122 protein-coding genes, 1 other RNA gene and 2 pseudogenes (1 of these 125 cut by a window edge) are annotated in these 110168 nt (G+C 66.1%); 63 read left to right on the forward strand and 62 right to left on the reverse strand.

The genetic code is table 11. The annotated features are described in order from the left end of the window. Positions 1-54: 54 nt before the first annotated feature. The 3 genes from NO887_RS03250 to NO887_RS03260 form a co-directional block, all read right to left on the reverse strand. Positions 55-246 carry a DUF7317 family protein gene (locus tag NO887_RS03250; protein ID WP_256417044.1) on the reverse strand — a complete coding sequence of 64 codons (192 nt, stop codon included), beginning with the start codon at positions 244-246 and terminating at the stop codon, positions 55-57. A gap of 329 nt (positions 247-575) precedes the next feature. Then, the gene (locus NO887_RS03255; RefSeq protein WP_256417559.1) at positions 576-2507 is read right to left on the reverse strand and encodes a helicase C-terminal domain-containing protein; all 1932 of its coding nucleotides are present in this window, start codon (positions 2505-2507) and stop codon (positions 576-578) included. Between the two features lie 114 nt (positions 2508-2621). Further along, complete coding sequence (locus NO887_RS03260; protein ID WP_256417560.1) at positions 2622-3374, reverse strand: DUF2797 domain-containing protein; 753 nt, start codon at positions 3372-3374, stop codon at positions 2622-2624. Positions 3375-3451: 77 nt separating this feature from the next. On the opposite strand from NO887_RS03260, the gene NO887_RS03265 reads away from it, so the two are divergent. Beyond that, positions 3452-3922 (forward strand): BsuPI-related putative proteinase inhibitor, encoded by a 471-nt coding sequence (locus NO887_RS03265; protein WP_256417045.1) that lies wholly within the window; start codon positions 3452-3454, stop codon positions 3920-3922. 27 nt (positions 3923-3949) lie between these two features. Here NO887_RS03265 and menD read toward each other — a convergent pair whose 3' ends face one another. Then, the gene (gene menD, locus NO887_RS03270; RefSeq protein WP_256417046.1) at positions 3950-5902 is read right to left on the reverse strand and encodes a 2-succinyl-5-enolpyruvyl-6-hydroxy-3-cyclohexene-1-carboxylic-acid synthase; all 1953 of its coding nucleotides are present in this window, start codon (positions 5900-5902) and stop codon (positions 3950-3952) included. Positions 5903-5996: 94 nt separating this feature from the next. Here menD and NO887_RS03275 point away from each other — a divergent pair, with 94 nt between their 5' ends. Further along, complete coding sequence (locus NO887_RS03275; protein WP_256417047.1) at positions 5997-6692, forward strand: nucleotide exchange factor GrpE; 696 nt, start codon at positions 5997-5999, stop codon at positions 6690-6692. 43 nt (positions 6693-6735) lie between these two features. On the opposite strand, the gene surE is transcribed toward NO887_RS03275, so the two are convergent. Continuing rightward, positions 6736-7569: a 5'/3'-nucleotidase SurE gene (surE, locus tag NO887_RS03280; RefSeq protein WP_256417048.1), complete on the reverse strand. Its 834-nt coding sequence runs from the start codon at positions 7567-7569 to the stop codon at positions 6736-6738. A gap of 83 nt (positions 7570-7652) precedes the next feature. Between surE and NO887_RS03285 the strand changes: the two genes are divergently transcribed. After that, positions 7653-7976, forward strand: coding sequence for a DUF5798 family protein (locus NO887_RS03285; protein WP_256417049.1), 324 nt, complete (start codon positions 7653-7655; stop codon positions 7974-7976). A gap of 7 nt (positions 7977-7983) precedes the next feature. Here NO887_RS03285 and NO887_RS03290 read toward each other — a convergent pair whose 3' ends face one another. Both NO887_RS03290 and purD read right to left on the reverse strand, forming a co-directional pair. Beyond that, positions 7984-8535 (reverse strand): acyltransferase, encoded by a 552-nt coding sequence (locus tag NO887_RS03290; protein WP_256417050.1) that lies wholly within the window; start codon positions 8533-8535, stop codon positions 7984-7986. A gap of 313 nt (positions 8536-8848) precedes the next feature. Continuing rightward, the gene (purD, locus tag NO887_RS03295) at positions 8849-10132 is read right to left on the reverse strand and encodes a phosphoribosylamine--glycine ligase (protein WP_256417051.1); all 1284 of its coding nucleotides are present in this window, start codon (positions 10130-10132) and stop codon (positions 8849-8851) included. Positions 10133-10299: 167 nt separating this feature from the next. On the opposite strand from purD, the gene NO887_RS03300 reads away from it, so the two are divergent. Then, positions 10300-12519 (forward strand): thioredoxin domain-containing protein, encoded by a 2220-nt coding sequence (locus NO887_RS03300; protein ID WP_256417052.1) that lies wholly within the window; start codon positions 10300-10302, stop codon positions 12517-12519. A 62-nt stretch (positions 12520-12581) separates the two neighbouring features. After that, positions 12582-13724: a GAF domain-containing sensor histidine kinase gene (locus tag NO887_RS03305; RefSeq protein ID WP_256417053.1), complete on the forward strand. Its 1143-nt coding sequence runs from the start codon at positions 12582-12584 to the stop codon at positions 13722-13724. Positions 13725-13740: 16 nt separating this feature from the next. Here NO887_RS03305 and purN read toward each other — a convergent pair whose 3' ends face one another. Next, a complete protein-coding gene (gene purN, locus NO887_RS03310; protein ID WP_256417054.1) occupies positions 13741-15345 on the reverse strand; it encodes a phosphoribosylglycinamide formyltransferase in 1605 nt (534 codons plus the stop codon). A gap of 188 nt (positions 15346-15533) precedes the next feature. Between purN and purB the strand changes: the two genes are divergently transcribed. The 6 genes from purB (at position 15534) to NO887_RS03340 (ending at position 23246) form a co-directional block, all read left to right on the forward strand. Continuing rightward, positions 15534-17027, forward strand: coding sequence for an adenylosuccinate lyase (gene purB / locus NO887_RS03315; RefSeq protein WP_256417055.1), 1494 nt, complete (start codon positions 15534-15536; stop codon positions 17025-17027). A 61-nt stretch (positions 17028-17088) separates the two neighbouring features. Next, positions 17089-17400 carry a zinc ribbon domain-containing protein gene (locus NO887_RS03320; protein ID WP_256417056.1) on the forward strand — a complete coding sequence of 104 codons (312 nt, stop codon included), beginning with the start codon at positions 17089-17091 and terminating at the stop codon, positions 17398-17400. An 866-nt stretch (positions 17401-18266) separates the two neighbouring features. Next, a complete protein-coding gene (locus tag NO887_RS18780; RefSeq protein WP_465261986.1) occupies positions 18267-18476 on the forward strand; it encodes a DUF7970 domain-containing protein in 210 nt (69 codons plus the stop codon). 215 nt (positions 18477-18691) lie between these two features. Then, positions 18692-20440: a nitrite/sulfite reductase gene (locus NO887_RS03330; RefSeq protein WP_256417057.1), complete on the forward strand. Its 1749-nt coding sequence runs from the start codon at positions 18692-18694 to the stop codon at positions 20438-20440. Then, entirely contained in the window at positions 20430-21968 is a 1539-nt protein-coding gene (locus NO887_RS03335) for a Coenzyme F420 hydrogenase/dehydrogenase, beta subunit C-terminal domain (RefSeq protein WP_256417058.1), read from the forward strand. Before NO887_RS03330 ends, NO887_RS03335 begins: the two co-directional genes overlap by 11 nt. A 222-nt stretch (positions 21969-22190) precedes the next feature. Further along, on the forward strand, positions 22191-23246 hold the full coding sequence (locus NO887_RS03340) for a PLP-dependent cysteine synthase family protein (RefSeq protein WP_256417059.1): 1056 nt from the start codon (positions 22191-22193) through the stop codon (positions 23244-23246). A gap of 63 nt (positions 23247-23309) precedes the next feature. Here NO887_RS03340 and NO887_RS03345 read toward each other — a convergent pair whose 3' ends face one another. Then, positions 23310-23969: a response regulator transcription factor gene (locus NO887_RS03345; RefSeq protein WP_256417060.1), complete on the reverse strand. Its 660-nt coding sequence runs from the start codon at positions 23967-23969 to the stop codon at positions 23310-23312. Positions 23970-24117: 148 nt separating this feature from the next. Here NO887_RS03345 and NO887_RS03350 point away from each other — a divergent pair, with 148 nt between their 5' ends. The 4 genes from NO887_RS03350 (at position 24118) to NO887_RS03365 (ending at position 26792) form a co-directional block, all read left to right on the forward strand. After that, on the forward strand, positions 24118-25140 hold the full coding sequence (locus NO887_RS03350; RefSeq protein WP_256417062.1) for a PfkB family carbohydrate kinase: 1023 nt from the start codon (positions 24118-24120) through the stop codon (positions 25138-25140). A 322-nt stretch (positions 25141-25462) separates the two neighbouring features. Beyond that, positions 25463-25876 carry a DUF7548 family protein gene (locus NO887_RS03355; protein WP_256417063.1) on the forward strand — a complete coding sequence of 138 codons (414 nt, stop codon included), beginning with the start codon at positions 25463-25465 and terminating at the stop codon, positions 25874-25876. Between the two features lie 59 nt (positions 25877-25935). Continuing rightward, an RNA gene (ffs, locus tag NO887_RS03360) (signal recognition particle sRNA) lies at positions 25936-26247 on the forward strand. 125 nt (positions 26248-26372) lie between these two features. Then, complete coding sequence (locus NO887_RS03365; protein ID WP_256417064.1) at positions 26373-26792, forward strand: TRAM domain-containing protein; 420 nt, start codon at positions 26373-26375, stop codon at positions 26790-26792. A gap of 24 nt (positions 26793-26816) precedes the next feature. Here the strand turns inward: NO887_RS03365 and NO887_RS03370 are convergent, their stop codons facing one another. Continuing rightward, a complete protein-coding gene (locus NO887_RS03370) occupies positions 26817-27590 on the reverse strand; it encodes a class I SAM-dependent methyltransferase (RefSeq protein ID WP_256417065.1) in 774 nt (257 codons plus the stop codon). 203 nt (positions 27591-27793) lie between these two features. On the opposite strand from NO887_RS03370, the gene NO887_RS03375 reads away from it, so the two are divergent. Further along, positions 27794-28066, forward strand: coding sequence for a MarR family transcriptional regulator (locus NO887_RS03375; RefSeq protein WP_137784247.1), 273 nt, complete (start codon positions 27794-27796; stop codon positions 28064-28066). A 119-nt stretch (positions 28067-28185) separates the two neighbouring features. Next, positions 28186-29229 carry a glycosyltransferase gene (locus tag NO887_RS03380; protein ID WP_256417066.1) on the forward strand — a complete coding sequence of 348 codons (1044 nt, stop codon included), beginning with the start codon at positions 28186-28188 and terminating at the stop codon, positions 29227-29229. Positions 29230-29283: 54 nt separating this feature from the next. Here the strand turns inward: NO887_RS03380 and NO887_RS03385 are convergent. Then, positions 29284-29922: pseudogene (locus tag NO887_RS03385) on the reverse strand (IS6 family transposase). 98 nt (positions 29923-30020) lie between these two features. On the opposite strand from NO887_RS03385, the gene NO887_RS03390 reads away from it, so the two are divergent. The 4 genes from NO887_RS03390 to NO887_RS03405 all read left to right on the forward strand — a co-directional run bounded on the left by NO887_RS03390 (position 30021) and on the right by NO887_RS03405 (position 33467). Next, on the forward strand, positions 30021-30680 hold the full coding sequence (locus NO887_RS03390; protein ID WP_256417067.1) for a sensor domain-containing protein: 660 nt from the start codon (positions 30021-30023) through the stop codon (positions 30678-30680). A gap of 112 nt (positions 30681-30792) precedes the next feature. Continuing rightward, positions 30793-32499 (forward strand): YcaO-like family protein, encoded by a 1707-nt coding sequence (locus NO887_RS03395; RefSeq protein ID WP_256417068.1) that lies wholly within the window; start codon positions 30793-30795, stop codon positions 32497-32499. Between the two features lie 120 nt (positions 32500-32619). Continuing rightward, the gene (locus NO887_RS03400; protein WP_256417069.1) at positions 32620-32958 is read left to right on the forward strand and encodes a cupin domain-containing protein; all 339 of its coding nucleotides are present in this window, start codon (positions 32620-32622) and stop codon (positions 32956-32958) included. 293 nt (positions 32959-33251) lie between these two features. Then, on the forward strand, positions 33252-33467 hold the full coding sequence (locus NO887_RS03405) for a hypothetical protein (protein WP_256417070.1): 216 nt from the start codon (positions 33252-33254) through the stop codon (positions 33465-33467). Positions 33468-33549: 82 nt separating this feature from the next. On the opposite strand, the gene NO887_RS03410 is transcribed toward NO887_RS03405, so the two are convergent. Beyond that, positions 33550-34758: a YeeE/YedE family protein gene (locus NO887_RS03410; RefSeq protein WP_256417071.1), complete on the reverse strand. Its 1209-nt coding sequence runs from the start codon at positions 34756-34758 to the stop codon at positions 33550-33552. Between the two features lie 156 nt (positions 34759-34914). On the opposite strand from NO887_RS03410, the gene NO887_RS03415 reads away from it, so the two are divergent. From NO887_RS03415 to NO887_RS03430, 4 genes are all read left to right on the forward strand, one after another. Further along, positions 34915-36282, forward strand: coding sequence for a YncE family protein (locus tag NO887_RS03415; protein WP_256417072.1), 1368 nt, complete (start codon positions 34915-34917; stop codon positions 36280-36282). Further along, positions 36283-37386 (forward strand): sulfurtransferase, encoded by a 1104-nt coding sequence (locus tag NO887_RS03420; RefSeq protein ID WP_256417073.1) that lies wholly within the window; start codon positions 36283-36285, stop codon positions 37384-37386. Then, the gene (locus NO887_RS03425) at positions 37383-38441 is read left to right on the forward strand and encodes a YncE family protein (RefSeq protein WP_256417074.1); all 1059 of its coding nucleotides are present in this window, start codon (positions 37383-37385) and stop codon (positions 38439-38441) included. Before NO887_RS03420 ends, NO887_RS03425 begins: the two co-directional genes overlap by 4 nt. Before the next feature lie 89 nt (positions 38442-38530). Further along, positions 38531-38914, forward strand: coding sequence for a SaoD/DsrE family protein (locus NO887_RS03430; protein ID WP_256417075.1), 384 nt, complete (start codon positions 38531-38533; stop codon positions 38912-38914). Between the two features lie 33 nt (positions 38915-38947). On the opposite strand, the gene cmk is transcribed toward NO887_RS03430, so the two are convergent. Both cmk and NO887_RS03440 read right to left on the reverse strand, forming a co-directional pair. Next, positions 38948-39559: a (d)CMP kinase gene (gene cmk / locus NO887_RS03435; RefSeq protein ID WP_256417076.1), complete on the reverse strand. Its 612-nt coding sequence runs from the start codon at positions 39557-39559 to the stop codon at positions 38948-38950. A 108-nt stretch (positions 39560-39667) separates the two neighbouring features. Next, positions 39668-40651 carry a formyltetrahydrofolate deformylase gene (locus NO887_RS03440; RefSeq protein WP_256417077.1) on the reverse strand — a complete coding sequence of 328 codons (984 nt, stop codon included), beginning with the start codon at positions 40649-40651 and terminating at the stop codon, positions 39668-39670. 179 nt (positions 40652-40830) lie between these two features. Between NO887_RS03440 and purS the strand changes: the two genes are divergently transcribed. Both purS and purQ read left to right on the forward strand, forming a co-directional pair. Continuing rightward, positions 40831-41082, forward strand: a complete 252-nt coding sequence (purS, locus tag NO887_RS03445) for a phosphoribosylformylglycinamidine synthase subunit PurS (protein ID WP_256417078.1) — start codon at positions 40831-40833, stop codon at positions 41080-41082. Then, on the forward strand, positions 41079-41756 hold the full coding sequence (purQ, locus tag NO887_RS03450) for a phosphoribosylformylglycinamidine synthase I (RefSeq protein WP_256417079.1): 678 nt from the start codon (positions 41079-41081) through the stop codon (positions 41754-41756). The genes purS and purQ overlap by 4 nt, the downstream gene beginning before the upstream one ends. A gap of 23 nt (positions 41757-41779) precedes the next feature. On the opposite strand, the gene NO887_RS03455 is transcribed toward purQ, so the two are convergent. Continuing rightward, positions 41780-42226 carry an SHOCT domain-containing protein gene (locus NO887_RS03455; RefSeq protein ID WP_256417080.1) on the reverse strand — a complete coding sequence of 149 codons (447 nt, stop codon included), beginning with the start codon at positions 42224-42226 and terminating at the stop codon, positions 41780-41782. Positions 42227-42362: 136 nt separating this feature from the next. Here NO887_RS03455 and NO887_RS03460 point away from each other — a divergent pair, with 136 nt between their 5' ends. From NO887_RS03460 to NO887_RS03470, 3 genes are all read left to right on the forward strand, one after another. Beyond that, positions 42363-42755, forward strand: coding sequence for a VOC family protein (locus tag NO887_RS03460; protein WP_256417081.1), 393 nt, complete (start codon positions 42363-42365; stop codon positions 42753-42755). 113 nt (positions 42756-42868) lie between these two features. Beyond that, on the forward strand, positions 42869-43228 hold the full coding sequence (locus NO887_RS03465) for a MarR family transcriptional regulator (RefSeq protein WP_256417082.1): 360 nt from the start codon (positions 42869-42871) through the stop codon (positions 43226-43228). Next, complete coding sequence (locus tag NO887_RS03470; RefSeq protein WP_256417083.1) at positions 43225-43566, forward strand: PemK-like protein; 342 nt, start codon at positions 43225-43227, stop codon at positions 43564-43566. Before NO887_RS03465 ends, NO887_RS03470 begins: the two co-directional genes overlap by 4 nt. 86 nt (positions 43567-43652) lie before the next feature. Here NO887_RS03470 and NO887_RS03475 read toward each other — a convergent pair whose 3' ends face one another. Then, positions 43653-44291 (reverse strand): IS6 family transposase, encoded by a 639-nt coding sequence (locus NO887_RS03475; protein WP_256417084.1) that lies wholly within the window; start codon positions 44289-44291, stop codon positions 43653-43655. 100 nt (positions 44292-44391) lie between these two features. Here NO887_RS03475 and NO887_RS03480 point away from each other — a divergent pair, with 100 nt between their 5' ends. Next, positions 44392-45474: a type I restriction enzyme HsdR N-terminal domain-containing protein gene (locus tag NO887_RS03480; protein ID WP_256417085.1), complete on the forward strand. Its 1083-nt coding sequence runs from the start codon at positions 44392-44394 to the stop codon at positions 45472-45474. An 84-nt stretch (positions 45475-45558) separates the two neighbouring features. Beyond that, positions 45559-47349, forward strand: coding sequence for a dihydroxy-acid dehydratase (ilvD, locus tag NO887_RS03485; RefSeq protein ID WP_256417086.1), 1791 nt, complete (start codon positions 45559-45561; stop codon positions 47347-47349). A 327-nt stretch (positions 47350-47676) separates the two neighbouring features. Here ilvD and NO887_RS03490 read toward each other — a convergent pair whose 3' ends face one another. Then, a complete protein-coding gene (locus NO887_RS03490) occupies positions 47677-47928 on the reverse strand; it encodes a DUF7999 family protein (RefSeq protein WP_256417087.1) in 252 nt (83 codons plus the stop codon). Between the two features lie 212 nt (positions 47929-48140). On the opposite strand from NO887_RS03490, the pseudogene NO887_RS03495 reads away from it, so the two are divergent. Next, positions 48141-48641: pseudogene (locus tag NO887_RS03495) on the forward strand (NYN domain-containing protein); the annotation flags it as partial. A gap of 170 nt (positions 48642-48811) precedes the next feature. On the opposite strand, the gene NO887_RS03500 reads toward NO887_RS03495, so the two are convergent. Then, positions 48812-49465 carry a S26 family signal peptidase gene (locus NO887_RS03500; protein ID WP_256417089.1) on the reverse strand — a complete coding sequence of 218 codons (654 nt, stop codon included), beginning with the start codon at positions 49463-49465 and terminating at the stop codon, positions 48812-48814. A 96-nt stretch (positions 49466-49561) separates the two neighbouring features. On the opposite strand from NO887_RS03500, the gene NO887_RS03505 reads away from it, so the two are divergent. The 3 genes from NO887_RS03505 (at position 49562) to NO887_RS03515 (ending at position 52677) form a co-directional block, all read left to right on the forward strand. Continuing rightward, positions 49562-50779 carry a glycine cleavage system aminomethyltransferase GcvT gene (locus NO887_RS03505; RefSeq protein ID WP_256417090.1) on the forward strand — a complete coding sequence of 406 codons (1218 nt, stop codon included), beginning with the start codon at positions 49562-49564 and terminating at the stop codon, positions 50777-50779. Between the two features lie 82 nt (positions 50780-50861). Continuing rightward, entirely contained in the window at positions 50862-51731 is an 870-nt protein-coding gene (locus NO887_RS03510; protein ID WP_256417091.1) for a CheF family chemotaxis protein, read from the forward strand. Between the two features lie 58 nt (positions 51732-51789). Then, positions 51790-52677 (forward strand): hypothetical protein, encoded by an 888-nt coding sequence (locus NO887_RS03515; protein WP_256417092.1) that lies wholly within the window; start codon positions 51790-51792, stop codon positions 52675-52677. A 19-nt stretch (positions 52678-52696) separates the two neighbouring features. Here the strand turns inward: NO887_RS03515 and NO887_RS03520 are convergent, their stop codons facing one another. From NO887_RS03520 to NO887_RS03545, 7 genes are all read right to left on the reverse strand, one after another. Continuing rightward, positions 52697-53578: an MOSC domain-containing protein gene (locus NO887_RS03520; RefSeq protein WP_256417093.1), complete on the reverse strand. Its 882-nt coding sequence runs from the start codon at positions 53576-53578 to the stop codon at positions 52697-52699. Positions 53579-53653: 75 nt separating this feature from the next. Continuing rightward, the gene (gene psmA / locus NO887_RS03525; protein WP_256417562.1) at positions 53654-54481 is read right to left on the reverse strand and encodes an archaeal proteasome endopeptidase complex subunit alpha; all 828 of its coding nucleotides are present in this window, start codon (positions 54479-54481) and stop codon (positions 53654-53656) included. A 40-nt stretch (positions 54482-54521) separates the two neighbouring features. Continuing rightward, a complete protein-coding gene (locus tag NO887_RS18620) occupies positions 54522-54926 on the reverse strand; it encodes a DUF7501 family protein (RefSeq protein WP_425601545.1) in 405 nt (134 codons plus the stop codon). 52 nt (positions 54927-54978) lie between these two features. Then, positions 54979-55572, reverse strand: coding sequence for a dihydrofolate reductase (locus tag NO887_RS03530; protein ID WP_256417094.1), 594 nt, complete (start codon positions 55570-55572; stop codon positions 54979-54981). Then, positions 55572-56600, reverse strand: a complete 1029-nt coding sequence (gene thyA, locus NO887_RS03535; protein ID WP_256417095.1) for a thymidylate synthase — start codon at positions 56598-56600, stop codon at positions 55572-55574. Before thyA ends, NO887_RS03530 begins: the two co-directional genes overlap by 1 nt. A 479-nt stretch (positions 56601-57079) precedes the next feature. Next, entirely contained in the window at positions 57080-57550 is a 471-nt protein-coding gene (locus NO887_RS03540) for a PIN domain-containing protein (protein WP_256417096.1), read from the reverse strand. Further along, the gene (locus tag NO887_RS03545; protein WP_256417097.1) at positions 57547-57798 is read right to left on the reverse strand and encodes a hypothetical protein; all 252 of its coding nucleotides are present in this window, start codon (positions 57796-57798) and stop codon (positions 57547-57549) included. Before NO887_RS03545 ends, NO887_RS03540 begins: the two co-directional genes overlap by 4 nt. 567 nt (positions 57799-58365) lie before the next feature. On the opposite strand from NO887_RS03545, the gene NO887_RS03550 reads away from it, so the two are divergent. Beyond that, entirely contained in the window at positions 58366-58980 is a 615-nt protein-coding gene (locus NO887_RS03550) for a hypothetical protein (protein ID WP_256417098.1), read from the forward strand. A gap of 70 nt (positions 58981-59050) precedes the next feature. Here NO887_RS03550 and eif1A read toward each other — a convergent pair whose 3' ends face one another. Further along, complete coding sequence (gene eif1A / locus NO887_RS03555; protein WP_256417099.1) at positions 59051-59335, reverse strand: translation initiation factor eIF-1A; 285 nt, start codon at positions 59333-59335, stop codon at positions 59051-59053. 228 nt (positions 59336-59563) lie between these two features. Between eif1A and NO887_RS03560 the strand changes: the two genes are divergently transcribed. Together NO887_RS03560 and NO887_RS03565 are read left to right on the forward strand one after the other, a co-directional pair. After that, a complete protein-coding gene (locus tag NO887_RS03560) occupies positions 59564-59698 on the forward strand; it encodes a hypothetical protein (RefSeq protein ID WP_256417100.1) in 135 nt (44 codons plus the stop codon). A gap of 226 nt (positions 59699-59924) precedes the next feature. Next, positions 59925-61187, forward strand: a complete 1263-nt coding sequence (locus NO887_RS03565) for a PQQ-binding-like beta-propeller repeat protein (RefSeq protein WP_256417101.1) — start codon at positions 59925-59927, stop codon at positions 61185-61187. A gap of 235 nt (positions 61188-61422) precedes the next feature. Here NO887_RS03565 and ndk read toward each other — a convergent pair whose 3' ends face one another. The 4 genes from ndk to rpl7ae are packed head-to-tail and all read right to left on the reverse strand — an operon-like array spanning position 61423 to position 62682. Then, positions 61423-61896: a nucleoside-diphosphate kinase gene (gene ndk, locus NO887_RS03570; RefSeq protein ID WP_256417102.1), complete on the reverse strand. Its 474-nt coding sequence runs from the start codon at positions 61894-61896 to the stop codon at positions 61423-61425. Next, positions 61897-62085, reverse strand: a complete 189-nt coding sequence (locus tag NO887_RS03575) for a 50S ribosomal protein L24e (RefSeq protein ID WP_256417103.1) — start codon at positions 62083-62085, stop codon at positions 61897-61899. 3 nt (positions 62086-62088) lie between these two features. After that, a complete protein-coding gene (locus NO887_RS03580; protein ID WP_004046478.1) occupies positions 62089-62313 on the reverse strand; it encodes a 30S ribosomal protein S28e in 225 nt (74 codons plus the stop codon). Positions 62314-62319: 6 nt separating this feature from the next. After that, complete coding sequence (rpl7ae, locus tag NO887_RS03585; RefSeq protein ID WP_256417104.1) at positions 62320-62682, reverse strand: 50S ribosomal protein L7Ae; 363 nt, start codon at positions 62680-62682, stop codon at positions 62320-62322. A 143-nt stretch (positions 62683-62825) separates the two neighbouring features. Between rpl7ae and NO887_RS03590 the strand changes: the two genes are divergently transcribed. After that, positions 62826-62954 carry a hypothetical protein gene (locus NO887_RS03590; RefSeq protein WP_256417105.1) on the forward strand — a complete coding sequence of 43 codons (129 nt, stop codon included), beginning with the start codon at positions 62826-62828 and terminating at the stop codon, positions 62952-62954. 29 nt (positions 62955-62983) lie between these two features. Here the strand turns inward: NO887_RS03590 and NO887_RS03595 are convergent, their stop codons facing one another. From NO887_RS03595 to NO887_RS03610, 4 genes are all read right to left on the reverse strand, one after another. Then, positions 62984-63328, reverse strand: a complete 345-nt coding sequence (locus tag NO887_RS03595) for a DUF5802 family protein (RefSeq protein WP_256417563.1) — start codon at positions 63326-63328, stop codon at positions 62984-62986. Between the two features lie 138 nt (positions 63329-63466). Further along, a complete protein-coding gene (locus NO887_RS03600) occupies positions 63467-64501 on the reverse strand; it encodes an MsnO8 family LLM class oxidoreductase (protein ID WP_256417106.1) in 1035 nt (344 codons plus the stop codon). Positions 64502-64882: 381 nt separating this feature from the next. Continuing rightward, positions 64883-65059, reverse strand: coding sequence for a 50S ribosomal protein L37e (locus NO887_RS03605; RefSeq protein WP_049983101.1), 177 nt, complete (start codon positions 65057-65059; stop codon positions 64883-64885). After that, a complete protein-coding gene (locus tag NO887_RS03610) occupies positions 65056-65298 on the reverse strand; it encodes an LSM domain-containing protein (RefSeq protein ID WP_256417107.1) in 243 nt (80 codons plus the stop codon). The genes NO887_RS03605 and NO887_RS03610 overlap by 4 nt, the downstream gene beginning before the upstream one ends. A 276-nt stretch (positions 65299-65574) precedes the next feature. Between NO887_RS03610 and NO887_RS03615 the strand changes: the two genes are divergently transcribed. The 3 genes from NO887_RS03615 to NO887_RS03625 all read left to right on the forward strand — a co-directional run bounded on the left by NO887_RS03615 (position 65575) and on the right by NO887_RS03625 (position 69040). After that, positions 65575-66927: a ribonuclease J gene (locus NO887_RS03615; protein ID WP_256417108.1), complete on the forward strand. Its 1353-nt coding sequence runs from the start codon at positions 65575-65577 to the stop codon at positions 66925-66927. After that, positions 66924-67970, forward strand: a complete 1047-nt coding sequence (gene idsA3, locus NO887_RS03620) for a geranylfarnesyl diphosphate synthase (RefSeq protein WP_256417109.1) — start codon at positions 66924-66926, stop codon at positions 67968-67970. Before NO887_RS03615 ends, idsA3 begins: the two co-directional genes overlap by 4 nt. Positions 67971-68113: 143 nt before the next feature. After that, entirely contained in the window at positions 68114-69040 is a 927-nt protein-coding gene (locus NO887_RS03625) for a DMT family transporter (protein WP_256417110.1), read from the forward strand. Here the strand turns inward: NO887_RS03625 and NO887_RS03630 are convergent. Beyond that, a complete protein-coding gene (locus NO887_RS03630) occupies positions 69037-69504 on the reverse strand; it encodes a peroxiredoxin (protein ID WP_256417111.1) in 468 nt (155 codons plus the stop codon). The genes NO887_RS03625 and NO887_RS03630 overlap by 4 nt on opposite strands. 79 nt (positions 69505-69583) lie before the next feature. Between NO887_RS03630 and NO887_RS03635 the strand changes: the two genes are divergently transcribed. The 3 genes from NO887_RS03635 to NO887_RS03645 all read left to right on the forward strand — a co-directional run bounded on the left by NO887_RS03635 (position 69584) and on the right by NO887_RS03645 (position 73214). Beyond that, the gene (locus NO887_RS03635) at positions 69584-71686 is read left to right on the forward strand and encodes a histidine kinase N-terminal 7TM domain-containing protein (RefSeq protein WP_256417112.1); all 2103 of its coding nucleotides are present in this window, start codon (positions 69584-69586) and stop codon (positions 71684-71686) included. Between the two features lie 71 nt (positions 71687-71757). Further along, entirely contained in the window at positions 71758-72663 is a 906-nt protein-coding gene (map, locus tag NO887_RS03640) for a type II methionyl aminopeptidase (protein ID WP_256417113.1), read from the forward strand. Then, positions 72663-73214, forward strand: a complete 552-nt coding sequence (locus NO887_RS03645; protein WP_256417114.1) for an HIT family protein — start codon at positions 72663-72665, stop codon at positions 73212-73214. Before map ends, NO887_RS03645 begins: the two co-directional genes overlap by 1 nt. Positions 73215-73262: 48 nt before the next feature. Here NO887_RS03645 and thiL read toward each other — a convergent pair whose 3' ends face one another. Beyond that, entirely contained in the window at positions 73263-74210 is a 948-nt protein-coding gene (gene thiL, locus NO887_RS03650) for a thiamine-phosphate kinase (RefSeq protein ID WP_256417115.1), read from the reverse strand. A gap of 149 nt (positions 74211-74359) precedes the next feature. On the opposite strand from thiL, the gene NO887_RS03655 reads away from it, so the two are divergent. From NO887_RS03655 to aceA, 3 genes are read left to right on the forward strand one after another with little or no spacing between them, the layout of a single operon-like run. Then, positions 74360-74797, forward strand: a complete 438-nt coding sequence (locus NO887_RS03655) for a hypothetical protein (RefSeq protein ID WP_379811558.1) — start codon at positions 74360-74362, stop codon at positions 74795-74797. Further along, a complete protein-coding gene (locus tag NO887_RS03660) occupies positions 74794-74937 on the forward strand; it encodes a hypothetical protein (RefSeq protein ID WP_256417116.1) in 144 nt (47 codons plus the stop codon). The genes NO887_RS03655 and NO887_RS03660 overlap by 4 nt, the downstream gene beginning before the upstream one ends. A 5-nt stretch (positions 74938-74942) precedes the next feature. Continuing rightward, positions 74943-76034, forward strand: coding sequence for an isocitrate lyase (aceA, locus tag NO887_RS03665; protein ID WP_256417117.1), 1092 nt, complete (start codon positions 74943-74945; stop codon positions 76032-76034). Between the two features lie 145 nt (positions 76035-76179). Here the strand turns inward: aceA and NO887_RS03670 are convergent, their stop codons facing one another. Together NO887_RS03670 and NO887_RS03675 are read right to left on the reverse strand one after the other, a co-directional pair. Further along, positions 76180-76344, reverse strand: a complete 165-nt coding sequence (locus tag NO887_RS03670; RefSeq protein WP_256417118.1) for a DUF7838 family putative zinc beta-ribbon protein — start codon at positions 76342-76344, stop codon at positions 76180-76182. Between the two features lie 152 nt (positions 76345-76496). Then, the gene (locus NO887_RS03675; RefSeq protein ID WP_256417119.1) at positions 76497-76628 is read right to left on the reverse strand and encodes a hypothetical protein; all 132 of its coding nucleotides are present in this window, start codon (positions 76626-76628) and stop codon (positions 76497-76499) included. Between the two features lie 56 nt (positions 76629-76684). On the opposite strand from NO887_RS03675, the gene NO887_RS03680 reads away from it, so the two are divergent. Then, positions 76685-78016 (forward strand): RNA-guided endonuclease InsQ/TnpB family protein, encoded by a 1332-nt coding sequence (locus tag NO887_RS03680; RefSeq protein WP_256417120.1) that lies wholly within the window; start codon positions 76685-76687, stop codon positions 78014-78016. Between the two features lie 50 nt (positions 78017-78066). Here NO887_RS03680 and NO887_RS03685 read toward each other — a convergent pair whose 3' ends face one another. Continuing rightward, complete coding sequence (locus NO887_RS03685) at positions 78067-79134, reverse strand: mRNA surveillance protein pelota (protein WP_256417121.1); 1068 nt, start codon at positions 79132-79134, stop codon at positions 78067-78069. Positions 79135-79159: 25 nt separating this feature from the next. Next, positions 79160-80323 (reverse strand): DUF4013 domain-containing protein, encoded by a 1164-nt coding sequence (locus NO887_RS03690; RefSeq protein WP_256417122.1) that lies wholly within the window; start codon positions 80321-80323, stop codon positions 79160-79162. A gap of 306 nt (positions 80324-80629) precedes the next feature. On the opposite strand from NO887_RS03690, the gene NO887_RS03695 reads away from it, so the two are divergent. Genes NO887_RS03695 through NO887_RS03705 form a run of 3 tightly spaced genes read left to right on the forward strand, consistent with a single transcriptional unit; the run spans position 80630 to position 82377 of the window. Then, complete coding sequence (locus tag NO887_RS03695; protein WP_256417123.1) at positions 80630-81112, forward strand: DUF8159 domain-containing protein; 483 nt, start codon at positions 80630-80632, stop codon at positions 81110-81112. Then, a complete protein-coding gene (locus tag NO887_RS03700) occupies positions 81109-82041 on the forward strand; it encodes an alpha/beta hydrolase (protein WP_256417124.1) in 933 nt (310 codons plus the stop codon). The genes NO887_RS03695 and NO887_RS03700 overlap by 4 nt, the downstream gene beginning before the upstream one ends. Before the next feature lie 24 nt (positions 82042-82065). Then, the gene (locus NO887_RS03705; protein ID WP_256417125.1) at positions 82066-82377 is read left to right on the forward strand and encodes an MTH1187 family thiamine-binding protein; all 312 of its coding nucleotides are present in this window, start codon (positions 82066-82068) and stop codon (positions 82375-82377) included. 73 nt (positions 82378-82450) lie between these two features. On the opposite strand, the gene NO887_RS03710 is transcribed toward NO887_RS03705, so the two are convergent. The 5 genes from NO887_RS03710 to NO887_RS03730 all read right to left on the reverse strand — a co-directional run bounded on the left by NO887_RS03710 (position 82451) and on the right by NO887_RS03730 (position 87232). Next, positions 82451-83959, reverse strand: coding sequence for an RtcB family protein (locus NO887_RS03710; protein WP_256417126.1), 1509 nt, complete (start codon positions 83957-83959; stop codon positions 82451-82453). A 78-nt stretch (positions 83960-84037) separates the two neighbouring features. Continuing rightward, positions 84038-85165, reverse strand: coding sequence for a DoxX family protein (locus tag NO887_RS03715; RefSeq protein WP_256417127.1), 1128 nt, complete (start codon positions 85163-85165; stop codon positions 84038-84040). Between the two features lie 130 nt (positions 85166-85295). Then, on the reverse strand, positions 85296-85838 hold the full coding sequence (locus NO887_RS03720) for a hypothetical protein (protein ID WP_256417128.1): 543 nt from the start codon (positions 85836-85838) through the stop codon (positions 85296-85298). Between the two features lie 69 nt (positions 85839-85907). Beyond that, a complete protein-coding gene (locus NO887_RS03725; protein WP_256417129.1) occupies positions 85908-86372 on the reverse strand; it encodes an archease in 465 nt (154 codons plus the stop codon). Continuing rightward, entirely contained in the window at positions 86369-87232 is an 864-nt protein-coding gene (locus NO887_RS03730; protein WP_256417130.1) for a DUF502 domain-containing protein, read from the reverse strand. Before NO887_RS03730 ends, NO887_RS03725 begins: the two co-directional genes overlap by 4 nt. 189 nt (positions 87233-87421) lie before the next feature. Here NO887_RS03730 and NO887_RS03735 point away from each other — a divergent pair, with 189 nt between their 5' ends. The 3 genes from NO887_RS03735 (at position 87422) to NO887_RS03745 (ending at position 89437) form a co-directional block, all read left to right on the forward strand. After that, a complete protein-coding gene (locus tag NO887_RS03735) occupies positions 87422-87895 on the forward strand; it encodes a GNAT family N-acetyltransferase (protein WP_256417131.1) in 474 nt (157 codons plus the stop codon). A gap of 64 nt (positions 87896-87959) precedes the next feature. Beyond that, the gene (gene hmgA / locus NO887_RS03740) at positions 87960-89183 is read left to right on the forward strand and encodes a hydroxymethylglutaryl-CoA reductase (NADPH) (RefSeq protein WP_256417132.1); all 1224 of its coding nucleotides are present in this window, start codon (positions 87960-87962) and stop codon (positions 89181-89183) included. 56 nt (positions 89184-89239) lie between these two features. Further along, a complete protein-coding gene (locus NO887_RS03745; protein ID WP_256417133.1) occupies positions 89240-89437 on the forward strand; it encodes a hypothetical protein in 198 nt (65 codons plus the stop codon). Positions 89438-89468: 31 nt separating this feature from the next. Here NO887_RS03745 and NO887_RS03750 read toward each other — a convergent pair whose 3' ends face one another. The 6 genes from NO887_RS03750 to NO887_RS03775 form a co-directional block, all read right to left on the reverse strand. Further along, complete coding sequence (locus NO887_RS03750) at positions 89469-91691, reverse strand: CDC48 family AAA ATPase (protein WP_256417134.1); 2223 nt, start codon at positions 91689-91691, stop codon at positions 89469-89471. Further along, positions 91688-91813: a hypothetical protein gene (locus NO887_RS03755; protein WP_256417135.1), complete on the reverse strand. Its 126-nt coding sequence runs from the start codon at positions 91811-91813 to the stop codon at positions 91688-91690. The genes NO887_RS03750 and NO887_RS03755 overlap by 4 nt, the downstream gene beginning before the upstream one ends. An 89-nt stretch (positions 91814-91902) precedes the next feature. Next, the gene (locus NO887_RS03760) at positions 91903-92460 is read right to left on the reverse strand and encodes a diadenylate cyclase (protein WP_256417136.1); all 558 of its coding nucleotides are present in this window, start codon (positions 92458-92460) and stop codon (positions 91903-91905) included. Between the two features lie 148 nt (positions 92461-92608). Continuing rightward, a complete protein-coding gene (gene cruF, locus NO887_RS03765) occupies positions 92609-93454 on the reverse strand; it encodes a bisanhydrobacterioruberin hydratase (protein ID WP_256417137.1) in 846 nt (281 codons plus the stop codon). Next, positions 93454-94341: a prenyltransferase gene (locus NO887_RS03770; protein ID WP_256417138.1), complete on the reverse strand. Its 888-nt coding sequence runs from the start codon at positions 94339-94341 to the stop codon at positions 93454-93456. Before NO887_RS03770 ends, cruF begins: the two co-directional genes overlap by 1 nt. Positions 94342-94349: 8 nt before the next feature. Continuing rightward, a complete protein-coding gene (locus NO887_RS03775) occupies positions 94350-95861 on the reverse strand; it encodes a phytoene desaturase family protein (RefSeq protein WP_256417139.1) in 1512 nt (503 codons plus the stop codon). 150 nt (positions 95862-96011) lie between these two features. On the opposite strand from NO887_RS03775, the gene NO887_RS03780 reads away from it, so the two are divergent. Then, entirely contained in the window at positions 96012-96752 is a 741-nt protein-coding gene (locus tag NO887_RS03780) for an SDR family oxidoreductase (protein WP_256417140.1), read from the forward strand. A gap of 188 nt (positions 96753-96940) precedes the next feature. Here the strand turns inward: NO887_RS03780 and thiM are convergent, their stop codons facing one another. The 9 genes from thiM to NO887_RS03825 all read right to left on the reverse strand — a co-directional run bounded on the left by thiM (position 96941) and on the right by NO887_RS03825 (position 106063). Continuing rightward, positions 96941-97795, reverse strand: a complete 855-nt coding sequence (gene thiM / locus NO887_RS03785; protein ID WP_256417141.1) for a hydroxyethylthiazole kinase — start codon at positions 97793-97795, stop codon at positions 96941-96943. After that, positions 97785-98423, reverse strand: a complete 639-nt coding sequence (gene thiE / locus NO887_RS03790; protein WP_256417142.1) for a thiamine phosphate synthase — start codon at positions 98421-98423, stop codon at positions 97785-97787. The genes thiM and thiE overlap by 11 nt, the downstream gene beginning before the upstream one ends. A gap of 124 nt (positions 98424-98547) precedes the next feature. Then, positions 98548-99408 (reverse strand): mechanosensitive ion channel family protein, encoded by an 861-nt coding sequence (locus tag NO887_RS03795; protein ID WP_256417143.1) that lies wholly within the window; start codon positions 99406-99408, stop codon positions 98548-98550. A 92-nt stretch (positions 99409-99500) separates the two neighbouring features. Beyond that, positions 99501-100664: a 7,8-didemethyl-8-hydroxy-5-deazariboflavin synthase subunit CofG gene (gene cofG / locus NO887_RS03800; protein ID WP_256417144.1), complete on the reverse strand. Its 1164-nt coding sequence runs from the start codon at positions 100662-100664 to the stop codon at positions 99501-99503. Between the two features lie 22 nt (positions 100665-100686). Then, positions 100687-101367, reverse strand: coding sequence for a 2-phospho-L-lactate guanylyltransferase (cofC, locus tag NO887_RS03805; protein ID WP_256417145.1), 681 nt, complete (start codon positions 101365-101367; stop codon positions 100687-100689). Positions 101368-101380: 13 nt separating this feature from the next. Next, the gene (locus NO887_RS03810) at positions 101381-102559 is read right to left on the reverse strand and encodes a tubulin/FtsZ family protein (RefSeq protein ID WP_256417146.1); all 1179 of its coding nucleotides are present in this window, start codon (positions 102557-102559) and stop codon (positions 101381-101383) included. A 158-nt stretch (positions 102560-102717) separates the two neighbouring features. Then, positions 102718-103614, reverse strand: coding sequence for a complex I NDUFA9 subunit family protein (locus NO887_RS03815; RefSeq protein ID WP_256417147.1), 897 nt, complete (start codon positions 103612-103614; stop codon positions 102718-102720). A gap of 81 nt (positions 103615-103695) precedes the next feature. Further along, positions 103696-104568, reverse strand: a complete 873-nt coding sequence (locus NO887_RS03820) for a universal stress protein (protein WP_256417148.1) — start codon at positions 104566-104568, stop codon at positions 103696-103698. Between the two features lie 97 nt (positions 104569-104665). Further along, positions 104666-106063, reverse strand: coding sequence for a hemolysin family protein (locus tag NO887_RS03825; protein ID WP_256417149.1), 1398 nt, complete (start codon positions 106061-106063; stop codon positions 104666-104668). Positions 106064-106361: 298 nt separating this feature from the next. Here NO887_RS03825 and tmk point away from each other — a divergent pair, with 298 nt between their 5' ends. Further along, a complete protein-coding gene (gene tmk, locus NO887_RS03830) occupies positions 106362-106958 on the forward strand; it encodes a dTMP kinase (RefSeq protein WP_256417565.1) in 597 nt (198 codons plus the stop codon). A gap of 31 nt (positions 106959-106989) precedes the next feature. Here tmk and NO887_RS03835 read toward each other — a convergent pair whose 3' ends face one another. Both NO887_RS03835 and NO887_RS03840 read right to left on the reverse strand, forming a co-directional pair. Next, positions 106990-107313 (reverse strand): DUF7991 family protein, encoded by a 324-nt coding sequence (locus NO887_RS03835; protein ID WP_256417150.1) that lies wholly within the window; start codon positions 107311-107313, stop codon positions 106990-106992. Between the two features lie 103 nt (positions 107314-107416). After that, entirely contained in the window at positions 107417-107551 is a 135-nt protein-coding gene (locus tag NO887_RS03840) for a hypothetical protein (RefSeq protein WP_256417151.1), read from the reverse strand. 221 nt (positions 107552-107772) lie between these two features. Between NO887_RS03840 and NO887_RS03845 the strand changes: the two genes are divergently transcribed. The 5 genes from NO887_RS03845 to NO887_RS03865 form a co-directional block, all read left to right on the forward strand. Continuing rightward, positions 107773-108093: a PadR family transcriptional regulator gene (locus NO887_RS03845; protein ID WP_256417152.1), complete on the forward strand. Its 321-nt coding sequence runs from the start codon at positions 107773-107775 to the stop codon at positions 108091-108093. 25 nt (positions 108094-108118) lie between these two features. Further along, positions 108119-108589: a CopG family ribbon-helix-helix protein gene (locus NO887_RS03850; RefSeq protein WP_256417153.1), complete on the forward strand. Its 471-nt coding sequence runs from the start codon at positions 108119-108121 to the stop codon at positions 108587-108589. 165 nt (positions 108590-108754) lie between these two features. Then, the gene (gene fer / locus NO887_RS03855; protein ID WP_256417154.1) at positions 108755-109144 is read left to right on the forward strand and encodes a ferredoxin Fer; all 390 of its coding nucleotides are present in this window, start codon (positions 108755-108757) and stop codon (positions 109142-109144) included. 191 nt (positions 109145-109335) lie between these two features. After that, positions 109336-109785 (forward strand): universal stress protein, encoded by a 450-nt coding sequence (locus NO887_RS03860; protein ID WP_256417155.1) that lies wholly within the window; start codon positions 109336-109338, stop codon positions 109783-109785. A 109-nt stretch (positions 109786-109894) separates the two neighbouring features. Beyond that, positions 109895-110168: the 5' end (the start) of a DEAD/DEAH box helicase gene (locus NO887_RS03865; protein ID WP_256417156.1), read on the forward strand. It continues 1106 nt past the right edge of the window; 274 of the gene's 1380 nt are visible here — the first part of the coding sequence; it begins with the start codon at positions 109895-109897; its stop codon lies beyond the right edge, outside the window.

Genomic DNA, 110168 nt, shown 5'->3' on the forward strand with positions numbered 1-110168 from the left:
CACCGGGAAACGCAACGCTCCGAGTGGAAAATCGAGCGACTGGGAAGCTATCGGTCAGTCTGCACGAGCCGGCTGTTCCTCGCCGAGTGCGGCTGCACGCTCCGCGTCGGTCACCTCGATACCGCGGCGCGCGAGTTGGTCGATGAACTCCGATTCACTGAGACCGGCCTGTGCGGCCGCCTGAGAGAGTGTCAGTGTTCGCGCACCATACAGCGTCAGCGCACTCGACAGCCCGTGTGTGACCATATCATCTGTACAGGCATGATGGTTTATGAAGATTACTACTCCATTCAGGGTCCTCATAGACCTTATATGATATATACTACCGAGTGATCCGCGGCGAGGCGTATACCCACACTTAGATCGATCGGTCGTGGCTCGCGATCGACGGCAGACACCCGAATCGACCCCGCAGGAATTATCAGCGTCTGCGACTGTGTCTGTCACATGGAGAGACAACAGCTCATCGCGCTGTTCTTTGCGTTCCTCATGGTGAGCTCGATGGTCGCGTGGGGCATCTCGTTGCTCTGAGGCGTTCGTACCCGACACGAGCGAACTCCAGCGAGACCGTGCCGTCAGCCGTCGCCCCAGACATCGGAGAGCGGGTGGTTCCGTCGGCGCTCGGCGTCGGTCTCCCCCCGAGTGCCGTCATCCCCGCCGGCGTCGTCGTTTCCGCCGTCGGCTCCGCCCCGCGAGGTGTCACTACCCCGTGAGTCCGGTGTCGACGCGCTAGCTGACCCTGTGTCGCGGTCGCGCGTCCGGCCGTTCGCGTCGCCGACCGACCGACCGCCGCGCCCGCGCCGCCGACCCGCTCGGGACGGCCCCGACGGCTCGGCGTCGATGCCGTCGAGCGCGGCCGCCGCGTCGAAGTCGGGCAGCGACGGGGTCGTCATCGCCTCGATCTGATCGCGGAACCACGGCGGCGTATCTGCCTCCGCGCGGTCGAACAGATCCAAAAGCGAATCGTCCGCGAGGTAGGTCGCGCCGTAGTCGTCCGGGGCGCGGACGACGCGTCCGCACGCCTGTATCACGGTCCGGAGTGCGGTTCGGTGGTACCACGCCCACTGACCGTCGGCCAGTCGACGGGCGACCCGCGAGTCGTTTGTGTTGCGGTACGGCGCTTTACACACCACCTGCCACCGACACAGGTCGTCGCGGAGGTCGAGCGCCTCCTCCATCTTCACCGAGACGAACACCGTCGGTTCGTCGCTCGCCCGCCACGCCGCGAGTTCCGCGTCGCGGTCGGATCGGCCGTGGCGACGAACCCGCGCGGCGACGCCGAACTCGCCCAGAAGTTCGGTGAGTCGCCCGGCGATGTCGTACGAGTGCGCGTGGATCAGCCCCTTCTCGTCGGGATGATTCGCCATCAGTCGGACGATCAGCCGGGCGATCTTCGGCACCGTCTCGTCGCGGTGCTCGTAGGTCATCGATCCCTGTGTCACGTCGTAGAGTGGGCGATTCTCCAGCGGAAACGTGTGCTTGACATCGACCAGCGCGACGTTCGCGGGGTCGAGGCCGACGCCACGACAGAACGCCTCCTTCGAGAGGATGGTCGCCGACAGCAGGGCGAACCTGTTCCCGCGGTCCCACACGGTGTGTCTGAGGTACCGCGCGGGGTCGAGGGGTTTGATCGCTATCTCCGATCCCTCGCCGCCCGGCTGGTCGACGACCCACGTCGTCGGGGAGTCGAGATCGCGGTAGTCTTCGAGGAACCAGCCGAGCTCGGAGACCAGCTCCTGTAATCGGTCCCGGCGTGCGACCTCTTCCCGGTCGAGTTCCGGCCGGCCCGTCAGTTCGTCTCTCGCTCGGCTCGCAGTGTCGCGAAGCGACTCGACGAACCGGGCGGTCCGGTCGAGCGCGTCCTCGTCGGGACCGGCGTCCGCCTCGACATCGGGGACGCCGACCTCGTCCCAGACGGGGACGCGGCCCGGCGAGAGGTCGATCGTCGCGTACATCTCCGCCCACTCTGCGAGCCCATGGGCCTCGTCGATCACGACGGCGTCGCGCTTTCGGAACACCTCGGAGCCCGCGGTCCGCATGAAGTACGCGAGCGTCATGGCGGCGTATCGATTCCCCGAAGCGATCGCGCGGTCGGAAAAGTACGGGCAGCGGTGTTTCACCGAACAGTCGAACCCCTGCTGGCGAACGCACGGGGCGCGGTTGACCGGCGTGTCGTGTTCGCCCGAGAGAATGCAGTCGTAGTTCGACTTCCCACGGATCACGGCCAAGTCGTCGAGAAGGTCGTCGGCCTCCACGTCGTCGATCTGCGACACCTGCGGCGTCGTGTAGTACGCGCCGGTCGCCTCGCTCGGCGACGTCTCGTCGACGGTGGCGGCCGCGCCCATGATGGCGCGCGCGAGGAGGGACTTGCCGCTGCCGGTCGGCGCGCGCACCAACACGACCTCGTTGCCGGCAGCGAACGCGTCGCGGATGTCCGCGAGCGCCTGCTCCTGTGCGCCGCGGAAGCTCGGTGCGGGGAACTCGGTGGGGATCCGATCGGGGTCCACGGCTCTCCCTGACGCGCTCGTCGAATTAAACCCTCGCTTCCCCACGGTCGGCGCGGCGTCGCGGTCGCTCGCGTCGCGTCGCTCACAGTGCCTCATCTTCTCGAATTCGAGAGATCACCGACCGAACGCGCCGAGGCTCGACTGCAGCTCGCGCGAGGGAACGTCATCCGTCAGCTCGTAGCCGACGAGGTCGCGTGCGTCCACCGCGTACGTCGAACCGCCGCGGTCGACCACGAGTACCCGGCCCTTCCAGCCGCGGACCGTGCCGGCTGCCATCGTCTCGGCGACAGGTCGCTCGTCGAGGTCGAGCCCATAGTCGAAGTCGAAGCAGTCTATCGGATCGAAGCCGTCGAGCAGGGACTCCCACGCGACCTCGTCCACGTCGTGTCCCAGCCCGTCTATCTTCGTCGGGACGCGCACCCGGTCGACGAGGTCGTCGCGCGTCGCCAGCTCGGCCTCGACCTCCCGGGCGAGTCGACCGTCCGGAAGCGTCCGCACGTGGGCCGCGCGGTCCGCGCCCTGCTCGCGGAGTCGCGTTTCAAGCCGCCACAGCCGCGTGACGCCGACCTTCCACACGTCGGGCGCGAACGCCGCGAGGTACATCGCGTGTTCCTCGTGACAGTCCATCTCGTCTTTGAGACACGTGCCCGTACAGCGGGCGCACACCCAGACGTGGCCGTGGTCGTCGCAGTAGGGCGCGTCGTCGGCGTCGCAAGCGACGTGATCGCCCTCGTGGACCGTCCCGGCGCAGCGGCGGTCGCCGAGGCCGAACGCGAGTTCGTCGCCAGCGGTGGCAGAGACGAGGTCGACCGCGCCGCCGCTGGCGACGTAGAGCCCCTCACCCGTCTCGTAGCCGACAACCTGCACGCAGTCGAGTAGGTGGGGCGTCGACTTATGCGCGTCGTCGCCGGAGCGTTGTTGGTCGAGGCGGACCACGGGGACGTATGCCCGATCCGTCAGATCCGTTCGATCCGACCGAATCGCCGGACGCGCTCGATTCGCTTGCGATCTCACTCTCGGCTACCGTCACCGACGGCGAGACCGGTCCCGCGATCGAACTCGCGCTCACCGTCCGCAACGACGGCGGCGAGCCGGTCACGCTCCGGTTTCCGACCGGGCAGCGTGCTGAGTTTGCGGTGTATCCGACTGGCACCGAGAGGAATGAGAGAGATAAGACAGATCCCGTCTGGCGACACGGAGAGGGACGACTGTTCACGCAGGCGGTCGGGACCGAGACGCTGACACCGGGAGAGTCAGAAACCTACGAGGGAACGTGGGACGGCCCGTCACCGGGGAAGTTCGTCGTCGTCGGCTGGGTGACCGCTGCTGCGGGCGTCGAAGCTGATCACGACGCGGACTGGCACGAGATAGACGATCACGGCCTGACGGCGACAGTGACGGTCGAGGTCGGGTGACGGAATGCCGGAGGGTGAATCCAGATCTCACACAAGTTCCGCGCCGTGAACGACGGCTTCGACCGCCGCCTCCAAGCGCTCTCGCGTCCGGTGGCTCCGCTCCGCGTCGGTTCGAACTTCGATCAGGTGTGAGCCGTCGGCGTCGCGGGCCCGCGCGTACGCCTCGGCGAGGTCGTCTGCGGCGTCCGCGGCGTGCTCGTCGCCGGATGCATCGCGCGCTGCCGGCCGCGCGTCGATGCGGGTGTACGCCAGCCCGTGAAGTTCGGCCATCGGCTCGAAATCGATGCCGTGCGGCGTCTTGAACGCCTCAGTGAACGGCGGCTCGAACGACTCGATCGGGAGCATGTGGAAGATTCCGCCGCCGTCGTTGTTGACGAGCACGACGGTCACGTCGACATCGCAGCGGTCGATCGCGAGGAGACCGTTCGTGTCGTGGTATAACGCGAGGTCGCCGGCGACGAGCGTGAGATCGTCGGTCGTCGCGGAGCCCGCGCCGAGCGCGGCCGAGACGATCCCGTCGATCCCCGAGACGCCGCGGTTCCCGAGCGCGGTCACGCTCGTGGTCGACGGCCCGACGAACCGGTCGAGGTCGCGCACGGGCATCGAGTTGGAGACGAAAAGCGTCGCCGGGTCCGGGAGGCCGTCGGCGACGACGCGCAGCACGTCGCCCTCGTGGAAGGCGGGCGAGTCGTCCGTGTCGTCACCGGCGTCGCGCTCGCGGTCGTGGACCGCCTGCGCCGCTTGGTCCGCCTCCTCCCACTGGCCCCGCCAGTCGACATCGGCCTCGGCCCCGGTGCCGGCGTCGGTGCCGCCGCTTCCACCGCGACCACCCCCACTGCGACTACCTCCGCCACGCCCACCGCCGCCACCCGCGAGTCGCGACAGGCGCGCACAGAGTCGATTCGGCTCAGCGACCACGAGGTCGGTCGCGGCGAACTCGGCCTCCCGCCAGCGACCAGCGGGATCGATCTGGTACTGATCGGCCTCGGTCTCAGCGAGGTACTTCCGGAGACGCTTCGATGTCGGCGACGCCCCCAGTCGCACGACGACTTCGGGGTCCGCCCAGTCGGCCGCGGCGTCCGCGGCGTTCGCCGCGTTACCGCCGCCCGCGAGCGCCGCCGAGAGGTAGGCGTCGTACGCACCGATCACAGTGGCGACCCGGGTGTGCCCGCCGAACCGGACGCCAGAGAGCGGGTCGGCGAGCACCGGGAACCCGGTCGCGTGCGACAGCGCCGTCACGGACTCGGCGTCGAGGCCGGGCGGATCGGCCGGACCGGCGACGATCAGTCCGCGCTCGGTGGCGGAGAGCTCGCGGGCGAGCCGGCGGAGTTCGGTGTCTCCGGGCTCCGGCGCTCCCGGCTTCACGTCGACGTACGGGCCGTCGCGCCCCGACGCGGCGATCGGATCGAGGTCGTCCGGAACGTCGCCCTCGATCGGCGTCGGCTCCAGCGGCTTCGCGAACGGAACGTTGAGGTGAACGGGTCCGGCGTCGGTGCCCTCGGCGGCAGCGACGGCGCGGGCGACCGTCGTCCGGAGCGATCGTAGTCCACGATCGGTCGTGGCGGGCTCGGGAAGGTCCTTGTAATACCGGACGGCGTCGCCGTACAGTTTCTCTTGATCCGCCGTCTGGTTCGCGCCCGAGTCACGGAGTTCGGGTGGGCGGTCCGCGGTGAGCGCGAGCAGCGGGACGCGGGCGTTGTCGGCCTCCATCACGGCAGGGTGGTAGTTCGCGGCAGCCGTGCCGGAGGTGCAGATCAGCGGCGTCACGCTCCCGGAGCGGCGAGCGCGCCCCAACGCGAAGTAGGCGGCCGAACGTTCGTCCAACTGCGAGAAGACGCGGAGGTCGTCGGTGCGGGCGGCGGCGGTCATCAGCGGCGTCGATCGGCTTCCCGGCGACGCGACGACGGCGTCGACGCCCGCGGCGACCAGCTCGTCAACGATCGCGCGGGCCCACAGCGTGTTCCGGTTCGGCGCAGTCATTGCGCCCGATTTGGGGTCACGACCTAAATACTCCGGCGAGTCGTCGCCGGTCGGTTCTGCAACGCTTATGCCCGCCGACCGACTTCGATCGGACATGAGCGACGACGACGCCGTCGACGTCGAGGTCGAGTCCCCGGAGGACGCCGAGACCGACGCGTCTGCGGACGCGACGGGTGAATCACGCGACGCGGCGAGAACGAACGGCACGGCCGCGGCGGCGGCCGGCGACCCGGTCGAATCGGCTGTCGGAGACGACAAGGAATCGCTCGCCGACGCGGTCGCTGAACACGACGAAGACCTCGCCGACGCGGTCGCCGAGGTAGAGGACGAACTGGCGGAGGCCCGCGCGGAACTGCTCGAAAAAGACGAGGAGATAGACGAACTGACGAGCAAACTCGCGCGTGTCCGCGCCGACTTCAGCAACTACAAACAGCGGGCGAAACAGAAACAGGAGGACATCCGTGAGCGTGCCTCCGAGTCGCTGGTCGAACGGATCACCCCCGTCCGAAACGACCTGCTTCGCGCGCTCGATCAGGAGGAGGGAAGTGACCTCCGTCCGGGCGTCGAGTCCACCGTAGAGAAGTTCGACGAGGTTCTCGCCGACGAGGGCGTCGAACCCATCGACCCCGATCCCGGTGCCGACGTCGACCCCGAGCGACACCAAGTGATGCTCCGCGTCGAGAGTGATCAGCCGGAGGGGACGGTCCACGAGGTGTACGAACCCGGATACGAGATGGGCGACCGCGTCGTCAGCGAGGCGAAGATTACGGTCAGCGCCGACGAAGAGTAGCCCGGCGGCCGGCGTTGTCGATTTTCACGAGAGTTCTCTGCGGTTACGAGTGACCTCCGTACGCGTCCGCGAGGTCGTCGAGATCTGAGTCCGAGGTGGCCTCGTGTGGGACCGACAGCGGCGAAACGGAGACCTCACCGTCGACGATCGCGCGTCGGTCGGTTCCGACGGGGTCCGGAACGTCTGCTGGCGTCATCCGCCCCCAGATCGGGTCCGAGAAGGCGACGCTCCCGTCGCCGTTCCGGGTCGCCTCGATTCCGTACCACTCCGACGGGGTGGTCACTCGCATCAGCGCGCCGCCGTGGTCGTCGCGGGCGACAGCACCGCCGTCAGCTCCGATCGACTCGGGCTCAGCGATCGGTGCGTTGACGTTGAGGTAGTCGGCGCGGTCGAAGACCGACGTCTCGTCGGCGCGATCGACGAGGAACGTCGTCGCCCGGGTCGCATTGGCGAACTCCGTCGGCTCCAACTCGCGTTTCCACCAGTCCTCGTCGCCGGGCACGTACATCGATGTCGCCACCGCGGGAACGCCGAAGAAGGCGGCCTCGATGGCGGCCGAGACGGTCCCCGACCGCCCGAGGGTGTACGCTCCGAGGTTCGCACCCTCGTTGCAGCCCGCAACAACGAGGTCGGCGTCGGGAACGAGTTCGCCGAGCCCGGCAACGACGCAGTCGACCGGCGTTCCGTCAACCGCGTAGCCGTGGTCGTGGTCGCTGACAGTGACTCCCTCCGAGAGCGTCCGTCCGGTCGATGACTGGTCGGCCGTCGGCGCGACCGTTACCACGTCGTAGTCGGCCGAAAGCGCGTCCCGCATGGCGCGGAGACCGACGGCGTCGATACCGTCGTCGTTCGTCAGCAGGATCCGATCGACGCTCATACAGTCACCTCGGGCGGTTCGGGCAAAAGGCCACCGGCAGTGCGGAAGGAAAGGCACAGGTACCGCCGGATCCATCGCCCGGTATGGGATTCGGCGACACAGCGAAAAAGATCCAGACGCTCGCCGACAAGGCCGAGCGCACGTACCAGAAGATCAACGAACTCAGGACGGAGGTCGAAGAGACCCAGTCGACCGTACTCGACACCTCAAAGCGAGTTCAGCAACTCGAAAACGAGATGGCCGAACAGCGAGCGGTTCTCGACGCCGTCGCTCGCGAGGTCGGCGTCGACCTCGAGAGCGTGAGCACAGAGGCACACATCGCGGACGCGGAGGCGGCAGCCGAACTGGCGGACGAAGAGGCCGCCGCCGAACCCGGCGAGGGAGAACGCGGCGAGTCGGACGAGTAGTCCGAGGTCACTCGTCGGGGTCCGCCCGCGAGACGACATCCGCCGGAACGCCGGCGACGGTCGCGTTCGGCGGTACATCGTCGGCGACGAGCGAGTTTGCGGCGACGCGCGCGCCCGAACCAACCGTGACACCCGGGAGGACGACCGCGCCCGCGCCGATCATCGCGCCCTCCTCTATTACCACTTCGCCGAGGCGGTACTCCTCGTGGAGGAACTCGTGACACAGTAGCGTGGCGTCGTAGCCGACGATCGCGTCGTCTTCGACCGTGATCCGCTCGGGCCAGAACACGTCCGGCGTTGACTCCAACCCCCACGACACGCCTGACCCGACCGTCACGCCGATCCGCGAGAGGAGCCAGTTTTTGAGCCGGAGGCTCGGACTGACCCGCGCGAGCACGATCACGACGTAGTTCCGAACGATCGTGAGCGGCGACTTCGCGTCCGGCCACGACCACAGCGAGTTTCGCGGCCCGGGGGTCGGGAACCGATCGAGCCGATCGGCACGGGCGTCTTCGGCCACGGTCGTCGCCGCCTCTGTCGCATCGTCCTCGTCAGTCACGTGGCCACGTTTGGGCGGGGCGAATAAAAGGGTCGCTGCCGCGAATCCTTCGGGACCGCGAATCTCGCCGCTGTCGCGAACTTCACCACTGCCGCGGATATCGTCGCTGTCTCGGATCTCCTGCTGCCGACCGTTTAAGGGCGATAGGACGACCAGCGTCGCTACGGCAAGTCGAACGACCCACGGTCGGTCGAGGCGGGTGTGCGATCCACCGCCGTGGGACCCGGACGGGGATCGCCTGTTCGCCACCTATGGTCGACAGCGACGCGTCGACGGCGCGACCGTCCTCTCTCGGGATCACAAAACTGCCGTCTCAGGAGCGCATCTCGTCCATGTGTTCGATCCGACGCTCGACGAGGTCTGCGGTTCCGATGTCGTGTCGGATGCGGACCCGATCGCCGGCAGCGGCGAGCGCGTCGGCGGCCTCCGTCTCCGCCGCTGCGATGGAGTCGCCGCGTCCGACGACCGCGAACGCCCGCGAGGTCGTCGTGTAGAGGCCGTCCTCACGCTCGTCGACGCTGGCGTAGTAGAGGAGCGCGTTGCCGACGCTCGACTCGTCGACTGCGATCTTCGCGCCCGCGTCCGGGTCCGTCGGATAGCCGTCAGGGACCGCGTACTTGCAGACGGTCGCCTCGCCGGAGAAGTCGAGTTCCGGCAGCGGCTCTCCGTCGCGGGCAGCGGTGAGCACGTCGAGGAACGGCGTCTCCAGCACGGGGAGAGTGTTCATCGCCTCCGGGTCGCCGAAGCGCGCGTTGAACTCGACGACCTTCGGCCCCTCATCCGTGAGCATGAACTGCCCGTAGAGGACGCCCTTGTAGTCGGGGAGCGCGTCGACGACGGCCTCCAGCACGTCGACCGCGGACTCGTAGTCGCCCTCGTCCATGAACGGGAGCGACGGCGTCGTGTCGGTGTACGATCCCATGCCGCCCGTGTTGGGGCCCTCGTCGCCCTCGTAGGCGCGCTTGTGGTCCTGAACCGCCGGCGTCGTCCGGAGGTCGCCATTGGCGACGAACGCCTGCACGGTGAACTCCTCGCCGACGAGCCGTTCCTCCAACACGACGCGGTCGTACTCGGAGTCGCGGAGATACGCCTTCGCCTCCTCGGCGGTCACCTGGTCACCGATGACCTTCACGCCCTTGCCGCCAGTGAGTCCCACGGGCTTGACCGCGAGGTCGCCGTCGTACTCGTCGATGTACGCACAGGCCTCGTCGATGTCGTCGAACACCGCGAAGTCGGGACAGCCGGGGATCGATTCCTCGTCCATGAACCGACGCTGGAACGCCTTGTCCGTCTCCAGTTCGGCCTCCGCGGCGCGCGGGCCGAAGGCGTACACGCCGGCGTCGTCAAGCGCGTCGGCGACGCCCGCGTCGAGCGCCGACTCCGGACCGATGACCGCTAGGTCCGCACCGACCGACACCGCGTAGTCGGCGATCGCCTCGGCGTCGGTCTCGTTGATGGATTCGAGTCCCGTCGCCAGTCGCCGAATACCCGGATTTCGATTACTCGCGCAGGCGTATAACTCGCAGTCGTCGGCAACCGCGCGGGCGATCGCGTGCTCGCGTCCGCCGCCGCCGACGAGGAGTACGGTCTCCGTCATGTTCGACGGGTTACCGCACAATAGTGTAAGCGTTACTCTCTACAGACACAGAGATGTGCAGTATCGTGGATACACTGTCGGCGTAGCAGTCCGCGTGACAGTCGGTGGTGCGATCGGCGCGCCGACCGGTGTGACGGGTTTTTGCCGCGTCGGATCGAACCGGATGTATGTCACAGCCGACGGTGCGGAACCGCCTCGACGAGGAGGCGAGTCCGTATCTCCGACAGCACGCCGACAACCCGGTCAACTGGCAGCCGTGGGGCGAGGAGGCGTTCGAGCGCGCCCGCGAGCACGACGTGCCCGTGTTCGTCTCCATCGGCTACTCGTCGTGCCACTGGTGTCACGTGATGGCCGAGGAGAGCTTCGAAGACGAGTCGGTCGCCGCCGTCCTCAACGAGGAATTCGTCTCGGTGAAAGTCGACCGCGAGGAGCGGCCGGACGTAGACAGCACGTTCATGACGGTCTCACAGCTCGTCACCGGCGGCGGTGGATGGCCGCTCTCGGCGTGGTGTACGCCCGAGGGGAAGCCGTTCTACGTCGGGACGTACTTCCCGCCGGAGCCGCGGCGGAACCAGCCCGGATTCCGGGAGTTGTGCGAACAGATTTCGGAGTCGTGGAAGGACCCGGAACAGCGCGAGGAGATGCGACACCGCGCGGAGCAGTGGGCGTCGAGCGCGAGGGACGAGCTGGAATCGGTTCCCGACGACCTCGGCGGTGACCCGCCCGGGTCGGAGCTGCTTCAGGAGGCGGCCGCCGCCGCGGTCCGCGGCTACGACGAAGAGTACGGCGGGTTCGGGAGCGGCGGAGCGAAGTTCCCGATGCCGGGCCGGATCGACCTGCTGTTCCGCGCGTACGCCGAGAGCGCTCGCGAGAGCGCGCTGGCGGCTGCGACCGGAACGCTCGACGGGATGGCGTCAGGTGGGATGTACGACCAGATCGGCGGCGGCTTCCACCGGTACGCGGTCGACCGCCAGTGGACGATCCCGCACTTCGAGAAGATGCTGTACGACAACGCCGAGCTACCCATGGTCTACCTCGACGGATACCGGGTCACCGGGAATCCCTCGTACGCCCGCGTCGCGAGCGAGACGTTCGGCTTCCTCGATCGCGAACTTCGTCATCCGGAGGGCGGGTTCTTCAGCACGCTCGACGCGCGGAGCCGGCCGCCGACAGACCGCACCGGCGGAGATTCGTCGGACGCCGAAATCGGAGACGTGGAGGGGGCCTTCTACGTCTGGACGCCTGACGAAGTCGACGCGGTTCTGGACGACTCCGCGGCGTCGATCGCCAAGCAGCGGTACGGGATCCGATCGGGTGGGAACTTCGAGCGCGGGACGACCGTCCCGACGGTCGCGGCGTCGATCGAGGAGATCGCCGACGAGCGCGACCGTCCGGTAGAAGAAATTCGCGAGACCCTGACCGAGGCGCGTGTTGCCCTGTTCGAAGCGCGAGAGTCGCGACCGCGTCCCGCCCGCGACGAGAAGGTTCTCGCCTCGTGGAACGGCCGAGCGATCTCCGCGTTCGCGGACGCAGGCCATACGCTCGGCGAGCCCTACGCCGACATCGCGCGCGACGCGCTCGACTTCTGCCGGAGGCGACTGTACGACGCCGAGACGGGAGACCTCGCGCGGCGCTGGCTCGACGGTGACGTGCGGGGTCCGGGGTACCTCGACGACTACGCGTTCCTCGCGCGCGGCGCGCTCGACGTGTACGCGGTCACCGGTGATCCGGAGCCGCTCGGATTCGCGTTGGATCTGGCCGACGCCATCGTCGACGACTTCTACGACGCCGACGCGGGAACCGTCTACTTCACGCGGGAGCCGGGCGTGGACGCGGACGATGCGGGAGCAAACGACGGGGCCGACGGCGGGCCCGGATCGCTTTTCGCCCGGCCGCAGGAGTTCACCGATCGGTCGACCCCGTCGAGCCTCGGCGTCGCGGCGGAGACACTCGCGATGCTCGACGGGTTCCGGCCCGACCGGCGGTTCGCCGAGATCGCGGAGGCCGTCGTGACGACGCACGCCGACCGGATACGCGCGAGTCCGCTGGAGCACGTGTCTCTCGTTCGCGCCGCCGAGCGAGTCCGAACCGGCGGTATCGAGGTGACGATCGCGGCCGACGCGGTCCCCGACGAGTGGAACGAGACGCTCGGCGAGCGGTACCTCCCGGGAGCGCTCGTCGCGCCGCGGCCGCCGACCGCGGACGGTCTCGACGAGTGGCTCGATCGGCTCGGTCTGGAGTCGGCCCCGCCGATCTGGGCGAACCGGAACAGCGAGGACGGTGAGCCGACCGCGTACGTCTGCGAGGAGAGAACCTGTTCACCGGCGGAGACCGATCTCGACGCGGCGCTGGCGTGGCTCGGGTCCCGGGGACAAGAAGATCGATAGGCGTATCGCCGGCCGATTTAATACCCGGGCAGACCCGTGTACGGTAGCGGCACAGTGATACAATGAGTGACGCCCAGCTATCCGAGGGTGACGTTCTCCGCCGGATGTACCGACTCACCGCGGATCAAGAACGATCCTTCGAGGACAAAGTTCCGGACTTGCTCGATCTGGGACGAGAGTATCTCGGAGTGGAGGTCGGATTCCTCACCGAGATCGCCGACGACACGCAACTGATCGTCGAGGCACGCGGCGACCACGACCGTCTGCAACCCGACTCCAGTTGCCCGCTGTCGCGGGCGTACTGCCGGAAAACGATCGATGTCGACGGCGCGTTGACCGTACAGCACGCCCGCGTCGAGGGGTGGGAAGACGACGCGGCCTACGACGAGTTCGGACTCGAGGCGTACATCGGTGCCAAGGTCCTCGTCGACGGCGAGGTGTACGGGACCTTCTGTTTTGCCGACACCGAACCGCGGGATCGCCCGTTCTCCGAGACCGAGGAGACGTTCGTGGAACTGATGGCCCAGTGGGTCGGCTACGAGATTTTCCACACGCAGGCGAAAGAGCGCATCCAGACGCAGCGGGACCAGCTCGCGGAGTTCACGCGGATTGTCTCACACGACATCCGGAACCCGCTCGGCATCGTCGAGGGATACCTCGAACTGGCCGAAGAGACCGGCGACCCGGAGCACTTCCGACGATGCCGAGAGGCGGTGAACCGGATGGAGTCGCTGGTTGACGACCTGTTGTTTCTCACCCGCGAGGGACAGACGATCGGCGGGCGCGAGTCGATCTCGCTCGCGGAGTTGGTCCGCGAGTGCTGGTCGTTCGTGGACGCCGACGACGCGACTCTGCGCGTCGAGACCGATCGCGACCTCTACGGCGACTGGAGTCGACTCCAGCAGGTGTTCGAGAACCTCTTTCGGAACGCGATCGAGCACGGCGGCGACGACATCACGGTGACCGTCGGCGACCTCGAGGACGGCACCGGAGTCTACGTCGCCGACGACGGGGTCGGGATTCCGGAAGACGTCCGCAAAGACGTGTTCGTCGACGGATACACGACCGGCGAGTCCGGAACCGGCCTCGGGCTGACGATCATCCGTCAGGTCGTCTCGGCGCACGGCTGGACGATCGACGTGGTCGAGAGCGCCGAGGGCGGCGCGCGGTTCGAGATCCGCGGGATGGAACCCGAAGCGGAGTAGCTAGAGTGACCGCCCGTCAGTCGTGCCGGAAACAGCGCGCTCCGGTGAACGCCATCGCCATGTCGTATTCGTCGGCGGCGGCGATCACGTCCTCGTCGTTGACGGAGCCGCCGGGTTGGATGACGGCCTCGATTCCCGCCTCCGCGGCCTCCTCGATCGCGTCCGGGAACGGGAAGAACGCGTCAGAGGCCATCACCGCGCCCTCGGCCGACTTGCCGTCCGCGTCCTTCTCGGCTTTCATCGCCGCGAGCGTGACGGCGTCGACGCGCGACACCTGTCCCATGCCGACGCCGACCGTCTCGGTGCCTGTCGCGAACAGGATGCCGTTCGATTTGACGTGTTTGAGCGTCTTCCACGCGAACACCAGCGTCTCCAGCTGCGCGTCGGTCGGTTCGCGCTCGGTGACGACCTCAAGGTCGTCGGCCGTCGGCGACTGACGGTCGCGCTCCTGAACGAGCCGTCCGCCGACGATCGGCTTCTCCGTGAACCGCTCGGTGAAGCGCTCGTCGCCCTCGCCGAGCGATCCCACGTCGAGCACGCGGAGGTTCTTCTTCTCGCGGAGCACGTCGAGCGCGCTCTCGGTGTAGCCGGGCGCGACGACGACCTCTTTGAACGAGTCGGCGACCGCGGTCGCGGTGTCGGCGTCGCACTCGCGGTTCAACGCGACGATGCCGCCGAACGCGGACTTGGCGTCAGTGCGCAGCGCGCGGTCGTAGGCGTCCGCGAGCGTGTCGCTCGTCGCGCAGCCGGCGGGATTGGTGTGTTTGATCACCGCGGCGGCGGGGTCATCGAACTCCTTGACCAGATCGAGGGCGGCGTCGGCGTCGTTGTAGTTGTTGTACCCCATGCCCTTCGCGCCGGGGTTCAGCTGTGGTGCTCCGACGACGCTCGCCTCCTCGCACCCGTCGTCGGCGTACAGCGCGGCGTCTTGGTGCGGGTTCTCACCGTACCGGAGTTCGGCGGCGCGCTCTTCGGAGGCGAATCGCCGCTCGGGGAAGTCGCCGCCGGTGTCGCCGTCGACGGCGACGTCGACTGCCTCGCCGTCTGCGTCTCGTTCGACCGTCACGCGGTCCGACGCGAACCACCGGACTGCACGCGGGTACGCCGTGAACTCTGCCTCGTGGAGCACGCGGTCTTTCAGCGACTCGGCGTCGTCGTCGCCGTAGACGGGGACCGCCTCTTGGGTCACGATCGGACCGGCGTCGACGGCCTCGGTGACGACGTGGACGGTGCAGCCCGTGGTTCGGACACCGGCGTCGAGCACCTGCTCGTGGGCGTCCGTGCCGGGGAAGGCGGGCAGCAGCGAGGGGTGGACGTTCAGTGTCGTCGGGACCGCATCGAGGAACTCGTCTGTCAGGACGCGCATGTATCCGTCAAGGCAGACGAGGTCGATGTCGTATCCAGAGAGCCGGTCGACAATCCGGCGCTCGTGGGACTCACGGGACTCGCCGTCCTCCCGCTCGACGACCTCGGTGGGAATCCGGCGCTCCGTCGCGGCCTCGACCACGGGTGCCTGCTCGCGGTTCGTCAGCACGACCGACAGCTCCGCGCCCCCCGGCGCGAGGTCGGCGATGTGTCTGAGGTTCCGTCCCCGGTTGCTCGCGAGTCCGGCGATCTTCATACACAAGAGCACCGACCGATCGGGTATATCGATTGCGGTCCGTCGCAGCGATAGATCCACGTTCGCGGATAAGAATCGGGAGACGGTTCGATATCTGCGTCGAACCTATCCACATCCGTGCGATTCACCCCGTGTCCAGATGAGTCGCCATCGACACGCTTTTGCTGGCTCCGGCGGCACTCGCGGACATGACCGACGACTCCGAACCGACGGACGACGACACCATCTCCGGGCTGTCTCGGTCCGATCCCCTTGCGGCCGTCTCGCCGCTCGACGGTCGGTACGCCTCCCGTACCGCGCCGCTGTCGCCGTACGCGAGCGAGGCCGCGCTCATGCGCGCAAGAACACGCGTCGAGGTCGAGTACCTGATCGCGCTTGCCGACCTCGACGCGACGCCGATCGGGCTCGACGAGACCGCGCGCGAGGCGCTCCGCGGACTCTACGCCGAGTTCTCCGCGGACGACGCGCGACTGATCAAGGCGCTCGAAGTCGAAGGCGCAGCGGGGTATGCCGCGACGAACCACGACGTGAAGGCGGTCGAGTACTTCCTGCGCGTCCGGCTCGACGAGCTGGCGAACGCCGATGAGGGCGACGGGCAGTCTGTCCGGTCCGACGAGCCGATCGGCGACGCCGAGTCGCTGTACCCGTGGATACACTTCGGGCTCACGAGCGAGGACGTGAACAACCTCGCGCACCGACTCCTCATCAAGGGAGCCGTGAGCGAGGCGATCGTCCCCGCGATCCGCGAGGTGCGCGACGCGCTCGCCGACCTCGCGCGGGAGCACCGCGACACGCCGATGCTCGCTCGCACTCACGGCCAGCCCGCGACACCGACCACCTTCGGCAAGGAGATGGCGGTGTACGCGGCGCGGCTCGGGCGCGCGCTCGGGCGAGTCGTGGTCGCTACCGGCGACCTCTCGGGCAAGCTTGCGGGCGCGTCGGGCACCTACGCCGCGCACGAGGCCGCGTACCCCGACGTCGACTGGCGGGCGTTCGCCGAGTCGTTCGTGCGCGGGCTCGGTCTGGAACACACGCCGCTCGCGACACAGGTGAATCCCTGCGACGACCTCGCGGCGCTTTTCGACGCTCTTCGAGGCGTCAACAACGTCCTCCTTGATCTCGATTTGGACGTGTGGCTGTACGTCTCGGACCGCTATCTCGGTCAGCGGACGGTCGAGGGAGAGACGGGCTCGTCGACCATGCCGCACAAGGTGAACCCGATCGACTTCGAGAACAGCGAGGGGAACCTCTCGAAAGCGAACGCCGACCTCACCTTCCTCGCCGACTACGTCACCGACTCGCGGCTCCAGCGCGATCTGTCGGATTCGACGGTCAAACGCAACGTCGGCGCGGCGCTCGCCCACTGTCTCATCGGCTACTCGAAGGCGGACGACGGGCTCTCGAAGGTCGTTCCGAACGAGACGGTGATGCGCGAGGAGCTGGAGGCGACGCCCGAGGTCATCGGCGAGGCGGTCCAGACGATCCTCCGGCGTGAGGGCGACACCGATGCCTACGAGCGCGTGAAAGAGCTTACCCGCGGCCGGTCGGTGACCCTCGACGACTTCCGCGAGTTGTTCGATACGCTCGACGTCGACGAAGACGTTCGCGCGGAGCTGAAAGCCCTGACGCCAGCCGGCTACACCGGCGTCGCCGACGACCTCGTCGACGAGATCGACGAATAGCGTGGGAGCCGACGACTCGGTCGCCACAAGAGGTTTACCGCTCGCCGCAGACCACTCGACGATGCCCTCCCAGAACGACGACGAGACGGAGTATTCCGTCTTCGGCAACGACGCGGAGAACGCGATCGACCAGTCCAACGACGACCGCGCCGATCCGGAGGCCGCGGACCTCGGTGGCGACGCCGACGGCTGTCCGAAGTGCGGCGGCACGGAGACCGAGGTCGACGAGATCGCGACGAGCGGCACCGGCCTCACCAAGATGTTCGACGTGCAGAACCGGAAGTTCCAGGTCGTTTCGTGTGCGAACTGCGGCTACTCGGAGCTGTACAAGGGCCAGTCGACGGGGAACGCAATCGACTTCTTCATCGGCTGACGGCGCGCTTCTCGTCGAGCGCGCGCGTATCGATGTATCGCGGAGACGCGCCGTTCGCGGAGACGCGCCGATCGCAGGGGAATATTAACTTACGCATCGGTTCCAGCAGACGGCGAAGGTTTGGAGCCACGATTCTGCCGCCGTCGGCTCCGTATTGTTTAACGTATTTGAAAACAAAGAAGTTCGTCGTTTTACTTCTCGAAAGACACGTTCGACAGCATTCCGCATTCCATGACGAGTAATTTGAAATCGGAGTGAGGTTCGTGAGAGTGAAACTGTTAGATGTCCACCAGCATCAACGAGAAATAGCGTATCCTCAACGTGGCGTTTCTCTCTGAGAACGCGGAGAAACACCAGCGTGAATTGTTGGTTTTGGACGGGAAATACGTCAACATGAAGGAATTCGTTTGTACGAGGATCGACGGCGGCATACAGCCAGAATCAGTCTGATTCGATCTGAATCGTAGTCTCATCGACCGCAACTCGATTCGGGCTCGCACCGTCAGATGGCTGTAGATCGGCATTCTGGATCCAGTTGTGAATTTCTGTTTGACAGATTTGTTGAAATCATCAGAATTTGATATTTTCACGTCCTCAATCGCTCAGTACTGGAACCTCACGAATCGCTCAACACAGGCGAAGGAACGAGCGATCTGTGGTGCTGTGGCGCGTGCCTCCGAGCGGTCGCCAGAGGCGACCGAGAGGAGCACCGCGCGAGGGACGCGGTGAGCGCTCAAAGAGCGCGAACCGCGAGGCTGGGGAGGCGTGAGGCTGCGGTGCTGTGTGGGTGGGACTCGAAGGGGTAGCCGCGAGGGCTCCCGTGGCCCGTTGTGCACCTCGCTCGTTCACACTGTTCACTCGCTGCGGTGCGTACTGACGGCCGCGAGCAGACTGTGCAACTTCACCCCCAACAGTCGACAGTCAATACACCGTGTGAGGCGACGAGAACGCTTGAACCAGCGCTCGGTGAACAGGTCAGAAAGGCTGATCTCCGTGAAACTGCGCTCCTCGTCGGACTTCAACACACAGACGAGATCGCTGCAACGCTTCGGGAATTGGGATGCGATCTAGACTGAGCAGGCGAGTCTCGTTCCGTAGACGCAGTTGACTCGATTGGTGAAATAGATACCGGTAATAAACGTGGTGTTTCTTGCATCCGTGGCAGACCTGTCCGTGACAGGGAGTTACAGGCATGGTGGGGTTGTGGGGTTGTGTAGGCACGCGGTCGTCGCGTGAGAGTTCTCATGACCGGGACAGACACACATCCCCCTGTAACACGAGGGGATTCGACATGAACACGGTCGAGCAGTACAAACAGGAGAAACACCCGCTGGACGTGATCGAGGACGTCAAGGAGTACGCCGAGAAGGGACTCTCTTTCGACGAGATCGAAGAGCGGGCCGGCGGCGGCGAGTGGGAGCGGCTTAAGTGGGCTGGGATGTACGCTCACGGCCGCAAGCAGGGCTACTTCATGATGCGGACCAAGGTCCCGGGCGGCTATCTGTCGCCCGAGCAGGCCGAGGTCATCGGCGAGGTCGCCGAGGAGTACGCCGTCGCCCCCGAGGAGTACGGCGGCGAGGACCAGAATCCGATCTGGGGCGACGCGTTCATGGATATCACGACCCGCCAAGACGTCCAGATGCACTGGATCCGGGTCGAGGATGTGCCCGAAATATGGGACGCCTACGACGAGGTCGACCTTACCACCATCCAAGGGTGTGGCGACTCCGCCCGGAACGTCTTAGGCTGTCCTGCGGCTGGACTCGACGACCACGAGTGCTTCGACGCCCAGCCCGTGATCGACGCCGTCTCCGACTACTTCACGGAGAACCGAGAGTACGCCAACCTCCCGCGGAAGTTCAAGATGACCATCACCGGCTGCAAGCACGACTGTGGCCAGTCGCAGATCAACGATGTGGGGCTCACGCCGGCACGGAAGGAAGTCGGCGTCTCGAGCTCCACCCGAGGCTCGTCGGACGAGTCCGACGGTAGCGAGGAGATCTACGGCTTCCACTGCAAGGTCGGTGGCGGCCTCTCGGACGGCCCGCGGATGGCGACACAGATGGACGTGTTCGTCCCTCCCGAAGACACGGTCGAGTTCTGCCGCGCCGTCGCCCAGACGTTCAAGGAACTGGGCGACCGCAACAACCGCGGCGTCTGCCGGATGCGCTACCTCGTCCAGCAGCTGGGCACCGACACGTTCGAGCGAGCTGTCCGCACCCGCTGTGCGGTCGATCTACCCACCAGCGGTACGGACCTCACTGAGGGCTACATCGGTGATCACGTCGGCGTTCACGATCAGAAGGAAGACGGGCTGAAGTACGTCGGGTTCAACGTCATCGCCGGCCGCATGGGCGGCGACGAGTTCGTCGAGGCCGCCCGCGCGGCGAAGCAGTACGGCACCGACGAGACTTCGATCCGGCTGGCGACCGACCAGAACTTCCTCATCACGCACATCCCTGCGGAGAACGTCGGCGACCTGCTGAATGAGCCGTTCGCCCGCAAGTACGAGCCCGATCCCGGGCCGTTCTCGCGAGGTGCCGTCGGCTGTACCGGCTCGGAGTTCTGTAACTACGGTATCATCGAGACGAAAAACCGCGTTTACCGCTGGGCAAAGGCGCTCGACCGCCGCATCGACACGCCCGACGACCTCGATGTCGTCCGGATGCACATGTCCGGCTGTTCCGCGTCGTGTGCCCAGCCGCAGATCGCCGACATCGGCTTCCGCGGCGAGACGGTCAACGTCGACGATCCCGAGACGACCACCAACGAGGAAGGCGACAACATCGTCGAGGGAATGGACTTCGGTCTCGGCGGCTCGCTCGGGACTGACAACGAGTTCCTCGACTGGGTCGAAAACGCCGTGCCCGCAAGCGCCGCCATCCCGGCCGTCGAACAGCTGTTCGAGGCCTACGTCGACGAGCGCGAGGGGGGCGAGCGCTTCTACGAGTGGACTCGCCGCGTCGGCAACGACCGCCTGCGAACGATCATGCAGCAGGCGGACGCCAACGTCTCTGGAGGTGTCGCCCATGGTGACTGACGGGAACGAGTCCGACGCCGCGGAGTGCGACCGGCCCATGCCCGGTGTCCCCGACGTGGGGAGCGATGACGCGGACGAGTGCGGGTGCGAGAGTTCCTGCGGCTGTGGCGGTCGTTCCGAAGGTGGCCACTCGCACAGCCGCGGTAGCGAGCCGTCGCCCGTGGTGCCGGACGGCGGAGCCGATCCCGCTAACGTCGACGCGAACGGCCAGCTCCGGGACGTCGAGTTCACCGTACCCGCAGAAGAGCGGAGTCAGGACGTTTACGAGACGCCGCCGGACCAGCGCGTCCAGCGCCCCGGCGAGGAGGAACTCGTTCTTGACACACCCTCCTACGAGATCCGCCGGGAGATGAACGACATCGAGACGCCGGACGACAAGACGTGGTTCATGGAACTCGACGAGGGTGTCATCGACGCTGACCGCTGCATCCAGTGTGGCACCTGCGTCGCCTCCTGTCCTTCCGACTCCATCGGAATCGGCGAGGACGGTCTGCCCGAACTTGTCAAGATGTGTACGGGCTGTTCGATGTGCTGGGACTTCTGTCCTCGCGGCGGCCTGCGCTACGAGCGCCAGTGGAAGATCACCGGCGGCGACGACAACGTCAAGGGTGCCGGCGACCCGATCACCGAGTTCTCCGCCAAGGTCGACCAAGACGGGAGCGGGAATGCACAGGACGGCGGCCTCGTTACCGCCGTCCTCTGTACGCTCATAGAAGAGGACGAGATCGACGGCGCGCTCATCGCCACCGAGAGCGACGACGAGCCATGGAAGGCCGAGTCGTTCCTCGCAACCACGCCCGAGGAATGTATCGACAACGCCGGGAGCTTCTATAACCAGACGATGGCGCTCGGGAACCTCGACCTCAAACGGTGGGAGCACAAACTCGACATACCCATCGAGGAGGCCTCTCTGGCGCTCGTCGGCACTCCCTGCGAGATCGAGGGTGTCCGCGCCCTGCAGGACTTCGAGTGGGACTACGCCAGCCAAGAAGAGGGGATCCGCGCCATCGATTATCGCATCGCCCTAATGTGTACGAAGAACTTCAACTACCAGAAGCTGATGGGTGAGAAGCTCGAAGCGGAGCGCGGTATCGACCTTGACAACGTGGGCAAGCTGGATGTCCTCGACGGCCGGATGATGGCCTACGATCACAAGGGAGAACTCATCGTCGACGAGGACATCGAGGAGTTCCACGACGCCGCGCTGAAGGGCTGTGACGAGTGTGCTGACTTCACCGGCTACTGCGCCGATCTGACCGTCGGTTCGGTCGGCTCCAGCGACGAGTACTCCTCGGTCATCGTCCGCACTGAGCAGGGACTGGACGCTTGGAACCTGACCAAAGACAATCTGAAGTATCACGACCTCGAGGACCGGTCGGCCGTCGGCGGCCTGCAGTCTTGGGACAAAAAGAAGGCCTTCGACTCGCTGCAACGGCCGTTTGACCCCGACGCGCCTCGCTTTATCGACTACACCAACCATGCCGAGAACTACGGGACTGAAGTGAACCCGCACGAAGCCGAGCACTGAACACGGTCACTCGTCGACGCGACCGAACCGTTCTTTAGAGATGATTAGATCGGTCTGAACATAGTATCGATACTCGTGAAAGCGGATAGTCTCTTGGAGATACCTTCGGAACGTTATTTGGAATTTGTGGTGCCGACACTCCGTAGGGATTTGATGACGGTAATGTCTCTTGTATTTCATTTTGGACGGGGTTTTTCACTGACGACATCACCAATACGCGGTATGGCAGCCAACCCAAGTGCAGTCGGAGAGACGCCACTTCTTGAGATTGCCCTCGACATCGCCCCGACGGTGTACGCGAAAGCGGAGTGGTTCAATCAGGTCACAGCGGACTACGGTGGCGGGTCAATCAAAACACGCATTGGTAAGGCCATGATCGATGCAGCGGTGGCAGCTCCAGAACCGATCGGTGACCGGACGTTGCTCGAGGCATCGAGTGGAAATACCGGTACTGCGGTTGCCCGGTTCGGCACCGAACGGGGGTTCAACGTCGAGATCGTCCTCCCGGACGATGCCGGTGCCGGTAAGATGGCAGCGATCGAGGACGCTGGTGCCGAAACGACGTTTATCGACAGCGAGAGAGGATATGACGCCTATGTCGAGGACTGCCGCGAGATGGTCCGGGAGAACCCCGGACAGTATCACTATCTCGACCAGTACGAGAACGCGGCAAACCCGGGCATCCATGCCGGGACGACCGGGATCGAGATCTGGGGACAGACCGATGGCGCGGTGACACACTTCGTCGCGGGTGCGGGCACAGGTGGTACGCTCATCGGCACGGCGCACGCGCTCTCTGACCGGGGTGTCGATATCTATGGGTTCGAGCCAGCAACAGACGAACACGACATCGCGGGACTGAAACACATGCACTCGGAGGGACACTACGTCCCGGGAGTCTATGAGCCGGGCGTCATCGAAACAATGTCGTTCGTCCCAACCGACATCGGCTACAAATACGTCCGCTGGCTGCACCGCCGATACGAGTCCCGGACTGTCACCGTCGTCGACCCCGGGCAGTGGGACAGACAGGTGGTTCGCGAGCACCTCCGGGTCGGTGACGACTTTCTCGTCGGCCCGTCGAGTGGAGCGTGTCTCGCGATGGTCGCTCGTCTGGCAGCCATGGATGTCCTCGACGAGGACGACGTGGTCGTCGTCCCGTTTCCAGATCGAGGTGACCGGTATCCGGACCGTGACTTGCGGAGTACCGCCAGTGCAGGCGAACTGACGACGAGACCAGCACCCGCAGTGCCGTCGTCCCGGCCCCCACGCTCCTGAGCCAACACCCATGAACTGGCAGCAGCCAGTTCCTGTTACTCCACCAATGAGTAGGTTCATTTTTTAATCGATCGCACGGAAAGCGGACTCGACACCGGCGAGGTCGTCGATAGAGTCCTGTACCTGTTCACGGACTTGATTGGCCTCGTTGCGAAGATCTCGGAGTGCCGCCTCTGTCCCGGTCGCGCTGCTGTTCTCGATCGCGACGATCTTCGAGATTAGCCTGAAGTACCGCTGGAGTTCGCTGTCGAGCTGCGACCGCAACTGGAGTTCGTCGACAGTATCTTGGAGTTCTGATTCTGTCACGGGCTTCGTGAGATACTCGTCACAGGGGATATCGCCGGCGTCGCAGCCTGGTTCAGACCTCGTGAGCATCACTTTCTGGTCTCCGGTATCCCGTTCGTCCATTTGCTGGATGACTGTTGCCCCCGGGAGATCCTGCATCCGGCGATCGAGAATTACAACGCTGACTTCCGAATCGTACCACGTGAGTGCATCCGAACCCGAGTGGGAGGTCCGAACGTCGTACTCGGGTTCAAGCCACAGTGAGTAGGTCTTGGCGAGGTCTTTGTCGTCCTCTACGATCAGTACCGTCGGATCGGCGGAGTTGGATTCACCTGCCATGGTCATGGTGGTTTCGGGCGGCTCTCTCGATCCGTCGCCTGAGGGTGATAGGGCCGTATCCAGTTCATCGACCCGGAAGCGACTGTAGTCTGTGGACATGGATCTGTGTTCCTACGGACCGGAATATCACTGCCCGACCGGTATGAAACGTCGACCAATTCTGGGGACTGAATATCCTGATGTGGCTGACTGTTCGTCGACAGATTCCCCATATTTACCGGCTAGGGGTCTTAGATCGTGGCGACTGATGGACTACGACGCACTCCGTTCCCGCCTAGCCGAGGGACTCGACTACCGCGACGTGATTGCGCTTCCCGACGGGAGCGTCGATCGGTACTACAGCGTCGAGAATTCGACCGGCGAACAGATCCGCACGCGCTCGGCGTTCGTCAACTTGCTCGCTGCCGGCGAGATTAGGTCACTGAATTTGGTCACCGAATCGATCCGTTCCGGTGGACAGGCGGTGAACGCGGCCCGGCAGGTATCGGACCTCGGACCTCGCGTGACCCTGTATGGCCACCTAACCGATCCCGAGATCGACGAGTTTCCATTCCCGACAGCTTCGATGGGAGTGCCCGCGACAATCCACGTTCTCTCATTCGACGAGGAGGATCTGATGCTGTCCGTCGAGTCCGAAGACATCCGCGAGTGGCGTATCGAGGATCTTTTCGCGGCGATCCCCACCGACCCCAACGCGTGGCTCTCCGACGAGGTGGTCGTGCTCCAGAACTGGGTCGGTGTCGCCGGGATGACCGACGCCCTCCAAACGCTCGCCGACATCGACATCGGTGCGGCGACGTTTGTCTTTGATCCGGGCGACATCACTGCCTCCGGTGCCGATCCTCTCCGGACGCTCAGTCAGGCTCTGAGCGATCTCGCTAACACGGCAAAGGTCGTCCTAACAGCGAACGACAATGAGCTCGGTCGCCTCGCCGAGGCTGTCGATGTCTCCGTGACAGGTGCGGAACGGGAACCGGCCCTCCGAAGCGAACTAGGCGTCGATGCGGTCGTGCTCCACGACGAGTGCCGCGCTGCGGCCGCGACCAGCGAACTGACGGTGATCGAGAACTTCGAAGCGGAGCGCGTCCGCCGGCGCACTGGTGCCGGTGACCGATTCGACGGAGCGCTTGCGACGGGGCTAGCGGCGGATCTTCCGTGGGAGGAGTGCCTTGCGCTCGGCAACGCGTGCGCGACCTACTTCGTTGAGCAAGGAGAGACGGCGACGAGAGACGACGTGCGATCGATGCTCGCCCGCCGGAGCGTCCCCTAAACCTGTCACAGTTAGGCTCGGGGATTACTCGGTGAGCGTCGAAACTCCGAGCTGTTCAAATAGTTTCAGACGAACCCTCGTGGGGTTGAAGCGTCTCGTGGTTCCGCTCGAACGAGGGAATCCACGAGTTTCAGACGAACCCTCGTGGGGTTGAAGCAAAGGTGGCGTCCTCGACGGCAAGCGACTCAACGCGTTTCAGACGAACCCTCGTGGGGTTGAAGCGTTCGGACAAGTTCAAACAACAGCAAAACGATGCGAGTCGCGACCCTCTCCGGCGATGTCGATCCGGGCCTTTTACCGCCGTGCCGGCCGGACCGGCGGTATGGACCTTCGAGCAGTCGCCCGTCGGACGGCGATCGTCGCCGCCGTCGTCACCGTGCTCGTGCTCGCCGCACCGTACGCGATCGTGTCGGGTTCTGGCTACGCCGACCAGCTCGCCGCCTACTACGTCTCCGGGACCGTCGGCGGTGCCGGAGTCGTGTTGTTCGCGCTGACGAGCGCGATCGTCGTGGGGTCAGTCGAGCGGGGAAATCTCGACCCGGGGACACTCGCCGGGGTCGGTGTGGTGCTCGGCGTCGCGACGACCGCGAGCGCGGCGCTGTGGACGCTCGCGATAGAGCCCAGTCCGATGTTCCGGGACAATCTCTGGCTGGTGTGGCACGCCCGCGCCGTCGTCGCAGTCTCAGTGCCGGTACCGGTCGCCGCGGCGGTGTACGCGCGCGAAGTTCTGACGTAGCGCCATCGTCGCTCAGATCGAACGAACGAAAGGCCCTTAAGGTGCTGCCGTGTATTCGGGGATGGACTAGGTCGGGCGGTTAGGCCCCGCTCGTCACCCGTGAGGTAGTCTTTAGCGGGGACCGAACAGCGGGCGCGTCCGGTCAGACCGGTGCGGGCCCCGAGAGCCAACGTGGAAGCCTCGTCCGCCGGGGACAGCGGTCCGTGGCGTCCGCTCGCAGGAGCGGCCCGTCACGGTTCGTCGGCGACACCGGGTCAGGCGCGGAAGCGAGCAGCCCACCGCCGAACGCCCGTCGCTCGTCGGGTCGCGGGGTGGAGAAGGCAACCGGGACACCCCGTGCCGGAACGCCGGGCTACCCCGCTCGTCCGCCACTCATACGATAGTACGGTCAGAACGCGATAGCGACGCGTTAATTCGGTCGCGACGTTCCGGCCGTACGGACGCGACGGGCGGTACAACTATACAGATCCGTCTCGACGTTCCGGTGGAGTCTACTATGGAAATTTCGGAGAAGCTCCTCTGTCTGTTCAGTGCCGACGTTCGTGAGGAAGACGGCGAATACGTGGTCGACGTGCCGCGCCGCGAGGTCGAGGCCGGCTCGCTCGAACCGGGCGAGACGTACCGCGTCGCGCTTATCTCCCGATCCGAGTCTGACGAGTCCGACGCGGCGACCGGCGGTGATACCGATATCTCCGCCTCCCGGTCGGACGCCGGGCCACAGCCGCCCGTCGAACCCGGCGAAATGCGGTACGTCGAGATCGAAGACCTCGGCAAACAGGGCGACGGGATCGCTAGAGTCGAGCGGGGCTACGTCATCATCGTGCCCGACACGGAGGTCGGCGAGCGCGTGAAGATAGAAGTGACGGAAGTAAAACCGAACTTCGCGGTTGGCGAAGTCGTCGACGACGCGGTATAGCGGGCCGCTAGCGGCCAAAAGTCGCTAAGAGTTGGTATCGGTGTCGGACGCGTCGGCCGCCGGCGGTGCCTCTTCTTGGCCGTCGCCGAGCGGGAGTCGTGCGTCCCAGTACGACACCGACGCGACGTAGTCGCCGGGCACCGTGTTGCCGATGAGCTTATCGAGCGCGCGGAACGGCTTCGCGACGGGCCCGGGGAGTTCGCGGTAGAAGCCGTACGGGAGCACGAAGTCGTGCGCCTCGCCGGCGAGCGTGAGCCCCGCCTCTCGGAGCATATCGGCGACTTGGTCCTCGGAGTAGAGTCGCGACCCCATCGGAAGCAGCCACGTGTACAGCGTCCGCAGGCTCCGACCGTTGAACGTGTCGAAAAACACCTGATCGGCGCTGACGCGACACAACTCTGCGAGGAACGACGCGGGGTCGTCCATCAGGTGGAAAAACCGCATCGCGACCACAGTGTCGAAGTAGTTGTCCGGGAACGGGAGCCGAGAGGCGTCGCCGCGAACGAACTCGACGGTGTCGGAGAGGCCGGCCTTCGAGGTCTTCTCTCGACCCTGTTCGAGCATTTCCCGAGAGATGTCGAGACCGATGATGTCGGCTCCGCGGTCCGCAAGCATCGTCGTGAACCGGCCGGTGCCGCAGGCGACCTCCAACACGCGGTGACCCCGCTCTATCGGCCCGATAGCAGAGAGGACCGCTGCCTTCTCGCGCCGATCGATGAGTTCGCCGCCGCCGGAGAATCGCACGTCCTCGTACTCTTCTGCGACCTCGTCGGCCTGGTACCAGTCCTGTCCCTTCACGTTGCCCGTACTGAACACCCAACCGACAAAACCGTACTGGATGCAACCGACGCGAGTCAGAACGTGATCCCCTTCCCGGTATTATATTAATCATTCATGAATGATTGTAATCCGAGAGGTGATATTAATACATTATATTATCCCAATCGAATTCCCCTATATGTAGCTAACCTTTACCACTACGAAGGGACTTGATTGGAGACATGAGTACCAGTCACGCGGAGACCGCAGACCAAGACCGCCTTTCTGAATCCGAGTACCGCGACCGCCTACGCGAACTGCCGCCAAGCGCCAAGCTGGTCGCCAAGGTACTGGAGGGCGACGCACCGCTCTCGCAGGGCGGGCTCGCCGAGGAGTCGCTGCTGCCCGACCGGACGGTCCGATACGCTCTCAACCGACTCGAAGAGGAGGGACTCGTCGACTCTCGGTACAGCTTCAAGGACGCGCGAAAGCAGGTGTACTACCTGACGGTCTAGGCTGGTACGACCCCACACCACTCGATCTGTCGCACCGGATCGAGGTATTCGATGAGCGAGGCGTATCCGATCGGTCTCGCACGGAGCCCTTTTTATTCCCCCGCCCGATAGCAGCGGGTATGGATGTCTCGGTCGTCGTGCCGACCCTCAACGGGCGGGACCGGTTAGCTGCCTGTCTCGACGCGCTGGCGGCACACGCCCCCGGGGCGGAGGTGATCGTCGCCAACGGCCCATCCGCGGACGGTACGACCGGGATGGTACGCGACCGCGACGACGTGGATGTACTGGTCGAGATCTCCGACCGAACGGTCAACGTCGCCCGCAACGCGGGCATCGAGGTCGCGACCGGCGACGCGGTCGCCATCGTGGACTACGACCACCGGATCGGTGACTCGTGGGTCGACGGCGTTCGACGCGGGCTCGACGGGGCCGACGCGGTGACCGGTCCGGTGACACCGGTAGCGGCGACCACCTCGGAGGCCGACGCGGCGGCTTCCGATTCGGGACAGGGCAGGAGCAACGCGGTCGACGGCGCGGAGCCAGCGGACGCGCTCGTAGAACCGACAGACGCCCTCGCGGAGCCGACGGACGGTCCCGAACGGCAGACGATCGCCGGGCACGACGTGACGTACTTCGAGAGCGGCAACGTCGCGTTTCGAGCCGAGACCCTTCGTGACCTCGACGGCTTCGACGAGTACCTCCACACCGGCGGCGCGCGCGACGCCGCGCACCGGCTCACGCGGATGGACCGCGACGTGGCGTGGCGCGAGGACCTAGAGGTCGTCAAGCGGCTGCCGAACCCAACGGCCGCCGACGGGGGCCGGACAGCCCGTGAGTGGGGGTGGAAGTATCGAGCGCTCTCTTACCGGCTCTGCAAGAACTATGGCGTGCGTCCGACCGTGCTCGCACGGACCGGATCGCACGCGTTGACGGACGCGCTTAGCGCCGCGCGCGATGTTGTGCGCGGCGAATCGACCCCGTCGCGGTGGGTCGCCACCGGCCGCGACGTGCTCGTCGGGCTCACAGGAGGGAGCTCCGACGGACTTGTCGCGCGCCGCCGAGACCGAAGCCCGACGCGGAACCCGAACGGGATCTCGACGCGCGCCGACCGCGCCGTCGCGCGGTACGACGCCCGAGACGACGCGCGGGACGATGACAGCTAGCGTCGCCGCCAGCAGACCCTACCGCCAGCAGATACCACCGCCGACGGGGTCATGTTAACTTACGCATCGGTTCCAGCAGACGGCGAAGGCTTGGAGCCACGATTCTGCTGCCGTCGGCTCCGCATTGCCAAACGTATTTGAAAAACAAAGAAGTTCGTCGTTTTACTTCTCGAAAGACACGTTCGACAGCATTCCGCTTTCCATGACGAGTAATTTGAAATCGGAATGAGGTTCGTGAGAGTGAAACTGTTAGATGTCCGCCAGCATCAACGAGAAACAGCGTATCCTCAACGTGGTGTTTCTCTCTGAGAACGCGGAGAAACACCAGCGTGAATTGTTGGTTTTGGACGGGACATACGTCAACATGAAGGAATTCGTTTGTACGAGGATCGACGGCGGCATACAGCCAGAATCAGTCTGAATCGATCTGAATTGTAGTCTCATCGACCGCAACTCGTTCGGGCTCGCACCGTCAGATAGCTGTAGATCGGCCTTTTGAATCCAGTTGTGAATTTCTGTTCGGCTTCACTCGACACCCAACCTCTCAAGATGTTATTTTGTATTTGAAAGAGACAGTCCAACAAGATGGAATTGGATACCGGTTTCAACGATCTCGTGGGGTGTCCACTCTCGCTTCACAAACTCCAAGTCTATCCACTCAGTAGAGACGTCGAAGCGGTCGGATTCGGATATAGACCATTCGAAACGCCGATGCCTCGTTCTTCACTTAACATCACCCGATTGCAGAGGCGATCAGTTTATGTCGCGTGCGGAGACGATACAGATCGCGCATGGTCTCCCTCCGACAGCCCTCGACCCTCCCGATCGTCGGCGTCGTCGCCGACGCGCGGACGTATCGTCATCTCGCATACCTCCTGATAGCGGTCCCGCTCGGATTTGCGTATTCGATGCTCCTGACGGTCGGCGTCGGATTCGGACTCGTCCTTTCGGTTGTCGTGATCGGGTTCGGGCTCCTGTTTGCGACGCTGATCGGGGCTCGCCTGCTCGCCGGCGTCGAGCGGTCCCTCGCGAACGCGCTCTTAGGAACCGACCTGCGACGAGCTGACGACCTCCCAGACGGTGATGACGGGGCGCTCGCGGAGGCCAAGCGCTACGTTGACGCGCCGTCGACGTGGCGGAGCCTCGGCTTCCTCTCGCTGAAGTTCTGGGTCGTCCTGCTCGCGTTCGCGCCGGTGTTTATACTCGCGAGCGCGCTCCCGCTCGCGGTCGCACCGCTTCGATATCCCTACGAGGTCCAATTCGGCGAAGTCAACGGCGAACCGGTCACGTGGGCGATCGACACGCTCCCCGAGGCCCTGATCGCGGTCCCACTCGGCGTAATTGGACTTTTGGTCGCGCTACATATGGTGAACCTCCTCGCGTACGCGACCCGACAGATGGCGATCTCGCTGTTGGGCGCGCAGGCGTCGGCGACGAGCGGACCGGGGTGATTGTATCGACTGTCACCTGATCCGGACGTATCCGTCCGACTGCCGCCGACGCCTCCGATCCAGCCCCGAACCCACCCGCGGCTTTTTTCCTCCCTGTCGCGTCGGGTGGGGTATGGATATCGGACTGGTCGGCGAGGGCCCGGCGGCCGACGCGGTCGCGGCCGCTCTCGGCGACATCGACGTGAACGTGATGCCCGTCGAGGCGGACCTGCTTGACGGGTTCGACCTCGCCGTCGTCGTCGACACCGCGGGGTCGGAGGCGTTCGCAGCCGCCAGCGACCGTCTCGACCAATGGGTCGCGGTGGAGGTCGGCGGCGTCGGCGGCGTCCCGCTCGACGCGGTCGACGCCGCGGTGACCGTCTTCGAGACGACCTGCTACGACTGCCTCCGGGCGCGCGTCGCGAGCGGCGACGCAGAGCCCGCGAACGAGACGCGCGGGACGCGCTCGGCGGTCCGGTACGCCGGGGCACTGGCCGGTCGCCGCGTCGTTCGCCTGCTCTCCGGGGACCCGGTCGCGGATACGATCGTCGAGGTAGCGAGCGGCGAGGCGGCCGACAGCGAGCGGACGCTCCTGCCCGTCCCCGGCTGCGGCTGTGGTGACGTGCCGGGCGACGCGCTCCCGCGAGACGGCGAGGGGCGGTCGCTGGCGGCCGCCCTCGACGCCGCCGAGCGCGCGGTAGATTCCCGAGCCGGTCCGATCGCGGACGTCGGCGAGCAGTCGTCGTTTCCGGTGCCGTACTACGTCGCTCGCGTCGCCGACACGACCCCGTTTTCCGACGGGCGAGCGGCCGAGTTCGGCGGCGGCGTCGCCGCCGGCTGGGACGCGGCGTTCATGAAGGCGCTCGGCGAGGGGCTGGAGCGCTACGCCGCGGGCGTCTATCGCGAGGAATCGTTCACGCGCGCCGCGGCCGCGACCGTCCCGAACCCCGTGCCGCCCGACGCGTTCGTCCGTCCCGAGAGCGCGGCGGCGTATTCCCGCGACGACCGGCTCCCGTGGGTGGCCGCTGAACACCTCGCGACGGGCGAGATCGCGAGCCTCCCCGCGGAGTTCGTCCACTTTCCGCCGCCTGAGTCGCGGTACCGGCCGGCGATCACAACCGGACTGGGGCTGGGGAACTCAGGCCCGGAGGCGGCGCTGTCGGGGCTGTACGAGGTGATAGAGCGCGACGCGACGATGACGAGCTGGTACTCGACGGTCGATCCGCTCGGTATCGAGGTCGACGACGAGGCGTTCGCGGAGTTGGAAAAGCGCGCCCGCGCCGAGTCACTCACCGTGACGCCACTTCTCGTGACGACCGATGTCGACGTGCCCGTCGTCGCGGTTGGCGTCCACCGCGAGGGGGAGTGGCCGCGGTTCGCCGCCGGCTCGGGGGCCGACCTCGATCCGGCCGCTGCGGCGCGGAGCGCGCTGGCGGAGGCGCTCCAGAACTGGACGGAACTCCGGTCGATGGGCGAGGCGGCCGCAGCCGATCAGGGGGCGGCGATCGGCCGACACGCCGACTTCCCGGCCGAGACGGGGGCGTTCTTCGATCCGGACGCGACCGTCCCGGCCGAGTCGCTCGGAGCGGAGACGGCGACGGGAACCGCGGAGCTGTCGGCCGTGGTCGAGCGCGTCGAGGCGGTCGGCCTCGATCCGTACGTCGCGCGGATCACCACGCGCGATCTGGCCGCGCTCGGGTTCGAGGCGGTCCGCGTGCTCGCCCCCGGCGCGCAGCCGCTTTTCACCGGAGACCCGTTCTTCGGTGACCGCGCGAGCGACGTGCCGCGGTCGATGGGGTTCGAGCCGACTCTCGACGCGGAGTATCACCCGTTCCCCTGACGGCGACGCGGTCCCGGCGTCGTCGACCGCGACGGCGCAAAGTGCGCTGGCGGAGGCGGTTCCGGCCCCACGGATTGCCCCATCCCCCCGGTTTAAGCCGCTCGCGGTCGCTCGGCCACCATGGACGTGATTCCAGACGCGGATGTCGAGGCGACAGAGGCCGTCGAGGGTGTCTTCCTCACGCAGGGAGCGGTCGGCGAGGAAACGAGCATCCAGCGATTCGTGATCGAACCGGGCGAGAAGGTGCCGGAGCACGACCACCCTCACGAGCAGATCGGCGTGGTTACCGAGGGGACGGCGACGTTCGTCGTCGACGGCGAGGACCTCATCGTCGAACCGGGCGACACGTACGTCATTCCGGGCGACGAACCCCACGCCGCGCTCAACCGGGGCGACGAGACCGTCGTCGGCTACGACATCTTCGCACCGCCGCGAGCGAACCCCGACTGGCAGGACTGACTGTCTGCCGAACTCATATCCGGTGATCACCGACGGAGCCTCCCCGGTGGATCGACCCAGCGAGCGACAGAAACAGACGGGGAACTGACTATCGACGCGTCTCTGTTAGCCAGCGCGTCGCGGCGAGCGTGGGATGAGGGGCTGGACGGTCGCGGTCGGGTCGATCGAGTTATGCTCGAATGACCCTGTTGACATCCTCAGAGGAGGATATTTTTGTCTTCCCTTGTAGTCAGTACAACGGAAACGAGAACCGGAATACAAATATCCGAATGGCTGTAACGATGTATGTCTAAATGACAGAGAGTAACAGTTCCAACCACGTTCCGAGTCAACCGGTCGTCGTTCAAGAGGACACCCATCAGAACGAGATACCAGCCAATATTGACTCGGAACTGTATTCGACGGACAGACCAGCCAACTCGTTCCACGAATTCAAGATCGAACCCGACGATGAGCTCGTTGAAGCGCTTCGCAACAGCGGCTACACAGTGGAGTTCAGAGACCGCTAACGCACCGCTTGCACTTTTCAATCGACCGGTTGTTTCACGCTATTTTGTATCTGAACAACGGGATTTCGACAGAGACGCCCGATCAAAGCGCGCAGCCAACCTCGCGGTACATGTAGTGGGTCATCACGTAGACGCCGAGGATGATCCCCGCGCCGGCCAACACGGAGTGGACGGACAGCAGCGCGATGCCGGAAAAGAGGTTCGCGATGTTACAGCCGGCCGCAAGCCGCGAGCCGACGCCCATCAGGAGCCCGCCGACGGCGTAGTTGGGAACGCGGTTCAGCTTCGGCTTGCGGACCCGGAAGTCGCCGGAGGCGTACGCGGCGATGAACGAGCCGACGATCAACGAGGCGATCATCACCATGTCGATGGTGAGCGAGATGTTCCCGTCGCGGAACAGCACGGAACCCCAGTAGTCGACACTCGCGACATCGAAGCCGGCGACTGACAGGAGGTACCCCGCCCAGCGCGCTTCGCTGCCAGTGATGGCCCAGTGGCCGTGCACGAAGAACCAGAGGCTCGCGACGAGCGCCATCGCCACGCCAGCCGTCCGGGCGTCCCACGAGTCGCGCAGGCGGTCGGCGAGCGGTCGGTCGTCCTCGCGGATCCTGCGGACGTACGCGACCGTCCCGTCGGCGATTCCGCGGAGGCCGAGCGCTACCGACGAGACCACGCGCGAACCCCCGAGCGCCGCCTGCGCTCTCACGTCGGACGCGACGCCGGCACCTCCGGACGGATCGTCTGGGAGCTGACTGCGACCCTTCACGAACGCGTACGCGAGCGTGCCGAGCGCGACGGCGAGCGCGCCGGTGACCGCCGGCGGGAACGGCGACGTGAGGTACAGCGTCTGTCCCTCGAACGGGTTCAGCGTCTGGAAGTAGTACGTCTCGGCGACGGGGAACGCGAACGCGAAGAGGACGTAGCCGACGAACATGAACAGGAGGACGAGCCAGAACTGGAGGTAGCCCTGTCCCGCGCGGTACAGCGTCCCGGAGGCGCAGCCGCCAGCGAGGGTCATCCCGAGGCCGAAGACGAACCCGCCGAAAAGCGATCCGAGCCCCCACGCGGGCGTCCAGAAGCCGCGGAAGTAGCCGAACGTGGCCTGCACGCTCCAGAACACGGTCATCACCGCGATTCCGGCGAGCAGCCCCTTCAGGACGCGGGTGTCTTTGAACGCGACGAAGTCACGAAAGGCGCTGACGAAGCAGAACCGCGCCTTCTGTAACAGCACGCCGAACGAGAGCCCAACCGCGACCGAAACGGCGACGTAAGCGACGGGCGAGAGCAGCATTATCAGAACACACCGGTTCCGCACGTAAAGCGACGCTGGACACGGTGAATCCACCCTCGGATCGCTATTTGCGGCAACAATATCTGGTTTTCGTCACACGTGGCAACGAAAGGGGCGGTCGGGGGTGCTTTACGCACACACGGCGTACATGCCGGTATGAGCGACGACTGCGGATGCGGAGCCGCCGATTCGACCGCCGACTCGGCCGCCCGGTCCTCGACGGATTCGGGGTCGGCTCCGCGTCCCTCGAAGGGAAGCGATCTGGCCAACGACGAACGGACGAATCCGTTCGCCGACGGCGTCGACCGCCGCCGCCTGCTCCAGACGACCGGTACGGTCGGCGCGGCGACCGCCCTCGCCGGCTGTTCCGGGAGCGGCGGAGGTGGCGACGAGCCGTCTCCGACGATGTTCGTGTTCAACAACGGCGACCGAACGTTGAGCGTCGTCGACGCGGCAAGCGACGAGCTGATCACCACCACGTTCCTTGGCACGACCGCCTCCTTCCCGGCAAACCAGTACTCGACGAGCATCGACGACGAACACGATGTGCTCTGGCTGAACGTCTCCGGCGGCGTGCGCGCGTTCAACCAGCGCACGCTGGAGGAGCTCGCGTTCGTCGAGACGGGCTACGGCCCGAACTATCCGAACGTGACGCCCGACGGCAACCACCTGCTTATCGCCTCCGGCGGCACGACGGGGATGGACCCCGAGGGCGACGCGGCACACGCGATGTTTCGCGTCGACGCCGACCGCGACAGCGACACCTTCGGCGAGGTGACAGCCGAGAACGAGACCGGCTACGTCGGCCCCTGCGACATGACGCTCGGTCCGAACGGCGACTACGCGTTCGTCGTCGATGTCGCCGACGAGGCGATCCGCGTGCTGAGCGTCGACCCGTTCGAGACGGTGACGCGGGTCGACGCGGGCGACCCGGTCACCGAGGGGAACGTCCTCCCCTTTATGTGCACCGCGTCGTTCGACGGGGAACTCCTCCTCGTCGAGAACGGAGAGGGAACGCTCGGGAGCGACCCCGAGGTGCCCCGCGAGGGCTCCGAGAGCGTCTGGGACATCTCCGATCCGGAGAACCCAGAGGAGATCGCGAAGATCACCCGCGACGACGGGCTACCCGGCGCGCCGATCACGAGCGAGATCGCGCCCGACAACACGGCGGCGTACCTGTTCATTCCGGGCGAGGGCGTCGGCGTGATCGACTTGGAGGCGAACGAGTACGAGACGACGATCGATGTCGGCGGGAGCAGCATCGCCGGGGCGTGGGGGCCGAACCGTGAGAAGCTGTACGTCCCCGTTCAGGACGCCAACCAACTCGCGGTGATCGACCACGAGCGCCGCGAGGTCGTCGCGACCGTCGAGACCGGACAGGCTCCCACCGGGGTGGCCGCCGGAACCGTTCGACCAGAGGGCGACGCGCTGGCGAGCATCCAAGCGTCGCTCGCCTCGCTCGGCATCACGTTCGGCGACATGGAGGCGACCTACTGCATGGACGACCACTGCTACTGCGGATAAATGACCAGAGACACCGATCCCGCAGACGACGACAAGACATCTGCAGATACCGACACTGCACCCGCTGACGCCGACACCACCCGACGCAGGCTCCTGCAGGCCGCGGCGGGCGCGACGGTCGCCGGGGCGGCGAGCACGGCCGGCTGCCTCGGCGTCACCACGCCGGCGAACGTCGCCGCGCAGTACGAAGTGTCTGGGAACGTCGCCCACTTTGTCGGTCCCGGGTGGCTGGCCGACAACCGCGAGAGCGCGGTCGTCCTCGACGCCAGACCCGCGGAGCGCTTCCGGGTAGAACGGATCTACGGCTCTCGGCGGGTTCCGTTCGACGCGATCACGAGCCGGGTCTCGACCGACGACGGCGAGGTCCCTGATATCGACGCGATCGCGGCCGCGTTCGGCGATATTGGTGTCTCGCCCGACGACGACGTGCTCGTCTACGGCGCGAGCGTCGGGTCGCGGGTGACCCGCACCGCGTTCGCGCTCGCCGCCGTGGGGCACGCCGGCGACATCCGGGTTCTCAACGGCGGGCTCTCCGGCTGGAACGGACGTCTCGGAACCGGATCCCGGAGCGCGCCGACCCCGACCGACTACGAGCCGGACCCGGCGACCGAGACGTGGGTCACCCGCGACTGGCTCGCGGAGCGCGTCGGGACGTTCAACGGTGACGGGCCGGGGCTCGTCGACACGCGGGTACCGGAGGCGTATCTCGGCTCGCCCGGCTCCGACGCGCTGGACCCGGACCACGACCGCCACGGGCACCTCCCGGGCGCGCTCAACGTCCATTGGGTCGGAAACGTTGCCGGCAATCGCATGACGGAACCCGGGCGGCTGGTCCAGCTCTACGAGGTCGACGCGGAGATCGACAGGTCCGATACCGTCGTCGTGTACGGCGACGAGAACGTCAACCCCACCTCGACGTGGCTCACGCTCCGAGCGATCGGCTTCGAGGACGTGCGGCTGTACGACGGCGGCTTCGGCGAGTGGGCGAACGTCGACGGTGACCGCGGCCGCTACCCGGTCGAGACCGCGACGAGCGTCGTGATCGAGACGGAGGGGAGCGTCGGCGGCGACGACAGCAGCGGCGACTTCTCCTGTACCGGATGAGCGACGGCCCGACGATCGCTGGCGGCGGCTGCGGTGACGACGCGGCTCCCGCCGCCGCCGACCGTATCGCGGCCGTGGCCTGCGAGGGCGCGGACGCGCTCGCGCTGTTCGCGATCGACACCGGCGAGCGGGTCGGTACCGTGCCGGTCGGTAGCCACCCGGTCCACGCGACCGTTGCCGCCGGGCGGACGGTCGTCGCCACCATGGGCGAACGCGCCGTCACCGCGGTCGGTCCGGCCGGCGAGGTGACCCGGATCGAGACGGGCGTGCTCGGGCCGTCGCACTTCGCGATCGCCGAGGGACTGCTCTTCGTCTCCTGTTCGGCCGGCGACGCGCTCGCCGCGATCGATCCCGTCGACCTGACGCTCGTCGGGCGCGTCGCCGTCGGCGGCGAGCCCCACGAGATCGCCGTCGGCCCGGCTGGAGAACGGCTCTACGCCGGCAGCCGCCGCGACGGCGTCGTCGATGTCGTGGACGCCGCGGCCCGCGACCGAATCGCGTCCGTCGACGTCGGCGGGAACGCTCGCGTTCAGGGCGTGGCGCTCTCGCCGGACGGGAGCCGCGGGTACGCGGTCGACCAGCGCGGAGCGCGGATCGTCGGCTTCGATCCGGCGAGCGTCGGGGCCGCCGAGGGCGATCCCGACCGTGAGTCGGCCTCCGACGCGGTCGTCGGTTCGGCCGGCGTCGGCGGCGACCCATACGACCTCGTCGCGACCGACGACCGCGTGCTCGTCCCCGGACGCGAAGACGGGACAGTCCACGAGTTCGGTCCCGACCTCGAACCGCTCGCGGTTCACGAGGAATTCTCCAGACCGGTCGACGCGTTTCGGATCGGCGGCGACTGGTGGGTGCTCGACGGGGCCGCGTCCGCGGTTCGATCGCTCGACGGCGACGCGGTCGAGACGCCGGCACCGGGGCTCGTTGCGACCCGCGTCGGCGACCGGCTGCTCGTCTCCCACTACGACGACGACCTGGTCTCGCTCGTCGACGTAGAGGCCGGGCCCGTCTGGACCGCCGAGTCGCCGGCGTACCCGTTCGGCTCGGTCGTGGTCTGACTCCCTACGGTGAAATCGGGAGCGTCACAGACGACGGGGAACGCTGCCGATGTCCGGGGAACGAACAGCACGTGGGTCGTGGCTCGGGTATGAAGGTGGCGTACGTCTTCGCGACGGCCGGACAGACCATCGACTACGTGCTCGGCGACATGATCCTCCCGCAGTTGGAGGCTGGCACTCACGGTGCCGACGTCGTCGGTATGTTCTTCTTCCACGACAACACCTACGCGCTCCGAGAGGACGATCCGCTGGGACAACGGCTCGCGGACGTGGCGGCCGAGCGGGAGATACTCCTCATGCTGTGCGACCAGTGTGCGACACGGCGGGGACTCGCGGAGTTCGATCACACCGACGAGCACGGACGCGACCACTACGAGCCGACGAACACGGTGCCGGGCGCGACAGTCGGCTGCTTCCCGGACCTGTACGAGGCGCTCGGAGAGGTCGGCGTCGATCAGGTCATCACACTGTGAGGCAACACGTCGACACGGCCCGCGGCGTCGAGCTCAGATTTCGAAGTCTGGAGTGTCGAACGCTCCCTCATCTGCCTCGATGTCGTACCCGTCGATCGCGGCGAGCGCGATGTCGAGCGTCGTCTCGGCGTCCCAGCGACCCGTGTTGATCGCGAGGTCGTAGATGGATCGGTCCGACAGATCGATGCCGTAGTACGACTTGTAGCGCGTCTCCTCTATCACCTCTCGGACCTGCATCTCGGAGGTCATCTCTTCGCGGCTCGCAGTTCGGTCAGCCCGAACCTCGTCGGGCGCGTCGAGCCAGATCCGAACGTCGGCGCGATTGCCAGCGATCCAGCCGGCGAGCCGCGATTCGAGCACGAACGGCTTGCTCGAGGCTCCCCACTTCTCGGCGATCGTCCGAAGCCGCCGATCGAGTGCGCGGTCGATCTCCTCGGATTCGCCGGTCTTCGCGATCAGTTGTGAGAGACTCATGTCGCGCTCGGCCGCGATCTCGCGGAACAGTTCCCCGCCGGAGACGTACCCACAGCCGAGCGCCGCCGAAATCCCCTCGACGAGAGTTGTCGCCCCGCAGCCGGGCGGCCCGGAGACGGTGACGAACAGGTTTCCATCGATCTCACGGTCCACCGCGGGAGTTCCACTCATACACGCGCCGAGACGACAGGCGGGCGGATAAACCGGGCGGTTCACGCAGTGGGAAGTGACGGTACGAGTCACCCAGCAGGCAGCGGACCACCGACGCGGCCGGCGTCGTCAGTCGTCGCCGGTCGTCGGGGGCTCCGGCCGCGAGAGCGGCTCGCCGTCGATCGGCTGATCCGGGTTGGCGTCGACCGCCGCGGTCGACAGACCGAGCTGCGCGTCGACGTCGATGTCTTCGCGGACATGGACCGTTCCGCGGTGGATCGCGATGGCGTCGGCCAAGTGGAGCCGAACCGCGTCGAGCAGCACGTCGGCCTCCAGCGGCTGTCCGCGCCGCTTGATGTCGCCGACGCTCGCTCCGGCGGGCACGTCGAAGGCACGCTGGGCGATGACCGGCCCCTGATCGAGGTCCGTCGTCACGTAGTGCGCGGTGACGCCGGCAATCCGAACGCCGGCGTCTTGCGCCTGTCGGTACGCCTCCGCACCGGGGAACGCGGGCAGCAGCGACGGGTGGACGTTGATGATCCGACCCTCGTAGCGGAAGACGACCTCCGGCGAGAGGATTCGCATGTAGCGGGCCAGAACGATGAGGTCCACGTCGTACTCGGCCAAGAGATCGAGCAGGCGGTCCTCGTCAGTGTTGCCGTTGCCGTCGCCGACGTCGTAGAAGGGCTTGTCGTACCGCTCCGCGAGCGTTCTGAGGTCCCCGCGGTTCCCGATGACGACCGGGATCTCCGCCTCCTCGCCGTCGTCGGCCAACTCGCCGTTCGCCTCGGCCTCCAAGAGGGCTTCCGGCGCGTGCGTCTCCTTGGTGACGAGCAGCGCGACTCGACGGGCGTCGCGGTCGCTCGGGAACCGAACCTGAATGTCGACGTCGAGCTCGCGGCCGAGCTCGGCCAGCGCGCGACGAAGCTCGCCGCGCGAAGTCTCGAGATCCGAGGCGTCGACCCGGGTCGTCATCCGGAAGACTCCCTCGCGGACCGCCTGATCCAAGTCCTCGATGTTGATTCCCCGCTCGAACAGCAGGGAGGTGACCCGCGCGATGAGTCCGGTCTTGTCTCCTCCGACAACCGTGATTTCGGTCAGTTCGCGGGTCATGCGACGATCACCTCCGCGGATTCGAGCGGCTGCATACACCCGTACCTGCGGCCGGAGGGGTTTCGACCTTTCGCTCTGATCCCGACCGAGACAGGCACGCTCGACCAAAATAGATCCACGAATATGGATGTACAAGGCGTTCCAAAACGGTTTTTACACACGACTCCGCACTACCGATAATGGCGACATACACCGCGACGGTGACGGTGCGGCTGAAGCGGGGCGTCCTCGATCCGGAGGCGGAGACGACCCAGCAGGCTCTCGAACGCCTCGGGTTCGAGCTGTCGGACCTCCGGTCTGCCGATCGATTCGAGCTCGATCTGGACGCCGCCGACGCCGACGAGGCGGCCGACCGCGCCGGCGAGATGGCCGAGCGGCTGCTCGCGAACCCGACGATTCACGACTACGACGTGGCGGTTGCGGAGCGATGACCGTTTCAGTCGTCCAGTTCGGCGGGTCGAACTGCGACCGCGACGCGGTTCGCGCGCTCAAACACCTCGGCATCGACGCCGAGCGCGTCTGGCACGAGGACGGCCTCCCGGCCGACACGGAGGGGATTGTCCTCCCCGGCGGCTTCTCGTACGGCGACTACCTCCGCGCCGGCGCGATGGCCGCCCGCGATCCAATCATGGACGAGATACGCGAGGCCGCCGCCGACGGAGTCTCCGTGATCGGCATCTGTAACGGCGCGCAGATCGGCTCTGAGTCGGGACTCACGCCCGGAGCGTTCACCACGAACGCCTCCGCGCGCTTCCAGTGTGAACCCGTCCATCTCCGGGTCGAGCGCCCCGACACCCCGTGGACCGCCGCCTACGACGAGGGCGACGTGATCGAGGTCCCGATCGCACACGGCGAGGGCCGCTTCGAGATAGGCGAGGACGCCCACGCCGACCTCGTCGACGACGACCGCGTCCTCTTCCGCTACTGCGACGCCGACGGGACCGTCAGCGACGCCGCGAACCCGAACGGCTCGACCGACAACGTCGCCGGCGTCCTCGGCGAGCGCGAGCACGTCGCGGTCCTCATGCCGCACCCCGAACGCGCCACGCTTCCCGACCTCGATCGGAGCACGGACGGCGCGGGCATTCTGCAGGCGTTCGCCTGAGCCGTCTCACTCCAACAGTCCGATCAGCGGTCCGCGGCCCGTTCCGACCGCGCCACTCGGTCAGTTTCGGTTTCGGTGGCTCGATCGCCGGCACCGCGCCCCGTCGCCTCCTCGCCCAGTTCTCGGTCCAGCGCGCGCTCAAACTCCGCCTCGGTGAGGTCGCCCTCGGCGTACCCCCGCTTGAGGCGTTCGATCGGGTCCTCTGCCGATTCCGACGCCGCTTTTTCTTCGCCGCTGGTGTCGTCGGTCGAGAGTAGTCGAACGGCGGCGTACGCGATCACTAGGAGCGCGGCGAGCGTCAACAGCACCAGCGGAACCGCCGTCAGCCACATCCCGCCCGCACCGCCCGCACCGCCCATACCACCCATACCGCCGGCCATCCCGACGAGGCCGCTCGCTCCGCCGACGCCGGCTGAGCCGGCGGACTGACCCTCCGTCTGTCTCCTGTCGTCGACAGTCCCACCGATCATGAGTGAAGGTTCGTCGCACACGGTCAAATATGCGCCGCGGATTCTCAGAGGGTCGGAGTTCGCCGCCGACTGCACCCGCCGGACCGCGCCCCGGCGACCCCCACGACTTTTGCGCGCGGCGGCCGGACGAGTGTGTATGATAGCACGCCACATCGATCACGTCAACCTCCGCATCCCGGCCGAGGGCGTCGACGAGGCCCGCGAGTTCTACGGTGACGCGCTGGGGTTCGGGATCGAAGACGCGCTGTACGCGGCCGGCGAGAAGCCCTTCTTCGACGTGCGGATCTCAGAGACCGGAGTGATCCACCTCTGGCCGACCGCCTCGTTCGAGCCGCCGACGGCGACGAACTACGACCACGTCGCGGTCGTCGTGGAAGAGCCGATCGACGCGATCGAGTCAGAACTCGACGCGGCCGGCGTCGATGTAGAGAAGATCCTCGACTCGCCGCTCGGAGCGACCGGCGAGGCGGGTGCCGTGTACGTGCGCGATCCGTTCGGATATCGGGTGGAGCTGAAAGAGCGGGTTTGAAAACGTCTACCGTCAGGAGCAGTCGATGTTCGTGAATTATATCATTTTATAATATCTACAACAATGTACCAATACTCCAAACAGCTATATTCAAACAAAACCAATGCACCAACATGTCTAGCGGAACCATCGATATCGACGAGTTTGAGGACGCCGACACCGACGAGTTCGAGAAACGAAACGACACCGAGCGGATCGTGTTGTTCCTCGACGAGAACGACGACCGTGCGTGGAAGGCCGCGACGATCGCCGAGCGACTCGGACTCAATACGGACGCTGTCAGTGCGATACTCTCGCGGCTGAAAGAGCGCGATCTCGTGCGTCACAAGCGTCCGTACTGGGCGATCACGGACGACGAGGAACGACTCCGCGCAGCGTACCGGCTTCATCGACATCACGAGATTGCAGACGAGCGGTACGGTGAGGAACGACTCGACGAGTTGCAGACCGACGACATGGAGCCGGTTCAGTGACCGCGTTCGACGAACTGGAACGCGGTGACATAGTCTGGGGAACCGATCCGCTTTCGGACAAGGGGCGTCCGATGCTCGTCTTGGGGACACCTCGGTTCGCTGACCACGGCGTACAACTCATTACTGCGCTGATTTCCTCCAAGACCTACCACGAAGAATCACTCATCCTTCGAGATGAGGATTACGAGGGTGACCCGCTCGGGGAACGAAGTTACGCTCTCCCGTGGTCGATCGCGACCCTCAATAATGCTACAGAAGTGGATTTCTATATGACTTCACTCGTCAACGAGCGCACCGACGATGTCGGGACGCGACTGATCGACTACGTCACTTCTTGAGGAATGATCCCAGTATCGAGAATATGTGTTTCGATACACCGCTGGCACAGCCGAATACTCTTCCGTCGGTGTCACCCGGGGTCGTGTTAACTTAAGCATCGGTTCCAGCAGACGGCGAAGGCTCGGAGCCGCGATTCTGCCGCCGTCGGCTCCGCATTTCTAAACGTATTTGAAAACGAATATGTTCTCCGTTTTACTTCTCGAAAGACACGTTCGACAGCATTCCGATTTCCATGACGAGTGATTTGAAATCGGAGCGACGTTCGTGAGAGTGCAGCTGTGAGATGTCCGCCAGCATCAACGAGAAATAGCGCATCCTCAACGTGGTGTTTCTCTCTGAGATCGCGGAGAAACACCAGCGTGAATTGTTGGTTTTGGACGGGAAATAGGTCAACATGAAGGAATTCGTTTGTGCGAGGATCTACAGCAGCATACAGCCAGTATCTGTCCGAATCGATCTGAATCGCAGTCTCATCGACCGCAACGCGATTCGGGCTCGCACCGTCAACTGGCTGTAGATCGGCCTTTTGAATCCAGTTGTGAATTGCTGTTCGACTCCGCTCGACACCCAACTTTTCAATATACTGTTTGGTATTTGAGAGTGACAATCCAGCAAGGTGGAGTTGAATACCGGTTTCAATGATCTCGTGGGGTGTCCGCTCACGCTCCACAAACTCCAAGTCGATCCATCCTGTACAGCCGTCGAGGCGGTTGGATTCGGACATAGAGCATTCGAAACACCGACCGCCTCGTTCTTAACTTAACATCGCCCCGTCACCCGGTGGTGGGATGTTTAAGAGGTCGCGCACTCGACGTACCGAGAAGATGGACGAGGAGACGGTGATGGACTACGTTGAACGCTCTCGGTCGCTCATCGACTCGTCTCCGCAGATGGACGAGCAGAACACGCGCTCGCGGCTGATCGACCCCTTTATCAGGGATGTGCTGGGCTGGGATTTCTATTCGACCGAGATCGAGATGGAGTATTCCGTGCAGATGGGTTCCTCGAAGAAGAAGGTCGACTACGCCCTGTTCAAAGGCGGCTCGCCGGTCGTCTTCGTGGAAGCGAAAGGCTGTGACACGACGATCACCGACGGCCACGCGGACCAGCTTCGGAGCTACATGCGACAGGAGTGGGTGGACTGGGGACTCCTCACGAACGGGAAATCGTTCCACGTTTTTCGGCTCAAAAAGGACGGGAACAACCCAGATGTCGAAGAACTTGGTCAGACGGAACTGGCAGACCTCACCGCGAGCGACTGGATGCTCGCGGCGCTGTCCGAAGAGTCGATCCGATCGGGGGCGTCGACGGACATCTATCAGCGAGTGGAGCGCCGCCGGAACGCGGTCTCGACGCTATCCGACGAGAAAGACGAGATCGCGGAAGCACTTCGGGGGACCGTGGTCGACCGCGTCGGCGAAGTCGTCTCGCAGCCTGCCGAGTCACTGTCGAAGACGTTCGTCGACGATCTGATCGGAAAGTTGGAACACGATCAGAACGGCGTTGCGACCGGTTCTGCAGAGAACGACCCGGGATCGACAGAGCGCACGGTACAAGAACCGACAAATTACACAGGCAAGTATTCTGTTCGAATCGCAGATGGAGACAACTCGACGGAGTTTGGTGACGATAGCCAAGCCGATCTCATGGGAATGGTCGTGGGCCATCTCATCGCAAATTGCGGACTGGTTAGCGCATATGCACCGCTTCCGTACGTACCCGGTGAGAAGATCGCAATCCTGAACGACGAACCGGCTCATCCGAACGGTGAAGAGATGCGGCTGTACCGCGAGGTCGGCGAGGGCTACTACGTGTATACGTCGTTAAACAAGGGCGACAAGAAACGATATTTAACTGAATTCGCCGACGCCTGCGGTGTCGACATCGCCTTCGACGGCGACTGGTGAATCCGAGACCGATATCCCCACCGACGATCCGGAGCAACTTGTTCCGGTGCGTCAGTTTAAGACCCCCGAGCGATAGGGGCGAGTATGAGCGAGCAGCAATCGCGACCCGATGAGGAAGCGACCTCGCGGGGAGGCGGAGACGCGGATCGATTCGCGGGCACGAAAGACGAGAGCCTCAGAAGCAGAGACGTCACCGAGGGCGCAGAACGGGCTCCGCACCGCTCAATGTTCCGAGCGATGGGCTTCGACGACGAGGACCTCTCCTCGCCGATCGTGGGCGTCCCGAACCCCGCGGCCGACATCACGCCGTGTAACGTCCACCTCGACGATGTCGCGGACGCGGCGCTCGACGGAATCGACGCCGCCGGCGGCATGCCGATCGAGTTCGGCACGATCACCATCTCCGACGCCATCTCGATGGGCACCGAGGGGATGAAGGCCTCGCTGATCTCGCGGGAAGTGATCGCCGACAGCGTCGAACTCGTCTCCTTCGGCGAACGCATGGACGCGCTGGTGACGGTCGCGGGCTGTGACAAGAACCTCCCGGGAATGCTGATGGCGGCGATCCGCACCGACCTCCCCTCCGTGTTCCTCTACGGTGGGTCGATCATGCCCGGACAACACGACGGCCGCGACGTGACGATCGTGCAAGTGTTCGAAGGCGTCGGCGCGTACGCCGAAGGCGACATGAGCGGCGAGGAGCTCGACGAGCTCGAACGCCACGCGTGCCCCGGCGCGGGCTCCTGTGGCGGGATGTTCACGGCGAACACGATGGCGTCAATCTCCGAGGCGCTCGGGATGGCTCCGCTCGGCTCAGCCTCCCCGCCAGCCGAGGACCAAGAGCGCTACGACGTGGCCGAGCGCGCCGGCGAACTCGCCATGGACTGCATCGAGAACGATCGCCGCCCCTCCGACATCCTTTCGCGAAAATCCTTCGAGAACGCAATTGCCCTTCAAACCGCGATGGGTGGGTCAACGAACGCGGTGCTCCACCTGCTCGCGCTCGCGGGCGAGGCCGACATCGACCTCTCGATCGAGGACTTCGACGAGATTTCGCGGCGCACGCCGAAGATCGCAGACCTCCAGCCCGGCGGCAACAGCGTGATGAACGATCTCCACGAGGTCGGCGGCGTTCCCGTCGTCCTCCGCCGCCTGCTGGAGGCGGATCTGCTCCACGGCGACGCGATGACCGTTACCGGTCGGACGCTCGCCGAGGAGATCGAGGAGCTGGAGGCGAACGGCGACTTCCCCGCTGACGACGACATCGAGGCGGACTTCCTCTACACGGTCGACGAACCCAAAGAAGCGGAGGGTGCGATCAAGATCCTCACGGGCAACCTCGCGCCCGAGGGTTCGGTCCTCAAGGTGACTGGTGACGACGCGTTCTACCACGAGGGGCCGGCCCGGGTGTTCACGAACGAGGAGGACGCGATGGAGTACGTCCAGTCCGGCGAGATCGAGTCCGGCGACGTGATCGTGATCCACAACGAGGGGCCGACCGGCGGCCCCGGGATGCGCGAGATGCTCGGCGTCACCGCCGCCGTCGTCGGCGCGGGCCACGAAGACGACGTGGCGCTGCTGACCGACGGGCGGTTCTCCGGTGCGACCCGCGGCCCGATGATCGGACACGTGGCCCCGGAGGCAGCCGTCGGCGGGCCGATCGGGCTCATCGAGGACGGCGACGAGATCACCGTCGACATTCCGGAGCGCGACCTCTCCGTCGATCTCTCCGAGGAGGAACTGGCCGAGCGGCGCGAGGCGTTCGAGACACCCGAACCGCAGTACGAAGGCGGGATTCTCGCGAAGTACGGCCGCGACTTCGCGTCCGCCTCCGAGGGCGCAGTGACGAACCCCCGGCTCACGCGAGATCTGTAACCGGCGCTGCGGCCGAGAAGCCGCCGGAATCGTTCGATTTTCGATCGGAACGTTGGACCAACACGAGTGACGGCTGGTCACTACCTCCTGCGGTGGCGCGCGCCTGCGAGCGGTCGCCCTTGGCGACCGCGAGACAGCACCGCGCGAGGGAGTCGATCGCCGGAGCAACGCGGAGGTGACCGACGAGGCTGGGGAGGTGTGAGGCTGCGGTTCCGGTCGGATAGGACTCGACGGGGCTGGGGCTTCGGTGGTCTCTGCCGGAGAATCGATCACGAGCGACCCGAGCACGTCCGGCCGAGCGACTGGGATTTCGGGGGTCCTCGATCCTTACTGCGGTGAGCCGCCGTCGGTGACCGCGGTCTCGACGGACTCGGCACACCAGACGTTGCTCCGGCGACCGGCGCGCGACAGTTCCATCCTGACCACCGAGCCGACTGGCAGGTCCGCGACGCGCTCCCGCGCCCCCTCGTCGGCGTAGTCGACAATGTGGTAGGTCTCGTTCCGCGGATGTGCACGGACAGTGGTGCATTCATGATCGTTCTGTGCGGAAATGATGGTGTATGAGTTCGACATCGACATTATACTCCGCTATTCTTGGACATACTATTTTAAAACTTCGTATATCCACTACGTGTGTAGATCAAGACCTCTTACGAATATTAGGTCATAAGATATCGAGGCGCGTGAGCACACAGTCGGGCGATTGCGCGGACAAATCTGGTGTGTATCGTCCGCCGCGAGCACCGCCCGCACATCACCACGCATATCTCCGCGGGCCTCGAATCCCATCCATGGAGCAAGGCGGCGAAACGGACACCGACGCGGGCGGCGTGGCGCTGTTCGTCGACGGGCCGAACGTACTGCGAGAGGAGTTCGACGTGGACCTCGACGACGTGCGGCACGCGGCCGAGGCGGAGGGGCCGCTCGTCACGACGCGGCTGTACCTCGACGAGCACGCGACGCCCGGACTGATTCAGGCCGCCGAGGCGCGCGGCTTCGAGGTCGTGGTCACGAGCGGCGACGTGGACGTGAAGCTCGCGGTCGACGCGGCGCGGTTCGCCGCCGAGGGTCGGATGACGACGCTCGCGATCGCCTCGCGCGACACGGATTTCAAGCCGGTCGTCGAGACCGCGAACGGGTACGGGATCCGGACGCTCGCGATCGCGCCCGGCGAGTTCGGTCGCTCGGACGCCCTGCGCAACGCCGCGAACGGGTCCGTGACCCTCGACGGCGACGTGATCGGAGCAGGCGACGCGGCCGAGGGAAGTGACGCGGACGAAGAAACGAGCGAAGATAGAGGGGCGGACGCAGACGAAGGGCCGGACGCGGACGAAGAGCCGGACGCGGTCGAGGAGACCGACACCGCCGCAGCAACAGACGCGACAGAGGAGACCGATACGGCGGAGCAGACGACGGGTGTGGAGGGGACGATCCACGAAGATCGGACCCGCTAGCGAGGCGGTCAGACCCGACACTCCGAGCGGAGCCGGCCGATGAGTACCGCGACGAATCCGCCGACGGCCGCGGCGATACCGCCAACTCCGACCGCGGTCGGAAAGAGTCCGACGCGGGCGATCGCGGCGTCGACGGCGAGGCGAACCCACCCGAGTTCCGGCAGCGCGACTATCGCCTTGGCTCGTATCCACTCCTCGCGGACGACCGGTGCGATTCCCGCGCTCTGGTCGTACTCGCCGTTGGCGTCGCCGTATGTGATGTAGCCGTCGTGCGGAGCCGGGCAGGATTCGATGTCGGCGCAGTCGCCGTCGAGGAGCGACGCGTCCGCCTCGTTCGTCCAGTCGTCGCCGGCCGCCACGGGGAACGCAATCCGGTGGAAGATCAGGCCGTGAGCGTTTTCGGGCGGATCGAAGACGACGACGTCGCCGGCGTCGCCGAGCCGAGTCGGTGCGTTCGGTTCGGTGTGACCCGTGATACCGCCCCACGGTAATCGGTCGGCCGCCGTGACAACGACGAGGTCCCCCCGCTCGACTCCCGGGGCCATGCTTCCGCTCTCAACCGCGACGAGCGGAGGCCACACGCCGACGACGGCGGCGGCGACGAGCGCGACGACGAGGACCGCGGCGGCGGGTCCGAAGGGTCCGGATCGGTCCCCCTTCACGTCGGTATCCGAGAGACCGAACGGCTTGAGGCTGTCGCCGGCGCGTCTCGCACCGATGCCGCGGGGTTAAAGGTCGCCCCCGGCGAGCGTACCCCCGTGACGGACCGACATCCACCCCTCCACGAGACGCACGAGGCGCGCGGCGCGAAGTTCACCGACTTCGGCGGGTGGCAGATGCCCGTCGAGTTCGATTCGATCCGGGAAGAACACACCGCAGTGCGAGAGACGATCGGCGTCTTCGACGTGTCGCACATGGGCGAGATCGAGGTTTCGGGTCCGGACGCGACCGCTCTGATAAATCGTCTGACGACCAACGACGTGACCGCCCTCGCCCCCGGCGACTCCCAGTACGCCGCGATCACGGACGAGGACGGGATAATGCTCGACGACACGGTCGTCTACCGGCTTCCGGACGGTGTCGAGGCGGGAGTCGCCGCGTCGGCGATCAACGATTTCGGCGCGGACGCCGAGGCCGATCTCGACGCGGACACCGGTGCCGACCTCGACGCCGGATCCGGCGATCCCGCCTACCTCTTCGTGCCGAACGCGGGCCACGACGCCCAGATGTACGGCCGGTGGGTCGATCACCGCGACGAGTGGGGGTTCGACGCGACGGTCGCAAACGCGACGGACGACTGGGCGATGCTCGCGGTGCAGGGACCGGACGCGGCGGCCGCGCTCGCCGACGCTACCGGCGGCGACGCGGTCACGAGCCTCACGAAGTTCGAGGCAACGGCGGTGACGGTCGCCGGCGCGCCGAGTTGGGTCGCCCGAACCGGCTACACCGGCGAGGACGGCTTCGAGATCATGTGTCCGGCCGCCGACGCCGGAGCGGTCTGGGAGGCGTTCGTCGCGGAGGAGACGGTCGACGGCTCCGCACAGCCGTGCGGGCTCGGCGCTCGCGACACACTTCGCATGGAGATGGGATACCTCCTCTCCGGACAGGACTTCGATCCGGAAAACGAGCCGCGAACGCCCTACGAGGCCGACATCGGGTTCGTCGTCGACCTCGACACCGAGTTCGTCGGACGCGACGCGCTCGCCGCACAGCGGGAATCGGGCGTCGACGAGCGGTTCGTCGGTGTTCGCCTCCTCGAACGCGGCGTTCCGCGCGGCGGCTACGCGGTCACCGACGGTGACCTCACGCGAATCGGTCAGCTGACCTCCGGGACGATGAGCCCGACGCTCGACGAGCCGATCGGGCTGGGGTACCTCCACGAGACGTTTATCGACGCGGGGGCCGAGGTGAGCGTCGTCGTCCGCGGCGACGAGAAACGTGCCGAGATCGTCGTCCCGCCCTTCCTCGATCGCTAGCCGGATCCGCATCTCCGAATAACGTTCGCGCCCCGCCTGCCGAGAGTAACAGTAAATAGCGAACGGCTGATATAGACACTCGATGGAGGAGTCCGTCGTCGCCGACTTCGTCGGCCGCGTGCACGCCACCGACTTCGGGAGTGGCGATCCGGTGTCGGGTCGCGTCCTGTTGAGCCAGCGGCGACTCGTGCTCGCGACGGATGACGGGAAGGCAACAGTCCCGCTGTCGTCGGTGTTCGATATCGTGGTCGGTACGGTTCCGGGCGACCTACAGTCATTCTTCCAAGACAGCGTCACCGTCGCCTATGAGCGGAACGGCGCTCGAAAGAGCGCTCTCGTCGAGGGAGAGCCCGATGACATGGAGCGGTTCACGCGGTTGCTTTTCACCGCCCTGCTCCGGGGCGTGACGGTCACCGTTCGGCACCCGGCACAGGTCGGAGGCCGCGTCACCGACGCCGAAGATCACACGGCGTCCGTGTCGCTGTCTCCCGGCGCGATCGGGTTCACGAACTGTCCGGAGCCGTTCCAAGTCGACCTCTCGACGGTCATCGACTACGAACGCACGGATCGAACGCTCGGTGGGACGCGGCGGCCGGCGCTCGTATTCCGGCACGTTCCGGACACGCAGACGGTCACGTCGATCGCGACGGTACCAGACGGGCGGACGCTGAACATCCTCGGCCGGTACATCAAGTTGGAGTACGACGAGGTGAAAGAAGACGTCGAGTCATTCGATCCGACTGAAGAGCAGTTGGAGATCCTCGTGTCGATCTACTCGGCCGGCGGAGAAGCGAACATCGCGGACGTGGTCACCGGCGACGTAGCACAGACGTCGATGATCCTCGAAACGCTCCGCGAGGAGTCCCTCGTCGTCGACGGGCAGTCGGGGGCCGCGCTCACCCGAAAGGGGAAGATGATCGTCACCTCGTATCTCGAGTCCGTCAACTCCTGAGCGAGAGACGGCGAATCGCGGGGCAAAGTTCAAGCAAGTAGGGATGTAGGGTGTTCACATGCCAGCCGACCGCCGCAGGCATCGAACAGACCTCGACGCCGCGGCCCGCGACCGAGGGATTGATCCCTCGGTGGGTCACCGTCCCGTCGACGCGTCCGGACCCGAACCGGGACCGCGGGTCGCACGGGTGCCGGAACCGCACGTCCACGACACGTTCTCCGTTGACGGAATCGACACAGACCGCCGAGAGCGACTCCTCGAAGCCGTCCTCGCGGACCGGGAGTCTGTCAGCGCCGTCTCGGCCACGGCCCGAAACGGAACCGTCGGGATCCACCACGCTTCGTCGCTCTCGCGGAGCGACCTCAGGGGGACGCTCGAATCGCTCGGGCTCGTCGTCGACGCCGGCGACGCGGCGTTCGAAACCCGCCGAGCCTCGCAGTTCGCGTCCGCCAGAGTCGCGGTCGCGGTGCTGTTCGGACTGATGGTCGCGACGCCGTACATTGCGGTGCTGTACCCGACTCGCGTCGAGTGGCTGTTCTACGATCCGGTGACCGTCCAGTACCTCCAGTCGATCCTCGACTCGCAGATGGCGACGCACTTCTTCGTCAACCTCGGCGCGCTCTCCGGCATCGCGTTCCTCGTCGCCTGCGGCCCTCGCATCCGCCGGGCGCTTGCAGCGCTCGCCGCCGGACGCGTCACGCCCGACGCCGCGTTCGTCGGCGGCGTGACCGCGCTCTTCGGCTACAGTACCCTCGCCGCGTTCACCGGGTTCGAGGGGACCGTCCACTACGATCTGGTCGCCTACGCCGTCGTCGCCGTCACCCTCTGGACTCACTTCGGCGTCGTCGACCCCGCGGTCGATCCGACGGAGAACAGGGAGGCGACCGTCGAGGCCGCGAGCGACGCTGACGAAGATCCGATCGCGCTGACCGACGGCGGTCGGTGAGCGGCCGAGTCCGTCTTCTTCAGTCTCCGACGTTCGGTTCCGGCACGACGCCCTCGATAGCGACTGGGTCATCGACCGCGACCACGGCACCCCACGAATCCTCAGGGACGACAGTGTTGACCATCAGCCGGAAGTCGTGGTCGAACCGCTCGCTGTCGAGCCACGCTGGACGCGTCTCGCGGCGCTTTCTGACGAACCGCTCGCGGAAGCCGTCGATTTCGTCACCGGTGTCCGGGTCCCGTGAGGGAACGACGCACCGCTGACAGGGGTTGAAACCGACGATTTCGGCGTCGCCAGCGGTGAACCGGATCCCCTCGCCGTGATCCGCGAAGAGCCGGTCCTCGAAGAACGGCGGGCAGTCCGTGAGCACGACGTTCGGTCGGAGTCGGCGACGCATCTCGGTCGCGTCGGCGATTTCGTCGAACCACCCCGCGACCGTCGCCAGCGTCGCCCGCGAGACGACCGTCGGCCCGGGCGCGGCGCGGTCGTCGGGGAGGCCGCCGTCCGGGTCGCGAACGAGGTCGACGGAGTATCCAAGGTACTCGCCGACCCACGCCTCCAGTGCCTCGCGGTCGTCGGGGAGGGCGAACCGCCGCACGTCGGCCTCGACGCCCGTTTCCGGGCGGTCGGGTCGTTCGATCGTGATCGCCGTCGGCGTCGCGTCGGGACCGTCGACCAGCTCGTAGCTCGCGCGAAGCGCGTGGACGGCAGGTTCACGCTTTCCGTTGACGAAGCCGCCGCTGCCACCGACCGAGGTCGCGTGCGGGTCGACGCCGGCCTCGACGAGCGCGTACGAGCGGTCGCCGCGCAAGGCTCCCTGAGGACCAAGTTCGGCACGGTCGACTGTGACGCAGTCTGCGGATTTTAGCGGATACGCGACGAGTTCACCGATGCGCGCCATGGACGGGGTTCTCGCTAGCGGCTCAAAAAGGTCGCCGAACAGAGCGTCGCCGTCGGTTCGGAGAGTCTCGGTCGGCTACTCGTCGGTGTCGCCGTCCGCAGCGTCGTCTTCGTCCGCAGCGTCGTCGCCGTCCACATCGGAGTCGGTGGTGTCGTCTTCGTCTGCGTCGTCCGTATCACTGTCCTCCGACAGTCCGGCGGCCGCGAACGCGTCGCCGACTTCGTCGCCGGGGACGGTCCGATAGCCGTCAGCCGCAGTGATCGTGGCGACCGCGAGGTCGTCGGGCGAGAGTTCGTCTTCGTGGGCCGCGAGCGCGGCGATCGCGAGTTCGATGCCCTCTCGAAGCGGGAGATCCTCGGTCCACTCGTCTTCGAGGTGACCCTGAATCGTCTGGCGGCCGCCGCCGATGACGGTCGCCTTCCACTCGTTAGGGGTGCCCGAGGGGTCGGCCGCGAACAGACGCGGCTCGCCGTCGTCGATTCCGCCGATGAGCAGGGCTGCGCCGTACGGGCGCGTGCCGCCACGCTGCGTGTTCTCCTGAATGTGGTCGGTGACGAACTTTGTCAGCGTCTCGACGCCGACCGGCTCGCCGTAGCGGAGGCGGTTCCCCTGCGACTGGCGGCGCGCGAGGTCGATCAGCTGACGTGCGTCGGCGACGTGGCCCGCGCTTGCGGTGCCGAGGTGGTCGTCGAGCTTGTGGAGCTTCTCGATGCTTTCCGCTTCCATCAGCGTCGACGAGGCCCGCGACATCGCGACGAAGACCACGCCCTCGGTCGTTCGAACGCCGACGCTCGGCGCGCCGCGAGAGACGGCCTCGCGGGCGTACTCGACCTGATAGATACGGCCGTCGGGCGAGAACAGCGACGTGCCGCGATCGTACGCTTGCTGGTCGTTGCCACCCATCATTGTCGGTCACCCGCTCTCGCGGTGTCACGCTGGCTCATTACCTCCCATTACGTCGGACGACTGAAAAACCCTCCTTAACCGGTACATGCGACCCGGCTTCGAAAGCCGACGACGACGCGAGGTGGACTCGCCGCAGTTGTCGGCGATTGCGACGATCCCGTCGATCCCTTGAGTCCGTTTCCATCCAGCGTCTGGGTCGCCACCCCGCCCAGCCGGCTCGCATATCGTCCGTCACGCGGTCGCGCCACGTCTCGAACGCGTCGCGACAGTCGGGCGAGCGCTCGACATGACGGATGAACCCCGCGCCGGGAGACGCGAGTTCCGCGCCGCAGAACGGACACCGTCTGGGCTCGATCGCGGTCTCTGCTGAAGCCATGACTTGATAACACATACCAAGAAGCAAAAGCGTTGTGACGATCAGTATATCGTGGTAACAGAACATATACGTCTCGTATTATCAAAAATTACTATATAAACGAACAAAAGTGTCGTTCTCAATCGGCGATCCGCTCGTAGGTGACGAACATGAGATCTCCGGAATCGGCGTCGTCAGACGAGGCGATTTCGCGGTTGACCGCCGTCCACTCGTCCGGATTCCAGTCCGGAAAGCGCGTGTCGCCGTCGGGGCACTCGGGAACCTCCGTCAGCACCATCCGATCGGCGCGGTCGAGGAACTGGTCGTAGACGGTCGCGCCACCGATCACGTAGACCGTGTCGACGCCGCGGTCGTCGGCGTCGACTGCCGCGCGGGCGACCGCCTCGTCGATATCGGACGCGACGACGGCCCCCACAGGGAGGTCGCCGTCGCCGAGATCGCGCGTCGTCAATACGACGCTCGTGCGGTCAGGGAGCGGACCACCGATCCGGGCGACGATGCTCTCGTAGGTCGCCCGGCCGACGACCACGGGATGGCCAGTCGTCAGTCGCTTGAAGTGCGCGAGGTCTGCCGGGTAGTGCCAAGGCATCGCGTCGTCGTCACCGATGACACCGTTTTCGGCGACGGCGGCGACGAGGACGATGGCGGGAGCGGCGTCGGTCACGTCTTCGGTATCGGCGGTGCTGCCAGTGTCGACGGCGTCGCCCGTCATCACTCTGCAACCGCGAACGAGATTCCGTCCGCGCTCTCGTAATCGACGACTCGTACGTCGTCATACGTCAGTTCGTCGAGGGGCTTGTCGGCGATCTCGATCCGCGGTCGCTCACGCGGTTCTCGCGAGAGTTGTTCAAGCAGGCCGGGGACATGGTCGTATCCTTCCTCGCCGGCGGCCTCGTCGGGAGCGGTCCGCTCGACCCAGCTTTTCACGTCCAAGTAGTCGGCCGTGTTCTCGACGGCCGCGAGCCGGTCTTGGACGTACTTCAGGTTGTTCGCGTACCACGTCCCGCGCTCGCCGCGGCCGCAGTAGACGTGCGCGTCGACGACGGTGTGGCCGAACTCGCCGACCTCGAAGCCGGTGCGCTGGGCGAGTGCGTTCGCGAGCAGCGCGTACGCCGCGATGTTGAACGGGACGCCGAGCGCGATGTCGCCCGAGCGCTGGGTGAGGTGAAGGTTGAGCCGATCGCCTTGAACGTTCACGACGAAGGTATAGTGACACGGCGGCAGCGTCGAGGTCGCGGCGTTGGCCGGATGCCACGCGTTCACGACCATCCGCCGGGACCGGGGGTTCTCTTCGAGCGTGTCGAGGACGTACTGGATCTGGTCGAACGTGCGGCGCTCGCCCCCCTCGGGGTCCTCCTCGACGGTCACCCAGCGGTGCGCGTCGTCCGGCCACGTCTCACCGGGCAGCGCCGCGTCGTCGTCCGGAACCGGATATCGACGCCAAAAGCGGCCGTAGGCGGTGTCGAGCAGTCCCTCATCGTCCGCCCACGCGTCCCAGATCTTCGTCTCCTCGCGGAGGTTCCGGACGTGTTCTTCGCCCGAGAGATACCAGAGAACCTCGTGGATGAGCGAGTTCCAGCGGTAGCCGTCCATCTTCTTCGTCGTCAACAGCGGGAACCCCTCCGCGAGGTCGACGGTATACTGCCCGCTGAACGAGGCGATGGTGTCGACACCGGTCCGGTTCGGCTTGTACGTGCCCGTCGACAGCGTGTCGTCGACGAGATCGAGGTACTGTTTCATGATGGGTGGTGCCGTCTCGGGGCGCAAGGGTACGCTCCGAAACGTCGGGTCTACTGATCGCACGTCAGGAGCAAACCTAATTCCTTCCGATCGGATTCGAAGTCTCAAGACAGTTGATGGTCACCGCTGTGTTCACTGACTATCGGTGATCTCATCTCGAAGCCTGTGAACACCACCTCCATGCGGTGGCATTTCGACTCCGTCTACAACCGGATTCGACTAGAGATGCTGCTCTTCCGCTATTTGACAAACTTGAACACCATCAGTCAGGCATGAAAGCTCTCACCGCAGCTTCGACACGTCACCCATCCACTCGAAGCCTTCTGCTTTTTATCACAGTGTGGACAGGTCGTCCAAGACGTATCACGATGATAGGACATGAGCGAACGAATGGTCTAGTAGATAATAACTGACAGCCAACCGGAGTGAAAGTGAAGCGTAGCGCCCGCGAAGTTTCGTATCCGCTGACCGGCGCGCAATCAAGTTTCGTCCAAGAGTTCGATACCACGTTCGACGACAGCGTCGGTCACAAAGAGACTCGTCTTCCGCTGGAGCGCCCGCATTCGCGACACGGCCTCATCTCTATCGAGCAATCCGCGACCGTAACCAAGCGCGATGACGCCGACAGAACCTCGCACTTCGACGCCTGCGTCAGTTGCCGCCTCGCGGGCAGCGAGGTCGTCGGTTAGGAGAACGACGTTCCGCTCTTCAGCGACCGTGATCGCGGCGCGTTCCCCGGCATCTAGCTCTTCACCTTCGATTCGATTTTTATCGGTTTCGAGGAGTTCGTACGAGCGGTCGGCCAATCCGTCCGGAACACCACCGGCGGCGACTTCCTCGTAAACTATCACGGGAACGAGGAGCGTGTCAAACGTCGAGAGCAGTTCGAGCGAATCGATTTCGCCGAGGTGAATAAGCGGTCCCGAATCAGAAACAGCCGCAAGCGTCACGCGTTCAAGCCCCAGTCGACATCTTTCTCGACGACCCCGCGTTCTCGCTCTGCCCGCTCGACTTTCGTCCGACCGACACGGTCGATCGCTTCTTCGCGGTCGAGTTCGCCGTCGAGGTACCGCGCGAGAACAAGATCCTCCCACAGGCCTTCGAGGCCTCGTTCGAGTGCCCGCTCGAACACCTCGGACTCCGGAAGGCCGCGAGCCTCCGCAATCTCTCGAACCCGATCCGAAATTTCAGCGGCCATATCGTGTGATTGCTCGGCAACGTTCTTAAATCCGTGTCCGCCCGTCCGCTAACAATCTGACCGGAGCCTATGTCCACTGTGATCACAACCGGATCCGACTAGAGACACGGTCTCCGAGCAAAAACGCCGGCCTCTGCACTCATAGGGATCGTCATCGCTGGTGCCGAGGCAGCTCGGTGCGGTGCATCGTCATCGGCCGGTCGCACGTAGCCGTTCTCAGGATAAAAGGGTGTCCGGGTTCACGTCAGTCGCTACCGTGACAGGAACCGGCGTACGCGTTCCAGCGGTCGGTCCCGTTCGGGAGGCGAACGGTGCTGTCCGGATCGAACATCGCCCCCGCCGTTCCGGTGTTCGTCGTCTCGGCCGCTTCGTCGGTCGTCGCGCGCGTACTCGGTAACTCGGGTCCGCCGATCGGACCCGACTCCGAGCCTGCGTCAATCGTGTACTACGGGTGGCACACCCCACCCGATGGACTGCTATGTAATAATTGTTTATGTCTGTTTTGCGTACAAGCGGCGATAGCCACCGGCCGCGTCCTTATACGATCGGACGACCAAACGCGTTCAGATGTCGGAGGAGCCCTCCGGAGACGAGCAGTCCGTCGAGCGCTCACGCCGCGGAGACGCAGACACGGATCGGCTCGACCGCAGCGTCGACACAGTCGACGATCCCGATGGATCGCGAAATCACACCGAGACAGCGTCGAGTGTCGACGAATCGGTGCAGCGCCGCCTTCGCGAGGCGTATCTCAACGACGAGGCCGGCGTGTTGGTCGTGACCGACGTTCGGTCCGCCGGCTCCGAAGTGCGAGTTGACCTCCAACCGCCACACGGCGGATCGACACACACCGAACGGTTCCCGGCCCCGCGAGACGGATCGCTGACGGAGTCGGCGGCGTTTCTCGACTTCCTCGAGGCGGCCGGCGTCTCGCCGCTCGACATCGACGAACTCGCTGGCACTCGCGTTCCGGCGACGTACGACGCCAACGAGGGGTGGCGGATAGACGAGTCGTACGCAGGTGGTCAGACCGTCGACGACTCGGAGTCGCTCCGGAACGCGGGGACAGCTCTCCGGGCGCGTGTGACGGAGTGGCTGTGGCGGTATCGGTACTGGCTGCTCGCGACGCTTTTGGTCGGCGGAGAGATACTGTTCGTCGTGGCCGTTATCCTCCTGTACACCTGATCGACTGCGTGATCGATCTACCGCGCGACCGGGTACGACTGACGACGAGTCGAAAACGAGTCCGGGGTCGCTACTGGATGTGGCCTTCGCGGCGGAGTTGGTCTGCGTCCTCGTCGGTGTAGCGCCACTCGACGTTCGCCTTCTCGTCCTGCCAGTCCCACGGCTCCGCGAGCACGACGTCGCCCTCGCTGATCCACGTGCGATACTTCATGCGACCGGGGATCCGGCCCATACGCGTCTCACCGTCGACACAGCGCAGTCTGACGTGGTTCCCGCCGAGGTGCTCTGTCACCACGGCGAACACTTCGTCGTCGTTGGGCATTCGGAGGTTCCGACGCCCGGATTCTTCGCTCATACAGTCGATTAGACGGTCGACCGTATAAGTCATGGGAGATGCGTGTGCGCGTTCCTCGTGCGAAATTGTCACACACGAGCGCCATCCAACAGTTCGATTCGGCCGGATCGTCGCGGCGTGCGCACTGCGGAGACCGCGTCGGCTGTGACGGGCCGCACCGGTTGGACGGCCCCGCCCGACGTGAACACGAGCGAAGCGTTCAAACCGCGCGGTACCGATTTCCCTCGCATGAAGGAGATCGAGTCCATCGTCCTCGACGACGACGACGAGGCCCTCGCACCCGCAGTCGTGCTCGCGACGATCGCCCTGCTCGCCGTCTTCGCCGTCGGATTCGCGGTCCAAGCCGTCGGACTGGTGTTGTGACGAGCCGCCGCCGAGCGTCAGTCCGGCCCGATCGGGTTTTGCTCGCGGCCGTGAGTTCGCCGACATGAGCCGGCGACGAGTCGCCCGCCGACCGCGTCGCGGTCTCGTTGTAGGCCCGTTGTAAACTCATTGCAGACCCGTTGGTGACTCGTTGGAGCAGTGGCCATACCCGACAGTCGCACCGCATCCGACAGCCGTATGCCGCCGCCGACCGAACTCCACCGCAATGGACCGCCGCGTACTTTTCGCGAGTCTCGTTCTGTTCGCCGGCGGCGCGGCCGGTGTCGGCGTCGCGCTGTTCGCGTTCGTCGGGGTCGACGACGGGGCGACGGAGGCCGAGGTCGTCTGGGAGTCCGATCCGGTCGCTGGCGACGACGGAAGCGGCGCTGTCGTCGCCACGATGGACGGCGACCCGCTCGTGTTGCAGTCTGTCACGGGGAACGGCACTCGGTCGGTGCGGGCTACCGCGGTCGGCGGCGGCGTCGAGTGGACGACGCCGATCGGTGCGGGAACCGGAAGCGGCGCGACGGCTGACGGCAGTGGCGACGAGGCCATCGACGCGAGCGGGCTCGTCACGGGAACACTCCGGGGAGATCGGGTCGTCGCGTTCACGACCGAGTCCGGATCGCTCGTCGTCCTCGCGGTGGGCGACGGCTCCGAGCGGTTCGCCATCGACCTCGACGGTCCGAGCGGGGTCCGACCCGCGATCGGCGACGTGGACGGCGACGGCGACAACGAGGTCGTCGCAGTCTCGACGAGCGGCACCGTCCTCGCCGTCGACAGCGGGGGCGAATCGGTCTTCGAGACTGACGTTGACGCGCCGATCGAGCGTCGACCGTTGGCGCTCGACTTCGGCGAAAGTGAGACAGACGGAGTGGACGGCGGAAACGGCGACGCGATCAACGGCGTCGCCGTCGTCACGGCAGAGGGGGACGAGCGCACGGTCAAACTGCTCGACGGTGCCGGTGAAACGCGGTGGACGACCACGCCGTCCGTCACGCCTCTGAGCTGGCAGCAGGCGGACAGTCAAAACGGAGCGGTCCTCGCGCTCGGCGGAACGAACGGGAATCTAGAGACGATCGAGATCGCCGACGGCTCGACTCGATACGAGATCGGACTCCAAGACCTCCCGGTCACGGTCGGCAGTGCAGGCCCGGGACGCGTCTACGTCGGTGGCTCTGGCAGCATTTGGGCCGTCAGTCTCCTCGACGGTGAAGTCTCGTGGAAACAACAGTACGGAGCAAATACCCGAGTGAACGCCCCGTCTCTCGGTGATATCGACGGAGACGGCGAGACCGACCCGGTCGCGGTAAACCGAGAGGGTGAGCTCCTCGTGTTGAACCGGAACGGCGGTGTCACCGCCCGTGGGAACGTCGATTCCGTCGTCTACGCGAGCCCCGCGTTCGCCGATGTCACCGGCGACGGAACCGACGAGATCGTCGTCGTGACACAAACCGGGAGAACGGTCGCAGTCGACGTGAGCGGCTGACCACCGGGCGCGGTCCGGGTAAAGCGGGCCCGCGCTTCGCAGAGTTGCGTGGTCGAGATCGGCTGCTACGTAGTCACTTTTATCTCGTCATCGTCAGATAATCGCGTGACTGCACCGATTTATTGACGATCGTTCACCGGAAACGTGGTGTGTCGAGACGGTGACGCCTCTCTGCGAGCGAAACTGGAATTCGGACAAAGATCGATCCGGATCGGTCGTGTGACCGTATCCAGTGTTACTCGTCCTCGTACACCCACGCAGCGGCGTCGAGGCCGTAGTCGACGAGTTCGTCCTCGTCGAAGAACAGGTCGATTTCACGTTCGTTCGCGCCCTCGTCTTCGTGGTCCGACGCGTGGATCACGTTGTGACCGAGGTCGAGCCCGAAGTCACCGCGGATCGTTCCCGGGGCTGACTCGGCGGGGTCGGTCTCACCGACCATCGCGCGGACCTGTCGAGTTGCGTCCGCGCCCTCCCAGACCATCGCGAAGACCGGTCCGGAGGTGATAAATTCGACGAGACCGTCGAAGAACGGTTTGTCCTCGTGCTCGCCGTAGTGGTCATGCGCGAGGTTCTCGTCGATCTGCATGAACTTCCCGCCGACGAGCTTCAGGCCGCGCGCCTCGAACCGCGAGACGATCTCGCCGATGAGACCGCGCTGGACGCCGTCCGGCTTCACCATCACGAAGGTGCGCTCGTCGTGGCCGCTCATCTACTCGCCACCCTGATTGTGCCCTTCCTCGGTCCATTCGAGGTCGCGGGCCTCGCGGCCGAGGAGGTAGTTCTTCTCCGCCTTCGAGTCGACGAAGTGGAGGATCTGGCCGTTCTTTTTCACGTACATCGTGCCCGTGCCGGGCTCGATCTCTTCACCGGTGTAATCGCAGGTGCGTGTCTCGACCATTGGTTATCGCCCTCCGATGGAGTCCGCGTCGCGCTGGGTCTCCCGGAGCTGGAGCACGTCGCCCATGCGGACGGGACCTAGGACGTTCCGGGTGATGATCCGGCCCTGGTTCGATCCCTCTTGGATGCGGCACTTGACCTGCATGGCCTCGCCGTGCATCCCGGTCTTGCCGACGACCTCGATCACCTCGGCGGTGGTGGAGTCGCCGGTGCCCTCTTCTGCGCTCATGGGTGGTTATCGAAGCTCCGCGACCTTATCGCCGATGTCCTCGACGTCGTCGTCGGCATCGCCGGCGTCGACGACGGCGGCGGCGGCCGAGCCGACTTCGAGGCCGGCGGCCTGTCCGACTTCGTCCTGCGTGTCGACGAAGACGACCGGAATTCCCTTCTCGTCGGCGAGTTCAGGGAGGTGCATCACAATTTCCTCCGGAGAAACGTCCTCGGCGACGACGACGAGGTCGGCGTTGCCGCGTTCGACGGCCTTCGTGGTCTCGTTGGTTCCTTTCTTCACGGTACCGGTGTCTCGGGCGACCTCAAGTGCTTCGAGCGATCGCTCGGCGAGGTCGGCTGGGGTTTCGTAGTCTACGTAAACGGGCATATGTTGTTCACCTGTCCTCCGTGCGGGCTCGCGTGTCCGTCCCGTGGTCGGTCCCTAACGGAACGGCACATCATCAACCCCACAGAGGCTGTGACCCGACGTAATCCGGACATCCATAAAAGCGCTTTCAATGTCGTGCGGGTGTGCGACCGGGGATCACTCGCCGTTTTCGGATGCCGCGCTTTTTAAGCACCGCTCGCGACGCCATCGCCGAGATGCGGGCGGCGGTCGCCGACGGGAGAGACAGCGACAGAGCCGACGACGGACGGTGACGCGCCGTAACGAGAGATGACTCGGGCGATCACGCGTTCGCGAACGGCTCCCAACCCTCCCACCGCAGCAGTGTCTCCGCGCGGTCGGCGTCGGCCAAGAGCACGTTTCGGCGGGCCGGAAGCGTCTCGTCGGCGAGCTCTCGGGGGAGCGCGAGTGTCCCGCTCGGCACGTCGTCGTCGCCGGCGACAGGTATGTGGCCGCCGTCTAGTTTCATCACGAGCGGCGCGTCAAGTCGCTCTATCCCCTCGCCGTCGGCGTACAGCTGCTCGTTGACGCGCTCGTGGTCGGCCCGCTGAATGACGGCGCGATCGCCGCCGTGAGGCTCCACGTACAGTTCCCCCAAGTAGTAGCCGCTCGAAAAGCGTTCGAACATTCTGTGCGTGGTATTCTCTGACATAGTAGTACATAAGTGTTACTCGGAGGTATCGCAGATGAGATGTGGAGCCGGCGGCGGTCGATGGGTCGATATCACCCGAGATCGCCCGAGACTGCCCGAGACCGCCGAATGCGGTCAGGTCCGCGGATCGAGGTCGAACGCCTCCGCCAGCGTCGCGTGTGAGTCGAGGGCTGCGTCGTGATCGGGCACCGTGTGCTGAACCATCACCTCGTCGACGCCGATCCGGTCGGCGAGCTGTGAGAGGACCGATGCGATCGTCTCTCGGCTCCCCGACACCGATCGGGGCCACTCGTCGGCGTCGAGCGTCGCGGGCGTCGGGTCGGGAACCCCGCCCAACTCGTCGATCGCCTCCTCGACCGACGGGGTTTGGTCGCCGAGGTTCCCCCGCTGCATCCGCCGATACACGGCCTCAGCCGGGGCGCGACGCCGCGCCGCGGCCTCGTCCGTGTCCGCGGCGACCGCGTTGATCGCGAGGACGACGCGGGGCGAATCGAGGCTCGCGGGGAGGACGCCGGACTCGAACGTCTGGCGGTAGGCGGCGACGGCGCGCTCGGCGAATCCCGGACGGATGAACCCCGCGAAACAGTAGGGTAGCCCGAGTGTGCCCGCGATCTCACCGCTCGACGGACTCGATCCGAGCACCCACGGAGCCGGCGGGGCGGCTCCCGATCGGGGTACCGAGAGATCGGCGTACGGGTGAGTTTCGGGGTACGCGTCGTAAAGGTGGTTCACAACCGCGCGGATCCGCTCTTCGTGGTCCTCGTCCGGATTCTCCACGCGCCGGTCCGTGCCAAGCGCCCGGTCGGCTGCGGGAGAGCCGTTGGCGCGCCCCAGTCCGGCGTCGACACGTCCCGGGGCGAGCCCGTCAAGCGTTCCGAACGCCTCGGCAACCTTGAACGGGCTGTAGTGGTTGAGCAGCACCGCGCCGCTGCCGATCCGGATCTCGTCGGTCGCGGCGGCGAGTCGACCCAGCAACACCTCCGGGGTCGTGCCGGCGAGTCGTTCGGCGCGGCCGTGGTGTTCTGCGACCCAGAATCGCGAGTAGCCGAGTCGCTCGGCCTGTTTCGCGGCCGCGACGGTGTTCTCGAAAGCGTCGGCGGCGGTCCCGCCGGCGGGGATCGGCGAGAGGTCGACGGCTGAAAGCTCCATGGATATCCTCGTCGACCACTGACGGTAACGGTTGGGGTCCCGGCGGAACCGTGGGCCACCGAAACGGGCCGATAGCGATCCACGGCAGGTGACAGCGCAGGCGTGGCGGCGACAATCTATTTATGAATAAACGTGCGGTGGCGCGCCTCCGAGCGACCGGCAGGGCGCTCGGAGCCCGCGAGGGAGGGCAGGGGCGGCCGCGACGCGGTGCGGGTCCGCGACCGCCCCCGACCGAGGCTGGGGAGGCGTGAGGCCGCGGGTGTAGTCGGTGGGACACGTGGGGCCGGAGCTTTCGAAGGGACCGAGGTTTCGAAGATCGATATCGGACGCGATACCCGCGACTACCGAGTCAGCGCGAGAGCAGAAACAAGATATCGTCGCTCAGTTGTCGCCGGACTTCGACTGCCACGCGTAGTCGCGCCGCGAGGCGGAGTCGCCGAAGCCGCACGACGAACAGCGTTCCTTCTTGACGTGGTACGATTTCTCGCCGCAGCGGCGGCACTTCACGTGAACCGTCTTGTTCTTTTTTCCCTGAGAGGGCGTTCCGGAGCCGGTCATGCTTTGATGGTGACGACGTTATCGCCGCGTATAATCGTTGTGTCTTCGATCGCGACCGCAAACTCGCCGTCGAGATCGTCGTCGACGCGGTCGTTCACGTCGGTCTCGGGCTCAATGACGACGTTCATGTGCTGGTCGTAACCAGCCAAGACACCGTAGTACGTCGTGCCGTCTTTGAGGTGTACGGTCACAGGCTCCTCGAGCGACGCTTCGAGCACGTCGAGGGGTCGTCCACTCATTGTGCATACCGCGACCCGTCGCACTATTAAAAATACCGGGAGGAAGCCGGGACGACGCCGTCCGATTCCGGCGACGAGATACCGGCGCGGCCGAACCCGGGTGTTTTTAACACGGGCACCTGTATCTGCGGGTACCACACTCCCGCGGGACACGGTGGGTCAGCAGTGACTCGGCCGTAGCGGGGCCTCAACGACGCACGGTCGGACGTAGCGCAGAACGGCTCCTTGCGGGGTTTCAGTGATCGACGCCGATCAGGCGCTCGATATCAACACATCATGGAAATCGAAATTGCGACACTCGGCGGGTACGAAGAGGTCGGTCGACAGATGACGGCGATTCGCGCGGGCGACGACATCGTCATCTTCGACATGGGCCTGAACCTCAGTAAGGTTCTCATCCACGACAACGTGGAGACCGAAAGCATGCACAGCCTCGATCTGATCGACATGGGTGCGATCCCGGACGACCGCGTCATGAGCGAACTAGAGGGCGACGTGCAGGCGATTGTTCCCACGCACGGGCACCTCGACCACATCGCGGGCATCCCGAAACTCGCGCACCGGTACGACGCCCCCGTCGTCGGGTCGCCGTACACGATCGAACTGGTCAGACAGCAGATCGAAGACGAGGGCAAGTTCCAAGTCGACAACGACCTCGTGAAGATGCAGGCGGGCGGCACGATGGCGATCGGCGACTCCGAGCAGGTCGAGATGGAGTTCGTCAACGTCACCCACTCGATCATCGACGCGATCAACCCGGTCTTACACACGCCCGAGGGCGCGATCGTCTACGGCCTCGACAAGCGGCTTGACCACACGCCCGTCATCGGCGACCCGATCGACATGGACCGGTTCCGCGAGATCGGTCGCGAGGACGAGGGCGTCCTCTGTTACATCGAAGACTGCACGAACGCGGGCCGGAAGGGCCGAACGCCCTCGGAGTCGTACGCGAAAAAACACGTCGAGGACACCCTGACCTCGATGGAGGACTACTCGGGCGGTATCATCGCCACGACGTTCTCTTCCCACATCGCCCGCGTGAAGACGCTCGTCGAGTACGCCCGCGAGATCGGCCGTCAGCCGATCCTGCTCGGCCGCTCGATGGAGAAGTACTCTGGAACGGCAGAGAGACTCGACTTCGTCGACTTCCAAGACGACATCGGTATGTACGGCCACCGGAAGTCCGTCAACCGCGCATTTAAACGCATCATGAAGGAGGGCAAGGGTAACTTCCTCCCCATCGTGACGGGCCACCAAGGCGAGCCGCGCGCGATGTTGACCCGCATGGGTCGGGGCGAGACGCCCTTCGAAATCGACGACGGTGACAAGGTCGTCTTCAGCGCGAGTGTCATTCCGGAGCCGACCAACGAGGGACAGCGCTACCAGTCCGAACAGCTGCTTCGGATGCAGGGCGCGCGCATCTACGACGACATCCACGTCTCCGGGCACCTCCGCGAGGAGGGGCACTACGAGATGCTTGACGCGCTCCAGCCACAGCACGTGATCCCCGGCCACCAGACGCTGAAGGGTCGCTCGCCGTACGTCGACCTCGCGAAGTCGCAGGGGTACAAGCTCGGACGCGACGTCCACGTCACGCAGAACGGCAACGTCATCCAGCTCGTCGAATGACGAACGAGACGAAGGAGGCGCGGGTGCTCGATGCCATCCGCGAGCGGCGCGAACTAGTCAACGCCGCTATCGACGAGGAGCTTCCGATACAGGAGCCGGAACGGCTCTACGAGGCGACGCGATACATCCTTGAAGCCGGCGGGAAACGGCTCCGACCCACGGTGGCGACGCTCGCCGCCGAGGCGGTCACCGGCGTCGAGCCACTGAGCGCCGAGTTCCGCGAGTTCCCGGCGCTCGACGGGCGGCCCGTCGACGTGATGCGGGCGGCGGTCGCCATCGAGGTGATCCAGTCGTTCACGCTGATCCACGACGACATCATGGACGAGGACGCGCTCCGGCGCGGCGTGCCGGCCGTCCACGAGCAGTACGACACGTCGACGGCGATCCTCGCCGGCGACACCCTCTACTCGAAGGCGTTCGAGTTCATGACAGAGACCGGGGCGGACCCGTCAAACGGGCTGGAGGCGATGCGGATGCTCGCGTCCACCTGCACCGAGATCTGTGAGGGGCAGGCGCTCGATGTCGCCTTCGAGTCGCGAGACGACATCCTCCCCGAGGAGTACCTCGAAATGGTCGAGCTGAAGACCGCAGTCCTGTACGGCGCGTCAGCGGCGACACCGGCCGTACTGCTTGGCGCGGACGACGAGGTGGCAGAGGCGCTGTACCAGTACGGGATCGACTCGGGTCGGGCCTTTCAGATCCAAGACGACGTGCTCGATCTGACCGTCCCCTCCGAGGAACTGGGCAAACAGCGCGGCTCCGACCTCGTCGAGGGGAAAGAGACGCTCATCACGCTCCACGCCCGTCAGCAGGGCGTCGACGTCGACGACCTCGTCGACGCGGAGACGCCAGCCGAGGTGACGGAAGCGGCCATCGACGACGCGGTCGCCGCGCTCGAAGACACCGGATCGATCGCCTACGCCCGCGAGACCGCCGAGGATCTGACGGAACGCTCGAAAGAGCATCTCGACGTGCTTCCCGAGAGCGGCTCGCGCGAACTCCTCCGTGACCTCGCCGACTACCTGATCGTCCGCGGCTACTGAGCCGGTCGGATCCGGACCCGAGTCGGACGACGGCAGCGCGATGCGGACGGGGCGACGACGCGAATGCGGATGAGACGCCGACGCGAATACGGACGGGCGGTGAAACGGACACGGCTTTACCCGCGGCAGCCGTCAGCTGGGGTGTGTCCGGATACCGAGACGTCGCATTGTTCTTCCTGCTCGCGCTGCTTTGGGGCGGCTCGTTCGTCTCCATCGAGGTCGGCCTCGACTACTACCCGCCGATACTGTACGCCGCCTATCGGTTCGACGTGGCCGCGCTCGCGCTGCTCTCGTACGTTCTCCTCGCCGAGTCGTCGCCGCTGCCCCGCACCCGGAGTGATCTGGCCGCGATCGGGTTCAGCGGCGGGCTCTCCGTCGCCGTCAACAACTCGCTTTTGTTCGTCGGGCAACAGTATACCACGAGCGGGATCGCCGCGATCACGTACAGTCTCGTCCCGATCGCGACCGCTGCGGTCGCGGCGCTCTGGATCGGCGGGACGAGCCTCGACGCGCGAGGTGCGGTGGGCGTCGTGTTAGCGTTCGTCGGCGTCGGACTCGTCGCGCAGCCGGACCCAGCAAACCTGACCGGCGGCGTCACGATCGGCGTCGGGCTCATCGCCGTCGGCGTGCTCGCCGTGGCGGTGGGCAGCGTCGGACTCCGCACCGTCGAGATAAGCTTCTCCAGCATCGCACTCACCGGCTGGGCGATGGGTTTCGGGGCGCTGCTCATCCACGGGTTTAGCCTCGGGTTCGGGGAGTCACAGCGGCTTCCGGCCACGGAGCTGCCGGCGCTCGTGGCGCTCGGCTTCCTCGGACTGTTGGCGTCGGCGGTGGCGTACACGATCTACTTCACGCTGCTCGGCCGGTTGGGTGCCTTCGAGATCAACCTCGTCTCGTACGTCGTGCCCGTGGTCGCTACGGTCGCCGGCGCACTACTGCTCGCTGAACCCGTGACGCGACTGACGGTCGCCGGGTTCGCCGTCATCGTCGTCGGCTTCGGACTGTTGAAGCATCACACGATCGCGACGGAAGCGCCAAAGTTGCTCGCGCGCGTCGGTGGCCTCTTTTAAGCGTCCAGCGACTCGATGTCCTCGACGATCTCGACCGCGTGGTCCTCGGGGTCGACACCCTCGTACGCGAGGACCACGGTTCCGTCGGCGTCGAGCACGTACGTGTTCCGGAACACGCCGTCGAAGGTGTTCCCGAACATGGTCTTTTCGCCGTAGGAGTCGTAGGCGCTCGCAACCTCGCCGTCGGGGTCCGAGAGGAGCGTGAACGGGAGGTCGTAGTCGGCTGCGAACGACTCGAGATCCGCGACCGGATCGTCGCTGATGCCGACGACGGCGATCTCTGCGTCCGCGAAGGCGTCCCACTCGTCGCGGAAGCCGCAGGCCTCGGTCGTACACCCCGGCGTGTCCGCGCGGGGATAGAAGTAGACGACCGTGTAGCGCGCGTCAGCCGGATCGACGGTGACGGTCTCACCGCGGTGGTCGACGAGCGAAATCGGTGGTGCGGTGTCGCCGGGTTCAAGCATGTGCTATATCTGGTCGGTGATCGTTTATGACGTTCGGTCCGGTTCCTTTTTAGTCGCCACTGTCGTCGACCCGATACTGATGGAGTGGCAACCGACGCCGTTTACTGCGCCGCTTTTGGTCGCGGCGATCGCGTCTTTCGGGTTTGCCGGATACGCGCTCAAAAACCGGCTGCGAGGCGGACGGCCACTCGTCCGAAGTTTCGTCGGCGTCACGGTCGGAGCTGGTCTCTGGGCGCTGGCGTACGCCGCTCAGCTCTCGGCAACGACGCTCGCTGAGACGCTCTTTTGGAACCGCTTCGTGTGGATTGGCGTCGGGATCCTCGCCGTCGCGTGGCCGGCGTTCGTGCTCGCGTACGTCGACTGGCGGGAGTGGTTTCGCCCGAAGCGGTTCGTCCTCCTCTGTGCCGTCCCGGTCGCTGCCGTCACCGCGATTCTCGCCGTCGGTGTCAATCCTTTCTTTTACCGCTCGCCGGCGCTTTCCGCCTCGAACGGCTACCTCGTGTTGACGTTCCTGCCGACGCCGGCGCTGATCGGGTTCATAGCGTACACCTACGTCGTGAACGTCTTCACGTTCCTCGTGCTCGGCTCGGTCGCACTCACGCGCGACGGAGTGTTTCGGCGGCAGGCCGCGCTGCTTCTGATCGCCGGAATCGCACCGATGACCGCCGGGATACTCGGCGTGTGGGGAGCCTTCGGCACGACGTTCGTCGATTACACGCCGATCACGTTCGCCGGAACGTCCGTTGTGCTCGGGTGGGTCGTATTCAGACACCGACTGTTCGATCTCTCGCCCGTCGCCCGCGACGTGGTATTCGCGAATCTCTCAGACGGAGTCGTTGTCGTCAGGTCGGACCGGCGGATCGCCGACGTGAACGACCCGGCGCGGGCGCTGTTCCCCTCGGCGGCCGTCGGCAGTCGCGTCGATGAGGCGTTCGAAGACGCGCCGGCCGTCATCGACGCGATCGACGGCGAGATCGGGAACGGCGGAGACGCCCAAGCGACGGGGGCGAACCCCGAGATTCGCGTGACGATCGATCGCGGGAACGACCCGCGTATACTAACTGTGACACCCCACGAGATCGACGACGACGCGGCCGGGTACTCGACCGGCGGCGGTACCGTCCTGCTGTTCCGCGACGTCACGGCACAGGAAACGCTCCAACGTCGGTACCGGGCGCTCATCGAGAAATCGCCGAACGTCATCGCCGTGTGCGGCACCGACGGACTGGTCCGGTACGCGAGTCCGTCAGTCGAGCGGTTGCTGGGACACACACCCGCTGAGGTCGAAGGGCGGCCGGCGATCGACTTGGTTCACCCCGACGACCGTGAGGAGTCACAGCGCCTGTTGGAGCGCGCCTTCGAGACGCGCGACCCCCAGACTGTCGCCCACCGTCTCATCCACGCGAACGGGAACTGGCGACAGTTCGAGACGACTGTCGAGCGCCTGTTCGAAGACACGGACGAGGTCGTGATCACGGCGACAGACGTGACCGAGTCTCGGAGATACAAACAGCGGCTACAGGTTCTCAACCGCGTTCTCAGACACGATCTGAAAAACGACGCGAACGTGATCGGCGGTTACGCCGGGCTCTTGCGCGACCACGTCGACGACGAGGGAGCGGAGTACCTCGACACCATCGACCGCAAGGTGCAGACGCTCACGCACCTCAGCGATCAGGCCCGCGAGATCGACGTGGCACTCCACAACGAGGGGGGACGAGCGACGATCGACCTCGCAGAGCTGCTCACGCGTCTCTGTACGGCGCTCGAATCGGCGTTTCCACGGGCGACCGTCAGCGTCTCGGTCCCGGAGACGGCGGTCGTCCGCGCCGACGAGCTGCTCGAGTCCGCCGTGCGAAACGTGTTGGAGAACGCGGTTGTCCACCACGATGGGGGGACGCCGATCGTCGAAGCGAGCGTCGACACCGCCGACGGCGGCTATCGGATCGCGGTCGATGACGACGGTCCGGGTATCCCCTCGGTCGAGCGAACGGTCTTCTCTGAGGTCCGCGAGACGCCGCTCGAACACGCGAGCGGGCTCGGGCTCTGGCTCGTGCACTGGATCGTCTCGCAGTCCGGCGGCGATCTGACGATAGAGATGCGAGAGCCTCGGGGGACGAGCGTGACAATATGGCTGCCCGCGGCCGACGACGCGGAACTGGATCCGACGACAGAGCGGTGATCCGACGCGGCACCGTGGGGCCGTAGCGCCCCTCCGCAACCTCTTTGCGGGCGGTCGTCGAACCGGTACGTATGAGTCACGGATCCCTAGACGACGGCGCGGTTGAGAGCTACCGGGAGGCCGGTGCAGTGTTGGTCGAGGCGATGAACGAGGCCCGCGAGATGGTCGAACCGGGGCGGGCGCACCTTGAGGTCGCCGAGTGGACGGAAGACTTCGTCCGCGAGCAGGGTGCCGGCCTCGCGTTTCCGGTAAACATCAGCGTCGATCCGGAAGCGTCGCACGCGACGCCGGGCCGCGACGACGACACGACATTCGGCGACGAGATGGTGTGTCTGGACGTCGGTGTCCACGTCGACGGCTACATCGCCGACGCAGCGGTGACCGTCGACCACAGCGGGACTCCAGAGCTCGTCGAGGCCGCCGAGATGGCACTCGAAGCCGCCGTCGACGAGGCCGGGCCGGGCGTCGAGGTCGGAGTCGTGGGACAGGCGATCGAGGACGTGATCCGCGGCTACGGCTACACGCCCGTGCTCAACCTCTCCGGGCACGGTGTCCAGCGCTACGACGCCCACACGGGGCCGACGGTTCCGAACCGCGGCGTCGATCGGTCCGTCGAACTGGAGCCCGGACAGGCCGTCGCCATCGAGCCGTTCGCGACCGACGGGCGCGGCAAGGTCGGCGAGGGGACGGACGAGGAGATCTTCGAACAGACGGGCTCCGCGAGCGTTCGCGACCGCCGCGCGCGGCAGGCCCTCGAAGAGATAGAGGCGTTCGACGACCTTCCGTTCGCCGCACGGTGGCTGGAGAGCGACCGCGCCGGGATGGCGCTGCGGCGGCTCAAGCAGGCGAACGCGGTCAAAGGGTACCCCGTGCTGAAGGAGTCAGACGACGCGCTCGTCAGTCAGGCTGAGCACACGATCTTAGTCACCGACGACGGCGTCGAGGTGACGACTGCCGGCATCCACGGCTTCGACTGATGGACCGGATCTACGCGCCGTGGCGCATCGAGTGGGTCGAACGCGAGTCGGACCCGATCGACGGCTGTCCGTTCTGCGTGCTTCCCGAGCGCGAGTCCGACCGCGAGGCGCGTATCGTCGCGTACAGCGACCACAACTACGTCCTGTTGAACAACGCGCCGTACAACCCCGGCCACGCGATGGTGATCCCGCGCGAGCACGAGGAGGAGCTCACCGATCTCGACGACGCGACGCTCGCGGACCACGCGAGACTGGAGGCGGCGACGATCGAGGCGATGCGCCGCGACGTCGGCCCGGACGGCGTCAACACCGGGCGGAATCTCGGCGGGTCGGCCGCAGGCGGATCGGTCGATCACCTCCACACGCACGTCGTGCCGCGGTGGGACGGCGACACGAACTTCATGCCCGTCACCGCCGACACGAAGGTGATCGTCGAAGCCATCGATCGGACGTACGGCCACCTCCACGCGGGCTTTTCGGAAGTCGACGCCGCGGTCGACCCGGGTGATGCCGACGCCGGTGAGGCCGTCAGGCTATCGTTCGACGGCTGACAGCCGAATCGCTGCTCACAGGCACGCCTCACGCCGTTCCGCGCACTCTCACTCCGTTCCGTGCGTGTAGCCGCGGTCCGGAAGCGGGTCGCCGTCGACGGTGATCCCGTCTTCGGCCGCCACGGCAGAGCCCACGCGGACGAGCGTTCCCGGACAGTCGGACGCGACGCGGTCGACCGCAGACTCGGGGACCGTACAGACGAGTTCGAAGTCCTCGCCGAAGTGAGCGGCGAGCTCGAACCGCTCCGCGGGGTCGTCGGTCACCGCCTCGACCGCCGGGTGGACCGGGAGTGTGTCGCGGTCGAGCTCGAACCCGACTTCGCTCGCCTCCCCGAGCTGGTGAAGCGACCGTGCGAGTCCGTCGGAGGAGTCCATCATCGCGGTCGCGTGCGGCGCGAGCGCGAGCCCGTCGGCCACCCGCGGGGTGAACCGGAACAGCTCGTTCGCGCGCTCGACCGCACCGTTACTCGCGTCGACAGTGCCGATCGCGTCGGCATCGGCGGCCGCGTCGTCTCGGCCGCGATCGAACAGCCGGAGGGCCGCGGCGGAGCGTCCCCACTCGCCGGTGACACAGAGCGCGTCGCCCGGCGCAGCGCCGGAGCGCGTGACCGGACCGGCGTCGGTGAGCGTGCCGATCGCGGTCGAGGCGGTTGTGAACTCCGCGTGCGTGTCGAGGTCGCCGCCGACGTACGCGGCGTCGACGGCGTCACACACGTCGACCGCGCCGGCGACGAACCGATCGAGGTCCGCCTCGTCGAAGTCGGCGTCGGCGTAGACGGCGACCGCCGCGGTCGCGGCGGCACCCATGGCGGCGACGTCCGAGAGCGACGCGCCGACGGCACGCCAGCCGGCCGTGTACCTGCTCGTTCCCGGCGGGAAGTCCGTCCGCTCGTGAAGCATGTCCGTCGTGATGACGGTGTCATCGACGACGGCCGCGTCGTCGCCGGCGTGCGGGAGATCGGCCGCGAGCGCTCGAAGCGCGTCTCGCTCGTTCACAGTGTCGGGTGAACGACCGGGGCGAAGTAGAAGGGATCGGTCCGTATCGTGGTCCACGTTGTCATGAAACATTTAAACCAGTAAAACACATTAACGAATATTATCATTATCAATCATTATATTTATTACCCTCCATCGGCTCAAACCGAGTGCAATGTCAGTACCCGTACGCGGACACGACGCAGACCGGATCACAGACACATCGATTCCCAGACGCCCACCGCAACCACCCGAACCTGATGACAACACCTGACGACACGACAGACGCAACCGAGACGACGACTCGCACGCCGACCGACCAGACATCAACGACACGAGACGGGCGGACGACCGGCACCGCGAACGCCGCACAGCGGCCGAACGCGACATCCCCACACATTCCCGGCCGCATCCCGGCGACGGAGGAGGCCGGCGCGCCGCTCGTCCCGCAGACGCGTTCCGCGACGCGACCGACTATCGATCAGACTTCGACCGGCGGGACGACCCGCCGCCCGAGCCCGCCGCCGGCCGACGACGAGCGGGACGCTCCGATCGTCCCCGACCTGCGTCCAACCCGCCGGACACGCGCCGACGGAGGAGCTCAATGAGCGCGACTCGTTCTCGACGACGGCCCTCGCGGCCCGCCGAGAGCCCGATCCCGATGACGGGCACCGGCGACGGCCCGCGACCCGACCCGACCACGTTCACGCGACGCGCGACCGACCGATTCGACGACACCAACGAGTGACATTTATGCATCCGAACGAACTCGACGACGACGTTTACGCCAGAGACATCGACAACCCGGCCGGCCGCAAGCTCCGCGAGCGGTTCGCCGAACAGGACTACACGTTCGCGCCCGGCATCTACCACGCGCTCGACGCCCGCCTCGCCGAGATGGCGGGCGTCGACGCCGCCTACATGAGCGGCTACTCGACCGTCCTCGGCCAGTTCGGCTTCCCCGATTTGGAGATGGTCTCCATGACCGAGATGGTCGAGAACGCGAAGCGAATGGTCGAGGCGACGAACCTGCCGGTCGTCGCCGACTGCGACACCGGCTACGGCGGCGTCCACAACGTCCGCCGCGCGGTCCGCGAGTACGAGAAGGCCGGCGTCGCCGCCGTCCACATCGAAGACCAGACCTCGCCGAAGCGCTGCGGGCACATCGCCGGCAAGCAGATCGTCTCCCGCGAGCAGGCGCGCTCGCGCTTCGAGGCCGCCGTCGACGCCAAGCAGAGCGAAGACACGGTCATCATCGCCCGCACGGACGCCTACGGTTCCGCGAACGGCGACTGGGACGAGCACGTCGAACGCGGCCGGATCTACGCCGATGCCGGCGTCGACCTCGTCTGGCCCGAGATGCCCGACCCGTCCCGCGAGGACGCGGTCCGCTACGCCGAGGAGATCCACGAGACCCACCCGGACCTGGATCTCGCCTTCAACTACTCCTCGTCGTTCGCGTGGAGCGAGCAGGACGACCCGCTCACGTTCGAGGAACTCGGCGACCTCGGCTACCAGTACATCTTCATCACGCTGTACGGGCTCCACTCCGGCGCGCACGCCGTCTACGAGGACATGGAGAACATCGCCGAGAACGCGGAACGGGCGCAGTGGGACCTCGAAGACCGGTACCTCGGCCACGAGACCGAGAGCCACCACGAGCTCTCCTTCGTTCCACGGTACCAAGACATCGAAGCCCGCTTCGATCCCGACGCAAAGGCCCGCCAAGAGGAGTCCGCCGGATTCACCGAAGACGAGAACGATCCGATCACCGCCGACGAAGAGTCGGACACCACGGACGACGAGAGCGACCCGGTCGCGACGCCGGAAAGCGCCGACGACTGATCGGCGCTCGCTCGAACTGACCGGCACCCGCTCACCCCGGCCGCGGACGCGACCGCAGCTCGTCACGTCACGCTTTTTTCGAACACGCTTCGTGCGAACGATCGAATTTTATGCTGAACGATCGCACGTGGACGAGACCTGAGAATCAGGCAGAAAGCGTGTCGATCCCGTTGATCTCGACGAATCCGTAGCCGCACTCCGGACAGCGCCACTTCGTCTTCTTGCCGAGGTGAAGCGTCATCGCCGCTGTCCGGTAGAACTGCTGGGACTCACTACACGTCGGACAGTCCACGTCTTTTTCGAGCGCCATGTCCGGAAATCCGTCCGGCGCGGTTTTCAAGCTACTGATTCGCGTTCTCGTCCGCCGTCGACGGGCGGGGAGCACTACCTAAGTCAAGGAGAGAGTCCCGCCGTTCACGGCGGGCGTGAATCCGACAAATGTGGAACAACTGCCGACGCCGCTCAGTCGGGGGTATCCAAGTCGTCGGCGGCGTGGACAAGCATCCCGCGCCACGTCAGCCCGTACTTGTTCTTCACGTCTTTTAACCGCTCGTACTGTTCCTCGTCCGGCACTTCGATGTGGATATTCGTCACAACTCAGTCTATGAATAACCATAGATTTATGTCTTATCATTCGGCAAAAGTGATGGATGAAGCGGACCAACACGTTCGACGTGGTTCCTCAGTCCGACGCGGACGAGGAGTTACTTCGACGCCTGTTGGATGCTTCTGCCGCACTCTGGAACGAAATCAACTACGAGCGCCGCGAGAACTACGCCGACCCAGACGCCGACGTATGGGACATCAGCGAGTATCGCGGCCGCTACGGCGGCACGCTCGGGGCTTCGACCGTTCAGCAAATCGAACGCAAGAACCGCGAAGCGTGGCGGTCGTTCTTCGCGCTCCAAAAGAAGGGCGAAGCCAACGGCAAGCCCGGATACTGGGGCAACGAGCAGAAGGGCCGCAAACTCCGCACGTACATCCGCAACACGTCGTATTCAGTCGAGTGGGGCGAATACTCCCGGCTCGAAATCCTCGTCGGCCAAGACCTAAAAGACGAGTACGGACTTGGACACCGCGAACGCCTCCGGCTCGAAGTCCGGGGCGACCCCAACTGGACGGAGTACGACAAGCAGGGCCGGTTAGAGTTGTTCTGGGACGAGCAAGCACAGACATTCAGGGCCTTTCAGCCAGTCACTATCGACAATTCTCGACTGACACAACCACTGGGCGACGAAACGGCCGCTCTGGATATTGGTGCGAACAACCTCGTCGCCTGTACGACCACGGCCGGAACACAACTGCTGTACGAAGGGCGCGACCTGTTCGACCGGTTCCGCGAGACGACGCGAGAAATCGCGCGATTGCAGGCGCTCTTAGACGACGGCCGGTACAGCAGTCACCGGATACGCTCACTGTACCGACGCCGGACGCGCCGACGCGACCATGCCCAAGACGCGCTCGCCCGCGACCTCATCGGACGGTTATACGACGAAGGCGTTTCCACGGTGTACGTCGGGGCGTTGACCGACGTACTCGACACACACTGGTCGGTCGAGACGAACGCGAAGACGCACAACTTCTGGGCGTTCCGGGCGTTCATCGACCGCCTCGCGTGTACCGCCGAAGAGTACGGCATCTCGGTAGAAGTTCGGTCGGAAGCGTGGACCTCTCAAGAGTGCCCGAACTGCGGGTCAACCGATCGGACGACGCGTCACCGCGACACGTTGACGTGTCCGTGTGGATTCGTGGGACACGCGGACCTCACGGCAAGCGAGACGTTCTTGAGACATCATCAGAACACAAAGAGTTCTGATTGGCGAACGAGACGCAAAGCGTCTCGTCAACGGCAGACAGACGTAGCACGGCCGATGGCACGGCCCGTGCGACTCAAGTGGGACGACCACGAATGGTCAGAGTCACCACGCTCTTGTCCCAACGAGGAGCGCACGAACCCGCAAGTTACCTCCGTGGGTCGGTAAGCGATACCCCCCAGCGCGAGGAAACCCCGGCGTTCACGTCGGGGAGGATGTCATTGGAGCCGATACCGCAAGATCGCGGCGATACCGCCGAGATTCGCGAGCTGCTCGCCGGGCGCGAACTCCGACGAGAAGACGACCACGTCGCCGCCCTGCTGTTCGACCGATTCGATGACCTCGTTCACGTCGATCGCCCAGTCGCCGTCGCCCTGTCGCTCGGTGCGGAGCCGCTCGTCGACGACGAGCAGCGTCTCGACTGCGCCGAAGTCGGCCGCCTCGGCCACGTCCTCGGGACCGTACGTCGCCTTCGCGCCCTGCGCGATCTCGGCAGTGAGATCGTCGATGAGGGTCGCCTCCTTTGTGATCCGCGTCTCCTTTTGTACCTCGTCGACCGCGCCGCGCTTGAGCACCTCGTGGACGCCGCGGTCGCCGACAGCGGAGGTGTCGACCGTGGTGATCTGGTCGGCCAGATCGCGGTACTCCGCTTCGATGTAATCGAGCGCGTCGGTCTTCGTGAACCCCGGCCCGGCGAGGATCACGGCGTCGGCGTCGAGGTGCGCGAGTGCCTCGCCCAACTCGGCGAACAGCTCCTCTCGCGGGCGTGAGTAGTCGCCTTTTCCCGTCGGCTTGGTGAACGAGGCGTACTCCTCGGTGCCGTACTGCTGGACGGTGTGGACGTACGCGGCCCCCTCCTCGACAGTGGCGATCGCCACGTCGGGGTTCTCTGCGGCCTCCGTCGCCTCCTCAAGCCGCTCGGTCTGGTCCGGCTTGAAGTGTTTCTCCACCGTGATCTCGTCGTGTTCCTCGACGTTGATCGTGTGGTGGGCGTTGAGCTGATCCTCGCGCGAGCAGGCGACGATGATGCCAGAGACGCGCAGGCGGTTGGCGAACCGGGCGAACTCGACATCGTCGACTTCGAGCGTGACGAAGATGTGCTCGCGTTGCCCGCCGGTGTCGCGCATCTGGTCGTCGTTCCGCTGGATCCGGCGGGTGGTGTCGCCCTCGACGCGGTCGCCGGGCTCCAAGACGTGCGCCAGATGCCAGAGATCGTCGACGTTCTCGGGAACGAGAGTGAGCCGCTCGCGGCCCTCCTCGCCGTAGCCCCGATCGGAGATTCGCATGGCTTCCCGTTCGCTCGGCCGCGTATCAACTCTTGTCTTTGCCGTCGGTCATCGTCTCCTCCGAGACCCACGCGAAGCCGGCCGAGCCGTCGGGATCGCTCCCGTCATTGACCCGACGGTCGTCGCTGGGCAGTCGACGGTCGACGTCGGTCGTTCTGCGTTCGCCGCCGCGCCCAGCGTTCGCGGCGCGTGTCTCGCTCGCTGCGTCGGGCGATCGCCGGCGGTCGATCGGGACGGTCCGGCCCGACTGGACGGCGGGAGATGCCTCGGTTCGCGCCGACCGGGACCCCCCGTCGCCCATCGACCGTACCCCCTGCCTCCGGTGCCCGGCGGCTGCTGGCACGCTGCGCGGAGCGGGTTCACGAGGAGAGACGCTCGCCGGTGTGTCACCGGGTGCGGCGGTCTCGCGAGCGGGCTTCGCGGGCGCGCCCTCCGACAGCGCCGCGCGCGCGCCACGGCCGTACACGCCGTAGGCGACAGTGCGAACGACGAAGACGACCACGCCGCCGACCGCGATCAACACGAGCGGGCCAGCGAGCGCGTATCCGACGACGAGCGTCGCGGCCGCGACGACCCACGCGACCGCGTACCGACCCGACCCGGCGACGCGGACAACCCGGCTCGGTCGAAGGCCGTCTCGGAGACGACCCGACGCGGCGAACGCGGCGAGTGCAGCCGGTTTGACGTACGCGTACGCGAGCAGATACGTGACGGTGACCACGGTCAGCAATCCAACCCCGGCCGCGACGATGGCCGTAGTCCCGTCCGGGCCGAGCGCGCTCTCGATCGGGGCAGCGATCGGTTCCGGATCGACGGTTCCGGACCGCAGGGCGACGCCTGTTCCGGTGGCCGTCGCGAGCAGCGCCAAGAGCGGAGCGAGGAGGACCGCGCTCACCAGCACCGACTTGACGCCGTCACAGTAGAGTTCGTTCCACGCGACGAACGACGCGGCCCCGTCCGCGTTTCCGGTCTCCATCCCGTCAGCGAGAATTCTGATGAAGTAGCCACGGACCACGAGCGCCGGCGTGACCACGATCGGGCCGGCCACGGCGACCGGCGGTGCGGCGATCGTCGCGGCGACCCAGAGCGGGAAGGCGATCCACGTCGAGAGGGTCAACAGTCCGCCGACGACAATAATACCGGTGACATCGGTCGAACGCGCCAGTGCCGTGACCGCCCTCCGGAGCATATCGGATCCTGTTTCGCGAGAGGTATAAATGGTGACTGCGACACCGATCAATCGGATGCGCGCCGATCGAAATGTGATAATTCGCCAGAGAATTTATATATTCGCGAGAGGTACACCCGAACGGCCGCGCGGGACAATCGTGTGCCTCTGACAAATCGATAGCCGCCTCTCGGCGGCTTCCCCGTCCGCGGCTTTCTCGAAGAGTACGCATCGCCTTCCGCTCACCTCCCCGTCGATCGCACAGCCATTTCGCGTTTCACGACTACGCGCCGGTACCGATTTATCCCGGCCGACCGACGGTCCTGTATGACCGGCGACGAGCGGACGAGCGACGTGGAGTCTGCGCTCCGCAGTTACGGGGTCAACGTCGAGCGCATCGACGGAGCCGATCCGCTGGAGTTGACGTACATGACGGCGTTTCCCGGCCGCGAGGTACACCACGGGGAGATCGGGCGGGTGCTCAACGCGCTCATCCATCGCGCGGAGGCCGACGCGTGGGACCCCGTCGCGGTGGACGCGACCGTGGTCCGGTCGCCCGGCGACGTCCTCGGGACGTGGCGCGCCGAAGCCGCGTGGTTCGACGCGCTCAGCGCCTACGAAATTTCGGAGACGGAGTTCTCGACGCGCGTGCTGGAGACGCTGACGCACGCACCGGACGACCCGGGAGACGCTGACAGAGACGTGGGAGACACGGATAATGAGATCGAAGGCGTAGACCGTGAGACGGACAACACGACCGAGAACGCGAGACACGAGCCGGCGGAAACCGAACACGGTGAGCAGCCGTGACGCGCCGACACCCGATCAACCGCGCGCAGCGACGCCTCCAGCGCCCGTCGCGAGAGCGGTTCGCTACCCGCGAGGTGGCCTTCGACGTCGACGGCGAGACGTGTCGGGGCACGCTGTATCTCCCGGGGGGCGACCCGGAGGATCCGCCCGTCGTCGTGATGGCACCGGGGCTGGGAGCGGAGCGGAGCTTCGGCTACCCGGCGGTCGCAGAGCGGTTCGCAGACGCCGGGTACGCCGCGCTGTGCTTCGATTACCGCGGCTTCGGTGAATCAGACGGTGACTCGCAGGCGGTCTCGCCCGCGGCACAGCGCGCCGACTACGCGGCGGCGATCGAGCGGGCTCGCCGGGTCGACGCTGTCGGCCGCGGGCTGATTCTGTGGGGCGCGTCGCTGTCGGCCGCACACGTCCTCACGCTCGCCGCCGACCGCCGCGACGTCGACGCCGTGATCGGACTCGTCCCGATGCTCGACGGCCGCGCGATCGCTCGCCAGCGGGGCGCGCGGTACCTGGTTCGCTCGGGTGTCGCGGGCGTCCGCGACCTGATCGGGAGCCGGTTCGGCCGCGGTCGGTCGGTGCCGATCGTCGGCGACGCCGCCGACCTCGCGGCGATCACGGAGCCGGGAACGAAGCGGAAGTACCTCGATCTGGTCGACCGGGACTCGCGATGGCGAAACGAGACGCCGGCGCGGTCACTGCTACGCATTCCGACGTACCGACCGGTTGAACGGCTCGGCGAGATCCGCGCGCCGACGCTCCTCGTGGCCGGCACCGACGATCAGATCGTCGACGCCGAGTCGGTGACGGACGCCGGTGAATCGCTCGCCCGCGGGACCATCGTCTCGATGCCAGCCGATCACTTCTCCGCGTTCGGCGAGGACTTCGAGCCCGCCGTCGGCCACCAGCTCTCGTTCCTGCGCGACGTGTTTTAGTGACAGCGGCACGCACGGCCGCCCATGACCGTTATCGCGCTGTTGAGCGTCGCGCCGGTGATCGAGGGGAGCATGTCCGAGGAGGTCGCGAAGGCCGTCGCCGCGCTCGACGCGTTCGACGTGAGCTACGAGACGAACCCGATGGGAACGGTGATCGAATCCGACGACGCCGACACCCTGTTCGCGGCCGCGGCGGCGGCTCACGAGGCCGTCGACGGCGACCGCGTCTCGACCGTGCTCAAGGTCGACGACAAGCGGACCAGCGACGAGCGCGCCGACCGCAAGGTCGAGGCGGTCGAGGAACACCTCGGCCGCGCGGCCGAACGCGAGCGGTAGGGCGGCGCGAGCGATAGGTGCCCCCTGTCGCGCGCGGGCACCGCCGGGCACTCCGCGGGCACCGTTTTCGCCCTCACCCCTTGATGTTGCAGACGGGGAAGGTCCGCGCCACCTTGTCGCCGATTCCAAGTTCGTCGCTGACGCGGATCACCTCGTCGATGTCCTTGTAGACGCCGGGGGCCTCCTCAGCGATCGTCGCGCCCGACTGTGCTTTCACGTAGATCTGCTGGTCGGATTCGAGATCGGACTGAACATCGCCTCCCCAGAACTCCTGTTTCGCCTGCGTCCGACTCATCAGGCGTCCAGCACCGTGGGCGGTCGACCCGAACGAAACCCCCATCGATTGGTCGCCGCCGCGGAGCACGTACGAGCCAGCTCCCATGCTTCCCGGGATGATCACGGGCTGACCCACGTCGCGGTACGCCGCGGGTACGTCCGCGTTACCGGCGGGGAACGCCCGCGTCGCGCCCTTGCGGTGGACGTACAGTTCGCGCTCCGCGCGGTCGACGGCCGCGTCGCCGACCGCCGGCCGCCCGTCGGCGTCGACGCCGACCTCGTGGGTCTCCTTTTTGGCGATGTTGTGCGCCACGTCGTACAGCAGTTCCATCCCGAGGTCGTCGATCGGGTCGGCGTCGAACACCTCGCCGAACGTCTCGCGGGCCTGATGGGTGATGAGCTGGCGGTTCACCCACGCGAAGTTGATGCACGCGCCCATCGCGCCGTAGTACTCGGCGGCCAGCTCGGAGTCGGCGGGCGCGGCGGCGAGCTCCTTGTCCGGCAGCTCGTCGAGGAGATCGCCGTGTTCCTTCTCGATCCGGCGGAGGTAGTCGTTGCAGGTCTGGTGTCCGAGTCCGCGGCTCCCGCAGTGGATCAACACGACGATCCCGTCTTCTTCGAGACCGTACGACTCGGCCACGTCGTCGCGGAACACGTCCGTCACCCGCTGGACTTCGAGGAAGTGGTTTCCGGAGCCGAGCGACCCGAGCTGGTTGCGACCGCGGTCTTTCGCCTTCTGCGTGACGTACTCGGGGCGCGCGTCCGGGCGGCGGCCCTCGTCCTCGCAGCGCGCGAGGTCGCTCTCGATCCCGTACCCCTCCGCGACTGCCCACTCGACGCCGCGCTCTAAGGCCCCGTCGATGGCGTCGGCGGTGCCGGTAATCACGCCGCCGCCGCCGAGTCCGGAGGGGATCGCCTCGAACAGCGCGTCGACGAGTTCTCCCTCGCGACCCCGAATGTCGTCGTATGTCAGGTTCGTCCGGACCATCCGGACGCCGCAGTTGATGTCGTACCCGACCGCTCCGGGCGAGATACAGCCGGTTCGGGCGTCGATCGCGCCGACGCCGCCGACCGGGAACCCGTATCCCTGATGACCGTCCGGCATGCAAAGCGCCGGTTCGACCATTCCCGGGAGATGCGTCGCGTTTCGCAGCTGTTCGAGGGTTTTGTCCTCGCCTATCTCCTCTAAGAGCGCCTCGCTCGCGAGGACGCGGGCGGGGACGTTCATGTCGCCCTCACGCGGGATCTCCCAGACGTGCTCGCGCACCTTCTCCAGCCGGATCCCGTTGATCTCGCGGGTAGTCATACGCCCGCTTCGCCGGGCCGGGGGAATAGCGTTACGTCCCGCGGGCGTTCGCCGTGCCGGAGCCCCGTCGACTTCCGGTCAGTCGTCGGACGGTTCAGCCGAGCCCGCCGCGGGTTTGCTGTCGCTGTCGGCGGGAGCGCGCCGCGGATTCGTGAGATAGTTGTCGAGCGCGTACGGCCCGGATCCGGTGATCAACAGCGCGGACGCCAAGCTGAACAGACCGATGTGCGCCAAGACGGGGTCGTCGGGGATTCCGAACAGCGTGAGCGTGAACACGAAAAGCGCCGCCATCGCCGACGCCCGAGTGAAGAAGCCGACCGCGATCGCGACGCCGATGGCGATTTCGCCGAACCCCGCGCCGAGGACCCACAGATCGGGCGGGATCGGCGTCGCCGTCGAGAGGCCGTACTGCTCGACCACCCCGCGGGCCATCTCCGGCGCGAGCAGCTTCTCGAACAGGCCGAGGAACGCGAATCCGATCCCCATCCCGACGCGGATCACCGTGGGTATGTACCGTTCAAGCGGGTCGAGGCGGTCGGTACCCCACTCCACGACCCGCCGGATCGGGTCGACCTCGCTGTAGAACGTCCCGGGCGTCGACGCGACGCGCTCGAATACGTGGTCAGCGCTCGGACGGCCGCTCCCGACGAGCACGAGCGCAAGAAAGCCCGGAATCCATTCGAGCGAGTACACGAGAAGCGGGGCGACGGGCAGCGCGATCAGGTACGCGAGGAGCCCGACACTGGCGGCGACACGCGTGCCGAAGCCGAAGATGATCAGGAACCCGAGCAGGATCTGTAGCAGCCGGTCGACGCCGCCGCCGATCAGCGGATCGACCACGGGATTGAGGAAGTAGCCCGCAAACCCCGCTCCGACAAGCGGGAGTCCGAACCCGAGACGCAACAGCCACGGGAGCAGGTCACGGTACTCGGCCATCACAGCCCGGAACGCCGCGACATCTCGGTCGAAGACGTGAACGCGGCGGTACGTGACGATGGCGGCCGAGAGCGCGACTCCGCCGCCTGCGAGCGCCGCCGAGTTCACCGGATCGGTCAGCGCGGCCGAGAGGAACGCCAGCCCCTCGCCGACCTGTTCGGTCGAGGTTACGTACCGTACGTGTGCCGACGCGACGCCCGACGCGAGGACGAAACCGACGAGCGTCGCGGCGAGGACCGTTACCGGACGGGCGAAGCGAGTTCGCGTCATACGGTACCATCATGCTCTGAGTGGATAAATGCTTGAGCAGTGACCAAGCGGCAGAGCCGGCACAGACGGGGGCACGCGGCGGAGCGAACCGGTCGTTGACTCCGGGGAACGGTGCGCTGCACGGCGATCCTCACCGATCGGCCGGATCGGCCGGGAGCAGATCGGTCGGCGCGTCGGAGACGGTGAACGCCGCGAACGTCCCGCCCAAAACGGTCCCGTACAGCAGGTGTGCGACGGCGATGACCGCACCGAATTCGAAACTCGCCGTGAGCCCCGGTACCGGAAGCGTCGGTACGGGGAGCGACGTGGCTCCTTCGAGCGCGAGCGCGGTCGGGAGCAACAGTCCGCCGGTGATCATGCCGAGCAGCGCCGAGTGGACGACGCCGAGCGAGAGACACCCTCCAAGATCCGTGCGAAGTTCTGCGAAGAGGGACCGGTCGAAGATCGCGACGAACAGGGTCCCGAACAGCGTGCTGTTGAACAGATGGACGACCCAGCCGGCGAGGACGGTTTCGACGCCGACGAGCGCGCCGATGGTCGGCATGAGCCCCAGTGCGCCGTGCAACACGACACCCATCACCGCGCCAGCGACGAACCCCGAGAGACCGCCCGCGATCCAGTGACGTGTTTCGACCGTCTCCGCCGCATCGTCGGTCGCGCTGTATTGTGACATGCGTTACCAATGGTCTTGGTTCTGTATAACACTTCGGCTGAACCGACCGCACACGGCGCGAGTATTTCGTTAGACGTCGAAGACGACGTACGCGTACCACTCGTCGCCGCGCCGTTCGATGGTCATCTCGGAGTAGGTGACCGCTTTGATCTCGCGGGCCGCCACGTCGGATAGCGGGACACCGCGGGCGGATGCGTCGACCGTCCACGCGGCGTCTCCGCGGTCTTCGTGGCTCGCGGGTTCCGTCCCGTCGTCGGTCTCGGCCGGTTGAGATGCAGAGACCGAACACCGATGGTTGGCCGGTAACACGAGCCGCACGTCGCGCTCATAGATCAGTCGGTCGAGGTAGTCGAAAAGCAACGCCTCCGGCCCTTCAGACCGGACGGTCATCTTGAATCGGTCGCCCATCTCCGGGACCGATTCGCAACTCGCGGCCGTGAGCCCGTCGGCGACGGACGCGAACACCGCAGAAAGGGTGTCACCGGTCGCCTCGACGGCGACATCTGCGGTGTGTTCACGCAGTTCGTGTGTCATCGGTTGGCGTCTCCAGCCGCGTCCGTCCGGTCGGTCGCGTCGGTTCGGTCGACTGCGGCGGTCCCGCCGGATGCACCCTCATCCTCTCCGTCCGCCGCCGTCGTCATCTCCCAGTCCGAGTCGGGTCTATCGCGCAGATGGGTCGCCGTATCGGCCGTGTGGACCGACTCGGGAGAGACGCCGTCGACGCCTTCAGCCGCACCCTCAAGCGCGACTCCGCTCGTCACCACGGCGCGCAACCCCTGCTCGACGCTCAGATCCACCTCGACGATCCGGTCTTCGGGGACGAAGACGACGTGGCCGCCCATGACCGGGTTCGGTGCCATCGGCATGAATAGGGTCCGCATCTCGTCACCTCCGGCCGGGGCCGTGACGGCCGCGGGGGTGGCGCTCGTGACGAACGCGAGCGTGTACGACCCCTTGGTCGGGAACTCCACGAGGACGACCTCGCGGAAGTTCCCCTCGTCGGATTCGAGCATGGCGTCGCTCATCTGTCTGAACCCGCGGTACACGGACCCGACACCCGGAACCTGCTCGATCGCGTAGTGCGTGTACTCGACCGCCCGTTCGCCGTATCGTGTCGATTCGACCGCGATCCCGAGCACGAGAATCGAGGTGACGAAGATCACCGGCGTCGCGATCTCGACGACGAGTTGACGGGAGACGGACCCCAAGACCGGCAGCGAGAGCCGAGAGGAAGGCGGCACGACCACCGACGAGAACGCGTCGAGATACTGGTAGATGGCGTCGAAGACGAATCCCAACACCGCGAGGGTGATGACCGCCGGCACGATCACGGCGACTCCGGTTATGAAGGCCCGGCGGAGCCGCTTTTGTCCTGGCGGCGTCTTCTTGGACATATAGGTGTCCACGGCCGACCGCGACAAAACGGTTCTGTCGTCGGCCGCGCTGCCCGTCGATCGCTGCGTCCGTCGATCACTTCGGTCGATCGGCAGACAGTCACCTCGGACGATCGGCAGACGGTCGCGGGATGCAACCCTCCCCGGTGGCGGTGGAGTTATATCCCACAGGACTGTTAGTTGTGTGCAGTGAGCGTCACCGTAGAGAAACAGACGGATCCCCCCGGCGAGGCCGAGCAAGCGTCGGCCGCGTGGGACCTCAAAGAACGGATCCGCGCCAGCGAGGGCGTCTTGCGACAGCGGCGGGGGTTTTTTATTGACGCCTATCGCCGGTCCACGACGCATCTTCTCGTCGAGTCGAACACGCTCGTCGCGTTCGCCTCCGTCCGCCGAGACGGCTACGTGCTCTTTCTGGCGGTCGATCCCGACTACCGTGGACAGGGTCACGCAGAGCGGCTCATCGCCGACATCGCAACCGAACACCGCTCCGTCACCTGCCACGCCCGCACGACGAACGACGCGGCGCTCGGATTCTACGAACACCTCGGATTCGAGGTCGTGCGTCGGATAGACAACTACTACGAGGACGGCGGCGACGCCTACTATCTTAAGCTCGGCGGCGACTCGCTCCGCGATCGACTCTCCGAGTTCGTGAACCGGTAGAAGAGACACAGTGGTCGCCCGCCGAACCGATACGCATTAGCACGCGCCGTGAGGAGGGTCGGGCATGACGGATCCCTCGCCGGCGTCGCTCGCGGACCGCGTCCGCGACGGCGACGTGCGGTTCCACGAGATCGAGGAGTACGCCGACGCCGACACCGCGGCAGCCGCGCGCCGGCGGATCGTTGCCGAGGCAACCGACACCGATGTCGACGTGCTCGGTGAGTATGCCTTCGACGCGGCCGATGCCCACGGCTCGAACATCGAGAACATGATCGGAGCGGTGCAGATGCCGATGGGCGTCGCCGGTCCGGTCGCGATAGACGGCGGCGCGCTCTCGGGAGAGCGATATCTCCCGCTTGCGACGACAGAGGGCGCGCTCGTCGCCTCAATCAACCGCGGCTGCTCCGTCGTCACCGACGCCGGCGGGGCAACCGCCCGCGTGACGAAAAGCGGGATGACGCGCGCGCCGGTCTTCCGCGTCGCCGATGTCGCTGAGGCGGAGGCGCTCGTCGAGTGGGTCCGCAACAGCGAGGCGACCCTCCGTGAGGCGGCCGAATCGACGACGAGCCACGGCGAACTCCTCGACGTGACGCCGTACGTGGTCGGCAACAACGTCTTCCTGCGGTTCCGCTACGACACGAAAGACGCGATGGGGATGAACATGGCAACCATCGCGACACGGGAGGCCTGCGATCGCATCGAATCCGAGACCGGCGCGTCGCTCGTCGCACTCTCGGGGAATCTCTGTTCGGACAAAAAGCCCGCCGCGGTCAACGCGGTCGAGGGACGCGGCCGATCGGTCACGGCCGACGTGAAGGTCCCCCGCGAAATCGTCGAAGAGCGGCTCCACACCACGCCAGAGGCGATAACCGAGATCAACACGCGCAAGAACCTCGTGGGATCGGCGAAGGCCGGTTCGCTCGGGTTCAACGCCCACGTCGCCAACGCGGTAGCGGCGATGTTCCTCGCGACGGGCCAGGACGAGGCGCAGGTCGTCGAGGGCGCGAACGCGATCACGACCGCCGAGACGACCGCCGACGGCGACCTCTACGCGTCGGTGTCGATCGCGAGCCTCGAAGTGGGAACGGTCGGCGGTGGTACGACGCTCCCGACACAGGCGGCCGGGCTCGACATTCTCGGCGTCCGTGGCGGCGGTGACCCCGCCGGCAGCAACGGCGACGCGCTCGCGGAGGCGATCGCGGTCTGCGCGCTCGCCGGCGAGCTCTCGCTGCTCGCGGCGCTCGGCTCGCGGCACCTGTCGTCGGCACACGCCGACCTCGGTCGATAGCCGGAGCGGGAATCGACCCGAACAACGCTTTTGTAGCCTCGACATCCAGTTCGCGTATGAACGATGGCACGGTGTCCGTTCCGCCCGAGCAGTACGAGCGGCTCACGGCGCTCGCCGCCGCCCGCGGCGTGACCCCGGAAGCCCAACTCGCCCGGCTCATCGACGACGCCTACGAGGGACTCGACGCCGACGACGCGGCGACGGAGGCGCTTCCGCTCGGCGTGTGTGACACGGACGAGACGGACGACGAGTAGCGACAGTCGCGTGCGACGGCTCGTCGGACCGCTACTGGAAGCCGATCCTCCCGCCGGTGTCGCGGATCGACTCGCCGCCCCCGCCCTTGAACTGCTCTTTGACCTCCTCGTAGTACGAGAGGATGTCCTCGTTGATCGTGGGGCGAACGGACTCCATCGCCCGACGGAAGTGCTTCATCTCGACCTCCTCGGCATCGTCGTCGTCGCGCAGCGCCTCGATAGCGGCCTCGCGGGCGATCCCTTCGAGATCCGAGCCGACGTACCCGTCGGTGATCTCCGCGATCTCGCGGAGGCTCACGTCGGGGGCAAGCGGCGTGTCCTCCGTGTGGATGTCGAGGATCTGCTCGCGACCCTCTTGATCCGGCTGGCCGATCATCACGAGCCGGTCGAACCGGCCGGACCGGAGGAGCGCCGGATCGATCATGTCGGGGCGGTTTGTCGCGCCGATCACCATCACGTCACCCATGTCTTCGAGCCCGTCGAGTTCGGTGAGTAGCTGGTTCACCACGCGCTCTGAGACGTTGTTACCCATCTCCTGCCCGCGAGAGGGCGCGAGGCTGTCCAGCTCGTCGAAGAAGATGATCGTCGGGCTCACCTGCCGGGCCTTCCGGAACGTCTGTCGGATCGCCTTTTCAGACTCGCCGACCCACTTCGAGAGCAGCTGTGGCCCCCTGACGGAGATGAAGTTTGCGTTCGTCTCGTTGGCGACGGCCTTCGCCATCAGCGTCTTCCCGGTTCCGGGCGGGCCGTACAACAGCACGCCCTTCGGCGCGTCGACGCCCATCCGGTCGAACTTCTCCGGAGAGGAAAGCGGCCACTCAACCGACTCTTTTACCTGCTGTTTGGCGTCGTCGAGACCGCCGACGTTGTCCCACGAGATCTTCGGCAGCTCGACGAGCACCTCGCGCATCGCCGAGGGTTCCACCTCGTTCAACGCGCCCGAGAAGTCGTCGCGCTTGACGATCATCCGGTCGATCAGGCTCGGCGGCACCTCCTCCTCGTCTAAGTCGATCTCGGGGAGGTACCGACGCAGCGCCTTCATCGCGGCCTCCTTGGTGAGGCTCTCGATGTCGGCACCCACGAAGCCGTGGGTCTCGTCCGCGAGGTGATCTAAGCTCACGTCGTCCGAGAGCGGCATGCCGCGAGTGTGGATCTGGAGGATCTCCTTGCGACCCACCTCGTCGGGGACGCCGATTTCGATCTCGCGGTCAAACCGTCCCGGCCGGCGGAGTGCGGGATCAACGCTGTCGACGCGGTTCGTTGCGCCGATGACGATCACCTGTCCGCGCGTCTCCAGCCCGTCCATCATCGTCAGCAGCTGGGCGACGACGCGGCGCTCGACCTCGCCGGTCACGTCCTCGCGCTTCGGCGCGATCGAGTCGAGCTCGTCGATGAAGATGATGCTCGGGCTCTCCTCTTTAGCGTCCTCGAAGATCTCGCGGAGCTGCTGTTCGGACTCGCCGTAGTACTTGGAGATGATCTCCGGGCCGGCGATGGAGAAGAACGATGCCGAGGTTTCGTTGGCGACGGCCTTCGCGAGTAGGGTCTTCCCGGTGCCGGGCGGACCGTGGAGCAGCACGCCCTGTGGCGGCTCGATCCCGAGTTTCGAGAAGATCTGCGGGTGTTTCATCGGCAGCTCGACCATCTCGCGGACGCGCTGGATCTCGTTTTGGAGCCCGCCGATGTCCTCGTAGGTGATCCCGCCGCCGGTCTTCTCGAACCCGGAGATCGGCTCTTCGCGCAGTTCGACTTCGGTGTCTTCGGTGATGAGACAGACGCCCTCTGGCTCCGTCTCGACCGCGATGAGTGGGATCGCCTGTCCGGGCGATCGCATGAACGGGTGGTTCGTCGAGGACATCACGGGGACGATGTCGCGCTCGACGACCGGCCGCTTGAGGATCTGGCGTTTCACCATGCCGGCGGCGTCGGAGCCGAACTGGACTGACGCCTCCTCCGGCGGGGCCAACACGAGCTTGTCGGCCTTCTCCGCCTCGGCTTTCCGGATCGTGACTCGCTCGCCAATGCCGACGTCGGCGTTCTGTCGCGTGAAGCCGTCGACGCGGACCGTGTCGGTGTTCCAGTCCTGTCGGTCCGCGCGCCAGACTTTCGCCGCGGTCGTATCCGCGCCCTCGATCTCGATGATGTCGCCGGGCGAGAGCTTCAGGTGCAACAGCGTGTCGGGGTCGAGCCGAGCGATACCGCGCCCCGAGTCGTTCGGGTACGCCTTCGCCACTTCGAGTTGTACTTCGTTCATGCTTCCTCGCGGGATATATCAGTAACTGCACCCGGTTCGGGAATAAGCCTGTTGGCGTCACCGCAGGCGGGGGTGAGGCCGATGTCAGAGACCGCACGCCCTGACCCGATCTGTGTCATCATATAGCACGGTAAGAAATCCGACGGTAAAACCCCGTCGTATGCGTGCGTTTTCGCCGACACCGGAATGGATCGCGATGGCGATGGCGGTCTCAATCGACGCGCCACGATCCGCCCAGCTCGTCTCGCTCCATCGACTCGGCGTCGCCGTCGCGGAAGACGCTCACGCGGCCCGTCTCCTCGCTCAGCGTGACGGTCGCAACAACCTCCGGACGGACCGAGGTCTCGATCGCGCTCATGTGTCTGGACCCCATCCAAGGCTCGTAGCTCACGTCGTCGACGAGGTCAGACTCTCCGCTTCGGGTCCCCAGATCACGGAACCGGACCATCTGCGATTCGATCTCGCCGTCGACGGCGACGACGATGCCGCCGTCCTGTTCGAGGCTCACGGTTTCGACGGCGTCGACGAATCCGTCCTCCTCGAAGACCGACCGACAGCTCTCGCGTGGCCAGCGGTTGTCGCCCATCGCGTCCGCGTACGCGCCGTACTCGCGGTCCGCGACGACGGCGAAGTACAACCCGGGTCCCTTGGCGTGCGGCTCGTCCCATCCGTCGAACGACCGGCTGACGTACTCCGTACAGTAGGTCAGCCGATCGATTATCTCCGTGACTCGGTCGTGTGACCCGTACTCGATCGCGAGTCGACTCATCTCGCTGCCTCCGCCGCCAGAGGAACGGCGGCCGATCGAACGCTCATGGATCGATCGACGAGCGGACGGTATATAAGCGGTTTCGAGTGGTGCCGACTGCTCTTGGCGACGCGCAGAGGCGAATTGACGGACCGGTCGTGCACGAGAGCTACGCCCACGGAACGAACAGCCGGGCGTCGAACCGCTCCGCACGGACGAGGCCGACGCCGAACGCGGCGGCGACAGCTGCGGGAACGAGATTTCCGTAAAATATGTTGATCCCGCCCCAGAGGATCACGAAGCTCACCATGTCGTCGAGCATGAACTCGCAGTCGCGAAGGCGGACGCGGAGGTCGTCGATCGCGAACGCCCGGTCGAGGGTGATGACCGCGACCGTCGCGGAGAGCACCCAGCCGGCGTAGTTCGAGAGGGGAACACCGAAGAACGCGCCGCCGCCGAAGTCCCAGAAGCCGAGCGCGACCGCGCCCGGATCGAGGACCACGTCCATCGCGACGACGGCGGCGATCACGGTCGCCAACCGGAGCCAGCCGTTCTCGGCTCGCGGACCGAGCAACAGCAGGCAGAGCAGGTACGCGTTGACCACGAGCGGGATGAAGAAGACGGGTAGTGCCAGCGGGACCCCACCGAGCATCGGTCCGAGGCTCACGGTGTACTCGAATCCCCCGTAGGGCCAGCCGGTCGCGACGCCGACGAGTTCGATCGCGTAGGTGTACGCGACCAAGACGCCGAGCCAGCCGAGCGCGCGACGATCGACCGCCGGCAGTACGCCGACGACGAGCGGCGACCGCATCACCAGCACGCCGAACAGCACGAACCACGGGTTGAACGCCAGCGGGTCGGGTACCCACCCTTCGGCGCTGCCGACGAGCGCGACCGCTCCGACGAGCGGGAACACCACCGCGATGGTGAATCGGTTCTCCCGGACGAGCCGGTCGAGAAACGAGGCCGCCTCGCCGCGGGTGTCCGGGAGCCGAGCGCGGAGCGCGTCGGTCATCAGAGCGCCTCCCATATCGGGTAGACGCGCCAGAGCCCGCCCATCGCGAGCAGCGTTCCGACGGTCGTGTTCAGCGCCGGGAACCACCAGTACGCGCGGTCGACCGCGATCGACGACGACGCGACCCACGCGACAAAGATCGGGTACGCGCCGAGCAGCGCGCCGAGTCGAAGGTCGACGGCGGCGAACGCGCCCGCGGCGGCGGTCCAGCAGGCGACACAGTAGGCGTACGTCCGACTCTCTCCCAGCAGGGTCGCAGTCGTGCGGATCCCCGCGGCCCGGTCCGGATTGATGTCGGGGATCGCGGAGAACGTGTGCATCCCCATCGCCCAGAGCCACGCGCCGACGAGCGCCGCGAGCGGCGGGTCCGCTCCCGCGACCGTCGCGTACGCGGCCGCGCCGGGGAGGACGTACAGCCCGTTCGAGACGGAGTCTGCGAACGGCGTCGTCTTGAATCGCAGGGGAGGCGCGCTGTAGGCCGCACCGAGCGCGAAAAAGCCCGCGAGGTACGGCCACGCGACCCGCGGAGTGATCGCGAACGTCACGAGGCCGACGGCCCCCGCGGCGACGACGGCGAGCGCGACGGCGCGGCTTCCACGCCATCGCGCCTCGCGCTCGTCTTTCTTCGGGTTCAGTTCGTCGATGTCGGCGTCGAACGCGTCGTTGACGCCGTAGAGGTAGACGTTCGCGGGCACGAGGAAGTAGGCTGCGAGTCCGACCGTGACCGGCGTAAAGAGTCCGCTCACGTCACCGATTCCGTAGGTGACGCCGACTGCGACGGGGCCGGCGAGATACAGCCAGAAGCGCGGGCGTGACAACACCAGCAGATAGCGAAGGAGTTCGGTCGGCCGCCGAGTCGCTTCGCCATCTCCGGCAATTGATGACATCTCGCTGCTCACGATCTCTGCGTCGCCGTCTTCGACAGTTCCTCTGCCGTCAACTGGCCGCTGATGAGACACATCGGGACGCCGATTCCGGGCGTCGTCGTCGAGCCGGTGAAGTAGAGTCCGTCGACCGTCTCGGACCGATGCGGCGGCCGGAGCAGCGAGGTCTGTCGCAGGGTGTGTGCCAGCCCGAGCGCGCTCCCCCGATAGCTGTTGTACCGGTCGGCGAAGTCGTCGACACAGAACGTCTCCTCGAAGACGATGCGGTCGCGCAGGTCGGTTCCGGTGTTCGCCGTGATGTCGTCTATCACGAGATCGCGATACGACTCGCGGAGCGCTGGCGTGTCGGCCAGCCCCGGGGCGATCGGCACCAGCGCGAAGAGGTTGCTGTGCCCCTCTGGCGCGACCGTGTCGTCGGTCTTCGAGGGCACACAGAGGTAGTAGGCCGGGTCGTCAGGCCACTGCGGGTCGTCAAATATCTGGGCGAAGTGTTCGTCCCAGTCCGTCGGCAACACGAGCGTGTGGTGCGCGAGGTCGGTCACGTCGCCTTCGACGCCGAGGTACAGGAGGAACGCGGAGGGTGCGTACGTCCGCGACTCCCAGTATGCCTCGCTGTACTGCCGTTTGTGTTTCGGGAGCAACTCCAGTTCGGTGTGCGCGTAGTCGGCGTCGGAGACGACCAGATCCGCGAGGTAGCGGTCGTCGCCGACGGTGTCGACCGCGAACGCGCCGCGACGGCCCTCGATCGCCGTCACCTCGGCGTCCGTGACGAACTCAACACCCAGATCGGTCGCGAGGTCGACGATTCCGTCGACGACCGCGCCGATCCCGCCTTCCGGGTAGTAGACGCCCATGTTGTAGTCGACGTGGCTCATCAGGTTGTACAGCGCCGGGGTGTTGTGCGGCGATCCGCCGAGGAAGACGAGCGTGTACTGCATCAGCTGCTGGAGCTTGGGGTGATCGAAGTAGCTCTCGACGTGTCCCTGCATCTTGCCCAGAAGCGAGAGCCCCCACGAGTACCGGAGCACGTCTTTGTCGACATAGTCGCGAAGCCGCGGACGGTTCTCGTACACGAAGTGTTCCATCCCGATCTCGTAGGTGCGTTCCGCCTCGTCGAGATACGCGTCGAACGCCTCGCCTGCGCCGGGTTCGTACGCTTCGAACAGCTCTCTGTTCGCCTCGCGGTCCGGAAGCACGTCGACTTGATCCCCGTCTTTCCAGAACACCCGGTAGTGCGGGTCGAGCCGCTCCAGCTCGTAGAACTCCTCGGGCGATCGACCGAAGTGGTCGAAGAACCGCTCGAACACGTCGGGCATGAGGTACCACGAGGGACCCATGTCGAACCGGAAGCCGTCGACTTCGAGTCGGCTCGCGCGGCCGCCGAGCTGCTCATTCTTTTCGAGGAGGGTCACGTCCGCACCGGCGTCGGCGAGGTAACACGCGGTCGAGAGGCCGCCGAACCCGCCGCCGATCACGACGACGGACTCGCCGGCCACGGAATCGATCTCCGGGGCCACGTCCATGGGAGATTGTACGCCCGGACGGAGTATAAAGACCGGCCAGACGGGCGCGAGGCGGACCGACAGCTTCGGGTCGGCAGCCGCTCCGGCCGGGGATGCCGCGAGCCGTGCGAGTGGGTATGCCTAAGTCGCCGACGCGCCTATCGGCTCCCAATGGATCTGACGGTCGCGATCACCGGCGCAACGAGCGGGATCGGACGGGCGGTCGCCGAGGCGTTCGTCGACGCGGGCGCGTTCGTCGCCGTCTCCGGCCGTGACGGCGACGCGGTCGATCGCACCGTCGCGAGGCTGAACGGCGATGGCGACGACGGCGGGGACAAGAGCGAAAGCGGAGCTGAGAACGATTCGGACGGCACCGCGTGGGGGTCCCGCATCGACGTCCGCGACGAGTTCGATCTCGAACGGTTCTTCGAGCGGGTCGCGATCGAGGCAGGACCGATCGACGTGCTGTTCGCGAACGCGGCGGTCCTCCACGGCGCGCCTGGAGAGAAACCGACGGACTCCGTCTCGTACGCCGACTACGACGACACGATGCGGACGAACGCCCGCGGCGTGTTCGCGACAATCAGAGAGGCGGTCCCGCACCTCGACAGGGACGCCCGGGTCATCGTCCCGTCGGAGTCCGTCGCGCACGACTCGACCGCGGGCATGGGCGCGTACGCGGTCTCGAAGGCCGCGGCCGAGGCTGTCGCGCGCGGCTTCGCGGCCGACCTCGACGCGACGGTCGGCGTCGTCGATCCGGGGCTCGTCGCCACCGACCTCACCGGCAAAGAGCGCGCTCGCGACCCGGAAAGCGTCGCACCGCTCTTCGTCTGGGCCGCCACCGAGGCCCCCGCCGCCGACCTCGACGGCGACCGACTCGGCCTGCGCGAGTGGAAGGCCGCGACCCGCTAGTTTTCACCGATACCGCCGCCAGTCGCCCCGTGCCAACTCCAGTCGCCGCGCGGGCGAACGCGGGTGTGCGGTGCGGTCCCGCGCGGTGTCGCCGACGCTCGACGTGACCGTCGGCCGCACGCACCGCCTGTTCGCCATCGCTGTCCGTCCCACGACGCGTCGTCGTCGAGACCGTCCTCGACGAGCGATCACTCCTGTGACACCCGCGATACGCGGGATTCGATGTCGGCGTCGGAGGGGTCGACCGCGAGCGACGCGACCGCGTCCATGAACGCCGTGCGGTAGCTCGCGGGGCCGGCGGGATCCAATTCCGCCGCTCGCTCACCGGCGATCCCGTAGGCTGCACACGCGACGAGCGACGCCGTAAGCGTCGAGTTGACGGGCGAGTCCGGTCCGTCGGCGACCGCGGCCATCGTCCCGAGCGTGCTCGCGAGCATGCAGCCGGACCCGACGAACGACCCCATTCGCTCGTGACCGACCGCCAGCTCGTAGGTCACCTCATCGTCGGCGACGACGTCGACCGGCCCGGACGCGACGACGACCGCGCCCGTCTCCGCGGCGAGCGCCCGCGCCGCCGAGGCGGCACCGTCGGCCTCGCCGACCGATTCGACGCCTCTGACGGCCGCCTCCTCGCCAGCGAGCCCGCGGATCTCGCCGACGTTGCCCTTGATCACGTCGAACGCGACCGCGTCGAGCAGACGACCGACCGAGTCGACGCGGTGTGGCGTCGCCCCGTATCCGACCGGATCGAGCACCACTGGGATGCCGGCCTCGTTCGCGCGGGCCCCGGCGTCGATCATGGCGTCGACGTCGGTCACCGAGGCCGTCCCGGTGTTGATCACGACCGCGTCAGCGCCGGCGGCCATGTCGCCCGCCTCGGCCGGAGCGTTGGCCATCACGGGAAGGCCGCCCCAGTGGAGCGTGACGTTCGCCGTCTCGCTCATCGTCACGTCGTTCGTGAGGTGGTGGACGAGCGGCGCGGACTCCCGGACTGCTGACAGCGTCGCACGGACTCGCTCGTCGTCGACCGGCTCAGCGGGCATCGGCGATCACCTCGTCGAGCGCCGCGGTCGCGGCCGCCGGGTCGTCAGCGGCGGTGATAGCCGAGATGACCGCCGCGCCCGTCGCACCCGCCTCGATCACGGGTCTCACGTTGTCGGCGGTTATCCCGCCGATGCCGAACACGGGGATCTCGACCGCATCCGCGATCGTCGCGACCGGCTCCGTCCCGATCCCGTTTTTTTCGGCGGGGACATCCTTCGACGCCGTTCCGTACACCGCTCCGACGCCGAGGTAGTCCGCGCCAGCCGCCTCGGCGGCCTCGGCCTCCGCGACCGTCGACGTCGAACACCCGACGATCGCGTCTGAGCCGAGACGCTCGCGAGCAATCTCGATGGGGAGGTCCGACTGACCGAGGTGGACGCCGTCGGCATCGATCGCCGCGGCGAGGTCGATCCGATCGTTGACCAGCAGCGGCACCTCTGCCGCCGCTGTAACCTCGCGGAGGCGACAGCCGAGTTCGTATCTGTCGCGAGCCGACCGGCCTTTCTCGCGAAGCTGTACGGCGTCGACGCCGCCGTCGATCGCCGCCTCGACGATCTCCTCGGTGTCACGACCGGCCGATCGATCCGACTGCGTCACAAGATACGTCCGCCATCCGGTGAGATTCATCGGTGGTACTTTCGAGTGGTTGGTGAAAAGTGATTCCGTCGACAACGAGGGGCGGTTGGCGGTGAGAAGACGGGACAGCGGCGGGGAAACGGTCGGCGGTGACGTGTCTTCGATTCGGTTCGCGCTACTCGTCGTCGGCGACCGCGTCGACGACCTCGACGCTGCCGGTGAGCTGCCGGTGGACATACGGCATGTCGATGCCGGCGTCGTCGAACGCCTCCTTCACCGCGGCGACGTACTCCGAGCGCACGCGGACGAAGTCCCCGCGGTCGGGGTCGGCGATCCAGATCCGCGCCTGCAGTCCGACCGCCGAGTCACCCAGTTCCGTCAGGCGGACGGAGGGCGCGGGGTCGTCGAGGATCTCCTCGTGTTCCGCCGCCTTTTCGACGATGATGTCCGTCGCCTCGTCGATGTCGTCGTCGTAGCCGATCCCGAAGACGAATTTCTGTCGGAGCGTCTCGTAGGCGACCGGGTTCGTGACGGCGTTGTTCGCGAGGTCACCGTTCGGCACCGTGATCCGCTCGTTGTCGAACGTCCGGACCCGCGAGACTCGGAGGTCGATATCCTCGACTCGGCCGGCGTTTCCGTTCCACTCGATCCAGTCGCCGACCTCGAACGGCTTGTCCTTCAAGATGAACACACCGGCGACGAAGTTGCCGAGGAGGTCCTGTGCGGCGAAGCCGATCGCGAGCGCGATCGCGCCACCGAAGACGGCGAACGCGGAGAGAAACGCCCCGTACCCCGCCACGGTGAAGCCGATCGCGAGCGCCGCGACCCAGACCACACCGCTGGCGACGCTCGTCGCCAGGCTCCGGACCGCCTTGTCGAATCCCCGCGATCCGAGGACACGACGTACCCCCGGAACGAACGCGTACTTGCCGAACAGCAATACGGCGAGGAAACCGACGATGAACCCGGCCACCGCCGTCGCGATACCCGGAAGGTCGATCGCGTTCGCGACCGCGTCGAGCTGTAGGAGAGTCATCAACGACCCTGTTCGTGAGGGTATATAAAGAACCTACTGGCACCGCAGTTGTTTACGGTGGGTCACCGCCGGGCCGTTCCGGGTCCCGACGCTCAGTCGCTGCGTACTGCGAGCGGGCCGTCGCCACGCGCGACGCCGCGGAGCCGCCGGCCGTGTACGTCGTCCTGCTGGATCCGTTCGGTGACAGTCGCCGAGACCCAGCCGTCACGGTCCGCCGGCGGCGGAGCCGGATCGACGCCAGCGGGGCGAACGGCGTCCGGGAGATACCGGGCGTACGTCGGGATCCGTTCCCGGAGCGGCATCCCGCCGGCGTCGGCCACGTCTCGGAGCCCGTCGAGGTCGGGCCACGCGTACTCGGGGTTGATGTAGTCGTCCGTGACCGGCGAGACGCCGCCCAAGTCGTCGATGCCGCAGTCGACGAGGGCGGCCGCCGGCGAGAGGTTCGGCGGCACCTGCACGGAAACCTCCGGGGGGAGCGCCGTTCGCGCCATGGCGACGACTCGACGCATCGTCGCAAGATCCGGCTTCGGAAAGTCCGACCGCTCGTTCGGAACAACGTTCTGCACTATCACCTCTTGGACGTGACCGTACCGCTCGTGGAGTTTGCGAACCGAGAGCAGACTCTCCGCGCGGTCGCGCCAACTCTCGCCGATACCGACGAGGATCCCCGTAGTGAAGGGGACGCCCTGCCGGCCCGCCGCCCGGATCGTGTTGAGCCGCTGGCCGGGCGTCTTCCGGCGGCCGCCCGCGTGCGCGTCGACGTCGGCCGTCGTCTCCAGCATGACGCCCATCGACGCGTTGACCTCGCGCAGGTCGGCGAACTGGGACTCAGTGAGGTCGCCGGGATTCGAGTGCGGGAGAAGCCCTTCCTCCAAGGCGATTTCGCAGGCGCGGTAGAGATAGTCGTGGATCGAGTCGAACCCCCACTCATCTAGCTGGTCGTGGATCGCGGTGTACCGATCGTCCGGATCGTCGCCGAACGTGAAAAGCGCCTCCGTGCAGCCGGCGTCGGCACCCACGCGACACCGCTCTCGGACCTCCGCGGGGGAGAGCAGCGACGCCTCGCCGGGCACGTCGTAGTAGGTGCAGTAGGTGCAGGTGTATCGGCACGCAGTGGTCAGGGGAACGAACACGTTTCGGGCGAAGGTGAGCCGCTCGGGGGGAGTACCGTCAGCGGGCGACACCGACAGCAGCCGCTCGACGCGGTCCGCGTCGATCGACAGGTCGATCCCGTACTCGTCGGCCGCCGTGAACACAGGCGTGAGTCGCGCTCGGGGTTCAAAAAGGATCGCGGTCCCGGATCGCTGCGTCGTCCCCGTTCGCGACGCGCGCGACGCCAACCCGGCCGTCGCTGTCGTCGAGGCCGAATCCGGCGTCGCGGAGCCACGCGGCGGCCGCACCGTTCCCGTGGATCAGCACCTCCGCGAGGTCCGGAGGCTCGTCCACGTCGGTCGCCAGCCGATGGGAGTCGATTACGCTGACGGTCGCGCCGACCTCGTCCGCGATCCGCCGGTGATCGCGGTAGGACGAGCCGTGATAGTCGACACGAAACTCGGCGTGGTCGACAGCGAGCGCGTTCGTTCCACCACCGCGGCCGGGAGCGATCGAGACGTCTGCGGACTGCTCGACCGCGTCGAACAACCCCCGGAGGGCAGACGGCGTCGCGATCGCGAGATCGGCCATGACGACCCCGACGGACCCGTCGTCGACCGCGCGCCGATCGGACAGCGCCGCGTTCACGGCGGTCGTCAGCGGACGGTCGTCGACCTCGACCGGACATCCGAGCGCGGCGTCGACGGAGGCGGTCGCGAGCACTCGCGGATCGCCGCCAGCCGCGTCGACGGCGGCGAGCACGTCGGAGAGCATGGCCCGGGCGAACGCCGCGCGCTCGCCCGGCTCTAGGACGGCGGAGAGTCGAGACTTGGGACACTCTGTCGAGAATGGAACGAGAACCTCCATCGGGCGGGACGCCCTAGAACAGCGATTCCAGCTCGTCGCTGCCGTCGCTGACGAGTTCGTCGAGGTTCTCCTCGCTCTCCTCGCGGATCTCATCGAGGTTGTCCTGCGCCTCGATGGCGACCTGCTGGAGCTCCTTGATCCGTGGGACGTTCGTGACGCCGGCCAGCAGGATGACGGTGGCGACGAACCCGGCACCGCGGTACGGGTAGTCGCCGCCGCGGACCTCCATCGATCCGGTCTGCTCTTCGAGCCACTTGCGGCCGCGCTCGATTCCCTTCCGGTTGAGGTACTCCGGCGGTCCGGCAAGCACGAGCAGCGCGCGCTCCGCACCCTCGATCTCACAGGGAAGCGTGAGCCGTCCGAGCGCCGCCTTGCGGACGAGGCTCGTGATCCGGTTCGTGGTGTGCGCGCTGTCGAGTTCGTCCTCGTCGTCGTCGTTGCGGAGTCGAGAGAGCAGCCCGCCCGAGGTTCGCTCTTCGACCTCCTCTTCCGCGTATCCGACGGTCGAGACGCCGCCGCCGGAAAGCGTGTTGATGATCTCGGAGGAGTCGACGACGCTCTCTGCGACCTCTTGGCCCTGCTGGATCTCGCCGGCACCGAAGAGGATGCCGAATCGACGGACGATCTCCTCGTTGATCTCGGAGTAGCCGCCCTGAACGGACTCGCCGGTCTGTCGCCACGCGTCGTTGTCGAACACCATCAGGTTGTCCACCTCGCGGACGAACGTCTGGAACGAGCGGGCGGCGTTGAGCGTGTAGATACCACCCTCGTCGCTGCCCGGCAGGATTCCGAGCCCGTAGACGGGCTCCGTGTAGATCCGCTTGAGGTGTTTCGCGAGCACCGGCGCGCCGCCGGAGCCCGTCCCGCCGCCGAGACCGGCGACGACGAGGAACGCGTCGACCTCGTGGACCGGGATCGAATCGATCGCGCCCTGCACCTCGTCGATGTCTTCCTCGGCGATCTCCGCGCCGAGTTCGTTGTCTGCGCCGACCCCGTGGCCCTTCACCCGGGATTGTCCGATGAGTACCCGCTGTTCCTCGGTGATGTGTTCGAGGCCCATCAGGTCCGCCTTGGCCGTGTTGACCGCCGCGGCCGCGCGGACGATCTCAGACCCCGTCCGCTTGTCGTACTCCAGGAACTTGTCGACGACTTTCCCCCCCGCCTGTCCGAATCCGATCATTGCAAGTTTCATCGTGTGCTCTCTCGGCCTTTGGAAACAACAGACTGTGAACTCGTATTTAAGCCTTCGGTTGCCGTTACCAGCCCTGAGATCGATGCCGGCGACCGCACTCGTCGGGCTGGCCCCGTCTCGGTCGTCCCATCAGTGAACTGTTCCGGACGCTGCATCCTTCACTCGACCCCCAGATATCCGGAGAGAGTCGTCAGTTCGGCGGCGTCGACGCCGAACGCGTCGATATCGTTGTCGGCCGTCGTGTTGTCGAACTGCAACGAACGGTACTGGTCCGGCCCCATCGGGAAGCCGGGGACGGCACCGAGCACCGAGAGACCGATCTTCGCGAGCGGCATCGGCAGCGGGACGATCGTGACGCCGCGTTTTTCGGCCTCGTACACCAGATCTGTCACCTGGCGGAGCGTCAGCCGCTCCGGGCCGCCGATCTCGTAGGTCTCGCCGACGTGTTCGTCCGCCTCTAGCGCCGCGACGAGCAGTGGGACGAGGTCCTCGACGTGGATCGGCTGGAAACGGGTCTTCCCGCCGCCGGGAAGGGGGTAGAGGGGGACACCGGGCGCGAACATCCCCTTCAGTCGCTTGGTGAACGAGACGAACTCGCCGCCGTCGCCGAAGACGACGGAGGGCCGGAATATCGTCCAGTCGAGGTCGCTCTCGCGGACGATCGCCTCGGCCTCGCCCTTCGCGCGGATGTACGCCGTCGTTCCGTTGGGGTCGGCACCGAGCGCGCTCAGCTGGACGAACCGGTCGACTCCACCCTCCTCGGCGGCTCGTACGAGGTTCTCGGTGCCGCCGCGGTGGATCCGATCGTGCATCACGTTCCCGCCCTTCGGCTCGAACAGCGGCGAGAGCGCGACGAGGTTCACGACCGCGTCCTGCCCGTCGACCGCGTCGACGATCGAGTCATAGTCGGTCACGTCGCCCACGGCGGCGTCGACGCCCTCGGGCGTGTCGCTCGCCGATCGCGAGAGGGCCGTCACCTCGTGACCGCCGTCGGCGAGCGCGCGGCAGAGGTACGACCCGATGAACCCGGTTCCGCCGGCTACCAACACTTTCATACGATTCGTGAGGGGCGGAAGGCCCGTAAACCTACCGCGAATTCGACGTGTTTGCCGGAGCGACGCGAGGTGATCCGGGCGTCACTCTGGCGACCGGTCCGGCCCCGGGACGGTCACCACCGGCACGGTCGCGGTTCGAACGGTGCGCTCGGCGACGCTGCCGAGCAGGAACCGCTCGACGCCGGTCCGTCCGCGGGTTCCAAGCACGACGAGGTCGATGTCGTGGTCGGCGATGTACGACCGGATTCCGCCCGGCGCAGACGCGTCGACCTCGACGGCCTCGACCGTTTCGACGCCTTCGCTCGCGGCGGCGTCGGCCGCCACCGCGACGGTCTCCTCGGCGTCGTCGACCAGCGTGTCGACCCCCAAGTACGCCTCGCTCCCGACGGCACCGACATCGACGATCGACAGCGCGTGGAGCGGCGCGCCGGCCGCGGCCGCGAGCGGCGCGGCGCGCTCGACCGCGGCGTCGGCGGGGGCGCTCCCGTCGGTCGCGACGAGGACGTTCCGGTACGGATACCGCATCGACGCGTCGTCAGGGCGAATGCTGAGAACCGGGACGCTCGACCGTCTGAGGACTCGTTCGGTGGTGCTCCCGAGCAGCAGGTGATCGAGGCCCGTGCGCCCCCGAGTCGACATCGCGATCAGGTCGATATCGCGGTCCGCCGCGTACGCGACGATGGTCTCGTCGACGCCGCCCTGAACCACCTCGGTCACGGCCGAGACACCGCGGCCGGCGGCGGCGTCGGCGAGATCCGCGACGAACGACTCGCCTTCGCGTTCGAGCACGTCGACGACATCGCGGCCGATCCGCGTGACGCTGTCGTGGGTCGTGTCGGCGACGTTGAGCACGTGAACGGTCGCATCGTGGTCGGCGGCGATATCGAGGACGTGTTCGAAGACGGCGGTCGCTCCCTCGCTCCCGTCCGTCGGGAACAAGATTCGGTCGTTCATGTGCGCACCGTCGCCGTGTACGGATAAAATACCCACCCTCGATTCACGGGTTCATTCGCGGAGCGTCCGATGGGCATACTGCGATCTGTCGTCGCCGTTATTCGTCGGCGTCGACGTCGACACGGCCTCCCGAGCCGTCGGTGTCGGATGCGTCGTCGGCCTCGTCGTCGGAGTTTGCGCCCGCAGCGTCCGACCGGGTCACTCGTACGGTCGAGATCCGAGCCCCGTCGACCGCGGTGACCTTGAAGCCGTACCCGCCGACTTCGACGGCGTCTCCCGGGTCGGGCGTGCGGCCGAGACGGTCCAACACGAGCCCGCCGAGCGTCTCGTAGCCGTTCCCGTCGAAGTCGGTTCCGAGCGTCTCGTTGACAACTGACAGGGAGACGGAGCCGTCGGCCTCGTAGGTCCCCTCGGCTTCCTTGCGGATAGTGTGTTCGCCGCGGCCGGCGTCGAACTCGTCGCGCAGGTCACCGACGAGCGCCTCGACGGCGTCCTCGACGGTGGCTATCCCTTCGAAGGCCCCCCACTCGTCGACGACGGCGGCCATCTGGCGCTGTTCGGTGCGGAACTGGACGAGGAGGTCGCTGAGCGAAGTCGTCTCCGGCACGACGATCAACTCTCGCGCGAGGTCGCCCGCGGTGACCGTCTCGTCGTCGGTCTCGACGGCGCGCAACACGTCTTTCACGTCGAGAAAGCCGACCACGCGGTCGGCGTCTTCGTCGGCCACGACCGGGTAGCGCGTGTGTCCGGCGTCGAGCGCTATCGACCGGATCGCGTCGAGGTCGGCGTCGGCTGGGACGCTGACCACGTCGGGACGGGGGACCATCACCTCGCGGACGACGGTGTCGTCGAGTTCGAAGACCCGCTCTACCATCTGGACTTCCGCGTCGGCGACGTGGCCGGCCTCGCCGGAGCGCGCCAGCACGCGACGGAGTTCACGCTCTTCGAGCGTCTCGTCCGTCTCGGAGGCCGGCGGGACGCCGAGAGCCCGTGTGAACCGGTTTGCGGCTCCGTTGAACACGACGATCCCGGGCGCGAACAGGTAGTAGGAGAGCTTCATCGGCGGGGCCAAAAGCAGCGCGACCCGCTCCGCCTGCGCGATGGCGATCGTCTTCGGCGCGAGTTCGCCGAACACGACGTGGAGGAACGTGATGACGCTGAACCCGATCGCGAACGCGACGAGATGAACGAGGCTCTCGGGAAGCACCGGCCCGAGGACGGGCTCGATGAGCGCGGCGACAGCGGGCTCGCCGATCCACCCCAGTCCGAGCGATGCGATCGTGATCCCGAGCTGCGTCGCCGCGAGGTAGTCGTCAAGGCTCCCCATCACGTCTTGTAGCGCGCCGGACCCGGCACGGCCCTCGGCGGCGAGCTGTTCTACCGATGTCGAGCGGACCCGGACAAACGCGAACTCGCTCGCGACGAAAAAGCCGTTCAACACCACCAACACGAGTGCGGCGAGTACCCGGGTGACCGAGACGGCGACGGCTACCATCCGATCCTCCGAGCCGTGCGGCCGATCCGGGCCGGTGACTCGTCGGTTCGGGCCGGTGACTCGTCGGTTCGGGCCGGTGACTCGTCGGTTCGGGCCGATGATCCGTGTGGCTCGCGGAACCAGCGTCGAGCGTCTGCGACCATGGCGGCGGTTCGGCGCGGGGGAACTAAAAGGCGGGTTCGTCGGCGAGTCCGTCGGTCGGGTCGTCGGCCGGCACTTGGCCGACACGTCGGGCGACGTGTCGGGCCGCGTGGGATCGAAGCCGGGACTTTATTCACCGGCGCGTCCGACCCCGACCATGCTTATCACGCTGGAGGGGGTCGACGGGAGCGGCAAGACGACCGTCTGGGAGGCGCTTCGCGACCGGTTCCCGGACGCGACGTTCACCCGCGAGCCGACCGATAGCTGGTACGGCGACGCGGTCTACCGGTCGATCGAGGCCGACGACGCGGACCCACTCGCAGAGCTGTTCCTCTACACGGCGGATCACGCAGATCATCTCTCTCGGACGATCAAGCCGGCGCTCGCGGCCGGGGACCTCGTGATCTCGGACCGGTACTCCGACTCGCGGTTCGCGTACCAGGCGGCAACCCTCGCCGTGAGCGATGCCGACATCGAGCGCCCGCTCGCATACATCCGCGACATCCACGAGCCGTTCTCGCGACCGCCGGACGCGACGATCTACCTCGACCTCGACGCCCGGACCGCGGCCGAGCGGGCCGGACGGACGAACAAGTTCGAACAGGACGGTTACCTCGCCGCAGTCCGTGAGAACTACGAGCGACTGATCGACGCCGAGCCGGACCGGTTCCACCGCGTCGACGCAACCGCGTCGCCGGCGGCGGTCAGCGATCGAGTCGGCGAGATCGTCACGGATCTCACGGGAGAGCGATAGTTCGTCTACCGCATGGCGTCGCTCCCCGGCGTCACCGCGTGTCCGGGAGTTCGTACTCCTCTGGCGACGGGACGTACAAGTAGTCGATGGCCACGCCGAGCACGATCGGGAGCACGATGAGCAGACCGAAGACGATCGTCGGGCTCCCCAGATCGAGGCCGATACCGACGTTGAGTACGCCGGTGAAAAACAGCGTGGAGACGAAAAGCAGTATCGGCGTCAAGACGATCGTGTAGACGACCGATCCCCACGCGGTCGACAGACGGAGCCGGAAGAATCGTGTCGTCACTCCGGCGAGCAGGACGTGAAATCCGACGAGCGCGACGAGAGTGAGAAACCCGACGAGCGCGAGCATAGGGCGGGGTACGGGTTCCGTACATTTGCCCCTATCGCCCCGGTGGCGGGCCGAACGCCGTCGTGCACTCCGAACGGACTCGGTGGATCCGTCTCGGGTCGCATCACGTCCCGGTGACCGACCGGACACGCTCTTTGCCACACTTGATACAGGACTCGACCACCTCGTCCGGATCGATGACGACCGCACGACGCTCGTACCGGTGTCGGCAGATCACGCGTTCGATCGTGGTGTGCATACTCGTGTCACGACGAGGAGAGTCATGAAACTTCTGTATACACACCTAATTAGAGATAATACGATACAAATAACTAATATATTCTGAATTTATTCTTTGGTATTGATCCTATAGTTCGAGATGAGACTTATTCGGCCGGTTTTATATTCTATTTGATTCCGACCGATGTCAGCCGCGTTCCCGACCGAAACGGTCGTGGGCCGTCGCGCGAAACGCGACTCATGACGAAGTGGCTCCACAGCGGTCGCCGCCGCGATCTGTGTGCCCTGCTGTACGACGCCGGAGAGTTGCGGGCGCAGTCGCTGAAGAGTCGGCTCGAATCACACTACGACGAGCGGATCGACCCCGGATCGTTTTACGGGACGCTCACGTCGCTCGTCGAGTCCGGCTTCCTCGACCGGCACACCGAGGGCATCGCAGACGTGTACGCGCTCACCGACGCCGGCGAGCGCGCACTTCTCGATCACTACGAGTGGCTCACAGCGCGGGTCGACGAGGGACGATCGTCGGACGCCGACACCGGTTCGAACCTCAAGGATTAACAATATCTGTGCAGTCAGTTATTATATGACCGTCGTTAGCGTCTCGATGCCGGAGGAGTTGCTGGAGCGGATAGACGGGTTCGCGGACGAGCACGGCTATACCGGTCGCAGCGAGGTCGTTCGCGAGGCGTCCCGGAGTCTCCTCGGCGAGTTCGAGGATGAACGGCTCGACGGCCGAGATCTGATGGGCGTGGTGACCGTGCTGTTCGACTACGAGACGACGAGCGTCGAAGATCGGATGATGCGGCTCCGACACGAACACGAGGGGATCGTCGCCTCAAACTTCCACAGCCACGTCGGCTCGCGCTACTGTATGGAGCTGTTCGTGCTCGAAGGGAGCCTCGACGAGATCTCAGCGTTCGTCGGGAAGGTCCGAGCGACGAAAGACACGCTCACCGTCGATTACAGCGTGACGCCCGTCGACGAGTTCGACGCCGACGGCGTGGACGCGGCGGATCCGAGCGACGACGCCTCAGTCGACGACGACGGTCGGTAGTCCCGAGGACGCACCGACCGAGCCGTCGCCCTCGCATTGCCGGGTTCAGAGTCTGGGACGGCCGAACGCGGCGGGATCGGAAACGCCTCACTTCGAGGCCTCGATTCTCACACAGAATACGCGGAACAGCAAAGCCTAATGAGGTGGGCACTAAATCGGCAGATGATGCCCACAGTAGAATACCTCAACTACGAAGTGCTCGACGACCACGGCTGGTCGATGGACGACGACGACCTCTTCGAGGAGGCCGCCGCGGCCGACCTCGACGCGGAAGACTACGGCACCCTCGACGTCAATCAGGGCGAGTATATCCTCGAATCGGCCGAAGCGCAGGGCTACGACTGGCCCTTCTCGTGTCGCGCCGGTGCGTGTGCGAACTGCGCGTCCATCGTCAAAGAAGGCGACATCGAGATGGACATGCAGCAGATCCTCTCCGACGAGGAGGTCGAAGAGAAGAACGTCCGGCTGACCTGTATCGGCAGCCCGGCGACCGACGAGGTCAAGATCGTCTACAACGCGAAACACCTCGACTACTTGCAGAACCGCGTCATCTAAGCGCCGCAGACTCGGGCTGAACGGCCCTATCACAGTCGGGCGAGACGCGCTCGAACACCGCTCGATTTTATCCGGAGTTCCGCCTACGAATCTGGTCACGACACGTCCTCGGAGTCATATCTCCACGCGTCGTCCGCGGCGACGTGAGAACCGCCGACCGATTTATTCGACGGGATGTCAAACCGATACGTATGTACGATCGGATACTGCTCCCGACGGACGGCAGCGAGGGCGTCGACCGCGCGATCGACCACGCGATCGACGCCGCGAATCGGTACGATGCGACGCTCCACGTGCTGTACGTCGTCGACAGTGGCGTCGTCAACGCGTACTCAGGCGACGAGTTCGTCGACGGGTCTGAGGGTGCCGAAGAGACGCTCGAAGAGCGCGGCCGCGAGGCGCTCGAATCGGTGTCCGACCACGCTGCGGACGCCGGCGTCGAGACGGTGACGAAGCTCGTGTACGGGGATCCACACGAGGAGATCCTCCGGTACATCGACGGGAACGACATCGATCTGACGGTGATGGGATCGAAGACGCGGTCGGGAAACTACCGCCGGATGCTCGGATCGGTCACCGAACGCGTCTCGCGGCAGTCGACCGCGCCCGTGAGCATCGTGAAGACAACCATTCCGGAGTAGCGCTGCCGTCGCTTCGCGGCTCGCGCCCTGCTCTCGGCGGCGCAGGTCGTTCCCGTTCACTCTACTCCCGAACGGTGCGTCTTTGTGGGTCGACCGGAAACGGTCACCGATGACCGTCCGTCTCAGCTACGAGGACGGGACGATTCGGGTCGACGCAGACGCGGACTCGGCCGAGTCGCTTCCCCCGCTTCCCGGCGTCGAGGCCGATCCGCGATCGGAGACGAGCCGTGCACCGGCGTACCGCTACGCCGCGATCCGGCGCGCGCTGGCGGTGGCCGGCGTGCGCGTCGACGACCGCGTGCTCGACGCGAGCGACCGCGCCGCCGAGGCGGTCGGGCTCGCGGACGGCCTCTCGACCGACTACGACCTCCGCGAGTACCAGC

The organism is Halorubrum laminariae, from assembly GCF_024494655.1.
Lineage (GTDB): Archaea > Halobacteriota > Halobacteria > Halobacteriales > Haloferacaceae > Halorubrum > Halorubrum laminariae.

Coding starts and splice junctions, on each gene's coding strand:
- NO887_RS03565 (WP_256417101.1), top strand. CDS start 59,925: ATGGACCGCCGCGTACTTTTCGCGAGTCTCGTTCTGTTCGCCGGCGGC.
- hmgA (WP_256417132.1), top strand. CDS start 87,960: ATGACGGATCCCTCGCCGGCGTCGCTCGCGGACCGCGTCCGCGACGGC.
- NO887_RS03730 (WP_256417130.1), bottom strand. CDS start 87,232: ATGTCCAAGAAGACGCCGCCAGGACAAAAGCGGCTCCGCCGGGCCTTC.
- NO887_RS03670 (WP_256417118.1), bottom strand. CDS start 76,344: ATGGCGCTCGAAAAAGACGTGGACTGTCCGACGTGTAGTGAGTCCCAG.
- NO887_RS03510 (WP_256417091.1), top strand. CDS start 50,862: ATGGAGGAGTCCGTCGTCGCCGACTTCGTCGGCCGCGTGCACGCCACC.
- NO887_RS03390 (WP_256417067.1), top strand. CDS start 30,021: ATGGTCTCCCTCCGACAGCCCTCGACCCTCCCGATCGTCGGCGTCGTC.
- NO887_RS03760 (WP_256417136.1), bottom strand. CDS start 92,460: ATGAGTCGACTCGCGATCGAGTACGGGTCACACGACCGAGTCACGGAG.
- NO887_RS03630 (WP_256417111.1), bottom strand. CDS start 69,504: ATGCTTGAACCCGGCGACACCGCACCACCGATTTCGCTCGTCGACCAC.
- NO887_RS03545 (WP_256417097.1), bottom strand. CDS start 57,798: ATGGCCGCTGAAATTTCGGATCGGGTTCGAGAGATTGCGGAGGCTCGC.
- purQ (WP_256417079.1), top strand. CDS start 41,079: ATGACCGTTTCAGTCGTCCAGTTCGGCGGGTCGAACTGCGACCGCGAC.
- thiE (WP_256417142.1), bottom strand. CDS start 98,423: ATGAATCTCACCGGATGGCGGACGTATCTTGTGACGCAGTCGGATCGA.
- NO887_RS03355 (WP_256417063.1), top strand. CDS start 25,463: ATGGACCTTCGAGCAGTCGCCCGTCGGACGGCGATCGTCGCCGCCGTC.
- menD (WP_256417046.1), bottom strand. CDS start 5,902: ATGACTGCGCCGAACCGGAACACGCTGTGGGCCCGCGCGATCGTTGAC.
- NO887_RS03465 (WP_256417082.1), top strand. CDS start 42,869: ATGTCTAGCGGAACCATCGATATCGACGAGTTTGAGGACGCCGACACC.
- NO887_RS03455 (WP_256417080.1), bottom strand. CDS start 42,226: ATGATCGGTGGGACTGTCGACGACAGGAGACAGACGGAGGGTCAGTCC.
- NO887_RS03775 (WP_256417139.1), bottom strand. CDS start 95,861: ATGGACGTGGCCCCGGAGATCGATTCCGTGGCCGGCGAGTCCGTCGTC.
- NO887_RS03605 (WP_049983101.1), bottom strand. CDS start 65,059: ATGACCGGCTCCGGAACGCCCTCTCAGGGAAAAAAGAACAAGACGGTT.
- NO887_RS03520 (WP_256417093.1), bottom strand. CDS start 53,578: ATGGCGCGCATCGGTGAACTCGTCGCGTATCCGCTAAAATCCGCAGAC.
- NO887_RS03415 (WP_256417072.1), top strand. CDS start 34,915: ATGAGCGACGACTGCGGATGCGGAGCCGCCGATTCGACCGCCGACTCG.
- NO887_RS03780 (WP_256417140.1), top strand. CDS start 96,012: ATGGATCTGACGGTCGCGATCACCGGCGCAACGAGCGGGATCGGACGG.
- NO887_RS03350 (WP_256417062.1), top strand. CDS start 24,118: ATGGACTACGACGCACTCCGTTCCCGCCTAGCCGAGGGACTCGACTAC.
- ilvD (WP_256417086.1), top strand. CDS start 45,559: ATGAGCGAGCAGCAATCGCGACCCGATGAGGAAGCGACCTCGCGGGGA.
- NO887_RS03430 (WP_256417075.1), top strand. CDS start 38,531: ATGAAGGTGGCGTACGTCTTCGCGACGGCCGGACAGACCATCGACTAC.
- NO887_RS18620 (WP_425601545.1), bottom strand. CDS start 54,926: ATGTTCTGTTACCACGATATACTGATCGTCACAACGCTTTTGCTTCTT.
- NO887_RS03860 (WP_256417155.1), top strand. CDS start 109,336: ATGTACGATCGGATACTGCTCCCGACGGACGGCAGCGAGGGCGTCGAC.
- NO887_RS03635 (WP_256417112.1), top strand. CDS start 69,584: ATGGAGTGGCAACCGACGCCGTTTACTGCGCCGCTTTTGGTCGCGGCG.
- NO887_RS03710 (WP_256417126.1), bottom strand. CDS start 83,959: ATGACTACCCGCGAGATCAACGGGATCCGGCTGGAGAAGGTGCGCGAG.
- NO887_RS03580 (WP_004046478.1), bottom strand. CDS start 62,313: ATGAGCGCAGAAGAGGGCACCGGCGACTCCACCACCGCCGAGGTGATC.
- NO887_RS03460 (WP_256417081.1), top strand. CDS start 42,363: ATGATAGCACGCCACATCGATCACGTCAACCTCCGCATCCCGGCCGAG.
- NO887_RS03265 (WP_256417045.1), top strand. CDS start 3,452: ATGCCCGATCCGTCAGATCCGTTCGATCCGACCGAATCGCCGGACGCG.
- NO887_RS03330 (WP_256417057.1), top strand. CDS start 18,692: ATGAACACGGTCGAGCAGTACAAACAGGAGAAACACCCGCTGGACGTG.
- NO887_RS03305 (WP_256417053.1), top strand. CDS start 12,582: ATGAGTGACGCCCAGCTATCCGAGGGTGACGTTCTCCGCCGGATGTAC.
- NO887_RS03615 (WP_256417108.1), top strand. CDS start 65,575: ATGGAAATCGAAATTGCGACACTCGGCGGGTACGAAGAGGTCGGTCGA.
- NO887_RS03745 (WP_256417133.1), top strand. CDS start 89,240: ATGAACGATGGCACGGTGTCCGTTCCGCCCGAGCAGTACGAGCGGCTC.
- aceA (WP_256417117.1), top strand. CDS start 74,943: ATGCATCCGAACGAACTCGACGACGACGTTTACGCCAGAGACATCGAC.
- NO887_RS03680 (WP_256417120.1), top strand. CDS start 76,685: ATGAAGCGGACCAACACGTTCGACGTGGTTCCTCAGTCCGACGCGGAC.
- NO887_RS03335 (WP_256417058.1), top strand. CDS start 20,430: ATGGTGACTGACGGGAACGAGTCCGACGCCGCGGAGTGCGACCGGCCC.
- NO887_RS03715 (WP_256417127.1), bottom strand. CDS start 85,165: ATGACGCGAACTCGCTTCGCCCGTCCGGTAACGGTCCTCGCCGCGACG.
- NO887_RS03825 (WP_256417149.1), bottom strand. CDS start 106,063: ATGGTAGCCGTCGCCGTCTCGGTCACCCGGGTACTCGCCGCACTCGTG.
- NO887_RS03600 (WP_256417106.1), bottom strand. CDS start 64,501: ATGGAGCTTTCAGCCGTCGACCTCTCGCCGATCCCCGCCGGCGGGACC.
- purN (WP_256417054.1), bottom strand. CDS start 15,345: ATGAAGATCGCCGGACTCGCGAGCAACCGGGGACGGAACCTCAGACAC.
- cmk (WP_256417076.1), bottom strand. CDS start 39,559: ATGAGTGGAACTCCCGCGGTGGACCGTGAGATCGATGGAAACCTGTTC.
- NO887_RS03575 (WP_256417103.1), bottom strand. CDS start 62,085: ATGGTCGAGACACGCACCTGCGATTACACCGGTGAAGAGATCGAGCCC.
- NO887_RS03440 (WP_256417077.1), bottom strand. CDS start 40,651: ATGACCCGCGAACTGACCGAAATCACGGTTGTCGGAGGAGACAAGACC.
- thyA (WP_256417095.1), bottom strand. CDS start 56,600: ATGAAACAGTACCTCGATCTCGTCGACGACACGCTGTCGACGGGCACG.
- NO887_RS03340 (WP_256417059.1), top strand. CDS start 22,191: ATGGCAGCCAACCCAAGTGCAGTCGGAGAGACGCCACTTCTTGAGATT.
- NO887_RS03755 (WP_256417135.1), bottom strand. CDS start 91,813: ATGATGACACAGATCGGGTCAGGGCGTGCGGTCTCTGACATCGGCCTC.
- purD (WP_256417051.1), bottom strand. CDS start 10,132: ATGACGGAGACCGTACTCCTCGTCGGCGGCGGCGGACGCGAGCACGCG.
- NO887_RS03685 (WP_256417121.1), bottom strand. CDS start 79,134: ATGCGAATCTCCGATCGGGGCTACGGCGAGGAGGGCCGCGAGCGGCTC.
- NO887_RS03750 (WP_256417134.1), bottom strand. CDS start 91,691: ATGAACGAAGTACAACTCGAAGTGGCGAAGGCGTACCCGAACGACTCG.
- NO887_RS03420 (WP_256417073.1), top strand. CDS start 36,283: ATGACCAGAGACACCGATCCCGCAGACGACGACAAGACATCTGCAGAT.
- NO887_RS03400 (WP_256417069.1), top strand. CDS start 32,620: ATGGACGTGATTCCAGACGCGGATGTCGAGGCGACAGAGGCCGTCGAG.
- NO887_RS03425 (WP_256417074.1), top strand. CDS start 37,383: ATGAGCGACGGCCCGACGATCGCTGGCGGCGGCTGCGGTGACGACGCG.
- NO887_RS03380 (WP_256417066.1), top strand. CDS start 28,186: ATGGATGTCTCGGTCGTCGTGCCGACCCTCAACGGGCGGGACCGGTTA.
- purB (WP_256417055.1), top strand. CDS start 15,534: ATGACCGACGACTCCGAACCGACGGACGACGACACCATCTCCGGGCTG.
- NO887_RS03490 (WP_256417087.1), bottom strand. CDS start 47,928: ATGTCGATGTCGAACTCATACACCATCATTTCCGCACAGAACGATCAT.
- rpl7ae (WP_256417104.1), bottom strand. CDS start 62,682: ATGCCCGTTTACGTAGACTACGAAACCCCAGCCGACCTCGCCGAGCGA.
- NO887_RS03275 (WP_256417047.1), top strand. CDS start 5,997: ATGAGCGACGACGACGCCGTCGACGTCGAGGTCGAGTCCCCGGAGGAC.
- NO887_RS03820 (WP_256417148.1), bottom strand. CDS start 104,568: ATGAACGACCGAATCTTGTTCCCGACGGACGGGAGCGAGGGAGCGACC.
- NO887_RS03815 (WP_256417147.1), bottom strand. CDS start 103,614: ATGAAAGTGTTGGTAGCCGGCGGAACCGGGTTCATCGGGTCGTACCTC.
- eif1A (WP_256417099.1), bottom strand. CDS start 59,335: ATGAGCGAAGAATCCGGGCGTCGGAACCTCCGAATGCCCAACGACGAC.
- NO887_RS03720 (WP_256417128.1), bottom strand. CDS start 85,838: ATGTCACAATACAGCGCGACCGACGATGCGGCGGAGACGGTCGAAACA.
- surE (WP_256417048.1), bottom strand. CDS start 7,569: ATGAGCGTCGATCGGATCCTGCTGACGAACGACGACGGTATCGACGCC.
- NO887_RS03515 (WP_256417092.1), top strand. CDS start 51,790: ATGCCAGCCGACCGCCGCAGGCATCGAACAGACCTCGACGCCGCGGCC.
- NO887_RS03725 (WP_256417129.1), bottom strand. CDS start 86,372: ATGACACACGAACTGCGTGAACACACCGCAGATGTCGCCGTCGAGGCG.
- NO887_RS03810 (WP_256417146.1), bottom strand. CDS start 102,559: ATGAAACTTGCAATGATCGGATTCGGACAGGCGGGGGGGAAAGTCGTC.
- NO887_RS03250 (WP_256417044.1), bottom strand. CDS start 246: ATGGTCACACACGGGCTGTCGAGTGCGCTGACGCTGTATGGTGCGCGA.
- NO887_RS03285 (WP_256417049.1), top strand. CDS start 7,653: ATGGGATTCGGCGACACAGCGAAAAAGATCCAGACGCTCGCCGACAAG.
- NO887_RS03705 (WP_256417125.1), top strand. CDS start 82,066: ATGACCGTTATCGCGCTGTTGAGCGTCGCGCCGGTGATCGAGGGGAGC.
- NO887_RS03410 (WP_256417071.1), bottom strand. CDS start 34,758: ATGCTGCTCTCGCCCGTCGCTTACGTCGCCGTTTCGGTCGCGGTTGGG.
- NO887_RS03840 (WP_256417151.1), bottom strand. CDS start 107,551: ATGCACACCACGATCGAACGCGTGATCTGCCGACACCGGTACGAGCGT.
- NO887_RS03475 (WP_256417084.1), bottom strand. CDS start 44,291: ATGTCCGAATCCAACCGCCTCGACGGCTGTACAGGATGGATCGACTTG.
- NO887_RS03695 (WP_256417123.1), top strand. CDS start 80,630: ATGACCGGCGACGAGCGGACGAGCGACGTGGAGTCTGCGCTCCGCAGT.
- NO887_RS03845 (WP_256417152.1), top strand. CDS start 107,773: ATGACGAAGTGGCTCCACAGCGGTCGCCGCCGCGATCTGTGTGCCCTG.
- NO887_RS03835 (WP_256417150.1), bottom strand. CDS start 107,313: ATGCTCGCGCTCGTCGGGTTTCTCACTCTCGTCGCGCTCGTCGGATTT.
- NO887_RS03850 (WP_256417153.1), top strand. CDS start 108,119: ATGACCGTCGTTAGCGTCTCGATGCCGGAGGAGTTGCTGGAGCGGATA.
- NO887_RS03795 (WP_256417143.1), bottom strand. CDS start 99,408: ATGACTCTCCTACAGCTCGACGCGGTCGCGAACGCGATCGACCTTCCG.
- purS (WP_256417078.1), top strand. CDS start 40,831: ATGGCGACATACACCGCGACGGTGACGGTGCGGCTGAAGCGGGGCGTC.
- NO887_RS03660 (WP_256417116.1), top strand. CDS start 74,794: ATGAGCGCGACTCGTTCTCGACGACGGCCCTCGCGGCCCGCCGAGAGC.
- thiM (WP_256417141.1), bottom strand. CDS start 97,795: ATGCCCGCTGAGCCGGTCGACGACGAGCGAGTCCGTGCGACGCTGTCA.
- NO887_RS03560 (WP_256417100.1), top strand. CDS start 59,564: ATGAAGGAGATCGAGTCCATCGTCCTCGACGACGACGACGAGGCCCTC.
- psmA (WP_256417562.1), bottom strand. CDS start 54,481: ATGGGTGGCAACGACCAGCAAGCGTACGATCGCGGCACGTCGCTGTTC.
- cofC (WP_256417145.1), bottom strand. CDS start 101,367: ATGGAGGTTCTCGTTCCATTCTCGACAGAGTGTCCCAAGTCTCGACTC.
- NO887_RS03375 (WP_137784247.1), top strand. CDS start 27,794: ATGAGTACCAGTCACGCGGAGACCGCAGACCAAGACCGCCTTTCTGAA.
- NO887_RS03550 (WP_256417098.1), top strand. CDS start 58,366: ATGTCGGAGGAGCCCTCCGGAGACGAGCAGTCCGTCGAGCGCTCACGC.
- fer (WP_256417154.1), top strand. CDS start 108,755: ATGCCCACAGTAGAATACCTCAACTACGAAGTGCTCGACGACCACGGC.
- NO887_RS03690 (WP_256417122.1), bottom strand. CDS start 80,323: ATGCTCCGGAGGGCGGTCACGGCACTGGCGCGTTCGACCGATGTCACC.
- NO887_RS03480 (WP_256417085.1), top strand. CDS start 44,392: ATGGACGAGGAGACGGTGATGGACTACGTTGAACGCTCTCGGTCGCTC.
- idsA3 (WP_256417109.1), top strand. CDS start 66,924: ATGACGAACGAGACGAAGGAGGCGCGGGTGCTCGATGCCATCCGCGAG.
- map (WP_256417113.1), top strand. CDS start 71,758: ATGAGTCACGGATCCCTAGACGACGGCGCGGTTGAGAGCTACCGGGAG.
- NO887_RS03395 (WP_256417068.1), top strand. CDS start 30,793: ATGGATATCGGACTGGTCGGCGAGGGCCCGGCGGCCGACGCGGTCGCG.
- NO887_RS03645 (WP_256417114.1), top strand. CDS start 72,663: ATGGACCGGATCTACGCGCCGTGGCGCATCGAGTGGGTCGAACGCGAG.
- ndk (WP_256417102.1), bottom strand. CDS start 61,896: ATGAGCGGCCACGACGAGCGCACCTTCGTGATGGTGAAGCCGGACGGC.
- NO887_RS03365 (WP_256417064.1), top strand. CDS start 26,373: ATGGAAATTTCGGAGAAGCTCCTCTGTCTGTTCAGTGCCGACGTTCGT.
- NO887_RS03770 (WP_256417138.1), bottom strand. CDS start 94,341: ATGTCATCAATTGCCGGAGATGGCGAAGCGACTCGGCGGCCGACCGAA.
- tmk (WP_256417565.1), top strand. CDS start 106,362: ATGCTTATCACGCTGGAGGGGGTCGACGGGAGCGGCAAGACGACCGTC.
- NO887_RS03595 (WP_256417563.1), bottom strand. CDS start 63,328: ATGTTCGAACGCTTTTCGAGCGGCTACTACTTGGGGGAACTGTACGTG.
- NO887_RS03320 (WP_256417056.1), top strand. CDS start 17,089: ATGCCCTCCCAGAACGACGACGAGACGGAGTATTCCGTCTTCGGCAAC.
- NO887_RS03300 (WP_256417052.1), top strand. CDS start 10,300: ATGTCACAGCCGACGGTGCGGAACCGCCTCGACGAGGAGGCGAGTCCG.
- NO887_RS03610 (WP_256417107.1), bottom strand. CDS start 65,298: ATGAGTGGACGACCCCTCGACGTGCTCGAAGCGTCGCTCGAGGAGCCT.
- NO887_RS03530 (WP_256417094.1), bottom strand. CDS start 55,572: ATGACGGGCGACGCCGTCGACACTGGCAGCACCGCCGATACCGAAGAC.
- NO887_RS03405 (WP_256417070.1), top strand. CDS start 33,252: ATGACAGAGAGTAACAGTTCCAACCACGTTCCGAGTCAACCGGTCGTC.
- NO887_RS03345 (WP_256417060.1), bottom strand. CDS start 23,969: ATGTCCACAGACTACAGTCGCTTCCGGGTCGATGAACTGGATACGGCC.
- cruF (WP_256417137.1), bottom strand. CDS start 93,454: ATGACCGACGCGCTCCGCGCTCGGCTCCCGGACACCCGCGGCGAGGCG.